Source organism: Streptococcus suis, assembly GCF_902702775.1.
In the GTDB taxonomy this organism is placed as follows: Bacteria; Bacillota; Bacilli; order Lactobacillales; family Streptococcaceae; genus Streptococcus; species Streptococcus hashimotonensis.
Genome location: NZ_LR738724.1, coordinates 1,845,485 through 1,960,827, shown reverse-complemented (window position 1 = coordinate 1,960,827; position 115,343 = coordinate 1,845,485). Strand labels below are relative to the sequence as shown.

The window sequence follows — 115,343 nt, the reverse complement described above, 5'->3', positions numbered from 1 at the left end:
AACTCTGTGGTTTGAATTGATGCGAAGTGATTCGCGCTCAATTCCAAAAGTAGCCTGAAGAATGGGGCTGTTTGGTGATAATTTTTGTAACATACTAAGTCCTTTATATTTCTGTCAAAGTCTTATTCCAATTTTATCTAGATTGGAGGGCAAATACAAATTTCTGCTACGTTTCTCGTGAAAAATGTACTGAAAATCATTGAAAGCAAACAAAGACTTCGGATTTCTCTGTCAAAAGCATATTTACACAGGTCTATCTCGTGTGTTTAATCGGATTTTTTTGAAATATGCTTTTAAAAAAATAAAAACATTCGCTATATATGAAATTATTGGAATTTCTTGAAAAAATGTTCGTTTTTTGATAGAATAGTGTGTAAAACGAAACTTGCAGGTGAGATTCCTGCCAGAAGTAGAAGAAAGGCTGGGCTGGTTAGCCAGTTCAGAGAAAGAGTGAATATGACATCAGTAGTTGTTGTAGGAACCCAGTGGGGCGACGAAGGTAAGGGTAAAATTACAGACTTCTTGTCTGCTAATGCTGAAGTAATCGCACGTTATCAAGGTGGTGATAACGCTGGACACACTATCGTTATCGATGGCACTAAGTATAAATTGCACTTGATTCCATCAGGAATCTTCTTCCCAGAAAAGATTTCTGTAATAGGTAATGGTGTGGTTGTCAATCCAAAATCTTTGGTGAAGGAAATCAACTATCTCCATGATTCAGGTGTGACAACAGATAATTTGCGGATTTCAGACCGCGCACATGTCATCTTGCCTTACCACATCAAATTGGACCAGTTGCAAGAAGAGTCTAAAGGTGAGAACAAGATTGGTACAACCAACAAGGGTATCGGTCCTGCTTACATGGACAAGGCAGCTCGTGTCGGTATCCGTATTGCAGACCTCTTGGACAAGGAGATTTTTGCGGAGCGTTTGAGAACAAACTTGGCTGAGAAAAACCGTTTGTTTGAGAAAATGTATGAGTCAACTCCGATTGAGTTTGATGAAATCTTTGAAGAATACTATGCTTATGGTCAAGAAATCAAAAAGTATGTAACAGATACCTCTGTTATCTTGAACGATGCTCTCGATCAAGGTAAACGTGTCTTGTTTGAAGGTGCGCAAGGGGTTATGTTGGATATTGACCAAGGTACCTATCCATTCGTTACTTCTTCAAACCCAGTTGCTGGTGGTGTGACCATCGGTAGCGGTGTCGGCCCAAGCAAGATTGACAAGGTTGTTGGTGTATGTAAGGCCTACACTAGCCGTGTTGGTGACGGACCATTCCCAACTGAACTGCATGATGAAATCGGAGACCGTATCCGAGAAATCGGTAAAGAATACGGTACGACAACTGGCCGTCCACGTCGCGTTGGTTGGTTTGACTCAGTGGTCATGCGCCATAGCCGCCGTGTGTCAGGTATTACCAACTTGTCCCTCAACTCAATCGACGTCTTGTCAGGTCTTGAGACCTTGAAAATCTGCGTGGCTTATGACTTGGATGGTGAGCGTATTGACCACTACCCTGCAAGTTTGGAGCAACTCAAACGTTGCAAACCAATCTATGAAGAAATGCCAGGTTGGTCTGAAGACATCACAGGTGTACGTAGCCTGGATGAATTGCCAGAAGCGGCTCGCAACTATGTTCGTCGTATCAGCGAATTGGTCGGCGTTCGTATCTCAACCTTCTCAGTAGGTCCTGGCCGTGAACAGACCAACATCCTTGAGAGTGTATGGAGCGCAAAATAGTGTGCGAAGACTGAACGAAAGTTCGGTCTTTTTCTGTTTGGTCGAACTTTGCTTTCTTGTCCAGAATTTGATATAATCATGCTTATCAAACAATAAAAGAGGTAAACAAATGGAAGGTTTATTTTTGCCGCTTGTCATGGTTGCCATGATTGGTTTTATGTTCTATTCGCAACGTAAACAACAAAAACAACGTCAAGAAGCACTAAATCAAATCAAAAAAGGTGATGAAATTGTGACCATTGGTGGGCTATTTGGTATTGTCGATGAAATCGATGATAAAAAGGTTGTTCTCGATGTTGATGGTGTTTATTTGACATTTGAACGCGGTGCTATTCGTAATCGTGTAGCAAGTTCAGGTACTACATCTGCAGTTGTTGAAGAAGTGGCAGTTGAAACGACAGAAGCGACTCCAGAATCTGCAATTGAAGAATAAGGATGAAAAACCGAGGGAAACCTTGGTTTTCTCTTGTTTTAGCCCTGCCTGATTTTTGCTATCCTAGGTAAAAATATGGTATAATGAAACGATTATACAATAAGGAAAATACCATGTTTAAATTTAATTTTAAAAAGAAAGAAAGCATTGAAACAGCAATTGAAGTCCCTAAGCATATCGCTGTGATTATGGATGGCAATGGCCGTTGGGCGAAAAAGCGGATGCAACCACGTATTATGGGGCATAAGGCTGGTATGGATGCACTTCAAAAGGTTACCAAGACGGCTTCTGATTTGGGAGTAAAGGTGTTGACTGTCTATGCCTTTTCTACAGAAAACTGGTCTCGACCGGAAAAAGAAGTGAAGTTTATCATGAATCTACCTGTGGAGTTTTATGATAAGTATGTTCCTGAACTCCATGCCAATAATGTCAAAATTCAGATGATTGGTGACCATTCCAAACTTCCTGTTCCGACTCTCAATGCGCTTTATAAAGCTGAACAAAAGACAAAGAGTAACACTGGTTTGATTCTCAATTTCGCTCTGAACTATGGCGGTCGTGATGAGGTGACTCGCGCAGTCAAGGCTATTGCGCAAGATGTTTTGGATGCCAAGTTCAATCCTGGTGATATTGATGAGAAATTAATAGCGGATTACCTCTATACAGGAACCTTATCACCAACATTACGTGATCCCGATCTAGTTATCCGTACAAGTGGTGAACTTCGTCTTAGCAACTTCCTGCCGTGGCAAACAGCCTACAGCGAGCTGTACTTTACAGATATTGCTTGGCCTGATTTTGATGGAGAAGCACTTAAATTAGCGATTAAAGAATACAACCGTCGCCACAGACGTTTTGGCGGTGTATAAGGAGAAGGTATGACAAACGATTTACAGAAACGAGTGATATTTGGCGGCATTGCTCTAGCTATTTTCATTCCCTTTTTGTTGGCTGGTGGGATGGCATTTCAATTTTTTGTAGGCCTGTTAGCTATCATTGCTACGGCTGAATTGATTAAAATGCATCGCCTAGCACCAAATTCTATCGAGGGTGTCTTAGCTATGTTGGCCAGTTTAGTCTTGGCTCTTCCGCTCCAGAATTATCTGACATTTTTACCGACGGATGGAAATTACACAGCCTACGCCATTGTAGTATTTTTACTGCTTGGTTCGACGGTTTTTAATATCGGCCATTACAACTATTCCGATGTGGTCTTTCCAATTGCCTCAAGTTTCTATGTTGGTATCGGCTTTCATAGTTTGATACTGGCTCGTATGGATGGGCTCAATAAAGTCTTCTTTGCCCTCTGTTTAGTCTGGGCAACAGACATTGGTGCCTACTTAATCGGTCGTCAGATTGGTCGGAGAAAATTATTGCCCAAGGTTTCACCAAATAAAACGGTTGAAGGCTTTGTAGGCGGTATTCTTTCTGCGGTGGTAGTTGCTATCATTTTCTTGATTGTCGATAAGTCCTTGTTGGCGGGCTATTCATTTGGCATGATGTTGTTGTTAGTTGTGATTTTCTCGATATTCTCACAATTCGGAGACTTAGTAGAAAGTGCTATTAAACGCCATTTTGGTGTGAAGGATTCTGGAAAAATTATTCCAGGACACGGCGGTATCCTGGATCGTTTTGACGGTATGATTTTTGTCTTTCCAATCATGCACTTCTTTGGATTATTTTAAGGAGGTACTATGAAGGGAATTTTAGCATTTATATTTATATTTGGTGTGATTGTGGTTGTCCATGAATTTGGTCATTTCTACTTCGCCAAGAAAGCGGGTATCCTTGTGAGGGAATTTGCGATTGGGATGGGTCCCAAAATTTTCGCTCATACGGGTAAGGATGGGACGCTTTACACCATCCGTATTCTTCCTCTAGGTGGCTATGTTCGAATGGCTGGATGGGGTGAAGATAAGACAGAGATTAAGACAGGTAGTCCTGCCAGCCTCAGCTTGAATGAAGCTGGTGTTGTGACGCGGATTAATTTGTCTGGTAAGCAACTGGATAGTCTCAGTTTGCCAATGAATGTAACCAGTTTTGACTTTGAAGAAAAATTGGAAATCACAGGCTTGGTCTTGGAAGAAAGCAAGACCTATAAGGTTGATCACGATGCCACGATTGTAGAGGAAGATGGAACAGAAGTTCGGATTGCTCCACTTGATGTTCAGTATCAAAATGCGACAGTCTGGGGACGGTTGATGACCAACTTTGCGGGTCCCATGAATAATTTTATTCTAGGGATTCTAGTATTTATTATTTTGTTCTTCATGCAAGGCGGGGTTGCCAACCCATCAAGCAATGCGGTAAGTATTACTGAGGGTGGTGCTTTGCAGGCTGCGGGTGTTGTCACAGGGGACAAGATTCTTTCGGTCAATGGGAACACGACAGATAGCTACACAGAAGTTGCAACGATTATTAGCAAAGCAGCGACAGATGCAACAACAGCCCCAAGCTTTGATTTGGTTGTTGAGCATGATGGGAAAAAACGTCATGTCTCCGTTACTGCTGAACAAGTAGATGGGGCCTATCGAATTGGTATCTCACCGATTTTGAAAACTGGTTTCGTTGATAAAATTGTCGGTGGTTTCCAAGAAGCGGGAGCGACAGCTCTTAGGGTTGTAACAGCTTTGAAGAATCTAATTGCAAACTTTGATGTTAAGCAGTTGGGGGGACCGGTTGCTATTTATAAAGTAAGTTCTCAAGCGGCTGAATTTGGTTTGGTTTCTGTATTGGGGCTAATGGCTGCGCTCTCCATTAACCTTGGAATCTTCAATTTGATTCCAATTCCAGCCTTGGATGGTGGTAAGATTGTTATGAATATTCTGGAAGCCATTCGCAGAAAACCACTCAAACCAGAGACGGAATCTTATATCACTCTAGCAGGTGTAGCCGTTATGGTGGTTCTTATGATAGTAGTCACTTGGAATGATATTATAAGAGTCTTCTTCTAAGATAATTTGAAATTTATGAAAGGAATTGAATGCGTGCTAAACGCAGGATATTCTGAAAACTACGAAAAAGAAAGGAACAGAGAGTTTTCATATTTGAACTCGAGCGTCAGCGAGGGGTTTGATAAGTGACTTCTGTGATTCCTAATCAAGTAAACTACGAAAGGAACTGAATGCGTGCTAAATGCAGGATGTTCTGAAAACTACGAAAGGAATTGAACACGGGCTGAGACCTGTGCAAAAAAGATAAATCATTTTGTGTGTTAGCACACTGCAATGATTTCCTATTTTTGCTTTGGTTTCCACGCCCTTTGTATCTTAAATTATGAAACAGTCTAAAATGATTATCCCTACTTTGCGGGAGATGCCTTCGGATGCGTCGGTGATTAGCCACGCTTTGATGTTACGTGCGGGTTATGTCCGTCAGATTTCTGCTGGTATTTACAGCTACTTGCCATTGGCTAACCGTGTGATTGAAAAAGCAAAAAATATCATGCGTGAGGAGTTTGATAAGATTGATGCTATTGAATTTTTGGCTCCAGCTCTCTTGTCAGCGGACATTTGGCGTGAGTCAGGTCGTTACGAAACATATGGCGACGATCTTTACAAGCTCAAAAACCGCGAAGGTTCTGACTTTATCTTGGGACCAACTCACGAAGAAACGGTGACTCTTTTGGCGCGTGATGCGGTCCAGTCTTACAAACAGTTGCCGCTCAACATCTACCAAATCCAATCTAAGTATCGTGATGAAAAACGCCCTCGTAACGGTCTTCTCCGTGGTCGTGAGTTCATCATGAAAGACGGTTACAGCTTCCATGCTAGTTATGAGAGCTTGGACCAGACCTATGATGACTACAAGGCGGCTTACGAGGCAATCTTCACTCGTGCAGGCTTGGAGTTCAAAGCTATCATCGGTGACGGTGGTGCCATGGGTGGTAAGGATAGCCAGGAGTTTATGGCTATTACACCAGACCGTACTGACCTGGACCGTTGGGTTGTCTTGGACAAGTCGGTTGCTTCTTTTGAAGAAATCCCAGAGGACGTTCTTGAAGCAATCAAGGAAGAACTCTTGGCATGGTCTGTGTCTGGTGAAGATACCATCGCCTACTCTAGCGAATCAGGCTACGCTGCAAACCTAGAAATGGCGACTAGCGAATACAAACCAAGTACAGCAGTTGTCGTCGAAGAAGACTTGGTTAAAGTAGCGACGCCAGATGCCAAAACCATCGACGAAGTTGCTACCTTCTTGAATGTTGCGGAAGAGCAAACCATCAAAACCATGCTCTTTATGGCAGACGGTGAGCCAGTTGTTGCCCTCCTTGTTGGCAATGACCAAGTGAACGATGTCAAATTGAAAAACCACCTCGGAGCAGATTTCTTTGATGTAGCAGGCCAAACGGATGCTGAAAAAATCTTCGGTGCAGGTTTTGGTTCCCTTGGACCAGTCGGCTTGCCAGAAAACATCAAGATTATTGCAGACCGCAAGGTGCAAGATGTGAAAAATGCTGTTGTCGGTGCCAACGAAGACGGTTTCCACTACACAGGTGCCAATGCGGGACGTGATTTCCAAGTGACTGAGTATGTGGACATTCGTGAAGTCAAGGAAGGCGAACCTTCTCCAGATGGACACGGGGTTCTCAACTTTGCCCGTGGTATCGAGATTGGTCACATCTTCAAACTCGGTACACGCTATTCAGACAGCATGAATGCCAACATCTTGGATGAGAATGGTCGTTCTATGCCGATTATCATGGGATGCTACGGAATCGGTGTTAGCCGCCTCTTGTCAGCCGTTCTTGAGCAACACGCTCGCCTCTTTGTTAACAAGACACCAAAAGGCGAATACCGTTACGCTTGGGGCATCAACTTCCCTAAAGAATTGGCACCGTTTGATGTGCATTTGATTCCAGTTAATGTCAAAGATGAAGAAGCAATGGCCTTGACTCAGTCTATCGAAGCAAGTTTGGTTGGTGCAGGCTATGAAGTCTTGACAGACGACCGTAATGAGCGTGTCGGCGTTAAGTTCTCTGACAGTGACTTGATTGGCTTGCCAATCCGTGTGACTGTTGGTAAGAAAGCAGCTGATGGCATCGTCGAAGTGAAAATCAAGGGCACAGGTGATACTGTGGAAGTCCATGTGGACCAACTCCTTGAAACCTTGCAAATCCTTACAAAAGAAAATGAATAACAGAAAAAGACTTGGTTGATGATAGCCAAGTCTTTGTTGATAAAATAGGCTTGGTTCTAGTTACCCAAGCCTATTTTTTTATAACATATTTAGTAGGAGGTTATAGAGGATAGCTCCTGTGACTCCTCCAAGAATTGGGCCAGCAACTGGGATCCAGCTATAAGACCAGTCAGAATCTCCCTTGTTAGGAATTGGAAGGATGGCATGCATGATACGAGGACCAAGGTCACGAGCAGGATTGACTGCGTAGCCTGTTGTAGATCCTAGTGAGAAGCCGATTGCAAATACGATAAGTCCCACGATGATTGGGCCGAGACCAGCGCTGACATTGTTAGGACCAATTGCAAGGATTCCCATGACTAAGACAGCTGTGCCAAGAGCCTCGCCGAGCAAGTTTGAAGCTGTGTGACGAAGAGCTGGTCCAGTAGAGAAGGTAGCAAGGATTGTTCCGCTATCTTTTGTTTCCTGCCAATGTGGGTAGAAATGGAGATAGAGGACGATGGATGCCAACATTGCTCCAGCAAATTGGGCAAGTAGGAAGCCTGGGACTTGAGCCCATGGTAGGGAGCCGATAGATGCCATTGCGATAGTGACAGCTGGATTCAGGTGGGCAGGTCCAAAAATTCCTGATACGTAGACGGCAATTGTTACAGCGATGCCCCATCCTAGTACGATGGTCAGCCAGCCGCTATTTTCAGCCTTGGTTTTAGAGAGGATGCAGGATGCAACCACACCGTTTCCAAGTAATACTAGTATGAAAGTTCCAAGTAATTCTCCAATCAGATTCATAATGACCTCCTATTTATTGATTGTCAGTTCTTTTAATTGTTCAAGAATAGTCTCCAAGTCAGCTCCAGCCTGTAAGAGAGCTGCGGCAGTATAGCAACCTTCGACGACTGGTACGGTTTGGATAAGAATTTGTTTGTCTGTAAAATCGGCAGCAAGTTCCATGTTCATTCGGGCGCTACCTAGGTCGAAAAAGGCAAGGAGGGTATCAGCAGGGTTTGCTTCAACTCGCTCTTGTACGATTTCAAAGCTAGTACCGATGCTACCATCTTCTAGTCCGCCACAGTAGGTGATGGGAATATCTTTGGCGACTTCAGATACTAGGTCAATGATTCCCTGTGCCAAATTTTTTGAATGGGATACGAGTAAGATACCAACCTTTGTCATAGTCCTGCCTCCAACATGGCTTCAAAGAGAAGTCCAGATGAGAAAGAGCCTGGGTCAATGTGTCCAATAGACCTTTCTCCAACATAGGACGCGCGTCCCTTGGTTGCAGCAATATTCTTTGTTCCTTGAACGGCTTTATGGATAATTTCCGTTGTCAGCTGGCTTTCTCTTAGGGCAGAAATAACAGGAATCCAGACGTCTACCATGGTTTTCTCGCCTAATTCAGCCTTGCCGCGTTTTTGGATCATGTCCAAACCTGCTTGTAGCATGTCTGCCAAATCAGTGCCGGCTTGACTGGCTTTGGTAATACCCATAAAGGCAGAGCCGTAGAGAGGACCGGAAGCACCGCCAACCTTGCTGAGAAGTTGCATGGCAACCACCTTAAAGACTTGGTCGGCAGTCTCATAGTCTTTTTCAGATAGCTCCTGCATGACGGCAGCCATTCCTCGCGCCATGTTGCCCCCGTGATCTCCATCTCCGATTGGAGAGTCAAGCTCACTCAAATAATCTTTGTTTTCTTGAATTTTCTTGTTGAATGTCTCCATCCAGAGTAATGCTTGTTTTGCATCCATAGTCTTTCTCCTACCAAGCCACTACTTCAACAGGGGCCTGCAAAGCGTCAATCCAGCTTGGGTCTTCTAGTTTGATTAAGGTCAATGACAGTCCAGCCATATCAATTGATGTCATGTAGTTACCGATTTTCTTGTAGTCAACGACAACCCCTTTTTTAGCCAGCAATTGAGCAACGTCGTTGGCAAAGACATATTGTTCCATGAGAGGGGTAGCGCCGAGACCGTTGATAAGGACACCATAGTGCTCGCCATCTTGAATATCAAAGCCTTCTGCCAATTTGTCAACCAATTCTTCAGCCAATTTAGCAGATGGTTGGAGTTTTTCTTTCTTATAGCCAGGTTCGCCGTGGATACCGACACCATATTCAAATTCATCTTCTTCAAGGACGAAGCCTGGTTTGCCCACTTCTGGTACAGTAGCGCCTGATAGGGCTAAGCCGATAGTCTTGATTTGTGGGACGAGACGGTCAGCCAGTTCCTTGATTTCTGCTAGGGATTTGCCAGTTGTTGCAGCGTGACCGAGAATCTTGTGGACAAGGATGGTACCTGCTACCCCACGACGGCCTTGGGTATAGAGGCTATTTTCCACAGCGATGTCATCGTCCACAACGACACTGGCTACTTCGATGCCCTCCATTTCCGCCAATTCTTGCGCCATCTCAAAGTTCATGATGTCGCCGGAGTAGTTTTTGATGACCATAAAGACGCCAGCTCCCTCGTCAGCAGCCTTGATGGCTTCCAAGATTTGGTCTGGGGTTGGTGAGGTAAATACTGCGCCACATACAGCGGCGGACAACATACCCTTTCCGACAAAGCCTGCATGAGAAGGTTCGTGACCAGAGCCACCTCCTGAGATGATGCCGACCTTACCAGTTTTTTTAGCCTTGCGGATAATCACATCAAATCCATCGATTCGATCGACAAGATCTTGGTGCATAAAGACAAGTCCTTTTAACATTTCATCAACGACATGTTCGGGTTGATTGATAATTTTTTTCATGAGAAAACTCCTTTATTTTTGTTTGCGCTTTCATTTTACATTGTCCGAAAGAAAAAAGGAAGGGACAGATTGTCCAAAGTGTCCCTTTTGTTCCAAAGAAAAGCATGATAGGGTATAATAAAGAGGAAGCGAAAGGAAGTGACATATGCCAACCTCGTTGATTACAAAGAAAAGGATTGCAAAGGCTTTTAAAAAGCAGCTATCCCAAAAATCCTTTGATAAAATCTCAGTTGTCGACATCATGCAGGAAGCAGGGATTCGTCGTCAAACCTTTTACAACCATTTTTTAGACAAGTATGAGTTACTGGACTGGATATTTGAAACAGAATTGCAGGAGCAGGTAACTGACAATCTGACCTATATTAGTGGAATCAAGCTTCTGGATGAGCTCTTGTACTACATCGAGAGTAACCAATCTTTCTATAGGCAACTCTTTGAGATTAAGGGGCAAAATGATTTTGTCAGCTATTTAGAAGGCTACTTTATGGTTTTGATGGAGAAAATTATCAACGAATACCAGCTTCAGGAGGGTAAAATGATTTCCCAACAGGATAAGCATTTTTTGATTCTCTATCACGTTAATGCTTGGATTGGACTGATAAAGGAAGGACTGACGCAGTCGCCTTGTCAAATTCACAGTTATTGGAAGCAAATGGTGGCTCTTGTTCGCGAGTCGTTTTTGATTTTGTAGGAGTTAATATATGGTGTTTATTAGAAATAGACAGGCAACAATTATTGAAGATTATTTGGATGGTTTCTGTCGAACCAATCCTAAAGTGAAGAAAGTGAAGGGGCTTCCGATTGTTCTGCAAAGAAGACAAAATGGGGAACAGATTCCGATTGTTTCTGGCGGTGGTTCTGGTCATGAACCAGCCCATGTTGGCTTCGTCGGTAAAGGAATGCTGACTGCAGCAGTTTATGGAGAGATTTTTACTCCACCAACTGCTGAAGAAGTCTTGGCAGCCATTCGTGCAGTAGATAAGGGCAAGGGAGTTTTTCTGATTGTAAAAAACTTTGAGGCAGACCTTGTCTCTTTTAGAAAAGCCATCGAATTGGCTCGGCAGGAGGGAATTGCAGTCAAGTACATCGTATCCCATGACGATATTTCGGTCGATACCAAGGATAATTTCCGTATGCGGCATAGGGGGCTTGCAGGGACTATTCTACTTCATAAGATATTAGGAGCTGCTGCCCTTGCTGGCTATAGCCTGGATGAATTGGAACAGCTGGGACTGTCTCTGGCAACAGAAATTGCGACCATCGGTTTTGCAACCAAGTCGGCCTATTTGCCCAATGCTGCCCTGCCTTTGTTTGATTTGGAGGAGGGGCAAATATCTTACGGCATCGGCATCCATGGAGAAGAAGGCTATCGGACCGTTCGTTTTGAATCCTCTGAGCAGTTAGCCAACGAAATTGTGAACAAATTAAAATTAAAATTCCGCTGGAAGGAGGGGGAAGACTACATCCTCCTGGTCAATAATCTTGGATCTATGTCCGAGGTTGAGCAAGGAATCTTTTTGAACGACATTTGCCAATTTCTAGAGCTAGAAGGTCTGAAGCTTTCCTATATAAAAACAGGTAAGTTTATGACTAGTCTAGATATGGGAGGAATTTCTGTCACCCTCTGTCGTGTCAAGGATAAAAAATGGCTGGATTTTTTAGAAGCACCGACAGAAGCTGCGGCTTGGTAGGTTCCTCTTTTCATAGAACATCCACCTCTAGGGTTTTTCCCATAGAGGTTTTTCGTGCACTCTTTCTATTTTTTAGACAAAATACCTTGACAAAAATGTTCAGGGAGGAGAATGGCACTGATAAACAAAAAGTTTGTCATAAAACGATTCAGAAGGATGATAAGATGACAAAGAAAAAACAATTGACCGGACTCGTCCAGCAGAGGCGGAAGCTGTCAGTTCGACGACCAGTAGCCAACCGGTCACTGCTCAGGATGTGCAGATGCGCAGGCAGTGGTTGATGAAGCCAGTCAAGTAGCGCAAGCCATTGATACGGGAGTGGCGACAACGGAGCAGGATTGGGTATGCTCGGATTGGCAGTAGGAGTGAGATGGAAAGGAGAGTAGGGATGAATAATCACGTAGTAACTAATCCAACTATAGATATTATAGCCTATAAATTGGGAGACAGATTGAACGGTATGTCTGCTAAAGATGTTTTAGATGCACACTATAATCACGCAATAAATAACGGCGGCAGAGTTTTGTTTACAGTGCCGACTGAAAATGTGACAAAGGTAGGTAAAAATAAACAACCAGACCAACTCATCATGACACTAGGAGACTTCTCGGACGACTTTATTGCGGAAGTTGATGACTTTGGAGAGTTCCATAGTAAGACACCAAGTAATGCATATCAAAATCCGTCACAGTTTGATACGATCCAAGAAAGTCAGTCAAATTATACTTGGTTTGAACTAAAAAATCTTAAAAAGCTTGCTACATTAGCTTTAGAACAATTTACAAATGTAAATACAGGTAAGCCACTTATAGAAAGTTTATCAGGTCAATCTTGTCGTATTTATGTTCAGTAAGTACGCTGGAATAACTAGGTATTGAAAAATTCACAATATAAATAAACAAAATCCTCGGAAAGCACTCTGAGGATTTTGTTCTGTGTTCATATTTTTATCAAGTTTATGGTATAATTATTTAGTAGAAAAGTGAAGACGGTGGCTTTCGATTTTCTGAAAGTGAGGTGATGCCTATGGGCAATTCATCAAAATCTAACAGAAGGGGGGAGCATTCTTTTGACAGCTTTTGAAGTTGTACAAACGATTCTAGCTTTAGGTAGCTTTACCATTGCTTTAGTCAGCTTGTGTTATAAAATCTTCAAAGAAAATGACCAAAAGAAATAGCCGTCCATACTTTGGCAAGTAACGGCTATTTCTTTAGCTAAAATTAATGAGCCACCGTCTTTTTAACGGTTCTACGTTGGGTAGTTGTTAGCGCAACTGCCTTTTTCTATTTCTATTATAACACGAAAGCTTGAAAAAGCAAGTTTAAAAGGCAGTGGCATACTGGGGATTTCATACCTATAAAATAAAACGTCGGGGCTAGTTTCAGCTTTTGAAGTTGTACAAACGATTCTAGCTTTAGGTAGCTTTACCATTGCTTTAGTCAGCTTGTGCTATAAAATCTTCAAAGAAAATGACCAAAAGAAATAGCCGTCCATACTTTGGCAAGTAACGGCTATTTCTTTTAGCAAATAAAATACGAGCCACCGTCTTTTTAACGGTTCTACGTTGGGTAGTTGTTGACGCAACTACCTTCTTCTATCTCTATTATAACACGAAAGGGCTGGGCAAAAAGTCCTGCCACGCTTCTCAAAGTTAGTGTCAACATCTCAGCGCAGTGGTTGATTGGCAGATTTGTTCGTGTTTCACACTCCAAATCTGACCATCACGACTGTTGCGAACAAAGTTCGCTTCATCTCCAACCTCCAAAGGTTCCCCGAACCTTTGGAGCTATGCGGGGGTGGGAGTGAAACAGTCTGGGGATAGACTGTTTCAGCTCAACAACTAGAAATAAAGACTTGTTGACGAACTTTTTAGATTGGTCGAGTTCTGTCCCACTCCCAGTTTAAATGGTGGTGTCCTGCCAGAAAAGTCCCTGGCTTAGTCCAAGAAAAATTCTTTCATTTATGGTAAAATGTTTCTAACGAACTACAAAGGAAATAAGTATGTCAGATAAGTTTCAACTCTTGCTACAACAAATCGGAATGCCTCTTGATGCACGACAATCAGGGGCTTTTTCGACTGCAACGATTGAGAAAGTAGTCTTGCACAAGGTCAGCAAACTCTGGGAATTTACCTTCCGTTTTGAAACCCCCTTGCCGCTCATGGACTATCAACTCTTCAAGGCTCGTTTGGCGACGGAGTTTGAAAAGGTGGGCAATAAGATTCAATTTTCTATTGTCAGCGATGCGGAGGCCTTTGAAGCTGGTTTGGTAGAAGCTTATTATCCAGAAGCTTTTACGGAAGATTTGTGCCAGAGTGCAGGCTTCAAGGCTCTTTTTCAGCCATTAGAGGTGACTTATAGAGATGGTGTTTTGTGGATAAAAGGTCCTGAAACCATTGACACAGATCATTTTCGGAAGAATCATCTGCCAAATCTTGTGGAACAATACAAGCGATTTGGTTTTGGCAATCTTGCGGTGGACATCCAAGTCTGTCAGGAAATGACGCAGCAACAAGCGGAGATTTTCCATGCGCAAAATGAAGAAATTTACCAGCAAGCTAATGAAGAAAACTTGGCGGCCCTTGAACAACTGGCTCAAATGGCGCCACCACCAGAGGCAGCTCAGCCATTTGTCCCAGAATATAAGAAAAATCGTCCTGCCAAGGTCAATATCGAAAAGGCTGAGATTACTCCTATGATTGAGGTGGATAGTGAGGAGAACCGGATTGTCTTTGAGGGGCTGGTCTTTGAGGTTGAGCAGAAGACGACCAAGACGGGACGGGTCATTATCAACTTTAAGATGACCGACTATACTTCGTCCTTCACCTTGCAGAAGTGGGCTAAGAATGAGGAAGAGGCCCAGAAGTTTGATATGGTCAAAAAGGGCAACTGGCTACGGGTACGTGGAAATGTGGAAACCAATAATTTCACTCGTGATTTGACTATGAACGTACAGGAAGTCCAAGAGGTTAAGAAGGAAATCCGCAAAGATCTCATGCCTGAGGGTGAGAAGCGGGTCGAGTTTCATGCTCATACCAACATGTCTACCATGGATGCCCTGCCTGCTGTTGAGGACTTGGTGGCACGTGCTGCGGCTTGGGGACACAAGGCGGTGGCCATTACTGACCATGGCAATGTCCAGTCCTTCCCCCATGGCTATCATGCTGCCCGTAAAGCTGGAATCAAACCCCTCTTCGGGATGGAGGCCAATATTGTCGAGGACTCTGTGCCCATTGCTTACAACGAAGCAGATGTAGTCCTGTCCGAAGCGACCTATGTAGTCTTTGACGTGGAAACAACCGGTCTCTCTGCAGTCAACAATGCCCTAATTCAGATTGCGGCATCCAAGATGCACAAGGGCAATATCATTGCAGAATTTGATGAGTTTATCGATCCAGGTCATCCGCTCAGTCAATTTACAACAGATCTGACAGGAATCACTGATGAGCATGTGCGCGGTTCTAAACCTCTGGAACAAGTCCTGCGTGAGTTTCAAGATTTCTGTCAAGATTCCGTCATGGTTGCCCACAACGCGACCTTTGACGTTGGCTTTATGAATGTCAACTATGAACGAGCAGGCCTACCTATTATTAGCCAGCCTGTCATTGATACCTTGGAATTTGCTCGTAACCTCTACCCCGACTTTAAGCGTCATGGTTTAGGTCCCCTCACCAAGCGGTTTGGTGTTGCTCTTGAACACCACCACATGGCCAACTACGATGCGGAGGCGACAGGGCGCCTGCTCTTCATCTTCCTAAAAGATGCTCTGGAGAAGCACAATTTGACCAATCTCAACCAGCTAAATACGGAGCTGATTGCGGAGGATTCCTATAAGAAGGCTCGTGTCAAGCATGCCACGTTATATGTGATCAATCAAGTTGGTTTGAAAAATATGTTCAAACTGGTCTCTCTTTCCAATACCAAGTATTTTGAGGGAGTTCCACGTATTCCACGGACCGTTCTCAATGCCCATCGTGAAGGCTTAATATTGGGAACAGCCTGTCAAGAGGGCGAGGTTTTCGATGACTTGCTCTCCAAAGGGATAGATGAAGCGGTTAAAACGGCAGCCTATTATGATTTTATCGAAGTCATGCCACCTGCCCTCTATGCTCCCATGATTGCCAAGGAGCAGTTTAAGGACATGGCAGAGATTGAAGAGACTATCAAGCAGTTGATTGAGGTAGGACGTAGGGCAGGTCTGCCAGTTTTGGCGACAGGAAATGTTCACTATATTGACCCCGAAGAGGAAATCTATCGGGAAATCATTGTTCGTGCTCTAGGTCAAGGGGCACCGATTAACTGGACCATCGGAAATGGTGAGAATGCTCAGCCAGCACCGCTGCCAAAAGCTCACTTTAGAACGACCAGCGAGATGTTGGACGAATTTGCCTTCTTGGGAGAAAGTCTGGCGCGTGAGATTGTCATTACCAATCCCAATGCCATGCTCGATCGGTTTGAAGATGTTCAGGTAGTCAAGACCGACCTCTACACGCCTTATATTGAGAAGGCTGAGGAAACGGTTGCGGAATTGACCTATCAAAAAGCCTTTGAAATTTATGGCAATCCTCTGCCTGATATTATTGATCTGCGGATTGAGAAGGAATTGACGTCCATTCTGGGTAATGGCTTCGCCGTGATTTACCTGGCATCGCAGATGTTGGTGCACCGTTCCAACGAGCGGGGCTACCTGGTGGGTTCACGGGGATCTGTTGGCTCCAGTTTCGTTGCGACCATGATTGGGATTACCGAGGTAAACCCTATGCCTCCTCACTATGTCTGTCCAAATTGTCAACACAGTGAATTTATCACAGATGGTTCCTATGGTTCAGGTTTTGACCTGCCAGACAAGGATTGTGAAAAGTGTGGGACCAAGTATAAAAAAGATGGGCAGGACATTCCTTTCGAGACCTTCCTAGGTTTCGATGGAGACAAGGTTCCCGATATTGACTTGAACTTCTCAGGGGATGACCAACCCTCTGCCCATTTGGATGTTCGAGATATTTTTGGTGAAGAAAATGCCTTCCGTGCAGGAACGGTTGGTACGGTTGCGGCTAAGACTGCCTATGGTTTTGTCCGAGGCTATGAGCGGGATTATGGCAAATTCTATCGAGATGTGGAAGTAGAACGCTTGGCTGCTGGAGCGGCCGGTGTCAAACGGACGACCGGTCAGCACCCAGGGGGGATTATCGTATTTCCTGACTACATGGATGTCTATGACTTTACACCTGTTCAGTATCCTGCCGATGATGTGACGGCCAACTGGCAGACTACCCACTTTAACTTCCACGATATTGATGAAAACGTCTTGAAACTCGATGTCCTGGGTCACGATGATCCGACCATGGTTCGCAAGTTGCAGGATTTGTCAGGCATTGATCCGCAGACCATTCCTGCTGATGACAAGGGAGTGATGGCCCTCTTCTCAGGTACGGAAATTCTAGGAGTTACCCCAGAGCAGATTGGGACGCCGACAGGTATGTTGGGTATTCCTGAATTCGGAACCAACTTTGTACGGGGGATGGTGGAGGAGACCAAACCGACCACCTTTGCAGAACTCTTGCAGCTGTCTGGTCTATCCCACGGTACAGACGTATGGTTGGGCAATGCTCAGGACTTGATTAAGGCAGGAATTGCCGACCTATCCACGGTTATCGGTTGTCGGGATGACATCATGGTTTATCTCATGCACGCAGGTTTACCGCCTAAGATGGCCTTTAATATCATGGAGCGGGTGCGGAAGGGCTTGTGGCTCAAGATTTCCGAGGAAGAGCGAAATGGCTATATCCAAGCCATGAAGGATAACAAGGTGCCCGACTGGTACATCGAATCCTGTGGGAAAATCAAGTACATGTTCCCTAAAGCCCACGCGGCTGCCTACGTTATGATGGCCTTGCGGGTTGCCTATTTCAAGGTTCATCACCCACTCTACTACTATTGTGCTTATTTCTCTATTCGTGCCAAGGCCTTTGATTTGGCGACCATGTCAGGCGGTCTAGATAAAGTCAAGGCCAAGATGGAAGAAATCGCCCTCAAGAAGAAAAACAATGAAGCCTCAAACGTTGAGCAGGACCTTTACACCACCTTAGAGTTGGTCAATGAGATGCTGGAACGTGGCTTCAAGTTCGGTAAATTGGACCTTTACAAGTCCCATGCGACTGACTTCTTGATTGAAGAAGACACCCTCATACCACCATTTGTCGCTATGGATGGTCTGGGAGAGAACGTAGCCAAGCAGGTTGTGGCGGCGCGTGCCGAGGGGGAATTCCTCTCAAAAACCGAACTCCGTAAACGGGGAGGTCTATCTAGCACTCTTGTTGAAAAAATGGATGAAATGGGCATCCTCGGTAAAATGCCAGAGGATAACCAGCTCAGTCTCTTTGATGATTTGTTTTAAACTTGTTCACTGTTTCTTTGGAAGCAGTGAGTTTTTTTTATAAAAAGAAGTCAAAACTCTTGACTAATGTTTTTGATAGGTATATAATCTCTACATAGTGATAAAAACTACTATGTAGTAACAATAAGAAAAGAGGAAATCCTATGTCAAACTTTGCAAAACTTCAAGAAACTCGTCGTTCTATCTATGCACTTGGTAAAGACCTACCTGTATCAAATGAAGAAGTAGTAGCACTTGTTGAGAAAGCCATGAAAGAATCTCCATCAGCTTTCAACTCACAATCAAGCCGTGCAGTTGTACTTTTCGGAGCTGAATCAGACGCTTTTTGGAATGAAATTGCCTACAGCGAATTAGAAAAAGTAACGCCAGCAGAAGCTTTTGAAGGCACAAAAGGTCGTTTGGCTGGTTTTGCGGCTGGTGCTGGTACTATCTTGTTCTTCGAAGACCAAGACGTGGTTAAAGGCCTGCAAGAAAGCTTCCCACTTTACGCTGAAAACTTCCCAATCTGGTCTGAACAAGCTCACGGTATCAACTTGTACGCAGTATGGTTGGCTTTCGCTGAGAAAAATATCGGCATGAACGTACAACACTACAACCCATTGGTTGACGCACAAGTTGCTGAAAAATACGGTATCCCAGCTAACTGGAAACTCCGTGCACAAGCACCATTCGGAAGCATCGCAGCTCCAGCAGCAGACAAAGACTATATGGCGGATGGGGACCGTGTAAAGGTTTTTGGTAACTAATACTCTGCGAAAATTGAAGTCAGACGTTGTTGACTTGATGTGATGAACTTAAGTTCTATCTACATCTGCGTCGCCTAGTCTGACTTCAATTTTCATTGAGTATACATATTTACAGTTTGTTTTATTACGTCGGCAGATGAGGGCTGGGCAAAAAGCCCGGCGCCACTTCTCGGAGTTCGTGCCAACATTTCAGCGCAGTGGTTGATTGGCAGATTTGTTCGTGTCTTACACTTCAAATCTGACCATTACGACTGTTGCGAACAAAGTTCGCTTCATCTCCAACCTCCAAAGGTTCCTCGAACCTTTGGAGCTATGCGGGGGTGGGAGTGAAACAGTCTGGGAATAGACTGTTTCAGCTCAACAACTAGAAATAAAGACTTGTTGACGAACTCTTTTTAGACCAGTCGAGTTCTTTCTCACTCCCTATTTCCAACTTTAAATAATCCACTGGATTGTTTGAACTCGCTTCGGCGTACTTCAGTACAGCCTTCAGCTGTTGACACGAACTTCGTTCGCTTTATCTCCAACCTCTAACTGTCTCCCAGACAGTTAGAGCTAGTACTAAAAGCAAACTGAAAACTTTACCCTGCGATGGAATCAGACGTTGTTGACTTGATATGATGAGTGTAAAGCTCCACTGGAGCTTTACACTCTGCTCCCTTAAAACAAGAGAGGAGCGGGGTTATACCTTCGGCTTTTTGACACGAACTCCGTTCGCTTTATCTTCCAGCTCTAACTATCTCCCAGAGCTAACCTTTCCAACTTCCTGTATCAGCAGGAAGTTTTTTTATCTGTCTAGCTTAAAATATGATACAATAATAGGGTATTTCAAAGTACAAAGGAGAAAAAGATGGTATTACCAAATTTTAAAGAAAATCTCGCTAAATATGCTAAACTTTTGGTTTCAACAGGTATCAATGTGCAACCAGGTCACACGATTCAATTGACAATTGGAGTAGATCAGGCTGAGTTGGCTCGTTTGATTGTCAAAGAAGCATATGCTCACGGTGCTAAGGAAGTCTTGGTCAACTGGTTGGACGATGTGATTGCGCGTGAACGTTTGGTCAATGTTGATGTGGAACTCTTGGAACAAGTTCATCCACAACGTGTTACTGAAATGAACTACCTCCTAGAGCGCAAGGCAAGCCGTTTGGTGGTCTTGTCTGAAGATCCAGGAGCTTACGACGGTGTGGATCCAGAGAAATTGTCTCGCAACGCTCGTGCACTCAGCCAAGCATTGCAGCCAATGCGTCAAGCAACGCAAGCTAACAAGGTTAGTTGGACACTTGGTGCAGCCTCTGGTTTGGAATGGGCTAAAAAAGTCTTTCCAAATGCAGCGTCTGACGAAGAGGCAGTGGACCTCCTTTGGGATCAAATCTTCAAGACTTGCCGTATCTACGAAGAAGATCCAATCAAGGCTTGGGAAGAGCATGAGGCACGCTTGGTGGCTAAGGCTAAGGTCCTTAACGACGAGCAGTTTGTCAAATTGCACTACACAGCACCAGGAACTGACCTCGTTCTTGGTATGCCGAAGAATCACTTGTGGGAAGCGGCTGGTTCGGTCAATGCCCAAGGTGAACACTTTATTGCCAACATGCCAACAGAAGAGGTCTTCACAGCACCTGACTACCGTGTAGCAGACGGCTATGTAACGTCTACAAAACCACTCAGCTACAATGGTAACATCATCGAAGGTATTAAAGTAACCTTCAAAGATGGTGAAATCGTGGATGTAACAGCTGAAAAAGGCGATGAAGTCATGAAGAAATTGGTCTTTGACAATGCTGGTGCACGTGGTCTCGGTGAAGTTGCCCTTGTGCCAGACAAGAGCCCAATCTCTCAATCAGGCGTGACTTTCTTCAATACTCTCTTTGACGAAAATGCCTCAAACCACTTGGCGATTGGTCAAGCCTATGCCTTCTCTATCGAAGGTGGTACAGAAATGAGCCAGGAAGAGCTCAAAGAAGCTGGTCTCAACCGCTCAGATGTTCACGTGGACTTCATGATTGGTTCAAACAACATGAACATTGACGGTATCCGTGAAGACGGTACCCGTGTACCAATCTTCCGTGACGGTGAGTGGGCTATCTAATGATATTATATAAGACTGGGCAACCAGTCTTATTTTGTAAGAATAGGAGGAAAACAAGATGTTAACAAGTATTATCGCAGGTGCCATTATTGGCTTAATTGCAGGTGCTCTTACTTCATCAGACGACCGCCGTGGTTGTCTGGGGAATATTATCCTTGGGCTTGCTGGTTCTTGGATTGGACAGTTGCTCTTTGGTGATTGGGGACCACAATTTGCTGGTATGGCCCTGGTACCGTCAGTCTTTGGAGCAGTATTACTAGTGGCAATTTTTAGCAGTTCCAGACGGAATTAAAATGAATTGTAAAACCAAACTTCGGATGAGGTTTGGTTTTATTTGTGGAGGGATTTGCGTGAATTGCCGTATTGTTCGGATTTTTCAGAAAATTTCCATTTTTCTGTTGACAAGTGAAAAAAAGTAAGGTATCATTGTAAACAACTAAAACACAGAGAGGAAAAGTCAAATGAAACCTGTCACTACAAAATTTTTTGCTTTGTTGTTGCGACGGTTGGGCTAGTGCACTAGGTAGCATTAGTCCTGTTTGGCTTACCAAGCGGGCGCTGTTGACAACATCTCGCAGGTAGTTATCCTCGAGGTGTTTTCTTTTTACCACAGTCCATCCCCTTTTCTTTTATTACTGCGTTAACTTGCTTTGCCGTACTCCACGGATGTGACTTGCTTCGCAAGTCTAATCTCCCACCTTGCACAGTCCACTGGACTATGCAAGCTGTCTTCAGCTTTTGATGCGAACCAAGTTCGCTCTATTTCCCACCTCCAACAGTCACTACTCTGACTGTAGCTTTTGATGCGAACTAAGTTCGCTTTATTTCCCACCTCCAACAGTCACTACTCTGACTGTTGGAGCTAGTACTAAAAGTAAGTTGAATGGACTGTCAAAATTATAGAGTAAGGAACTAGTTGTTCGTATATCTTTAATTTGAAGAGTTTAGAAAGGTATTCTTATGCGTGTGATTGAATTTTTAGATACGACTTTACGGGATGGTGAACAGACGCCTGGTGTGAATTTTTCTATCAAGGAAAAAGTGACCATTGCCAAGCAGTTGGAGAAATGGGGGATTTCTGCCATTGAAGCGGGTTTTCCAGCGGCCAGTCCTGATTCTTTTGAAGCGGTTCGTCAGATTGCGGCTGCTATGACCAAGACGGCTGTGACAGGCTTGGCTCGGTCAGTCAAGTCAGACATTGATGCTTGTTATGAGGCTCTGAAAGATGCTAAGTACCCGCAGATCCATGTTTTCATTGCGACTAGTCCCATTCACCGTGAATTTAAACTTCAAAAGACCAAAGAAGAAATTTTGGCGCAAATTACTGAACATGTCAGCTATGCCCGTGAGCGTTTTGAGGTGGTGGAGTTCTCGCCAGAGGATGCGACGCGGACTGAGTTGGATTATTTGCTTCAAGTGGTGCAGACAGCGGTAGATGCAGGTGCGACCTATATCAACATTCCAGATACAGTCGGCTTTACGACTCCTCAGCATTACGGAGAAATTTTCCGTTACTTGACAAGCAACGTCAAATCGGACCGTGAGATTATTTTCAGTCCCCATTGCCACAATGACCTAGGTATGGCTGTTGCCAATACTCTTTCAGCTATTAAAAACGGTGCCGGTCGTGTCGAGGGGACTATCAACGGTATCGGTGAGCGAGCAGGAAATGCGGCCCTTGAAGAAGTAGCTGTTGCCCTTGAAATTCGGAAAGATTTTTACGATGTAACCAGTCCGATTGTCCTTAAGGAAACGCTCAATACTTCGGAATTAGTCTCTCGCTTTTCTGGGATTGCCATTCCACGCAATAAGGCGGTGGTCGGTGGCAATGCCTTCTCTCACGAGTCAGGTATCCACCAAGACGGTGTCTTGAAAAATCCATTGACTTATGAAATCATTACACCTGAGTTGGTAGGGGTCAAGAAAAATTCTCTGCCACTGGGGAAACTATCGGGTCGCCATGCCTTTGTGGAAAAACTAAAAGAATTAGACTTGTATTTTGAAGAAAGTGATGTTGCTAGTTTGTTTGCTCGCTTTAAAAATCTGGCAGACAAGAAAGAAAAAATCACGGACGCAGATATTCGTGCCTTGGTAGCTGGGACAGAAATCAGCAATCGTGATGGCTTCCAATTTAAAGATTTGCGTTTGGATAGTCAGTCTGACGGAAGCATCCAGGCTCAGGTCATCTTTATCAATCAAGATGAGGAAGAAGTGGTTGTTGTGGAGTCAGGCAAGGGTTCGGTTGAGGCTGTCTTTAATGCCATTGACCAATTCTTCCACCAAGAGATCAGCTTGGAACGCTACCATATCGACGCCATTACCGATGGAATCGATGCCCAGGCACGTGTGCTTGTCGCTGTAGAAAACAAGGCAACAGAAACCGTCTTTAACGCCTCTGGTATTGACTTTGACGTATTGAAAGCTTCTGCAATTGCCTATATTCATGCCAATGTCATGGTACAGAAAGAAAATAGCGGACAGATTGATAAGAAACTATCTGAGAAAGAGTTGCCAACTAGCTAGGAGGAAATATGACGAAAAAAATTGTAGCCTTGGCTGGTGATGGAATCGGTCCTGAAATCATGGAGGCTGGACTAGCAGTCCTCGAGGCTGTTGCTGGGCAAGTAGGATTTGATTATGAGATTGAGGAGAGAGCTTTTGGTGGCGCTGGGATTGATGCGGCTGGCCATCCTCTACCAGATGCTACCTTACAAGCCTGCTGTCAGGCGGATGCGATTTTGTTAGCAGCTATCGGTAGTCCTCAATATGATAATGCAGCTGTTCGACCAGAACAAGGTCTGCTTCAACTTCGGAAGGAATTGGGTCTCTTTGCCAATATCCGTCCGGTCAAAATTTTTGATAGCCTGAAAGACTATTCTCCTCTGAAAGTCGACCGGCTGGATGGTGTGGATTTGGTCATGGTACGAGAGTTGACAGGTGGGATTTATTTTGGAGAGCATATTCTGGAGACAGACCAAGCCAGCGATAGCAATACCTATCAGGCTGAGGAAATCGAACGAGTTGTCCGCTCTGCCTTTGACCTAGCCCAAAAAAGACGAAAAAAAGTCACCAGCATTGATAAGCAAAATGTACTGGCGACGTCAAAATTGTGGCGGAAGGTAGCGGATGAGGTGGCTAAGGACTACCCAGATGTGACCTTGGAGCATCAGTTGGTGGATAGCGCAGCCATACTTTTGATTACCAATCCTAGTCGATTTGACGTCTTGGTGACGGAAAATCTTTTCGGAGATATTTTGTCGGATGAGGCCAGCGTATTAACAGGAACGCTAGGGGTTCTGCCTTCTGCTAGTCATGCGGTGGCAGGTCCCAGTCTCTACGAACCTATCCATGGTTCGGCACCAGATATTGCAGGTCAGGGCATTGCCAATCCTGTCAGCATGATTCTATCTGTTGCCATGATGCTGGAAGAAAGTTTTGATTTGGTCCAAGCAGGTCAGACCATTCGCCAGGCAGTTGAAGAAGTCTTTGCGCAGGGGATTTTCACTAAAGACCTAGGTGGGACCGCCTCTACCAAAGAAATGACAGCGGCCATTATTGAACAGCTTGAAAGGAGGTCACCATGAGTGGCAAATCCATTTTCGATAAGCTCTGGGATCGCCATGTGATTACAGGGCAGGAAGGTCAGCCCCAGCTCCTCTATGTCGATCAGCATTATGTCCACGAGGTGACCAGTCCCCAGGCCTTTCAAGGATTGAGGGATACAGGGCGACCTGTTCGGCGCCCAGACTTGACCTTTGCGACTTTTGACCACAACGTGCCAACCGTTGATATTCACAATATCCGTGATGTCATTTCCAAGGCTCAGATGGATGCTTTGGCGAAGAATATAGAAGATTTCGGCATTCCCCACGCAGCCCACGGTTCGGAACATCAGGGGATTGTCCACATGGTTGGACCAGAAACAGGCAGGACCCAGCCAGGTAAGTTTATTGTCTGCGGGGATAGTCATACGGCGACTCACGGAGCATTTGGAGCCATTGCCTTTGGGATTGGTACTTCTGAAGTGGAGCACGTTCTCGCTACCCAAACAATCTGGCAGGTCAAACCTAAGCGACTCCTAGTGGAGTTTGTCGGTCAGGCCCAAGCAGGTATCTATGCCAAGGACTTTATACTGGCTCTGATTGCCCGCTACGGCGTGGATTGTGGTTTGGGTCACGTGGTTGAATTTGCAGGTCCAGTCATCGACCGACTCAGCATGGAAGAGCGGATGACCATTTGCAATATGTCCATTGAGTTCGGTTCTAAGATGGGCATTATGGCTCCAGACCAGACCACTTTTGACTACCTGCGAGGTCGTGAGTGTGCACCAGCGGACTTTGAGGCGGCGGTGACAGACTGGAAGGAGCTCTACTCGGATGCGGACACGGTTTATGACAAGCACCTAGTCCTTGATGTGTCAGACTTGGCACCGATGGTCACTTGGGGAACGACGCCTGCTATGGGGGTTAGTTTCGATGAAACCTTCCCAGCCATCCGTGACCACAACGACGAGCGGGCCTATGCTTACATGAACTTAGCTCCTGGGCAAAAGGCTGCGGACATTCCCGTTGGCTATGTCTTCCTAGGCTCTTGTACCAATGCTCGCCTCAGCGATTTGCAGCTGGCAGCTAGGATTGTTAAGGGGCGGAAAATAGCAGAGCAGGTCACGGCTATTGTCGTACCAGGCAGTCGCCCTGTCAAGCGGGCTGCAGAAAAGCTTGGTCTAGACAAGATTTTCATGGAGGCTGGTTTTGAGTGGCGAGATCCAGGTTGCTCCATGTGTCTGGGTATGAATCCAGACAAGGTGCCTGCAGGTGTGCATTGTGCCTCCACAAGTAATCGAAACTTTGAAGACCGCCAGGGCTTTGGGGCCAAGACCCACTTGTGCAGTCCTGCTATGGCTGCCGCAGCTGCGCTTTATGGACGTTTTGTCGACACTAGACAGCTAGACATTCTCAAGGAGGGAGTTTAATGCACCAATTTACCACATGGACAGGAACGACCGTTCCGCTCATGAATGATAATATTGATACTGACCAGCTCCTGCCCAAGCAGTTTCTCAAGCTGATTGACAAAAAAGGCTTTGGCAAGTATCTGCTCTATGCCTGGCGGTACTTGGATGATGACTACACGGATAATCCTGATTTCATTCTCAATCAGCCTGAGTATCAAGGAGCTAGTATCCTCATATCTGGGGATAACTTCGGAGCAGGTTCTTCTAGGGAACACGCTGCTTGGGCTCTGGCAGATTATGGCTTCAAGGTCATCATTGCAGGCTCCTTCGGGGATATTCATTACAACAATGACTTGAACAATGGGATTCTGCCCATTATCCAGCTCAAGGAAGTCAGGGACCAACTGGCTCAGCTGGCTCCTGACCAAGAAATCACAGTTGACTTGGCCGACCAGTTGATACGGACGCCTTTTGGGGAATTCCCATTTGACATCGAACAGGACTGGAAACACAAGTTGCTCAATGGCTTAGATGATATTGGTATTACATTACAGTATCAGGATTTGATTGCTGAGTATGAGGGGGACCGTCCAAGCTACTGGCAAAACTAAATATATTAGAAAACAAGCAGGTCGCTCTGCTATGAAACAAAAGAAAAGAGGAAATGATTATGACGAAACAAATTCACTGGGATGGCACACTTTCACAAGAAGGTCTTGACATTATCAAGGGTGAGGGGGGCGTGATTGTCTGCCCGACTAAGGTTGGCTACATCATCATGACTGCTGACAAGGCTGGCTTGGAGCGTAAGTTTGACGCTAAAGAGCGCAAGCGTAATAAGCCGGGCGTGGTCCTTTGTGGTAGCATGGAGGAGCTGCGTGAGTTGGCTCAGTTGACTCCTGAGATTGATGCCTTCTACCAAAAACATTGGGATGAGGACATTTTGTTGGGTTGTATCCTGCCTTGGAAACCAGAGGCTTATGCCAAGTTGCAGGCTTATGGCGATGGTCGTGAAGAGTTGATGACCGACGTTCGTGGTACTTCTTGCTTTGTTATCAAGTTTGGTGTGGCTGGCGAGCAGATTGCTAAGGAAATGTGGGAAAAAGAAGGCCGTATGGTCTACGCTTCATCTGCTAACCCATCAGGTAAAGGAAATCGTGGTAAGGTAGAAGGTATCGGTGAGCGTATCGCGTCTAAGGTAGATTTGATTATCGAGGCGGATGACTACGTGGCCTCTATCCAGCCAGACAAGACCATTGAAACCCGCTATGAGCAAGGGGTTATGGTGTCTATGGTAGACAAAGATGGTAAACTGATTCCAGAACAAGGTGCAGATAGCCGTTCTATCAGCCCATGCCCAGTTGTCATCCGTAAGGGTCTGGACATCGATAAAATTATGATGCACTTGTCTGACCATTTCAACTCTTGGGACTATAGACAAGGGGAATATTACTAAGATATAGTCATTCAGTTTATCTTTTATTACGTCGACGAACGAGGAAACTCCGTTTCCCTATTTCCAACTTCAAATAATTTCATCATTATTTGAACTCACCTTGCCTGATTGAAACAGTCTGGGGGACTGTTTCAAGTCAATGCCTAGAAACAAGAAAGCATTGAGTTATGCCTGCGGCTGTTGATGCGAACTTTGTTCGCTTTATTTCCAACCTCTAACTATCTCCCAGATAGTTAGAGCTAGTACTAAAAGCAAACTGAAAGACTATAATTGAGAACGATCCGAAAGGGTCGTTTTTTAGTACCACAAAAAAACTGACTGAAGATTTCAGTCAGTTTGGTGTTGTTTGATAAGAAATTGGAGGTTGTCGAGAAGTGCTTGCTCGTCCGTCAATTCCAAGATTTGTAGTCCTTTGTCAATCAGTTCCTGCTTGTTTTGGGCTATGCCTAGGTAGACATAGGCACGGGCTAGTTGGTCATAGCGTTTTTCTTGCTTGGCTAGTTCCATGAGTTTGGTGGCAAAAAAAGTAGACTTGCTGTACTGTTTTTGTTCAAGGGTAAAAAGGGATAGTTGTTGGTAGAAAGATAGTATGGTGGGCTGGATTCGCTTGTAATCCTTGTATTTTTCTAATCGTTTTAGAAGAAGATTGGCAGTTTCTTCAAGGCTATCAAGTGAAGAAATCTTAGACAGAAGAGTGCCGACCAAGATAATATCGTTATGGTACCAGTTGTCATATCGTTCTAGCTCTGACCACAGAAGTTTTGAAAGGGTTTCAGCTTCTTCGGAAAGTTGATTGAAAGAAGTACTGTTTCGAACGGCTACTACTGTTTCTAAAAGTTGGCATTTTCGACGGATAGGACCATCATTGGGTTCTTTTTTCAAGTGGTCGTGGCAACGGTTTATCAAATCCTCCATGGTCTTCGTGGTCGGATTTCTGAGATTATCTATATCATAGAGCAATTGTTGGCGTTGGCTGGGCTGGTAGTAGTTACAGAGGTATTCAAATTCCTCGAAGGTCATATCTACTTGCTTGAGCAAGAAGCGCATGAGTTCGTAGCTAGGAATGGTTTGATTTTTCTCGAAACGAACCAAGGTCGTTCGATTGATATAATCCCCACAAATCTGCTCCTGACTCAAAAGTTTACTTTTCCGAATGCTCTTGTACACACTTCCGTAATCCCACCGCATAATCTACTCCTTACAAAAAACTGTGAAAATATGCAACAAAATAAATAAACTTTATAAAAATAGTATATCATAATAATGTAGAAATATTGTTTTTTATATATAGAAAATAGGCTGATAAAAGGAGTAACCTAATGAAACAGATTGATAAAAGTACTTTATTTTTAAGTAGTGTCATTGTTCTTTCGTGTAGTGTCCTATTGTTTCATATGGACCCGATTCAGATTGTAGATAGAGAGATTTGGCTCTGGCTAAATTCATTTATTCATGTGCTATTTTTAAAACCTGCTGCTAGTCTAGGCTTTCTTGTAGGGCTTTATTTGCTGTATAAGGCTTTCAAGAAGTAGTCTAGCCAATAGTAAGCTGATGAAAGGCTGTTGTTCCGCTCTGCCATTTCCCCAAGAAAGGAGTTTCTATGCTGAAAGTAGTCGATATCTGCAAGCGATACGGTGCCCATCAGGTCTTGTCCTATGTGTCCTTTGAGTTGCAAGCTGGGGACTTGGTTGCCCTAGTTGGTCCCAATGGTGTGGGAAAATCCACCCTCCTAAATATCATCAGCAATACAGAAACCGCTGACCGTGGGTCGGTAACCATCAATGGCCGGCCCAATAGTGACCGAGCGATTTTTCAGGATATGTCGGTCATGTTGGATGTCCAAGCCCTTTATCCACAGTTGACGGGTTATGACCATCTGACCTATGTGGCTGCTACTCACAAGCTGGGGAAAAAGGAAGTGGATGCGTTAGTGGAAGAATTGGGGATGGGCTACTATGTCAAAAAGCGAGTGGCTGGTTATTCCATGGGTATGAAGCAGAAGTTGCTCTTTGCCATGGCTATCCTTCCCAAGCCCAAGCTCTTGTTGCTGGATGAACCCCATATCGGCTTGGACCCAACCAATATCATCCAGCAGCGGGAATTTCTTCTGAACTTACGGGCAGAAGGTGTTGCGATTTTGCTGTCTTCCCACCATTTGTCGGAGATTGAGAAGCTGACCAATCAGGTTTATTTCCTCAAGGCCAGCAAGTTGATTGCCACAGAAGTGGAGTTGACGGCGGATTATGATTACCATCTTGCTGTGGAAAACTCCAAGGAGGTTCAGGAATTTTTACGGGATTATCCTCAACTCTTGTGGAAAAAGGCAGAGCAGGGTCTGGTGGAAATCTTCTTACCCGAGCGAGATTTATTGGATTGTTTGGATCGTATTCCAATCCAGCAGGTGGCTGGCCTTACAAAAGCCAGTGACTATATGGAATCTCTCTATCGTGATCTCTACGTGGAGGAAGGTGGTGAGGGGATATGAGGCTGAACTTTGAAATCAAGAAAATCCTCTGGTCGCCTCTCTACTGCTTGCTCGTGCTGGGTTTTTTAGGTCTGGCCTACCTTCCCATCTCGCAAAGGCAAGTCCACCAAGCGACCTATGTGGAAACCTATAAAGAAGAACTGAGTGAATTGGCTAGTGTCTTAGCAGATATAAAAATTGAGGAGGAGTCAGAAGAAGCACCGCGGATGGTGGGCTTGAAATCCGATATAGAAAGTGTCGGTCAGGCCTTAGATGAGGGGAAGTTTGAAGCTATCCCCAACTACCGCAAACTCATGTATCAGGATTTGGACTATTTTATCAGTCGCAATCGGCAGCTTTTCCAAACGCGGCAATCCTTGACGCTTAGTGAAGTCGAACGTTTGGCCAGATGGAATGACTGGTTGCTTGCCTACCAATTGCCTGATGGTCCTGAAAACAAGGCTTGGTCAACAGGGCGTATTGTTCAAGCCTACTTAGAAAGTTTGTTTGGTTTTCTTCCTGTATTTTTAGTGCTTGGTTTTCTACTCGCTAATCAGCTGGCAGAAAAGACACTTGCGCATCAAATTTGGCAGTTGCGGCAATGGGATAGTCTGAGTTTGCAGGGGATGAGGCGTTTGGTTGCTTCCTTGCTTTCGCTTTTGCTGGCTGTGGGGATAGGTTTACTTTTTATCCTGGTCTATGATGGGCTGACAGGTCAGTTGGCTGTATCTAGTTTTCAAGCCCCTGTTGAGATTTTGGGTCAGAGGCAGTTGATAGGCTCTTGGCTTTACGAACTTATCTTGCTTGGTTTTTGGCTTATCTTGCTTCTAGCTGTTCGCCTACTTTTTGGATTTTTGGACCACTTGTTAGCCAGTCGGCTAACTTTTGTGGTGACGGGTTTACTGTTAGCTCTGGGCCTTTCCTATCAGGCAGGTGCAGTAGCTGGTTGGTTAGGTCAAATTCTGCCCTTGCTTGCCTTTCCGAGTTTTTTAGACACAGCTGCATTTTCACAGGTCTTTATACAGGTGGATGTCTTGCTCCTGCTGACCATTGGACTTTTTGTGGCTTATTATCTGCTGACAGAGAGGAAAAGGCTGGTCCTGACCGTGGGGCATCAGAAGGAGTTAGACACAGGTCCTTTAGACAAGGTTTGGTCTTTTGATGTTCTCATCCTTAGTCGGCTCAATTCTTGGAAAGGGCTCGTCTTAGGAAACTTGCTCCTAGCTCTGCTATTTTCCCTACTGACGGGCTTACAAAAGCAAGAGGTTGCCCAGGAGGAGAGGGTTTTGATGGAGTTGGTTGCCCAGTCCTATGAGCAGGATGGGGCCTATGTGGAGAATTTACAGTCGGAAATTAACCGTCTGAGGCAGTTGGTCAAAGAGGATGCGAGCTATCAGGAGGAGTTGGAGTTGAGGGTTGGTCTCTTGCAAGAATACCGTGTCTATAAGGAACTCTATGTCAAGCAATGGCAGGTATATCAGGACACTCCCAAGGCTCTGCCCGCTAGTCATCTTGCTATGCTGGAGGCAGAGCAGGTCTATCTATGGGCTAGAGAGGAGAAGGCTTTTGCCAATGGTGATATTGGGGCCAGCCAGACGGTGGATAATCTTCGCCGTTACCAGACCCGTAATCAGGTCAGTCAGTATTACTGGCAGCAGCTGATGGAGGCTGGGGTGCCTGCAACAAAGCGGGGCAAGGATGTTATTTTGACCAGCTTGGAAAATCGTTTTGATACCAATGATACCTTGGTTCCAGTAGACGATCCCTCTTGGGACCGCTCCAGAGATCTGTCAGGTATTGGAAGTCTGCGCTCTCTCTTTGATGGTCCGGCCTATTTGTTGGTGATCTTGCTGGCGGTTTGGATTGGCAGTCGGGGTAAGGCGGTGGAGGTTGCAGGGAAAAACTGGCGTCTCTATCAGACTCAGCCTGTGAATTTGCGCCAGGTCCTGCTCACCAAGTGGCTACTGGGTCTGGGTCAGGCTCTTGGGTTTACGGTGATCTTTCTAGTCAGTCTTTTCATGGTCAATAGTCTGGTCGGAGGAATTGGTTATCTGGAAGATGGTCTTATCTTGCTTTCCCGTTCGGAGAGGGGGATTTTTCTAGAACTCCTGAGGGGACAAGAACTCTGGGCTTGGTTCCTTCCAAATGCTCCTTATCTCTTGTGGATGGTGCTTGGCTTGCTGGTATTGGAAATTGTGCTAGTTAGTCTCAATCATCTCTTGCAAGTTCGGTTTTCAAATCGCTTAGTCGTTTTCATCCTACTAACTGTTTTGCTGGCTCTGCTGGACTACCTCCTCTTTCAAGATCTGATTTTGGATGGGCAGGAAATTTTTAGGCAGTTAGCTCTGCTATGTATATAAAAAAAGAAAAACTGGCTGAAATTCAGTCAGTTTCTTATCTTTATTCAATCACTAGCATGCCTTCTTTAACGGCAAATGGGTGTTCTGGGTCAATGCGGTCGTAGAACATGACACCGTTGAGGTGGTCGATTTCGTGTTGGACCACGATGGCATTAAATCCTTTGAGTTTGATGCGGTGCTTTTCTCCATTTTTATCCATGTAATCAACAGTCACGCGCGCGTGGCGGACTACGTAGCCTTGGACTTCGCGGTCAACAGATAGGCAGCCTTCGCCTCCTTCCATAGCCGCTTCTTGGACAGAATGAGCCACGATTTTAGGATTGTACAATACTTCTTTTAGAGAGTAGGCTTGAGCAGGTGGATTTCCTTCCTCGTCCTCTGGGTTTGGTACTAAAACAGCGATGATGCGTTTAGAAACATCCAATTGGGGAGCTGCAAGACCAACTCCGCCACGGAGTTTCATTTTTTCAGCCATGACAGGATCCTGAGAATGTTTGAGGAATTGCATCATTTTTTCACCTAAAATCACTTCTTGATCAGAAAGTGGAAATTGGACTTCCTCTGCAACTTGGCGTAGGGTTGGATGCCCTTCACGGATGATGTCATCCATGTCAATCAAATGGGCAGCTTTTGTCAATCGTTCAATAACAGACATAATTCTCTCCTTTGGATATAGTTAAGATAAGTATAGCATGAAATGGGAGAGAATAAAAGTCGGACTTTTCTATCCATTCGCTTTCAAATCTGTTATACTAGTAAAAGACGAACGTTGAAAGGGAGAAAAATGAAAAGAATTTTAGAAAAAGCCAGTTTGCTGGCCCTATCCACCATGCTGGTTTCGACATTTGCAGTTTCACCAGCTATTCCGCAGATGATTGAGCATTTTGCCCAGCAGGGAATCGCAGCGGCTCAGGTGGAAAATTTGATTACGGTAACCTCTTTTGCTATTATGGTTACTCTATTGGCAAACGGTCTAGTTGTCCGTTTCTTGTCTGAACGAAACATTATCATTGCAGGGCTTTTGCTTATGGCCATCGGCGGAGCTTTGCCCATGTTTCTAACTGCTTATCCTCTGATTTTATTGGCTCGTATCTTGCTTGGTTTAGGGATTGGCTTGATCAATGCGCGTGCTATTAATATCATCGGTAATTTTTTCACCGGTCAGGAGCGGGTGCAGATGATGGGCTTACGTGGTTCAGCAGAGGTTTTGGGAAGCGCAGGGCTTACCCTCCTTGTCGGTTGGTTGACCCAGTTTGGTTGGCAACCTGCCTTCTTGGTCTACCTTTTTGCCTTGGTCATCTTGGCCCTCTTCCTTCTCTTTGTTCCCAAGGAGGAATTGTTGGCTCGTATGGAGGTAAAGGTTGAGGAGAACGCGCCCAAGGTCAAACTGGACAAGACCATGTGGATGATGGGCATTTATCTGGCATTCTTAGCCTTCTTTGTTATCAATGTCAATACCTTCCTGACCATTCGTATTCCTCAGATTGTTTTAGCCAAGGGCATTGGTACTGCTCAGCAAGCCAGTCTAATTCTCAGTCTTATGCAGGTCATGGGGATTGTGGCAGGGACGGTCTTTAGTAGCTTGGTTGGTCGTTTGAAGGGCTGGCTTTTAGCTGTTTCCTACGTGGTCTTTGGACTCGCGGTTGTCGGCATTGCCTTTGCGGATAATCTCTGGGTGCTGGGACTCGGTGGTATGGTGTCAGGATTTTTCTACAGCATCATTCTAACCATTGTCTTTAGTCAGGTAACAGACCGAGCGCCTAAGGCCTTGCTCAATGCGGTCATGACAATCGTCCTTATGGGCTGCAATATCGGCGGTGCCACATCTGCCATCTTGCCGACCTATCTGGAAAAACTCAACCCAACCCCAACAGGAGCCTTTGGTATCTACGCCATCGGCTGTGCCTTGATAAGCGCAGGCTTGATTTATAAACAACTGAAGAAATAGGAGCGGATTTCCGCTCCTTTTTGGTATAATATTCTTATGTTAGAAAACAACCGCTTAAATGAATTAATACTTCGCTTTCCCGAGGATGTCCAGTTGATTTTTAAGGACATGATTCCCTCCTATCAGTTGGGCTATGCGGATTATGTCTATCAGACAGATAATTACGCCACCCAAAACCGTCGGATTAAAAATTTGGCAAAAAATTTCCGAAGAATGGATTATTTTTACATCATGCCCCTGCCCCAGGATCTGGCATTGGAAATTGCTAACCAATGGCGCTATCAACCACCTTTGGATGCCTATACTATTAGTGCAAACCCCAAGATCTATGCTGAGATGATTTCACCGGAGGCGCGTGGGGACCGCTTTTTTGCAGTCATCCGCAATGCCGCCCTCATGGGCTATTTCTGTATTGACCAAGATGGTGAGACCGTTGACATTCGTTTGGGTATGAAACCGTCTTTGACAGGTCAGGGAAATGGCAGAGCTTTCTATCAGACTATTGAAGATTACATAGTGGAACATGTTCAGCCAGCTAGTATTACACTGACAGTTGCCACCTTTCATCAAGCAGCTCAAACCCTCTTTCATGCTCTTGGATTTACAGAAAGAGAAAAGCAAGCAGAATATATCAAAATGGAAAAGAAACTCGTATGCGATTAGATAAATTTTTAGTGGATTGTGGTGTTGGCAGTCGAACAGAAGTCAAGAAACTCCTGAAAAACAAGCAAGTCACAGTCAACGGCCAAGTAGAGACGTCCCCAAAGCAACAGATTGACGAAAAGACGGACCAGATTGCAGTAGCAGGCCAGGTCTTGAGCCATGAGACCTTTGTTTATTATGTATTGAACAAACCCAAGGGAGTTATTTCAGCAACCGAGGATGACCGCCATCGGACTGTCTTGGACCTGCTAGATGATACAGCTCGCCAGAAGGAGGTTTTTCCCGTTGGGCGCCTGGACATCGATACCCATGGCTTGCTCCTCTTGACCAACAACGGTCAGCTGGCTCATGCCATGCTTTCTCCGAAAAAACATGTTGATAAACTCTACCGTGCACAGGTTGACGGGATTATGACCCAAGAGGATGTCGAACGATTTGCGGCAGGAATTGAGCTGAAAGACTTTACCAGTCAGCCAGCCCAGTTGACCATCCTCTCTACAGATGAAGCTAAGCAGACTTCACTCGTTGACATCACCATCCGAGAAGGGAAATTTCACCAGGTCAAACGCATGGTGCAGGCCTGTGGAAAGACGGTGACAGACTTGCAACGATTGACCATGGGGCCTCTTCGCTTAGATCCAAAATTAGCGCTTGGGGAATACCGCAGGTTGACTGCTGCCGAATTAAAGCAATTAGAAGTCTTTGGTGTGGAATTATAGATAAAATAGAAGAGACTTGCTCCCGATTTGGAAGCAAGTCCTTTTAAATATCCGCAGCTGCAAAAACAACCTGTCCATCTTGGAATTTTTCAATACGGGCGAGTGAAGTAACAGGGACACCTGCATCCAGTAAGAGCTGGCGACCGTCTTGGAAGGACTTCTCGATGATGATACCAACGCCAATTACCTGAGCTCCGGCCTGTAGGATAATGTCAATCAAGCCTTTTGCTGCTTGTCCATTGGCCAAAAAGTCATCAACGATTAGAACACGGTCCTCAGGCGACAAAAACTTACTTGCAATAGAAACGGTGCTGGTGACTTGCTTGGTAAATGAATAGACTTCTGCGGTCAAAATGCCTTCGGTCATAGTAATATTTTTATGCTTTTTAGCAAAAATCATTGGCACATCTAAGCTTTCTGCAACATAGACGGCTGGTGCAATACCCGAGGCTTCGATCGTGACAACCTTGGTAATTTCTTTAGAGCGATAGGCATCTGCCAAGACCTGCCCCATTTCTTTCATCAAGCGAAAATCAACCTGATGGGTCAAGAATGAGTCAACTTTTAAGATGTTTTCTCCTAATACCTGACCATCTTTTAAAATGCGTGCTTCCAAAGCTTTCATGTTTATCTTCTCCTCCAATTGCTACTTTTGTGTATTATAGCATTTTTTTGCCAAAATCAAAACAATAAACGAATTTTTGATTTGAAATGTTGTATATATTGACAAAAATATCTAAAAAACACGAACGTTTTGTGTTTTGAGTAGTGAAATGTATTGAAAATGGTTGTGTTTTCTGATAGACTAATACCATTATTTAGGAATAAAGAAGGAGAACTCATGTCTCAGAAAATAACAAATGAACATTCTTCGGAGATGCTTTACGGAATTGATGAACAACCACCAAAAGGGATGGCAGTTTTGCTTGCTTTTCAGCATATTTTAGCAGCTTTTGCAGGAATCATCGCAGTGCCTCTTGTCGTTGCAAGTGCCTTGGGATTATCGGTAGAAGATACTTCTATTATGGTATCAGCCTCTATCTTTGTTGCTGGTATTGCTACCATTTTGCAATCTAAAGGTGTTGGACCAGTAGGTTCACGTGTCTCTGGTATGATGGGGACGGACTTTACCTTTGCCAATCCAGCAATCAGCGTTGGTAGTCAGTTGGGAATTGCTGGTATTGTAGGAGCAACCATTGCTGGTTCATTTGTAGAGATTGCTCTCAGTCGCTTTGTCAAACCCTTGATGCGCTTCTTTCCGCCATTGATTACGGGGACTGTTGTATCCCTCATCGGTATTACCCTCATGCCAGTAAGTATGGACTGGGCAGCTGGTGGAGCTGGCGCTTCAGACTATGCTTCAGTTGAAAATATCGGTATTGCCTTTATCGTCTTGGTCTTTACTCTGGCATTGAATCATTATGGTAAAGGAATGTTGAAAACAGCGTCAGTCTTCTTTGGGATGGTCTTTGGATATGTCCTCTGTATTCTGCTTGGAAAAGTAGACATGTCTGCTGTTGGAGAGGCAGCCTGGTTTGCTCTTCCTAAAATTTTCCATTACGGTGTAAAATTTGACCTATCTTCTATTCTAGCCTTCATCCCGGCCTATGTTGTATCCTTGATTGGAACGGTGGGGATTATGATGGCCATTGGAGAAGCCTCAAATCAAAAGATTTCTTCTGAGCGGGCGGCAAATGGTGTTCTGGCAGACGGAGTTGGTTCCTTAATTGCCGGTATTTTTGGGGCTGGTCCAAATACAGCCTTCTCACAAAACGTTGGCCTCATTACTTTGACAAAAGTTGCCAGTCGTCATGTCATGATTTTAGCAGGTATTATCTTGACCCTACTTGGTGTCTTTCCCAAATTATCAGCCTTGATTTCCATCATGCCGCAGCCTGTTCTTGGTGGTGTTGGAATTATCATGTTCGGTTTGGTTGCTGCCCAAGGGATTAAGACACTTGCAACGGTTAAAATTGGGGACCGTGAGCTCTTGATTATCTCTATTGCTTTTGCGCTTGGGATTGGAGTGACCGTTCGTCCAGAATTGTTAAGCCATCTTCCATCAGCACTTCAAATGGTCTTCTCATCAGGTATTTCAACAGGGACCTTGGCTGCCTTGGTATTAAATCTGGTGTTAAAAGAGGAAAAATAAGAGTTATTTTATTAGCTTACTTAGATGAAAAGAGAAGAAGGTCCATTTGTGTTCTTCTTCTTTTTTTTAGGGTAAGTAAAAAATGCTAAGGATGTACAGTTGTCGTATCTGAAATTCTAGCCCCTGCTTGACCGTATTTGGTATAACATATTACAATATATATAAGAACCTGTGTTCACAATTCATAGCTTCCATTGGAGTGTTTGAAGTTGGAGATAAGGAAAGGAAATTCCTGACCAATTAGGTGGTAGGCGAAAACAGCCACAGGAGCTTTTTACTCGTCGAAGCAATGAAGTGAGACTAAATGATGATAGAGTCAAGTATTCCTTCAAAAAATTGCCTTGATGAGCAAAAACGATTTCTTGCATAAGGACACTTTGTTTATGAATATAGGTTCTAAGATTTGTCCAAGAGAGGTTATTATATGTTGAAATATATCCGTGCCCTTCCCCTTGTTATAGTAGCGGGAGCGGTTGTTTACTTTACTATTTTTATCTGTATTGATAATGGTGATTGGACCTACGTTGTGACTAGAGCGCTTGGGCTTAAGGAAGAACATGCCAATAATGTTTCTTTGATTGTAATTGGTGCCCAATCACTTTTTCTGACTTCGGATTGGTTTTACAAGCGGATTCGTGCCTTTCTCAATCGTCGTTTGGAAAAGGCTAAAGGGCTTAATCGGCAGATTTATCTGGGCTATAAGGCAGGGATTGAGTTTTTGATGGCATTACCCAAACGAACTATTTTATTCACATTCTATCTACTTTTAGTAGTTGCTGAAAGTGTTGGTCTGATTGAAAAAGCCAAGGACTATGCTGCGGTAATCATCTTCATAATTGCTGTTGACCGCGTGACCAAAATCTGGCCGGAGGAAAAGCGGAGAATGATGGAGTTTGGTCAGAAGATTAAGAAACGGATTAAGAGTGTGGAGTAGGGAGAGTAATACCTGAATATGTACGTATATTACGAAGGCAATATTGTCTTCTTTTTTTGTAAAAAAACCAAACAAAATGCAATTTATATATTGCGAATTGGAAAATATAGTGTATAATAAGGTTATAAAAATGCACAGGAGGATGGCTATGGCATGAAAAATCTTCGGTTAAAGTTGGCGCGTGTGGAAAAAGATATGACCCAAGGGGATCTGGCAGATGCTATTGGAGTGACCCGCCAGACCATCGGTCTGATTGAAGCAGGGAAATACAATCCTAGTCTAAGTCTTTGTCTATCGATTTGCCACTGCTTAGGAAAAAGTTTAGATCAATTATTTTGGGAGGAACCAACTGATGAAAAAAATTGTGACTGATGAACGTGTTCAACAAGAAGAAAACCAAGTCTTTGCCTGGGTGGGCAGGACAATGAATATTCTTTTGCCTCTCTCATTTCTCATCAAAAGTCTGGTATTAAAATGGCCGTTTGATACCTATGTTTTTGAACTGATTGCCATGTTGGTCGTTTCAGTCTATCTCTTTTACGGTTATTGGAGGAAGGGGCTTGATATGGAAAGAGGAACTACTTGGCAGGCTTACCTTTACTTAGGAGGGGTGATTGCAGGGACAACGATTGTAATGGCTTGGACCAACTACCAGACCTATGGACAGCATTATACTGGCATCTGGGATTGGCATTTTTGGGTGGTGATTTTGATATTCTTTCTTTCTATCACAGGTCTCATTTTCTTGCTGGCGAATCTTCTCTCTTGGGCGAATAAGTACCGTCAGAAGCAGATGGAAAAAGAGCTGGTAGATGAACTTGAATAAGCAATGGAGTTCTTATCCCCGCTCTGCCATTTTCCTAAGAGAACAAAAAATAAAAAAATCTCTTGCCAAAAGTAAGGGCTTATGTTACAATACCAAAAGCGTAGGTTTTTAAACTCATCCCGTGAGGTGAGAAAGACAACAGGAAAAATTATTAAGGGCCTATGACTATGTATATTTAGAAAGTCTGGGTCTTTTTGTGTACCCAGAATGGGAGATTTATGAGTACAAAAGCCAATCTTTTGTTTGATGTCCATGAGAAACCAGCACCGCTTCAAGGGATTTTGTTGAGTTTCCAGCACGTGTTTGCTATGTTTGGTGCGACGATTTTGGTGCCGCTGATTCTCGGTATGCCCGTATCGGTTGCCCTCTTCGCATCAGGTGTCGGGACCTTGATTTACCAAGTAGCGACACAGTTTAAGGTTCCGGTTTACCTAGGTTCTTCCTTTGCCTATATATCAGCTATGGCCCTTGCTATCAAGGAAATGGGTGGTGATGTGTCGGCAGCTCAGACTGGTATTCTCTTCGTCGGCTTGATTTACGTGTTGATCGCTGCACTTGTCAAAGTTATCGGTACTAAGTGGATTGACAGCCTCTTGCCACCGATTGTCATCGGTCCAATGATTATCGTCATCGGTCTGGGTCTTGCCAACTCTGCCGTGATTTCAGCAGGCTTCGTCGCAGACGGCGACTGGAAAAACGTCGTCGTGGCGATTGCAACCTTCTTGATTGCTGCTTTTGTCAATACCAAAGGGAAAGGCTTCGCCAAGATTGTTCCTTTCTTGATTGCCATCATCGGTGGTTACGTGATTGCCCTCTGTCTTGGTTTGGTTGACTTCACACCTGTTCTGGAAGCAGCTTGGTTTGAATTACCAGGTTTCTACCTACCATTTGAAACAGGTGCCTTCAAGTCGTACAATTTCTACTTCGGTCCAGAAATGATTGCTATCTTACCAATTGCTGTTGTAACAGTAGCTGAGCATATCGGTGACCACACCGTTCTCAGCCAAATCTGCGGCCGCCAGTTCTTGAAAGACCCAGGCCTCAGCCGTACCTTGATTGGAGATGGTGTAGCGACTGCTGTATCTGCCTTTATCGGTGGACCTGCTAACACGACTTATGGTGAAAATACAGGGGTTATCGGTATGACTCGCATCGCATCAGTATCCGTTATCCGTAACGCAGCCCTGATTGCCATTGCCTTCTCATTCTTGGGTAAATTTACAGCCCTTATCTCAACTATTCCAAGTGCCGTTCTTGGTGGTATGTCTATCTTACTTTACGGTGTTATCGCCTCAAACGGTTTGAAAGTTTTGATTGAAAGCCGTGTTGATTTCGGTCAAGTCCGCAACCTGATTATTGCAAGCTCAATGCTGGTATTGGGTCTTGGTGGTGCAGTTCTCAACATCGGTGCTATTACCCTTTCAGGTACAGCCCTCTCAGCCATTGTAGGTATTATCCTCAATCTTATCTTGCCAAAAGCAGAAAAGGCTGAGTAAATGTGATATACAAGCAGAAAGTCAGCTTCGGCTGGCTTTTTTTGAAAATAGCAGAGCAGCTCAGCTATTTCTTAAATCAGTTGACAAAAGAGCTATTCCTTGATAGAATGGTTAAGGTCCAAAAGGACAAATCTAGCTTTTTCTTGGTTGCAGGTCGCCAACCTGTCACTCGGATTAGGCTCAAAACAAAGGAGAACATATCATGGCAATCTCAAAAGAGAAAAAAAATGAAATCATGGCACAATATGCTCGTCATGAAGGCGACACAGGTTCAGTTGAAGTACAAGTAGCAGTACTTACTTGGGAAATCAACCACCTTAACGACCACATCAAACAACACAAAAAAGACCACGCAACTTACCGTGGTTTGATGAAAAAAATCGGTCGCCGTCGTAACTTGTTGGCATACCTACGCCGCACAGACGTAAACCGTTACCGTGAATTGATTCACTCACTCGGACTCCGTCGTTAATCAAGATACGAGAACGCAAAAAATCCGTATGAAAATAGGAGATTGTCACAGCGACTCGTCGCAAGGCAATCTATCTTTTTCACTAGGATTTTCGTTCGAGTTCAATTCAGAAAGAGCCTGTTTTTCAGGCTTTTTTGTTTTCCCGTTTTCTTTTTTCCGAGTTTTTAGGCTGTTGGAGGTGGAGCGAATGCAATTCGTGTTAACAATTCAAAAGGATTAAGTTTTTCGGAAAAAGTGTGTTGTTTGGGGTTAAGGATTGATTTTTTGAGATATAAAGATTAAAATAAAGAAAAATATAAAGAGGTACCATCTTATGGCCTTAACAGCTAAAAAGAAATTGATTAACTTTCAATCAGAAAAATCACTTGTAGAAGAAGCAAAAGTGGTCTTGGCAAGTCAAAATATGACCATGACTCAAGCTCTCAACCTGTTTCTCAAAAATATTGTAGTAACAGGAGAAATTGGGCTTAAAAGTGAAGAAGAACTGGAAAAAGAGCGACTATTTGCCGAACTGCAAGCAGAAGTGATGAAAAATGTAGCTGAAATGAATGCGGGCAACTATCTATCATTGGACGAAATGGAGACCAAGCTCTTTGGATAAGTACCAAGTAAACCTACCTCTAGCTATATATGAGGAACTAGCTGACATTCGCAGCTACATTAGGGAAGAACTAAAAAGCCCTGATGCTGCGGACAAAAAAATCCAAGAGCTAATAGCAGGACTTAGAAGCCTTGAAATTTTCCCAGAGCGGGGTTTTAACGTAGATGAACGCTCTAAAAAGGGACAGCTAGTCCCAGGTCAGCTGACGCGAGGACTACCAATCAAAAAGGATTATATAGCTATTTATAACATTGATGAAGCACAAAAGGTCGTAAACGTTCGCTATCTTGTCGCAAGCAAGAGCGACTATATGAGATTGTTCAAATAGAATACACAAAAGAACACTCAGAAAAGCTGGGTGTTCTTCGTTTGATTGAAGAGTATTTGATTCGTTCGGTTGTTTATATAGCAGGTTAGATTTTCCCTCAAATTCCTTCCTCAATTCCCCACATTTTCCGTCAAATATGATAAAATAAAAAGTATGCGTGGTTTTGTGCAAAAGAGAGTGAAACAAGCTTGTTTGATTGTCTTTTGTAGAAAACACGCAAGAAAAATTTCAGAAAAAATAGGAGACAATTCATGTCAAAACAAGTATTTGAAACGGTTTTTGCTGGCAAGAAACTAGTCGTTGAAACTGGCCAGGTTGCCAAACAAGCCAATGGTGCGGTTGTTGTTCGCTATGGCGACTCAACAGTCCTTACAGCGGCAGTTATGTCCAAGAAAATGGCAACGGGTGATTTCTTCCCACTCCAAGTCAACTATGAAGAGAAAATGTACGCTGCTGGGAAATTCCCAGGTGGCTGGATGAAGCGTGAAGGCCGTCCGTCAACCGATGCGACCTTGACAGCTCGTTTGATTGACCGTCCGATTCGTCCAATGTTTGCGGAAGGCTTCCGTAACGAAGTTCAAGTCATCAACACAGTTCTTTCTTACGATCCAGATGCCTCTGCTCCAATGGCAGCCATGTTTGGTTCTTCATTGGCATTGGCAATCTCAGACATCCCATTCAACGGTCCAATCGCAGGTGTCCAGGTCGGTTATGTCAATGGTGAACTCATCATCAACCCTGACAAGGCTCAGATGGAAGAGTCTCTCCTTGACTTGACAGTAGCTGGTAACAAGGACGCCATCAACATGGTAGAGTCTGGTGCCAAAGAATTGTCAGAAGACATCATGTTGGAAGCACTCCTCAAAGGTCATGAGGCTATTCAAGAACTCCTTGACTTCCAAAATCAAATCGTGGCAGCAGTCGGCAAGGAAAAGGCAGATGTGGAACTTCTTCAAGTGGACCCAGAATTGCAGGCTGAGATTGTCGCAGCTTACAATGACGATTTGAAAAAAGCGGTGCAGGTAGAAGAAAAATTGGCCCGTGAAGATGCGACCAATGCGGTGCGTGAGACCGTCATCGCAGCCTACGAAGAAAAATATGCTGAACACGAAGAATTCGACCGCATCATGCGGGATGTCCATGAAATCTTGGAACTCATGGAGCACGCAGAAGTTCGTCGTTTGATTACAGAAGACAAGGTCCGCCCAGACGGTCGTCGTGTGGATGAAATTCGTCCGCTGGACGCAGAAGTGGACTTCTTGCCAAACGTTCATGGCTCAGGTCTCTTTACCCGTGGTCAAACGCAAGCTCTTTCTGTCTTGACCTTGGCCCCAATGGGTGAAACTCAAATCATCGACGGATTGGACGACGAGTACAAGAAACGCTTCTTGCACCATTACAACTTCCCACAATATTCAGTGGGCTCAACTGGTCGCTACGGTGCACCTGGCCGTCGTGAGATCGGTCACGGTGCCCTTGGTGAGCGTGCTCTCGAGCAAGTTCTACCTAGCTTGGAAGACTTCCCTTACGCTATCCGCTTGGTAGCAGAAGTCTTGGAATCAAACGGTTCTTCATCGCAGGCTTCTATCACAGCTGGTACCCTTGCCCTTATGGCAGGTGGTGTGCCAATCAAGGCACCAGTTGCAGGGATTGCCATGGGTCTGATTTCAGACGGTACCAACTACACTGTCTTGACCGATATTCAAGGTCTTGAGGATCACTTTGGTGACATGGACTTCAAGGTGGCGGGTACTCGTGACGGCATCACAGCCCTTCAAATGGACATCAAGATCGATGGTATCACACCGCAAATCTTGGAAGAAGCCTTGGCACAAGCTAAGAAGGCACGTTTTGAAATCCTTGATGTCATCGAAGCGACAATCCCAGAAGTTCGTCCTGACTTGGCACCAACTGCACCGAAGATTGACACTATCAAGATTGATATAGATAAGATCAAGATTGTTATCGGTAAGGGTGGCGAAACCATCGATAAGATTATTGCAGAAACTGGCGTGAAAATCGATATTGACGAAGACGGTCTTGTGGCGATCTTCTCACCAGATCGCGATGCGATTGAGCGGACCAAGGAAATCATCGCAGGCCTTGTTCGTGAGGCAAAAGTGGACGAAGTCTTCCAGGCAAAAGTTGTCCGTTTGGAGAAATTCGGTGCCTTTGTCAACCTCTTTGACAAGACAGATGCCCTGGTCCACGTTTCTGAAATGGCTTGGACTCGTGTCAATAAACCAGAAGACCTAGTTGAAATCGGCGATATTGTCGATGTTAAAGTCATCAAGATTGATGATAAAGGACGTATTGACGCTTCTATGAAGGCTCTTCTTCCAAAACCAGAAGGTTATGTGGAGCCAGAAAAACGCGAGCGTTCTGACAGACCACGCCGTCATAAAGACAACAAAGAGAAAAAAGATAACAACTTTGGTGAATTCAAATTCCACAAGGTTGAAAAGAAATAAGCTGAGTAGACAAGTTCGGTAGCGGGCTTGTCTTCTCGCTAGAAGGAGTGACTATGGGTTGGTGGAAGGACACCATTGAGATTGTAAAAGAAAAAGATCCGGCAGCACGGACGACCTTGGAAGTTCTTTTGACCTACCCAGGTGTCAAGGCCTTGGCTGCCCACCGTCTGTCCCATTGGATGTGGAAAAAAGGCTTTAAACTCTTGGCTCGGATGCACAGCCAATTTTGGCGCTTTTGGACCAATATTGAGATTCATCCAGGTGCCGAGATTGCTTCGGGAGTCTTCATTGACCATGGAGCTGGTTTGGTTATCGGTGAGACAGCTATTATTGAGTCTGGTGTCATGCTCTACCACGGCGTAACGCTTGGTGGAACAGGAAAGGATACGGGTAAACGCCATCCAACTGTCCGAAAGGGTGCCCTTGTTTCTGCACACGCACAGGTTATTGGACCAGTTGAAATCGGAGAAAATGCTAAAGTGGGTGCAGCTGCCGTTGTCCTAGCCGATGTTCCAGCAGATGTGACAGTGGTCGGTATGCCAGCTAAAATTGTCCGTGTACACGGTCAAAAAGATGAGAAGGTCATTCATGACATGGAAGATGGCCGTGAACACTACACGACTAAGCTTGCGGAATTACGAGAAGCCAGCCACCGTTCGTCACATTTGTAGGAAAGCGGATGGCTGACAGTATGACCTTCTTTGAAGTGGCTATGGCGATTGCAAGAAAATTAGAAAGTACATCATGTTAAAAAAATTAGTAAGACAAAACTGGCCTTATGTGTTGACCTCCATCGCTGGAACAATTCTATCTATCCTTAAGTTTTCCCAAGGAAACTGGCAGCTAGGGATGATTTGGCTGGCAGTGACAGCTTATTGGCTAGTAAAATTGTATCAAAAGTATCAAGTCCTAAAGAATACTCAGAAGTAATGGAGAAACTATGATTAAAATTTACGATACCATGACTCGCAGTTTGCGTGACTTTGTGCCCTTGGAAGAGGGTAAGGTCAAGATGTATGTTTGCGGTCCAACGGTTTACAACTATATCCATATCGGAAATGCCCGTAGTGTCGTGGCTTTTGATACCATCCGCCGCTATTTTGAATACCGTGGCTTTGATGTAGCGTACATTTCTAACTTTACGGATGTGGATGACAAGATTATCAAAGCTGCTAATGAAGCAGGCATGACAACCAAGGAACTTTCTGATAAGTTTATCGCAGCTTTCAAGGAAGATGTGGCAAAGTTAGGTGTCAAACCAGCTACCAAAAATCCTCGCGTTATTGACTACATGGATGAAATCATTGATTTTGTGCAGGTCTTGATTGACAAGGGATACGCTTATGAAGCGGCTGGCGATGTTTATTTCCGTGTGGAAAAGGCTGAGAATTATGCTCGTTTGGCCAACAAAACGCTGCCTGACTTAGAAGCTGGGGCTTCTGGTCGTGTTGAGGGAGAAGGTCAACTCAAAGAACACCCCTTCGACTTTGCCCTGTGGAAAACTGCCAAGCCAGGCGAAGTTTATTGGGAAAGTCCTTGGGGAGCAGGTCGTCCAGGTTGGCATATCGAGTGTTCGGTTATGGCGACAGAGATTTTGGGAGATACCATTGATATTCACGGTGGTGGTGCGGACTTGGAATTCCCTCACCATACCAATGAGATCGCCCAGTCTGAGTGCAAAACAGGGCAAACCTTTGCCAACTACTGGATGCACAATGCCATGCTCAATATCAATGATGAGAAGATGTCCAAGTCCTTGGGCAATTTCCTGACAGCCCATGATATGTTGGAGCAAATTGACGGTCAGGTCTTGCGATTCTTCCTATCGACCCAGCACTACCGCCGTCCACTCAACTACACTGAGAAGGCTATTTCAGATGCGGAAATCAATCTCAAATATCTAAAAAATACTTATACACAACCTGTGCAAAACTCTGTGGATAAGTCAGGTCTTGAATTGCATTTGGCAGCCTTTGAAGCGGCAATGGATGATGATTTCAATGCGGCAAATGGGATTACGGCTATCTTTGACTTTGCCAAATGGATCAACTCTGGCAACTACGATGAAACTGTAAAAGTAGCCTTTGGAAACATGCTGCAAGTGTTCGGTATTGTCTTTGAAGAAGAAGTCTTGGACAGCGAGATTGAAGCATTAATAGAAGAACGTCAAGCAGCGCGTGCCAATCGGGATTTTGCGACGGCTGACCGCATTCGTGATGAATTGGAAGCCCAGGGCATCAAGCTCTTGGATACCAAGGATGGTGTGAGGTGGACACGTGACTAAGGCAGTAGATGTCAATCTCATCAACGGTATTGCCCTGGCTTTTGAAGGGGATGCTGTCTATTCCATGTATATCAGACGGCACTTGATTTTCAAGGGGCTGACCAAGCCTAATAAATTGCACGGTGAGGCTAACAAATACGTCTCGGCTAAGGCTCAGGCAAGCCTGATTTCTGCCCTCTTAGAAGCTCAGCTATTGACCGAAAAAGAGGAAGAAATCTACAAGCGGGGGCGTAATGCCAATAGCCACACCAAGGCTAAGAATGCGGATGTGGTCACCTATCGAATGTCCACAGGTTTTGAGGCGGTTTTGGGCTATTTGCACATGACCGAGCAGATGGAACGCCTGGATGAACTGGTGGGCTGGTGTATTGAGTTTGTAGAAAATAATTAACTAAGACAATGAGGAGGGAAACTTCCTCTTTTTTGTTTTCTCTAAACTAAAGTTCTTTTTATCTGATTTAAAGAAGGGGACCATGAGGGCTTGAAGGTCATATTTTTCCTCTGTACAATGGAATTAATAAAACCTGATAAACTTCGTGTGATAGCTGTTCTATCAAAGGTAGCATGTGCCAACTATGATCTGGAAAGGAGTAAATTGAGAATAGCTGTAGCACTAGAATTGTGTAGGAGGAAAATATGACAAAATGTGATTTCGACAAACGTGAGCGATTCGGTATTCGAAAATTTACAATAGGTGCCTGTTCTGTTTTGATTGGTGCGACCTTATTTGGGACACAGGTTTCTGCGGACCAGCTAGAAAATGTGGACAGCTTGTCAGAGCCAGCTGTTGAGCTCTCTTCGGTAGGGAACGAACATGTGGAAAAGACCGAAGCTGAGGAAGGAATATCACCAATTTCAGCAGATGAGAAAGCGGTGACCGAAGAGTTGAATGGAGAAGTATCTGTATCAGATAGTAGAGAAGAAAAACTACCTTCAACTCCGTCTGATAATCCAGAAAATAAACTAGAGGATACAGAGGAAGCGGAAGATAAAGAGATAGATTCTTCGGATTTTGGTCTGTTGCTTTCTGATTTTCCTCAGGTAGAGGATCAAGGAATTCGTCCGAAAGAGATTAAGTTTGACAACTGGGATCAGGTGCTTGCCTGGGAGCCGGGTGCTCGTCCAGATGATGATTTGAACCGTGCTTCTGTAGAGTTGGTTGAGCGCTTTAGAGGGCATGTCGTCAATGAGAGAGCCAATGAGAATGCAAAGGTAGAAGCTCTTTCAAATACCAACTCTAAGGCGAAAGACCATGCCTCTGTTGGGGGAGAAGAGTTTAAAGCCTATGCCTTTGATTACTGGCAGTATATTGATTCAATGGTATTTTGGGAAGGCTTGATTCCTAGCCCAGACGTCATTGATGCTGGACACCGCAATGGTGTGCCTGTTTTGGGAACGATTTTCTACAATTGGTCCAGTAGTATTGAAGACCAAGAGAAGTTTGTGGCTTCTATGAGACAGGATCCTGATGGAAGTTTTCCTGTGGCTCGTAAGTTGGTAGATATGGCAAAATACTATGGTTTCGATGGTTATTTCATTAATCAAGAGACTACAGGAAGCATGGTTCAACCATTAGGGGAAACAATGAGAAACTTCATGCTCTATACCAAGGAATATGCAGAATCGATTGGTTATCCGATTACGTATTCTTGGTATGATGCCATGACCTACGAATATGGTCGCTATCACGAAGATGGTTTGGGTGAGTACAACTATCCGTTTATGGAAAAGGAAGGAGACAAGGTCCCTGCGGATCGTTTCTTTGCGAATTTTAACTGGACACGGGCGAAAAATAACTATTCAATCGAAGTGGCGAAACGAATCGGTCGAGATCCATTTGATATTTTTGCTGGATTTGAATTGCAACGGGGAGGCTCTTACAAAACGCAAATTAACTGGGATGCTCTGTTTGATGAAAATGGGAAATTGAAATTATCACTCGGTCTGTTTGCGCCAGATACCATTACAAGTTTGGGTGCGACGGGTGAGGATTATCATGAGAATGAGAATATCTTCTTTACAGGCTATCAAGGTGATCCAACCAAGCAGAAACCTTCGGATAAAAATTGGTATGGCTTGGCAAATCTCATTGCGGATAAGACGGCTATTACAAGCAGTAATTTCAATAGTTCCTTTAATACAGGGCACGGGAAAAAATGGTTTGTAGATGGCAAGGTTGCCAAGGATGGGGAATGGAATTATCGCTCTGTGTCTGGTATTTTACCAACCTGGCGGTGGTGGATTGAAGCAAGTGGTGAAAAGCTTGCTGCGGCTTATGATTTTGATGATGCCTATAATGGGGGCAACTCTCTTCGTTTTACAGGCAATTTGGAAAAGAATGGTAAGCAGGAAGTTAAGTTGTATTCCACCAAGATTCCTCTATCAGAAACAAGTCGTTTAAGGGTTGCGCACAAAGGAGGGCAAGGTGCAAATATCTCCCTAGCTCTAGCGCTTGAACCAGATTATCAATTTGCGAATAAAGAAGCGTGGCGCTTGCTTAAACTATCAGGAGATTGGCAAGATCAGACTTTTGATTTATCTAGTCTGGCAGGAAAGACAGTGTACGGTATCCAAGTGGTTGTTGAAAATGAAGCAGCGCTGTCGGATTTTGATTTTCGTTTAGGGCAGTTGGCTGTTTATGACCAAGAAAATTCACCTACTGCACCGAAAGATGGCCAAGTCCTTGCTAAGCGATTGAAGAATGCCCAAGATGCTGAAGCTGTGATTAGCTTTACAGGGACAGATGATGCAGACTATTATGAAGTCTATGCGCAGGTTGACGGACAGTGGAAATTGCTGACAGGTTCTTCTAATACAAGGATTTACCTCCCTCAGCTAGTTCGTTCTGCTCAGGCAGAAGGTCGAACCCAGGCTTTGAAAGTTCATGCCGTTGGGAAAAACGGTTTGCGTTCGGAAGCTGGGGAGTTTATCTTTGATTGGGAAATGACGGTGAAAGATACTAGCCTTCCTAAACCATTGGCAGAAAACATTGTTCTCGGAGCAGAAGTCATCGGTTCAAGTTTTGCAAAAAAAGAAGGTGGAGAAGGCATTGAGGGCATGTTGAATGGGACCATCACCAGTCTGTCAGATAAATGGTCTTCCCATCAATTGAGTGGCCATGTAGATATTCGTTTGACCCAACCTCGGACAGTCGTGCGATGGGCTATGGATCATGCTGGTGCAGGTGGTGAATCGGTCAATGATGGCTTAATGAACACCAAGGATTTCGATCTCTATTATAAAAATGAGAATGGTGACTGGGTGTTAGCCAAAGAAGTTCGTGGCAATCGTGATCATGTAACAGACATCGTATTGGACAAGCCAATTCGAGCGCAGGAATGGCGTTTGGATGTCTTGACTTCTGATAATGGCACTCCTTGGAAGGCCATTCGTATTTATAATTGGCGTATGTATGAAGAATTGGACATGGAGACACAAAACATTCCGATGACCCATGCTGTTGCTCGCCATCTCGGTAATCATCAGATTCAAGTAGGTTTCAAGGATGTCCCTGCCAATCGGAAAATAGCACTTTATTCTAGTTCAGATGCCGTAAAACCACTGGCAGAATTGGAATCGACAGAGTCAGGAAATCTTATATTCGACCCGATTCGCTTTGAGTCCCTGCCTGAGTTCATTTACTACCGTACTCTGGAGGAAGGAAAGGATTGGAGCAATCTATTGGCCATTCGCGTTCCGCAAGGTGAAAAAGTCGTGAAAGCGATGGAATGGATAGCTCCCCTAGAGAAAAAAGTTTACCGACAAGGTAGTCCTTTATCGCTTGCAGGAGCACAATTCCGTGTAGCTTTTGAAGGAGATTGGCCTGCTGAACGAGTGAATACCACCAATCCGGCAGTTACAGTAAGGGGATATGATCCGCAAAAATTAGGTGAACAAACATTGACCGTTTCTTATCTAGGCGAAACACTTGCTCAGCCACTGACGGTATATGTTGTTGAAGATATAGCCCAAGGTGAGAAAAAAGCAGTCGGTCTAGAAATCCAACAGTTACCAAAAGTGCAGTATGTTGTAGGAGATGATTTGGATATCACAAATGGTCGATTTGTTATTATCTATGACGATGAGTCAACTCAGTCCTTCTCTTTGACAGAAGCTGGAGTAGAAATTGTTGGTTTCGATTCCCGTAAAGAGGGGCGTCAGAGCCTAGGTTTACGGTATGCTGGTTTGGAGACTTCATTTGATGTCCTTGTTTCACCGAAGCCAATCGTCAATGATGAGTATCTAAAGCAGAAAATAGCAGAAATTGAGGCTCTACAAACCCAAACAGCCTATCTCTATTCTAGTGAGCAGACACAACTTGCCTTGCAAACTGCCTTGGAAGAAGCTCAGTCTGTGGTAGCAGATACCAATCGGACAGTCGAGCAGGTTGAAGCCGCTCAAACTCTTTTAGAGAAACAGTTAGGAGAGCTGGATGGGGAGAAACTTTACCAAGCAGATCTTGGACGTCTCAATCAGCTAATCCAAGAGGTGAAAGGAATAGATACGCCTATAAATTCTTCTGAGCTGAGTTCTTTACTTGAAAAAACTGAGAAAATTTTGGGTTCAGATAGTATTCGTCCAGATGAGATGAAGGAGCTGCTCAATGAATGGACTGATTTGTTTGAACAGTCTAGTCTGGTAACGCATGTCGGTACAAGAGATTCGATGGAGTCTAAGAATTTACTGACTCCTGAAAAACCGAGGATGGATTTGACCTATGAGCTGGTGCCGAGACAAGTCATCAAACGGACCAGCACTGATTTGCCACTGGGCAAAGAGCGAATTGTTCAGGAGGGGGCGGATGGTCAAATGATGGTAGCTCACCTAGTCTATAGTGATGGCCGTCGCGAGCTGTATTCACGAACAGTTGCTAATGAGAGTCAGCCGAAAATAGTGGAGGTCGGCAGCGGTTTGCCTATCCAGCAGGAGAAGACTTTAATGGTAGAAAATAGCCCGCAGGTTGAAAAGCAGATCAGAGATGCTTCTCTGCAGAAGAGCGGTCTTCCACAAACTGGTGATACCTATCAGGAGAAGTATGTCCTTCTTGGGTTAGTTGGTATGGCTCTGGCTGGCCTATCTCAGTTAGCTAAGCTCAGAAAGCAAGGTGAATAAAATAAATAGTCAGGGTTTGTTCCCTGACTATTTATTGTTCTAAGAGTATGGCTCCTTACTTGGAAGTATAGATAGGTCAAATTCTAGGCAGTTTGATTTTATCAGTTGGTCATGCTTGATGGTTTGGATGACTTGTGTGTCTAATGAAACTTGCTTGACAAATTGGAAATTTGCATCGCTCTTTGGAGTAGAAATGGTCAGCTTGTGTTGATCTGCAAGTAGCAAGTCTACTTCCTTAAAATGCGGTAGTCCGATTTGGTAGTCAGCTTTTCCTGGACAGACAGGATAGAAGCCTAGACAGGAGAAAATGTACCAGGCTGAAAGGCTACCATTATCCTCGTCACCTGGATAGGCTTGAAAACCTGTCTTGAAAGCTGTTTGTCTGATTTTGTGAATGAGCAGACTAGTGTATTCTGGTTTGGTGGACCATTGGAAAAGATAAGGGATATGGAAGCTCGGTTGATTTGAAATAGCAAGCTGACCGAGATTGGCTTGTGCCATTTCAGACATTTCGTGGATTTCGTAGCCGTACTGTTCAGGTGAGAAAAAAGCTTCCTGATTGCACAGTTGGATGAGGTAGGTGGTAAAGGCTTCTTTTCCGCCCATCAATTCGATCAGTCCATCGATGTCATGAAAGACAGACAGGGTTGCTTGTAGGGCAGAACATTCGGCATAGTCTCTTCCCCAGCTTAGAGGGGAAAAATCTGCTCGGAATTGTTTCTGTCTATCCTTGGCACGCATGAGACCTGTTTGGCTATCGAATAACTGTCGGTAGCCCAGGCTCATTTGAGCGTACTGCTTAGCCAGTTGGTCCTGCTCCAGTTTTTCTGCTACTTGGCTGATAGCCCAATCACTGTAGGCATAATCAAGAGAATGGCTCACAGATTCGTTGAAATCAAGAGGGAGATAGTTTAACTGGCGGTAAATCTGACTACCATGGCGACCGTAGCGCTGATCCGCATCGGTCTTTTGACTGGTTTCTATCATGGCCTGGAGAAAATCTTCCATCAAATCAGGAACAAGTCCCTTGCAGGCCGCATCAGCAATGACTCCATCTACAAGAGTTCCTGGCATGATACCGCGTTCGTCTGGTGATAGCCATTTGGGTAAAAATCCAGTATCTCGATAGTGTTGGAGAATGCCGTGGAGAAACTCTTCCAAATAGTCTGGGTAGATAAGTGAAAGCAGGGGATAGGAGGAACGGAAGGTGTCCCAGTAGCCGTTGTTGGTGAAAAATTTGCCTAGTTTGGCCTGGTTGCTGATAGGGTCAAAATGAATGGCTTGTCCATCAGGACTAGGTTCGTAGAAAGTCTGTGGGTAAAGTAGGCAACGATAGAGGCAGTGGTAGAAGAAATTGATGTCTTCTGTTTTTTTGTCACGAATCTGAACACGGCCCAGTAGTTGGTTCCAGTTGCTTTCCGCCTGTTTTTGGGCTTGGGGGAAGTCAGGAACATCTTTCAATAGAAAGGCGGCCTGCTCAGGGCTGATAAAAGAGGTAGCCAAACGCCCCTTGATAGAAGTGCTTGAGAAGTTGATGCGAAGGTGCAAATCTTCTCCCACCACTTCCGTTTTAGCTATCTTGCGATCCTTGACCAGATGGTAACATTCTGTTATTTCCTCTTCAAATTCTAGGAGAGCATACATGCAGAAATCAGGGGATTGGCAGGCGCTGACCTGAAAAATCTGAATGAGCAATTGATGAGGATTGAGCAGTCGATAAATGGATTTTCCAGATGAATAGAAGACTATTCCGACAGGCTGGTTAGCAAAAGACGCTATCTCAAAACTGGATCCGTATCGGCTGGGAGCTAAACGGCTTATCAAGCGATAGCGGTTGGATTGTAATTGAAGAAGGTCAGGTCGGAAAACAGCCTGATCCAGTTGGTAGCTAGATTGACGGTGAAAGAGGCTATCTCGGCTTAATTCGCCTGTGACAGGCGTCAATAGGAGGGAGGAAAAATCTCCCAACCAAGGACTGGGTTGATGGGTCAAGCGAATGCCTTGATAGACAGGTTCATAGGGATTGAACCACCAGTTTCCAGTCTGGTCGCTGGTCTGGGGAGCAAAATAATTCATGCCGAAAGGGGCACCTGTCAATGGCAGGGTATTTCCGTTTGAAAAGGCATGTGAGTTATAAGTACCATAGCGGGTGTCAATGGTTGAAACGATGGAGGTATGCATAGGTTATCCTTTTCTTTTTTATTTTATCGTCATTTAGTTGACTTTTATTACTTAGACATAAGAGGAAACTCCGTTTCCTTATTTCCAACTTCAAACACTCCACTGGAGTGTTTGAACTCGCCTTGCCTGATTGAAACAGTCTGGGGGATACGAATAGTCCGGTGGACTATTCGTACCTGAGCCTGAAAACAAAAAAGCGAAGTACATCAGCTGGTCACCTAGAAACAAGAAAAGCATTGAGTTATGTCTGCGGCTTTTGAAGCGAACTTGGTTCGCACTATCTCCAGCCTTCAAAGGTTTCCCAAACCTTTGAAGCGAGTATTAAAAGTAAACTAAAAGACGATATTGATAACAAGTAGTGTCATTCTAATTATATAGAGAAAGGGAGCAAAAAGAAAGCGGTTTCTAAAACTGGCAATATTTGTGTAAAAATGCGTTTAATTTGTGTATAGGATTTGCATTTGGAATTGTATAGACTGATACTAGGAACCTTGTGTCCAATGAAAATGATATGGACTTGCCAGATAGAGGTTGGAAGAAGTCTGAGCAAAGGATGAAAAGGAGAAATCATGTTTTATACAAAAGAAATCATAGAGAAGTGGCTAACGGACATTCAGAAGAAAACAGCAGATCACCCAAGTTGGGGGAGTGTATTTGAAAGGTGTTACACGGATACGCTTGATAGGACCATTAGTCAGCTGGAGGATGGGACTACTTTTGTCTTAACAGGGGACATTCCAGCCATGTGGTTGAGGGACTCGACAGCCCAGGTCAAACCCTATCTAGCCCTAGCAGGCAAGGATGAGACATTGCGCCAGATGATTGTAGGTCTGGTAGAGCGGCAAATGGCCTTTATTTTGATGGATCCTTATGCCAATGCCTTTAATCAGGCAGCCAATGGACATGGGCACCAGACTGACCACACTCAGATGGGACCCTGGATTTGGGAGCGAAAATATGAAGTGGATTCCCTCTGCTATCCCCTTCAATTAGCCTATCTACTTTGGAAAGCGACAGGGGAAACCAGCCATTTTAACCAGACCTTCTTTGGGGCAGCTGAAAAAATTGTTCAACTCTGGAAATTGGAGCAGCACCATGAAAACTCCCCTTATAGCTTTGAACGGGACACTGACCGGCTAGAGGATACCCTCACGCACCAAGGGAAAGGGGCTCCCTGCGCCTATACAGGGATGACTTGGTCTGGTTTTCGTCCAAGCGATGATGCCTGTATCTACCCTTACCTCATCCCCTCAAATATGTTTGCGGTCGTCGTCTTGGGCTATTTAGGGGAAATAGCAGAGCAGTTTGCCAGTGAGGAGTTCTCAGATTTAGCTGAAGGTGCCAGACAGTTGGCGCAGGAAATTGACCAGGGGATTCGGACCTTCGGGCTGACCAAGAATCAGGCGGGAGAAACTATTTTTGCCTATGAAGTGGACGGATTGGGCAATCAGTCGATCATGGATGATCCCAATGTCCCTAGCTTGTTGGCGGCTCCCTATCTAGGATATTGTTCCAAAGATGATCCTATCTATTTGGCAACCCGTCGGACTATTTTAAGTCAAGAAAATCCCTATTACTATGAGGGAGACTATGCTGCGGGTCTTGGTTCCAGTCATACCTTCTATCGCTATATTTGGCCGATTGCCTTGGCTATTCAAGGATTGACGACGGATGACAAGGAAGAAAAAGCGCGCTTATTGGATACCATGGTGGCCTGTGATGGCGGTACAGGACTGATGCATGAGAGTTTCCATGTGGATGATCCGACGCTTTACTCTAGGGAGTGGTTCTCCTGGGCAAATATGATGTTTTGCGAATTGGTTTTAGATTATTATGATATACGACCGGAGGAATAAAATGGGAAAAGAAACGGTTCATATTATTTCACATAGCCACTGGGATAGGGAGTGGTATCTTCCTTTGGAAGAACATCGGATGCGCTTAGTAGAGCTATTTGATGACTTATTTGACTTATTTGAAACAGATCCTGAGTTTCGGAGTTTTCATCTAGATGGTCAGACCATTGTTCTAGATGACTATCTGGAAATTCGTCCGCAGAATCGAGAATTATTGAAGAAATACATTCAAGACAGTCGGCTGATTATTGGACCCTTTTACATCTTGCAGGATGATTACCTCATCACCAGCGAGGCCAATATGCGCAATACCCTTCTGGGCCACTTGGAAAGCAAGAAGTGGGGACAGGCTCCGAAGATTGGCTACTATCCAGATACTTTTGGCAATATGGGGCAGGCTCCTCAGCTACTGCGTCAGGCTGGTATAGATGTGGCCTTGTTTGGTCGTGGGGTTAAACCAGTTGGCTTTGATAATCAGGTTCTGGGAGATGACCAATTCCAGTCCACTTTCTCGGAGATGATTTGGGAGGGGGCAGATGGCAGTCAGGTTCTGGGAATTTTATTTGCTAACTGGTACAGCAATGGCAATGAAATCCCAGTTGATGAGGAGGACGCGCGTGTTTTCTGGGAGAAAAAATTTGCAGATGTCCGCAAATACGCTTCAACCTCCCACTATCTGCTGATGAATGGCTGTGATCACCAGCCTGTCCAGAAAAATCTCAGCCAAGCTTTGCGACTGGCTCGAACATTGTATCCAGATATAGACTTTGTTCATTCAAGCTTTGAAGAATACATAGCTGCTGTCAAGGAAGAGTTACCCGAGGACCTTAGCCGCGTCAAGGGAGAATTGACTAGCCAGGAAACAGATGGCTGGTACACCTTGGCAAATACGGCCTCTTCGAGAATCTATCTCAAGCAGGCCAATGACCAAGCCAGTCAGCTTTTGGAACAAGTTGTAGAACCCTTGGTGGTGATGACAGGAGATAAGGTGCCGAGAGATGAGTTGCGCTATGCCTGGAAACTCTTGTTGCAGAATGCCCCCCATGATAGCATCTGTGGTTGTAGCGTAGACCAGGTGCATAGTGAGATGGAAACTCGCTTTAAGAAGGTCAAGCAAGTCGCTCATTTCCTGAGCCAGCGCTCCCTAGACAGGTGGGAAAAGCAGGTGGATTCTAGCCAATTAGACGGCTTACTATTTACGGTTTTCAATACTACAGCCTGCCGACAAACCCAGCTAGTGGAGGTTGATTTGCTTGTTGAACAGGAAGATTTCCGAGATGGGCAGTTAGAACAACATTTCCAATCCATGGCAGCTATTTCTCTGCCAGCCTTGGGTCTCTTTACCAGTCAAGGCCAAGAGCTGGAAGCAACCATTGAAGATCTAGGTGTCAACTTCCGCTACGATTTACCAAAAGATGCTTTTCGCTCTGCCAATTTTGCCCGCCAGATTCGTGTCCGCTTTGTAGTGGAAAATCAGGCACCATTTTCATGGCAGACCTATCAAGTCAAGCCGATTGGTGACACTAGGGTGAATAGCCGTTTAAGTGAACAGTTTGAGAATGATTACTACCGTATTGACGTGGTGGATGGTCAGCTCTTACTAGAAGACAAGAGAAGGGGTCAAGCCTATAAAGACTGGCTACGGTTTGAAGATTGTGGAGATTTGGGTAATGAATACATCTTTATGGCGCCTAAGAATGATCAACCAATCGATGGTCAGATAGAGGACTTCGGTCTTGTCTACCAAACAGAAGCAGTCAGCATTGCCAAGGTCATTCATCGTTTGCAACTGCCTATAGCTATGGAAACAAGTCTGGAAGATGAACAGAAGCGCCTGATAGAATTTAAACATCGAACCTCTCAAAGGAGTCAGGAAAAGAAAGACCTGCTCCTTACCACCTATCTGACCCTCTACCGCCATCAACCACACATTCGCATCCAGACCAATTTCCACAACCAAATCAAGGACCATCGCTTACGAGCTGTCTTTGATATTGGTATAGAAGCTGAGAACCACTTGGCGGATTCTATCTTTGAAGTCGTTGAACGTCCAAATCAGCCTCATCCAGCTTGGGAAAATCCGTCCAATCCTCAACGTCATCGTAGTTTTATTTGTCTATCAGATGGTCGACAAGCCATGACCGTTTCGAGTAAGGGCCTACATGAGTATGAAATCCTAGACAGGGGCAAGATAGCTTTGACACTACTTCGTGCGACTGGAGAGTTGGGAGATTGGGGCTACTTCCCAACACCAGAAGCCCAGTGTTTGAGGGAATGTCAGTTGGATTATGCTCTTGAAATTTGCTCGGTAGAGGAAGGTTTTGCCAGCTTCCAAAGAGCTCAAGCCTTCCAAGGACACCTGCTAACCAAACAAGTAACCAGCCATAGTGGACACTTGCCTTGCAATCATCAGTTTTTGAATCATCCAGCACTGGAAGAGGATTGCTTATGTGTGACTTCTTTGAAGGTGGCAGAAACTTCGGACCGCATCCTGCTCCGTTATTACAATATGAGCCAGGAGCAGTTAGCAGGCTGGAGCGAGTGGACTGAAGGGGTTGATTTGCTAGAAGAACCACTAGAGGTTTTGCCGGTTAGGATTGAACCTCAGGCAATCCGAACAGAGGTCGTTGGCTATCTTGAAAAGGAGAAAGAATATGGTAGTAGCTTGTTTTGATATTGGAGGTACGGGCATAAAGGCGGCCCTGATTGGTTCAGATAAGCAGATCAACCATCGACAGGAATGGCCAACACCGGCCAGTTTAGCAGAATTATTGGCGCTTATGGACAGTGTTATTCAGCCGGTAGGCGGCTTGGAGGCCATTTCCCTCAGTATACCTGGAGCGGTAGACCTTGAAACAGGTATTATCCAGGGGCTGAGTGCGGTTCCTTATATCCATGGTGTATCTTGGTATGACTTATTAAGTCAGTATGGCTGTCCTGTTTATTTGGAAAATGATGCCAATTGTGTCGGTCTGAGTGAATTGGCTGTTGATGACCAGTTATCGACCTTTGCCTGTGTCGTCTGTGGGACAGGTATCGGTGGTGCCTTGATTGTGGATAGAAAACTCATTCGAGGGAGACAAGGTTTCGGTGGCGAATTTGGCTATATGCTGATTGCTACTGGAAAGGGACCTCTAAAAAACTGGTCCCAACTGGCTTCTACTGGAAGTTTGGTCAGACAGGTTGCTAGTCAGTATGAGGAAGCTGTGGAAGATTGGAACGGGAAGCGGATTTTTGAACTAGCAGAACAGGGAGATGAGGTATGTCAATTAGCCATTGAAGAAATGACACGCAATCTGGCCTATGGCATTTTAAATATCTCCTATTTCCTGGAACCAGAAGTGCTGGCTATCGGCGGCTCTATCAGCCAGAATCCAGTCTTTATCCAAGTCATTCAGGAGCAACTAGAGGCTATACAAAAGGAATATCCAGAAGAATTTCCTTATCTACCTGCTATTCGTGCCTGTCACTATCAGCAGGATGCCAATCTCATGGGTGCTTATATGAAGACCCTACAATAAGGAGAAATGATGATGTTACAAATAAACCATTCGTTACAACAGTCGGAGGGGGGCTTGGAAGAGATTTGTTCTGGGCTGGGTTTGGATTGCCAGTTAGAACTTGAAGTCGATGGCAAGGAGAGTTTGCGGATTGAAGGTTCAGCAGGTTCTTACCGTATCCGTGCGCCCAAAGAACACATGATTTATAGAGGCTTGCTTGTTTTGGCCAGTCAGTTGGCTCAGGGCGAGACTGATATACAGATCCAGGAAAGACCTGCCTACCGTCAACTCGGTTTTATGGAAGATTGTTCTCGAAATGCTGTCCTGACGGTTGAAGCCAGTAAGATCTTGATTAGACAACTGGCCTTGATGGGCTACAGCCATTTCCAACTTTATATGGAAGATACCTACCAACTGCGTGAGGAACCCTATTTTGGCTATTTCCGAGGGGCCTATACAAGAGAAGAATTGCAGGCTATTGAGGAGGAGTGCCACCGTTACGGTATGGAATTTATTCCCTGTATCCAGACCTTGGCCCATCTGATTGCCTACCTCAAGTGGAATATATCATCTATTCAGGCCATTCGAGATGTGGACAATATTCTCTTGATTGGGGATGAGAGGACCTATGCCTTGATTGATAAGATGTTTGAGGCCTTGTCCTATCTGAAAACACGAACCATTAACATCGGTATGGATGAGGCTCACTTGGTTGGGCTGGGGCAATACCTCAATCAGCATGGCTATCAGAAACGAAGTCTGATTATGTGTCAACACTTGGAACGGGTCTTGGATATTGCTGACAAGTATGGTTTCCATTGTAGTATGTGGAGTGATATGTTCTTCCAGTTGTTGACAGCGAGTAAGGATTATACTGGTCAGTTGGAAATTGACTCGGAAATTCAGGCTTACTTGGATCGTCTCAAGGACAGAGTGACCTTGATTTATTGGGATTACTATCAGACCAGTCGTGAGAGTTATGCTCAAAAACTAGTAAGTCATCAGCAGTTGGGAGAACAGATTGCTTTTGCTGGTGGGGCTTGGAAGTGGATTGGTTTTACTCCTGATAATGATTTCAGTATGCGGATTGCACCAGAAGCCCATGCTGCCTGCCAAGAATATGGTGTCCAAGAAGTGACGGTGACCGCTTGGGGAGATAATGGTGGGGAATGTGCCACCTTCTCGATCTTGCCGAGTCTTCATGCTTGGGCAGAACTCCAGTACCGAGGAAATTTGGACTGTCTGGCTGAGCATTTCTATCAACTACACCAAGTTTCCCTAGATGACTTCCTGCAACTGGATTTACCAAATAAGACACCTAGCCACCCAGGTCCAGGTCATCACGGTTTCAACCCTAGTCGCTACATCTTGTATCAGGATATTCTCTGCCCCTTGTTGCAAGAGCATATTGATGCCGAAAAAGATAGTGCCTTTTATCAAGAATTAGCGCCTAGATTGGCAGAGATTGGAAGCCGATCCAAGGGCTATGCCTATCTCTTTGATACTCAGGCTAAGTTGTGTCAGGTTTTGGCGACCAAGGCGGCAATTTCGGCAGGTATTCGTCAGGCCTACCAGGAAGGAAATCGTCAGGTCTTGGCAGAGCAAGTTGACGGTTTGCAGCAGCTTAGGATAGACCTAGAAAGCTTCTATCAGGCGCTCAGCTACCAATGGATGGTAGAGAAGAAGGTGTTTGGTCTGGATACGGTGGACATTCGCCTAGGGGGCTTGGATGCCCGCATTCGCCGAGCAATCCAGCGGTTGCAAGCCTATCTGAACAATGAAGTGCCTAAACTAGATGAACTAGAAGTGGCTATTCTCCCTTACGATGACTTCCATCAGGACAAGGGTTTTCGTGCGACAACTGCCAACCAATGGCAGATTATTGCGACGGCTTCAACCATCTACACAACCTAGTGATATTCGAGCTCGAAAGGGCTCGATTTTTTATGCAAATGTTGATTAGCAACCCAGATTTTCTTTGTTTTTTACAGAAGATATATCGGTTGTTATATACACCTATAATTTGTAGAATTTTGCCTATAATGTGGCAATTCACAGTTGGCCCAATCAGGAGTAAACTAATAATGTAAAGGTTCATAATAGAAAGGAGCTATGATGAAAGACCTCATAAAAAATCTAAAACAAAATGCCATTTTTTTCCTAATGGTATTGCCAGGAGTCATCTGGCTCATTCTATTTTTCTATATTCCAGTATTTGGCAATGTGATTGCTTTTAAGGACTATCGCCATACAGGTAACGGTTTTTGGGATAGCCTCATACAAAGTAAGTGGATAGGATTGGATAATTTTAAATTTCTATTTCAGTCATCCGATGCCTATATCATCACAAGAAATACCATCTTATATAATCTTGGTTTTATCGTGTTAGGGCTAATATTTGCAGTAGGTATTGCCATTATCTTTAGTGAGATGCGGTCGAAGAAGCTGGTAAAGATCTACCAGACCACAACCTTGTTCCCTTATTTCCTTTCTTGGGTCATTATCAGTTTCTTCGTTTACGCATTTTTGAGTCCAGATAAAGGATTGATAAACAATATTCTCAAAGGAATGGGGATGGATCCTATCAACTGGTACAGCACACCGACCTATTGGCCCTTCATCTTGCTTTTCTTAGGAATTTGGAAAGGTTTGGGCTACAACAGTATTATTTATTATGCAACCATTATGGGCATTGATCCAACCTATTATGAAGCTGCGATTGTGGATGGAGCGACCAAGTGGCAACGCATCCGCTATGTCACCCTTCCTCAGTTAATGCCTCTGATGACTATTTTAACGATTCTGGCTGTCGGAAATATTTTCCGAGCAGACTTTGGCCTTTTCTATCAAATTCCGAAAAATTCAGGTCCTCTCTTCAATGTGACTCAAGTCCTTGATACCTATGTTTATCGTGGAATTGCAGGAACAGGGGACATCGGTATGGCTATCGCGGCAGGCCTCTATCAATCTGTTGTCGGCTGTATCTTGGTGGTAGTGACCAACCTGATTGTTCGTCGCTTTGATAAGGAATCAGCCTTATTCTAGGAGGGGAGTATGAAAAAAAAGAAACAAATCACTTCTGTTTCTATTCATTCATTTAGTAAGAAAACAGATCTATTTTTCTCAAGTTTACTAGGGATATTTGCCCTATCCTGTACCCTTCCCTTCATATTTGTTATCATCATTTCTATGACAGATGAGACAAGCTTGGCTATCAACGGCTATTCTTTCTGGCCAGAGCAATGGAGTTTGGCAGGTTATGAATATCTCTTTCAATTGAAAGATCAGATTCTCCAAGCCCTCTTTATCACCTTCTTTGTGACCATTGTAGGGACGAGTTTGAATGTCTTCTTCACCGTTCTTTACGCCTATGCCATTTCGAGAAACAGTTTCAGATACAGACGATTTTTTACCCTGATGGCTCTCTTTACCATGCTGTTTAGCGCAGGGACCATTCCAACCTATATCGTCATGACCTCGTTTTTAAATCTCAAAGATACAGTGGCAGCCTTGATTCTACCCATGCTGCTGTCTCCTTTCAATATCATGGTGATGAGGTCCTTCTTTAGAAAGACTATTTCTGAGTCTATTATCGAATCCGCCAGGATTGACGGGGCCAGTGAATTTCGGATTTTCTTCCAAATCTGCTTGCCACTAACCCTACCAGGTATCGCAACCATCGCTCTCTTTACAGCCCTTGCTTTTTGGAATGACTGGTACAACGCTCTCCTCTATATCCAGAGCGATAACCTTTTCCCCCTCCAATACCTGCTGATGAAAATTCAAGCAAACATTCAATATCTCTCTGAAAATGCTGCCGCGGCAGCGGCTATGTCATCAGAAGTTGCAGGGGCCCTTCCAAAAGAAGCAACACGTATGGCTATTGTGGTCGTATCGACTCTACCAATTGCCTGTCTCTATCCTTTCTTCCAACGTTACTTTGTCAAAGGTTTGACAATTGGCGGAGTCAAGGAGTAGAGACATCACTCTAGCTTAACAATCGTATTCCATACTTCATTATCTAAAAAATAGAAAGGAACAGCCAAATGAAAACATGGAAAAAATTTGCCTACTCCTGCGTGACACTTGCGTCCGCAGCTGCCCTTGCCGCTTGTGGTAGTCTGACTGGAAATAAGACCGCATCAAGTAGCGCTACAACAGAAGATGGATTGACAAACATCCTCATGTATCAAATCGGAGACGCACCGAAAAACATTGATGTTCTTTTGGAAAATGCCAATAAGATTATCGAAAAAGAAGCAGGTGCCCATCTAGACATCAAGTATATCTCATGGGGTGACTATAAGGATAAAATGGCCATTATTACCTCATCTGGTGAGGAATATGATATTGCCTTTGCAGACAACTATATTATCAATGCGCAAAAAGGAGCTTATGCTGATTTAACAGAACTTTACAAGAAAGAAGGCAAGGCTCTCTATGACATTATTGACCCTGCCTACATCAAAGGAAATACCATCGACGGAAAAATCTACGCAGTCCCTGTCATCGGTAACGTAGCTAGTCAACAGATGCTTTCCTTCAACCAAGACATGGTTGATAAGTATGGTTTTGACATTTCCAAAGTAGATAGCTACGATGATGTGGAAAGCATGTTGGCAACCATCAAAGAAAAAGAAGCAGATGTGACACCATTTGCCTGGGTAAAATCTAGCAAACCATCAACAGACGGTTTGGAATATCCAGCTGGAAATGAGTTACCATTTGCTATCGACTTGAAAGGCGACACTACAAAAGTGGTAAACCCATTTGAAGTGGACCGTCACATGAATAACCTTCGTACCATTCACAAATACTATAAGGCTGGCTACATTATGGCAGATGCAGCGACTACTGATGCAACCTTCTCACTTGATGTAGCAAACTGGTTCGTTCGTGAAGAAACACAAGGACCAGCTGACTTTGGTGATAGCCTCCTTTCAACAGTTGCAGGCTATAAGATTACTTCTAAACCAATCACATCTGCCTATAAGACAAGCGGCTCTACCCAAGTAGCAAACTTTGTCATTTCAAAAACATCTAAGAACAAAGAAAAAGCTATGGAAGTATTGACTCTTATCAATACAAATCCAGAATTGCTGAACGGCTTGGTATTTGGTCCAGAGGGAGTCAACTGGGAAAAAGACCCAAGTGCTGAAAATCGTATTAAGTTGTTGGATGGTTACAAAGGCGATACTCGTATGTCAGCTTGGAACACAGGTAACAGCCAAATTCTGTACATCACTGACAAGGTAACAGATGAAGATGTGAAAAAAGCAGAAGAATTGCTGGCAGGTGCAGAAGAGTCTCCACTTCTTGGCTTCAACTTCAATGCTGATGCAGTTAAGACTGAAATTACAAGTATCCAAAATATCATGAGCCAATATGCAGCAAGTATCAATACTGGTACTGTGGATCCTGATGTTGCTGTTCCAGAAATGCTGAAAAAATTGGAAGCAGAAGAATCCTACAAAAAAGTAAAAGAAGAAATGCAAAAACAATACGATGCGTTTTTAGCAAATAAATAATTCGATACAGGTGATGAAGTGTGAAAAGAGGTTGGGTTCAACATCCAACCTTTTTGCATTTGTTTTATGTTAATATATACAAAAAGCACCGATTTTTGATAAAATAGATAAAAAAGGAGGAATATACAATGTTAGGGTGGTTAGACAGGCTTTTTACTCTTCTTTTCTTCCTCATGAAATTGAGTGCCATCTATTTGGTTCTTCTATTGCTAGGAGGCGTATTGCTGGGCATTTCACCAGCAAATGGAACGATACTTTACCTCTACGATAACTATCATATGGATGCATCTAAGTACAATTTTCGAGAGGCGTTTGGCTATTTTAAAGAGCATTTTATTCGGCTTAACCTTGGCCTCGGTCTTGTCCTCGTATTGATTGGTCTTTTATTTAGCGGCATTTGGCTCCTGATTCAATTGCCCCAGACCTGGTGGATGCCAGCAGTTCTTATTACAAATGCTTTTGGTCTTTTCTATGTTTTTGCGCTCTATGCTCTCTTTTTAAAACTTCAAGTACATTTTGAATTTAGTCTAAAAACAGGCTTACAGTTGGCAGCTGTCTCGCTTTTTCTTGATTGGAAAGCCCTGGTCAAATTTTTGTTAGGCAGTCTCGTCTGTGGGTTCATGCTATTCAAGCTTCCCTTGATTTTATTCTTCTTCCTACCGGTCCTATGGCTCTTATTTCTCTATGATGCCTTTGATCCAGTGTACAAGCAAGTTGACAAGGATTACTTATGAAAAAAGTTTTAATTCATACTCTTTTGAAAAGTTATTCTTTATTAGTGATTGGGATTGTCATTTTCTTTGCCAGTATTCTTTCCTACATCAGTTGGTATCAGTATGACACCAATCGTATCCGCATTCAACAGGAAGTAGCAGATGGTCTAAAAGAGGAGTTGGATTATTATCAAGGACGGGTTGGGAATTATCTAGCAGACTACATTACGGACAAGGATCGTCTAGACAGTCTTTATCACTATTTTCAATTATCTCCTTCTCAGTACCAGGTCTGGTTACTGAGTCACCCTCACCTGATGGTCAAACGGATTTCCTTGCAGGATTCTGTTCGCACTCTCTATCTCTATTATCCCTTCGTAGAAGGAGTCGATATTGCTCCGATGGATGCAAATACTGTCTTTGTTTCTACCTCTGACTTAAAGTCTGGTAAAAAGGTCACGGCCGAAAATTACAAGGCTCCGCAACATAGTATCTCGATGACCTTATTTTCTCCGTCGACAACAGAAGGTATTGCGACCATCTATGTCACCATCGATGCGGATTTGCTCGAACAATATATTCAACGTAAGACGGATCTCCCCATGACCGTTAGAGTTCAAGATTCTCTGGATCGGGAATTTTATAGTCTGAGACCAGATGTTGCCTCGCCTCCGCTCTCCTATCGAATGAGTGGGGATTTGCAAATTGCAGTTGGGGTTGACCAGCAGCATGCTATTGAAAAAGTTGGCAGCCTAGTCGGAATCATTTTTCTAGGAAGTAGTTGCCTCGTTGCTCTTTTACTACTGGTCCTGAGAAGGGTGTTTAAACGATATGAAGTTCAAGTACTGGACATTGTTGATACCATGCAACAGATTCGTGGCGAAGACAGGCATCTTCGTCTACAGACGGATAATAAAGAGCAGGAAATGTATCTTATTTCATCAGAAATCAATCAGATGCTGGATGCTATGGACCAGAGTATTCAAGACATATATCGCTTGCAGTTAGCTCAGAAAGATGCCAATATGCGAGCCTTACAAGCCCAGATTAACCCCCATTTTCTCTACAATACCTTGGAATTTTTCCGTATGTATGCGGTCAGCAAGCAGATGGATGAGCTAGGGGATATGATTTATGAATTTTCAAGCTTGCTTCGCAGTAGTGTGACACAGGCAAAAATGACAACGGTGGCAGAAGAACTTTCATTTTGCGAAAAACATAGCTACATTTGTCAAATCCGATATCCTCGTTCCATTGCCTATGCCTATCAAATGGATCCTGGGTGCGAAAGGGTTGAAATTCCTCGTTTTGTAATCCAGCCTTTGGTAGAAAATTATTTTGTTCATGGAGTAGACCTCAAACGAAAAGACAATGCGCTTAGTGTCAAAGCTCTCAAGCATGGACAGGATATGGAAATTCTCATCAGAGATAATGGTAAGGGAATGGACGCAGAAACCCTAGAAGCCTACAAACAGCTCTTGGCAAGTCGAGAACTGTCGCAAGAAAATCGGTCACAATCAATCGGATTACGAAACGTTCACGAGCGGTTACTTCTCTATTTTGGAGACCGTTACCAGATAGAATTAGATTCTAAAGAAGGGGAAGGGGTGACCTATTCAATCTTATTTGAAGGTATCTTCCCCCGAGGAGATGAGCATGATGCATAAGATGTTAGTAGTTGATGACGAATATATGATTTTGGAAGGGATGAAGCATCTTCTCCCTTATCATGAATACAATGTCGAGATTGTTTATACGGCAGAGAACGCCGAAGAAGCGCTGGATTATTTTTCACAGCATACTGTGGACCTTGTCCTAACCGATGTCAGCATGCCAGATATGACAGGCCTAGAAATGGTTCGACGAATGAAAGAACAATCGCCTGATACCCACATTATCATCATGTCAGGCTTTCAAGAATTCGAATATGCCCGTAAAGCTATCTCCCTCGGGGCAATGGATTACCTCCTTAAGCCCATCAATAAACAAGAACTGGCTAAGCTGCTCCAACAGCTACCAACGTTGAAGAAAGAGACAGATAGGGAATATACCAGGGGATTCTTGGCAGGAACCCTGACAGCGAGTGAGTTATTAAGTCACTCCCAGAAAACATGGTTTGCCGCTAGAGAGACTCCAAACCCAATGGGCTACTGTCGTGAAAAAAATATTTTGCATCAAGTCTACTATTTTCAGTTGACAGAAAGTCGACTAGAGGGTAGTCTATATACAGAAGAAGTTACCCCGACGATGACCATACGGCAGTTGATTGATAAGGTAGAGAGGCGCTTATTTTATAGGCAACTATCAGAAGATTTAACGGCTACTACCACAGAACTCTATAAAGATATGGAACCGCTTCTACGTGCAGGAAAATTGGCAAAAATCGTTGATGTTTTACCACATTTGGCTGATAAATTGCGAGAAACCACTCCGGCAGTCTACCTAACAAAACAATTTTTTAATCAGATGATGTCGGATGTGTTTTACTATTTTAATGAAGAAGACCATCAGCGCTTGGAAGATTTCTATGTAAAGGTAGAAGCAAGTCGAGATCTACATCAACTAATGGAGTATTTTTGTCATTATCTGAAAAAATTTTCCGAGAGTTCCACTTACAGTCCTCATGTACAGGAAGTTGTTACGATTGTTCGTGAACGCTTTGCAGAGGAACTGTCTTTGAAAGATATGAGTGCCCATCTCTACCTAAATACGGTTTACCTAGGTCAACTTATCAAAAAAGAGACTGGGCATACTTTTGCAGAATTGCTCAATCATCAGCGAATCAAGGTAGCACAGCAGCTTCTTTTGAACAGTCAGTTGGGAATCGAAGAAATTTGTTTTCAAGTTGGTTACACGAATGTGGGCTACTTCTATAAGATTTTTAAACGCATTTGTGGGGAATCTCCCAAAAATTACCGACAGAAAATCGGTCAATTACAGACAGAATGAGATGGAGGCGAGATGAGCAAAAGGGAAGAATTGCAGCACCTATTTCCAAAAGGAAGGCTTGTATTTGAAGAGGCAGAAAACGGAGCAAGTATCCAGTTGCCTCTGGCTGATCATACTTGGTTTTCCATCGAACGCAAGGATTTGACAGATCGAGAAATCGAACTGATTGACTTGCTGATGAATGACTTGAGCGCAGAACAAGGTCATCCTTGGGGACGCTATTTCCAAGGGGGAGGTCCTCTTCCGCAAAACTTGGAAAAGCTACAGGTTATTCATGCTCATGTAGGCCATGTATCCGATGAAGATGGAAAGGTAGCCTGGCTTGATATGATGGCCAAACTCCTCCCCAATCTCCAAGGCTACTATACAGGCAATGGACAGGATTACCTGTTCATTCTACATCAGGCACCTCTTTTTGATGTCAAAGAAATACTGCGTGATACCCTTGCTACCATGGAGTTCGATTTTGGTCTGAGAATTACATTGTTTTTAGGTCAAATCTGGCCAGCCAAATTGGTACACTCTTGGCCACAATTAATCGAAGCTGAACAATCCCTTTTTCACCATTGGCGAAGCAGCCACCATCAATCACGGTTGCTTACCTTCGGTCAGCTCTATCTTTGGGCAGGTCAACTTCACCCCGTTTTGAGAGAAGGACTTGCTAGTTTGATTGCCCACCAGCAGCTAGAAAAGGAAATTGTAGCTCTTTGGCAAGAAGGTGCGGTCATAACCAAGGCAGCCCAGTCTCTCTATATCCATCGAAATACGTTGCAGTATCGCTTGGACAAATGGTTTGATTGGACGGGATTACAGCTCAAGGAATTGACGGATTTGGCAGTTTGCTACATGGTTATCATGGATTTAAGTATCTAATAGGAGCTAATGATGAGAAAAGCATTGTAGCCTTTGAGAATGCCGCCCATCGCTTCGTCCCTTTTTTACTGAAAATCCCAAAGGGCCCATCGAATTTTTGAAAAGTCAACTATTTCAGTAACACAGTCTTTTGTGCAACTTGTACAAAAGATTGTGTTCTTTTTGTTCACCTTGACCTAGAAAAATAAAACGCTTTCATTTACAATAAAACTATCAAAGAAAGTGAGGCTTGAACATGGTTCAACTTAATTTAAAAAATATTTATAAAAAATATCCAAATAGCGAGCATTATTCCGTTGAAAACTTTAATCTAGATATTAAAGATAAAGAGTTTATTGTTTTCGTAGGTCCTTCAGGATGCGGTAAATCAACTACTCTTCGTATGATTGCTGGATTGGAAGATATTACAGAAGGTGAAGCTTACATCGACGGTGTGTTGATGAATGATGTGGCACCAAAAGACCGTGATATTGCCATGGTATTCCAGAACTATGCCCTTTACCCACACATGACTGTATTTGACAACATGGCTTTCGGTTTGAAATTGCGTAAATACAGCAAGGATGAAATCAAAAAACGTGTGGAAGAAGCAGCACAAATTCTTGGCTTGACAGAATTCTTGCAACGTAAACCTGCTGACCTTTCTGGTGGTCAACGCCAACGTGTTGCCATGGGTCGTGCCATTGTCCGTGATGCAAAAGTATTCTTGATGGATGAGCCTTTGTCAAACTTGGATGCCAAATTGCGTGTATCCATGCGTACAGAGATTGCTAAAATCCACCGTCGTATTGGTGCAACAACGATCTACGTAACGCATGACCAAACAGAAGCCATGACCTTGGCTGACCGTATTGTTATTATGTCTGCGACTAAGAATGAAGCAGGTACAGGTACAATCGGTCGTATCGAACAAATTGGTAGCCCAGAAGAGCTTTACAATAAACCTGTAAACAAATTTGTTGCCAGCTTCATCGGTAGTCCTGCAATGAACTTCTTTACAGTGACTCTTCAAGAGGGTGTGCTTGTTGGAGATGGTTTCAAAGTAGATCTTCCAGAAGGTCGTCGCAAGCACTTGGAAGAAAAAGGTTACAACGGTAAATCATTTACATTGGGTATCCGTCCAGAAGACATTAAAGCTTCACAATTGGAGTTGGACACTTATCCATCTTCTATCGTGGAAGCAGAAGTTGTCGTTTCAGAGCTTCTTGGTGCGGAAACCATGCTATACTCTAAAGTAGGAAATACAGAATTTGTATCTCGTGTAGATGCGCGTGATTACCACAATCCAGGAGACAAGGTGCGCTTGACCTTCAACCTCAACAAAGCTCATTTCTTTGATGATGAAACAGATCAAGCCATTGTTTAATCTTTTATAATTTGTTCATAAAACACCTGACCGTCAGATGAAAATCTGGCGGTTTTTGGCTAGGGAAGGTGTCCTCCAAGGAGGAATTTATCATTGCAGTCGCAGGGAATACGGTCATGATGGGTATATCTTTCGTGCATTTGCATAACCAAGTATTGGATGAATTTCATGGGAAAATAGAAGAACCGTCGGTTTAAACTGACGGTTCTTTTTCTTATGTTAGTAATTGCAGTAGGTAGGTCATTGTTCCGAATTCGAATAAAATGTAGATTCCTAATATGATAAAAATGGTTGGAAGAATCATTTTTTCATATTTTTCTATGAATTCAGAAATGCTATGGAGACTCCCAAATTTTTCTGCTAGGTAGCAAATGGCGACTGTCTCTAGCAAGATCAGGCCAGCAGTTAAGAACGTTTCTAAGGTACTTAAAGTTGTAAAATAGGGTGTGAATATTCCTAAATTATCTACTCCCGATGCTAATGAAATAAAAATTATAGATAGTAGTCCGATTTTGCTATCAGGAATCTCTGTCTCTGCTTCGTTTTCAAAAAGGATTCTAACCCCTAGTAGAATAGGGACGAAGCCGAGCAGACCAAGGATCCAGTCAGCTAGAAAAACATTGGCAACTTGGCTAAGGGTCGAACTTAAGAGAATGAGTATAAAACTAGCAAGTAGTTGTCCAAGATAGATTGTGCGTCTTTCACCTGGTTTTTTTGCCTGTGAAAATAAAAGGAATAAAATTAGGAAATAATCGATACTTGTTGAAATACCGAGAATCAGTGCATAAGTAATAATAGTCATGGTCCCTCCGTATAATATAGTAGTCATAGATATTTATTTACAGAGGCACATCAATTTTGAAAGATAGAAGTAAAAATTGCGATTCATTTTAATTTCCTTTTTCACTACCCTCATCTTCATCTTTATAAACCTCATAAAATTCAACCTTGAGGCGAATAAAGGCTTCCATATCGTGTAGGAGTTGGAAGAGGGTGGCACGGGTTTCAAATTCTTCTCGGGTTTGTGGCAGTGGTCGCTCGCGGAAGGTGGCATGGAAGAGTTCGATGTCTAGGAGCAGTTCCTTGGCGGAGTTTTCTCGGCTCAGTTGCTGGGCTGCTCGCTCGAAGAGGCTGGACAGGATGACATTTTCTCTGCCTTCCAGTAAACACTTGTTGATATTTCCTGCCATGGTCCGCAGGATTTTGTTTTGTGCAGCTCGCATTTCAAAGTAATGGACCTGGTAGTTGGTCTGTTGGAAGAGCTGGTTGTGGCGGTCTAGATAGACGACTTTGAGGGCCTCGTCCAAGGTCTTATCCAGCTGCGTAATCAATGCTGCCTCGTTTCGTCCGTCGCCGTTGAGCAGAAAGGCTTCAAAGCGGAGGAGAATCTGCTTGAGCAGGTCTTCGACTTGGTCGTGGTAGGCCTCGATTTTCTTTTCTTGCGAGGGCATATAGAGGTTAAACAAGAGTGCCAGTCCTGCCCCAATCAGAAAAAGCGCCAGCTCATTTCCCAAAAAAATCAGCGAAATATCCTGCTCTAGCAAGAGGTGGGTGACGAGGACGGTCGAGGGGGCGATGCCAGCCTCCCAGTTGAATCTGTAGGCTAGAGGGACGTAGAGTGCCAGGTAAATGCCTAGGGTCCAGATGCCAAAGCCAAAGAGGGCGAAGGTCAGGACGGCTATGGTCAGGGCCAGGAGGGTGGAAAAGAGGCGGTTGCGGGCCATTTTGAAGCTGGACTTGCGGGTGTCGAGGACGCTGAGAATGGCGATGATGCCAGCTGCCGTCGCATAGGACAAACCCAGGGCGGTCGCTAGGTAAATGGCCAGAACGGTGGCAAATATCAGTTTAATCGTTCGGAGGGAGAGGGACATGGGGGCTCCTTTAGTCTTAGTCTTCCTTTTATTGTACCATAAAACCCTCCTAAGGTTAGGAGGGTTGACTTTATGCAAACAAGGCAATGATTCCGACTACCAAATAGCAGACCAGTTTGTAGTTTTCGTTGATGAGGATGAGTTTAAGAGGGCGTTGCTCAAAGACATAGTTCTTCAATGAAGCAAGGACTGCAATCACACCCATGCCGCCAGCTGCGTGGAGTGGTGAAACATCAAGGGTCTTGATGAAGAAAATCGCCACAACAGCAGTCAGTACTTCAATCGCCAAGGCAATCATCATTTCCTTCTGGCCATTTTTCCCAGCCTGACTGTCAGCTTCTACCTTGGCCATGTCAATGCCAGAGGCTTCAATCCAAGCATCACGGAAAATCAAACCATACCATAAACCACCAATAGCAAAGGGAATCAGCCCTGCCACAATTCCCAAAATAAGTGTCATACATTCTCCTTTTTGTGTCCGTTTGTACGGACAAATGATAGATAACAGAATACCATGGTTTGGTAAGGAGGTCAAGTTTTTCAGCTGTGATATAGTGAGTGCCTATTTTCAGTCAACCTATGCTATAATACTCTTATGGAACAAAATGATATCGTATATGGCGTACATGCTGTAGTGGAGAGTTTGGAGGCCAACACCGGCAACAAACTCTACATTCAGGATGATTTGCGCGGAAAAAATGTAGAAAAAATCAAGGCATTGGCGGCAGAGAAGAAGGTGTCGATTTCTTGGACGCCGAAAAAGACCCTGTCTGACATGACAGAAGGCGCCGTCCACCAAGGCTTTGTCCTGCGGGTCTCCGAGTTTGCCTATGCAGACCTTTCGGTAATTCTAGAAAAAGCAGAGCAGGAAGAAAATCCTCTCATTCTCATCTTGGACGGGCTGACAGACCCCCACAACTTGGGCTCGATTTTACGGACCGCAGATGCGACTCAGGTAGCAGGCATCATCATTCCCAAGCACCGAGCAGTTGGCGTGACGCCTGTTGTGGCTAAGACCTCCACAGGTGCGGTGGCCCATGTCCCAATCGCCCGAGTAACCAATCTTAGCCAAACCCTCGACAAGCTCAAGGAGGCTGGTTTCTGGGTATTTGGTACCGATATGAACGGAACCCCAAGCCACAAGTGGAATACGGCTGGCAAACTAGCTCTTATTATTGGTAACGAAGGCAAGGGCATCTCCAGTAATATCAAAAAGCAGGTGGATGAGATGATTACCATTCCTATGAAGGGCCATGTCCAATCTCTCAACGCCAGCGTAGCAGCAGCTGTGCTGATGTATGAGGTATTTCGGAAGAAAATCTAAATGAAAGAAAAAGTTCTCATTGTAGATGGCTACAACATGATTGCCTTTTGGCAGGCCACCAAGCAAGATTTTAAAAAGGGAGACTTGGATGCGGCCAGAACGACCTTACTTCGCACCTTGTCTCACTACGCAGCCTTTGAACAGATTGAGGTGATTTGTGTCTTTGATGCCCATCATGTGCCAGGTCTTCGCCAGCAGTATGACGAATACAAGGTATCGGTCATTTTTACAGAGGAGGAAGAGACGGCAGATAGCTACATCGAACGACTCAGTGCCCAGCTCAATAGTGACCGACGCAAGCAGGTTTTCGTCGCAACCAGCGATCTCAACGAACAATGGGTGGTCTTTTCACAAGGGGCCTTACGGGTTTCGGCGCGTGAGTTGGAGGAAAGAACCAGGGTCATCAAAAAGGACTTGGACAAGTTTGTGGATCAGGTAGAGCTCTACACCCCACGGCTCAATCCCTGGTCAGATGGGAATTTTCAAGCCTTAAGAGAAATGATGGAGGAAATGAAAGAGTGACATTTACAATCGTAACCGATTCGACATCGGATTTGCCAATCAGCTGGTTCCAAGAAAACGATGTGACCGTGCTTGGTTTGACCATTAACCTAGACGGAGTGACTTATAAAACAGTCGGTGAAAACCGCTTGACCTCAGCAGATTTGCTGGAGAAAATGGCTTCTGGCAGTCAACCTACGACCAGTCAGGTCAATGTTGGTCAGTTTGAAGAAGTTTTTGAGGCAGCAGCCAAGGAAGGTCAAGAGGTGCTTTATCTTGCTTTCTCAGCAGCTCTTTCAGGGACCTACCAGAGTGCAGTCATTGCACGAGATATGGTTATGGATCAATATCCAGAAGCAGTTATCACCATCGTTGATACAAAGGCAGCGACCATTGGAGAAGGCTACTTGGTCATGAAGGCCGTTGAGGCGCGTGCTGAGGGTAAGACTTTGGCGGAAACTAAGGCAATCGTAGAAGATTTGGTGCCGCGCTTACGGACCTACCTCTTGGTCGATGACCTTAACCACCTGGTGCGTGGTGGTCGCTTATCGAAAACAGCAGGCCTTATTGGTGGCTTAGTGAATATCAAACCTCTGCTTTCGCTAGATGTAGAAGGGAAACTTGTGCCTATTGCTAAAATCCGTGGTCGCAAAAAAGGAATCAGAGAAATGCTGAACCTGACCTTGGACAACTTGGATCATTCTACAGTCATGGTTGCTTATACGGGTGATATTGAGGTGGCAGAGGGCGTCAAATCTAGTTTATTGGAAGACGACCGTGTTTCTGATGTTCTATTGACAGAATTAGGACCAGTTATTGCCACTCATACAGGGACAGGAGTCCTAGCTATTTTATCAATTGGAAATGAGAGCCTAGATTCTAAGGGATATTTCTTGCAAAGATGTATTCCTTTTTGTGTGATGACGACTTATGTAGAATAGGATAATCAAAAGGAGATAAGATGTCACTAATCATCAGAAAAGAAGAAGAAAAGGATCATCGGGCGGTTGAAGAGCCAACACGGGAGGCTTTTTGGAATGTCTTTCGTCCGTCAGTTTATCTTTTATTACATCGTTAACTCGTTTTGCCGTACTCCAGTACTGTCTGCAACTCGTTGCCTTGTACTAAAAGTAAACTGAAGGACTATTATCTGAGTGCGACGGAGCATCTGATTGTGCATCAGTTACGGGAGCAAAAACACGTCATAAAAGACCTCAATCTTGTGGCGGAAGCCGACGGTCAGCTGGTGGGGCATATCCTCTATGTCGCGTCGGAGATCACGGCAGACGGCGCTCGCCTGCCCAGTCTGACCTTTGGTCCCTTTAGCATCTCGCCAGACCAGCAAGGTCGTGGTTACGGTCAGGCACTTTTGTAGTATTCGCTGGCTTTGGCGGAAAATAGCGGAGCAGTCTTGGTGGCCATTACAGGCTCTCCTGATTACTACAGTCGATTTGGTTTTGTCAAGGGGAAGGAGGTCGGCGTTCGTTATCAGGCGGACCCAGAAGCTGATTATTTCTTGGTCAAGTTGTTCCGACCAGAAGTTCTGGAAGGCCGGGACTGGTGGTTTACAGATCCGCCGGGTTACACGGTGGATGAATTGGTCTTGGAAGAATTTGATAAGACCTTCCCTTATAAAGAGAAGCTGGTCTTACCTGGACAGCTAGGTCAGTAGGAAAAGTAAACCTGATAAGGCTTTCATTCTCAGCAGCTCTGCTATCTTTCAAAAAATAAAAAAAGTAAGGTAAAATAGCTTGACGGAGACTAGTAGATTTGATAAAATGGTAGACGGTATTGTTTACCCCATTTGAAAGGCCCCGGAACCTTCCAAATACCCGCGGACCGGAACATCCGCCCAGTAAACAAAAACGATTCGTATAGGAGAAATCATGAACAAAACAACATTTATGGCTAAACCAGGCCAAGTTGAACGTAAATGGTATGTAGTAGACGCTACTGATGTACCTCTTGGACGCCTTTCAGCAGTAGTTGCTAGCGTTCTTCGCGGTAAAAACAAACCAACTTTCACACCTCACACTGATACTGGTGACTTCGTTATCGTTATCAACGCTGAGAAAGTGAAATTGACTGGTAAAAAAGCAACTGATAAAATCTACTACACTCACTCAAACCACCCAGGCGGATTGAAATCAATCTCAGCTGGTGAATTGCGTTCTAAAAACGCTGTTCGTTTGATTGAAAAATCAGTTAAAGGTATGCTTCCACACAACACACTTGGTCGTGCACAAGGCATGAAATTGAAAGTGTTTGTAGGTGCTGAGCACACTCACGCTGCACAACAACCAGAAGTACTTGATATTTCAGGTCTTATCTAAGGGAAAGGACGTAATCTAAATGGCACAAGCACAATACACAGGTACTGGTCGTCGTAAAAACGCGGTTGCACGCGTACGTTTGGTCCCAGGTACTGGTAAAATCACAGTAAACAAAAAAGATGTAGAAGAGTACATCCCACACGCTGACCTTCGTTTGGTTATCAACCAACCATTCGCAGTAACTTCAACACAAGGTTCATACGACGTTTTCGTTAACGTGAACGGTGGTGGTTACGGTGGTCAATCAGGTGCGATCCGTCACGGTATCGCGCGTGCATTGCTTCAAGTAGACCCAGACTTCCGCGATTCATTGAAACGCGCAGGCCTTCTTACACGTGACGCTCGTATGGTTGAACGTAAGAAACCAGGTCTTAAGAAAGCACGTAAAGCTTCACAATTCTCAAAACGTTAAGAACCAGCTACAATGCTGCATTTACAACACTTCATGGTTCACACCATGGGGTGTTTTTTCGTGATTTTTGAAAAGCATTTGTTAAAAATCGTGTACCAATTTTATTTGACGTTTTTTGGATAAAGCGCTGATGAAATCTAGTAGTGTTCATTGGAAAATGGTATAATGATAGTCAAGATAAACGTTTTCAAGGAGTTGGCTTTGGAAGAGAATTTAATCAAATCAAAACAACGTGTTCAAAAACATGGTGAAGTCTTTACACCTGCCTGGATGGTTCAGAAAATGCTGGATACTCCGGGTGTGAAAGAAGCTTGTGAAAGTGTATATAAGACCTTTTTAGAGCCATCTGCAGGTGATGGCAATTTTTTGCAAGCTATTTTGGAGAGAAAACTAAAGGCAGTGGTCAGACAGTATGACAAAAGAAATTGGAAAACAAAGTCTTTAGTTGCTCTCTCGTCTATTTATGGCATAGAGTTTTTAGAAGATAACCTAGAAGTGGCACGATCGCGCATGTTTCTTTATTACCTAGATTGGTATGAAAGAACTTTTAGTGTGAAACTGAGTAGTAAGAGTGATATCTACAAATCAGCTCACTATCTTATTCATAAAAATATTGTGAGAGGAAATACCTTGACTCAGCAGCACCCAGTCACAGGGGAGCCTATCAGGTTTAATGAATGGCAAATGGTTAAAGGACATCCTAGTTTGGTGAGAAAAATTCCTTTTGCATTATCAGAACTTTTAGGTAAAGAGGTTGAAGATGATAGGGCAGTCGTAGAAGGACAACTGAGCTTTTTTGATATCGATGATGAATTTAAAATAGAAGATGAAGTTGTTGAAAAAACAGATGCAATAGAAGAGATAAGTATTCAGAAAGTGTATTTGCTAGGAGATTAGGCTATGATTTCAAATTTCGAATTTTTGGCAATTGATATAGATACAGCCGAGCTTTTTAGAACTATAAATATGGCTGAAGAAAATTATACGCACGGGGATTATGAAGGCACGCTAACAAAAGTGAGGAAAGTTGCTGAAAATACAGCAAGGTTGGTTGCTGATAGAGAATACCTAGATATTCGTGAACGTGCGACTTTTAACGATGTGCTAAGTGAGATAAAAGGCCTTATTGATAATAAGACTATTATTGATCATTTCTATGACATCAAGGGCAAGGGGAATAATTCTGCTCATGTCCTCAATCCAGAAGATGCGACGAAAGAAAATGCTTTAAAATCGTTGAAACAAGTCTTTGAAATCCTAGCTTGGGTCATGCTGACATATATTGAACCAGATATTAAAGCAGGTGCAATCGGTCAGTTTTTAGAACCACGAGCACAAGAAATGTACACCACGGCTGAGCGGAAGTTTATCTATATTCAAACGGTTAATAATGACAGTGGGCTATTTAACGCTTTTGAAGGCACGCAAAAAATCGGTGAGGGGACGGTTTCTTCGGATGACATTGAGACGGATTGGTCACCCAATAGTGACTTTTTGAGAACAGTTGCCCCAAAACGTATCAACCAGTATATGAAAACATCTGGTTTGCCTTACACGCTTGGCTGGGTAGAGCTTGCTTATAAAAAGGCAACCAAGTCATGGTTTCATGATTATGATGTGCATAATGTCTTGAAGCGTTCAGGGATTAAGCGGGCTGATCAACTGGAAGGAACAGAGTGGTTCAAGACAGATTTAGAGACAGCTAAGGCTGCCATTAAAGCGGTTAAAGAAGGTAGAAATTATTTAAATATTACTGCCAAAGAATCATTTATTGAGGAACCAGTCATCACCCTTCGTCCAGAACAAGAAGCCGCAGTCGAGCAGACGCAAAAAGTCTTTAAGAAAAAAGATAAGATGCTTTGGAATGCCAAAATGCGTTTTGGTAAGACCTTGACGTCCTTACAATTAGTCAAGAATGAAGCCTTTCAAAAAGTTCTTATCATGACACATCGCCCTGTTGTGGCAGATTCTTGGTTTGATGATTTCAAGAAAATGAAGATGAGTGAGGCAGGCTACGACTTTGGCTCTGTCAATAAAGGAGAAACGCTTGAAAACCTGAAGCGAGGTGAGAAACCATTTATCTATTTTGCCTCCATCCAACTCCTTCGATACAATGGTGGACAAACCAACCTGAAAGATTTTGCGGATGTGGATTGGGATTTGATCATCATTGATGAGGCGCACGAGGGAACGCAAACCGAGCTCAGTGACACCGTTATGAAGGAATTGGTCAAAGAGCATACAAGAATACTAGAACTATCTGGGACGCCATTTAATCTTTTGGATCAATTTGATGAGGAGCAAGTCTATACTTGGGACTATGTCATGGAACAACAGGCTAAGAAGAAGTGGGAATTAGAACGTCCAAATGAGCCAAACCCTTATGAAACGTTACCAAAAGTATCGATGTACACTTTTGAAATGAAACACAAGGAACGTTTTTCCGATGAGAGCAAATCGTTCAACTTCAGAGAGTTCTTCCGTGTGTCTGAGGATGGCAAACTTGTTTATCGGCAAGAGGTTTGTCAGTTCTTAGACAATATTACGCATCCAGATAGCAGTACTAATTACCCTTTCTCAACGAAGAATTATCGTGAGGAGTTGCGGCATACACTTTGGCTCATGCCAGGTGTTAAGGAAGCTAATGCCTTTGAGGACTTGCTGAAAGAACATCCGATTTTCGGGAAAGAATACAAAATTGTTAACGTGGTTCGAGGCTCAAGTAGCGATGACGGAATTGCTAACGATGCGGATATAGAGAAAGTTCGCTCTGCTATTGGTCAAGACCCATCTCAGACAAAAACCATTACCCTGACTGTTCGTAAGTTGACAACAGGCGTCAATATCCCAGAGTGGACAGCGGTCATGTTCTTGTCAAATACCAATAGTGCCATGAACTACCTGCAAGCTGCCTTTCGTGCCCAGACGCCTTTCTCACATGAGAAATTGGGAATGAAGACCAATTGCTATGTCTTTGATTTTGCTCCTGATAGAGCCTTGACTGTCATGGCGGAGAGTGCTCAGATTAACTCAGGTGTAGGGAAGAAAAATACGAAAGCACAAAAGCAAGCTATGGCTCGTCTGTTAAACTTTATGCCAATTTTAGGGGCTTCTGAGCATGGTATGAAGACTTACGATGTCGATAGAATGTTGACACAGCTCAAGAAAGTTTATGCTGAAAAGGCAGTGCGGTCAGGTTTTGAAGACGACAGTCTCTATAATGATAATCTTCTAACTTTAACTGCTGATGATGCAAGTATGTTTACCAAACTCAATGCTATCGTTGGTAAGACGCAGAGTCAAAAAACACCTAAGAAAGTTGTGATTAACGAAAATGGTTTGACAGATGAAGAACACGAGCAAGCTGAACGGGCTAAGAAGAAACCCAAAGTTAAACGGACTCCAGAAGAGCTGGAAGTTATCGAAAAACAAAAAGAAGCTAAGAAACAGCGGAAAAATATGATCTCTATTTTACGTGGGGTATCTATCCGTATTCCGATGATGATTTACGGTATGGCGGTCGATTTATCAAAAGACATCACCATTCAGGACTTTATCAAGCAGGTGGATGATGAATCGTGGAAAGAGTTCATGCCAAAAGGTTTCACCAAGGGAATGTTTAGTGAGATTACCAAGTATTATGATGCTGAGGTCTTTATCGAAGCGGGTCGTATTATCCGTCAGCGTGCCAAATCATTTGAGGACCTGGACTTCATCGAGCGGGCAGAGCAGATTGCAGAGCTGTTTAGCACCTTTAAAAATCCTGACAAGGAAACGGTACTGACACCGTGGCGCGTGGTAAATCTACAAGTATCTAAGTCGGTAGGCGGTTTGAATTTCTATGATGATAACTTTGAGTCGGTGACAGATGGTGCGACGTCAAATCTTCACTGGGTAGACAATGAGATTGCCTCATCTATTTATCAGAAAGAAACTAAAATTTTAGACATCAACTCGAAGACAGGTCTCTATCCCCTTCATAGTGCCATTAGTCTGTATTATCAACGAGTGGCAGAAAATGATGATAATCGTTTTGAAGCTGACCAAGTCTATCAGGAGATTTTAGCGAATAACATCTATGCTATTGCCAAAACACCAATGGCAAAAACCATCACTGAACGTACACTGACAGGCTATCGGAAGTATAAGACTAATGTAACTTACATTGAGAAACTGACAGAAACGCTTAAAACAGATATTGAACAAGGTAAAAAACTAGTCGAGGAGGTATTTAACAAGGTGAAATTTGATGTAGTGATAGGAAATCCTCCGTATCAGGAAAGTGATAATTCTTCGGGGAATGGCAGCGCCAAGCCTTTATATGATAAATTTATCGATTTAGCTATTTCGTTATCCCCTCGCTATATAACATTGATAACGCCAAGTGTATGGTTTTTAGGAGGGAAAGGCTTAGATGAATTTAGAAATCGCTTATTAGAAGATAGGCATTTTAAAGTATTTAATAACTACTTGACTCCGAACGATGTTTTCAGTAATGTCAACTTAAGAGGTGGGGTGAATTTTTTTCTTTGGGATAGCTCTTTTGATAACAAAAAATCTGATATTTTAGTAAATACATTCAAGAATGGCAAGCTTTTTGATACTGGGTTTAGACCGTATAGATTGAGAGAATTAGATATTTTTATTTCGGAGTCTAGTTCTTTTAAACTCCTTGATAAACTGCTAAAAAAGCAAATGATTGTAGGAGAGTATGAGAATAGTAATAGAATGCTTTATAAGTATATATCTGAGCGTAACCCTTTTGGGATACCAACGACATATAAACTATCAGTTGAGTCATCAAGTGCAAATGATTTAAGAGTATATGCCAGTAAAGGTAATGTAGGGTATATTGATTCTTCGCTAATTTCAAAAAATACTAGTATTATTGAGAACTACAAAGTTTTAACTGCATTTGCAAATAACATTGGAACTGATTTATCAGATGACAATTTGAACACTATCATTGCGAGTCCTAAGGAAATTTGTACGGAAACTTATCTTGTTATTGGAGCTAGTTTAAATTTGTCATTAGATTCGTCTAAGAATTTAGGAAAATACTTAACCACTAGATTTGTGAGATTCTTAATTAGCGTTGCGAAAGCGAATCAAAATGGAACTAGAAAAACTTATCGCTTTGTCCCCCTCCAGGACTTTACATCTAACTCGGATATTGATTGGTCACAATCAATATCCGAGATAAACGCACAACTCTATCGAAAATATGGTCTTTCGGATGATGAAATTGAATTTATTGAAAGTAAAGTGAAGGAGATGGGGTAGATGCATAAACCACCACAAAAAGCGGTTGACTTTTTTGGTGGTTTTTCTTGTTTTTGTCTCCTTTCTCTGTTATAATGTGGTTAAGATAACATATGAATTGAGGTGAATAAATGAAACATAGTTATAATATTGAAAGGGAAGTAATCATCAAGTGTTTGGAAGCGATGAGTTTTACAACTAGGCATCTGGAGCAGGATTTTAAAGTTGCTATCTCAGAGACTAGTCAAAATGGAATTTATCAGGCTACATGGGCACGAAGAGCGGATATGCTTCAAGGATTATTTGAAAATACTAGTATTTGGAAAGTTTTGCATATTAAGAGGGGGATTTGGCAATTTGACCCTATATTGAATATTGAGACAGGTGAACTAATAGCCTTCTTCTCCAAAAATAATTTTAGGACAATTCGTAATCGATATTTCAAAAATGGAACCTCTACTCATTATACCTTAAGTTTACTTTTGAAAAATGAGGGGCTTTATCCTGAACAAGAAGTGGAACAGCTTTCTCTTTTTGATGCTGATAGCTCTGAAGTGAAAAGAAAAGAAGCTGATCTGATTAGGATGCTTGGTGAGTATTGTGAACATGTGACTAAGATTAGATTCTTGATTGTTGATTATGTAGGTCAAGAAGCTGTGAGTGCTTCGTTAGAAGACTACACTCCACAATTTTTATCAGTTGGTTCAGTAGATATTTCTCACTTGCTTCCAAGTTCAGCTGGTATAATTAGAACTGAGGCTATACGTGATGAACAGGTGAATGATTTAGTAGATGAGCCTCAACTCGTTACATTAAAACCAATAGTAAAAGGAACGTTATAATGGCTCAAGAATTTAATGGAGATAGACTTAGGGAATCGAGATATTTTAGACATTATTCCATTAGCCAATTGGCGGAGAACGTTGGAGTTTCTAAACAGATGATTTCTAAATACGAAAAGAATTTATCAAAGCCGAGTTCTGAGGTATTGCAAAAAATAATTTTTGAACTGAAATTTCCGCTGTCCTTCTATCAAACAAAAGATAAATTTATAACTACTGATTTAGGAACTTTTTATAGGAGTAAGTTAACATCCTCACAAACTGAGAAGAAGTCTAGTGAGATGCTAAAAAAAGCACTGGCTCTCTTGGCGAATTTTTTTGAAGATTATGTTGATTTCCCGAAATTAGCAGAATTTGAAAGTCATGAAAATGCTTCACCAGAGGAAGTTGCAGATCAGATAAGAAAGAGTTGGGGATTGGGTGATAACCCAATTTCCAGTGTTCTCAGGTTACTAGAAACAAATGGCTTCCATATTGCAATAATTAATTCAAAGTCTGAGAAAGTGGATGCTTTTGGAAGTTTTGTTGAATTGAAAATGGGAACAGATTCTGAGAGATATTATTGTATTTTAATCGACCAAGATAATAATAATTTTTTCAGGCAACAATTTAGCTTGGCTCATGAGTTAGGGCATTGGGTTTTGCATGCTAGAACAGTATATCCACAGGAGCTTTCCAATGTTGAATATAGACAAATGGAGCAAGAAGCTAATAGATTTGCTTCGAGTTTTTTATTACCAGCCTCTGCTTTTTCCGAAGATCTAAAAGGACATGAAGAAGACCTCGTATATTATTTGAAATTGAAGTCTAAGTGGAATGTATCTATAGCCAGTATGATTTATCGTGCAAAGGATTTGGGTTTGTTAAATTCGGAACAATATACTCGTCTACAAAAAAGAATGAGTGCCAGAGGATGGCGAAGAGAGGAGCCAGAGGATACAAGTATTCCAGTATCACGACCAATCCTTGCTAAACAGGCATATAAATTACTGACGGATGCGGGCTTATTTGAAAATCAATCTATAGTCCAGCGATTTAATCTTAAGTACGGCTATCCTCTTCCAGTAGAGATACTTTCAGAGCTTATGGACATTCCAAAGGAGACGTTGTTACAAGAGAGAAATAATATTGTACATTTAAAATCTAGGACTTTGTAAATCATGAATTTTTAATTATTTTTTATATGTTTAAGGAGAACTATATGAATCAAAACTTATCTCACTATCAATTTTCTCCAGAAAACCAATACCTAGATAGAAAATCAGCTAGAAAGAAACCTTCTGAACTTCTCAAACACCTGATTGCTTTTGCAAATGCGGACGGAGGTCAGTTAGTTATTGGTATTGAAGATGAGAAACAGGGTAATATTATTACAGGTTTCAAAGATGGGAAAGCTTATCCGATTGAAGATTTCAAAAAGATTGATCGTGAGATGCGTGAGACTCCTTTGGATCTATCTTTTGAAGAAATCCCTGCGGTTAATCATAAGGGGGAAGAAGATCTTATTTTAGTTATCTCTGTGGAATTGTCGTCAAATCGTGTGATTGCAGCACCAAGTGATGAGGTTTATCTTCGTCAGGGTGATGAAACGGTCAAGTTGAGCTACGAGCAACGCACTCAGCTCAGCTATGATAAGGGACAACGTTTCTTTGAGGATGAAATTGTATCTGATGCGACCTTGGAAGATATTGATGACCATCTGGTTCAGGATTTTAAAAATCGTTTTGATATTTCAGATCGTTCTACAGAAGAAATTCTCAAAGCTCGTCGTTTTCTAATCAATGGGAAATTAACTAAGGCAGCCATTTTGCTTTTTGGTAAATATCCGTCAGCTTTCTTTCCTCAAGCGCGTGTTCGTTTTCAACGGTTTGATGGTACTGACATGGGGACTGGAAGTAGTTTTAATGTTATCAAGGAAGTGACCTTTGATGATGCTCTCCCAACTTTGATTATCAAGGTTAGAGATTTTATCCGTACTCAGCTTCGTGAATTTCAGTATTTAGATGACAACGGGCAATTCCAAATTTTACCTGAGTATCCTGAATTTGCTTGGGTTGAAGGTGTTGTCAATGCCGTAACTCACCGTGATTATTCTGTCTATGGAGATCACATTCGTGTCCTTATGTTTGATGATCGACTAGAGATTCATAGCCCAGGGAAATTACCTAATATTGTAACAGTTGAAAATATCAAGCATGAACGTTTTTCGAGAAACCCTCGCATTGCTAGAACCTTGACAGAGTTCGGTTGGGTACGTGAGATGAATGAAGGTGTTAAGCGTATCTATTCTGAGATGGAATCTGCTTTTCTCCATGAACCTAAATACTCAGAACCTGGGAATAAGGTTGTCCTGACGCTTGAGAATAATATTGTCAGCCGACATCTGCGCACACGAGACAGTTTGGAAAAACAGTTCTCTGATTTTGGTGAATTAACAGCAGATGAGCAACTGATTATCCACTATATGTATAATTCAGGCGAGAGAATGACAACGGCAAAAGCTGTTGAATTGACTGGTAGAAGTCGCTCATTTGTTGTTAAAATGTTACATAAACTTCGTGATTTAGAAATCATTACTTGGTTTGGTTCAAGTAAAAATGACCGCAATCAGTATTATCTTTTAGTTGATAAATGACTGCAGTCAGGATACTATTAGTAATAAGAATACAGTAGAATACAGTAGAATACAGTAGAATACAGTAGAATACAGTAGAATACAGTAGAATACAGTAGAATACAGTAGAATACAGTAGAATACAGTAGAATACAGTAGAATACAGTAGAATACAGTAGAATACAGTAGAATACAGTAGAATACAGTAGAATACAGTAGAATACAGTAGAATACAGTAGAATACAGTAGAATACAGTAGAATACATGTAGAATACAGTAGGGAGGCGCCTATGGTAAAAATTAAGAAGAATACCGATGAACTTGAGGAGTATTGGAATGATCAAATTAGTTACCTAAAACGTGCAATTGATTATTTTGATGAAGGAAATGAAACTGAAGCGAGGCGAATTGCTAGCAGTCTGAGGATTTTGTTACACCACACAAAATCCTCACAAGCTTTAATCAAGCAGTTAAATCGGAATGTAATCTATCTTTCATCTAGTTTTTTATATACTCCTTCAAATTTACTTTCAACATGGACTCTTCTTGTCTTAGAGATAAAAGATAATCAGTTAACCTATAAACCAAATCTTGACTTTTATGGAAAAGGAGAGCGTTTATTTTATTTAACGTTTGAAGATTGGTGGAATGAAATAATATTTGATGATAAACAAAATGTTTTTACAAGAAAAGATATTATACTTTTTGTCGCTAATAATGATGGTGGAGCACATGTTGACCCGGAACTAAAGGAGTCATTTGCTCTTCTTACGAAATGCAATTCTCTTGGAGTCACAAACAATTACGGAGATTCCCCGTTATCAAACCCGATTTATCAAGCGGTTCGAGTAATTGCTGAAGAATTTTTGCTAAGTGTTGCTATAAGTTTCTCAGGATTAAAAAATCGTAGGCAGTATAAAGAAAGAAAATTTGAAATGCGCTTTGTAGATAATATGCGTAGATATAAGTGGTCTACCACGGATATTAGTTGTTCTAGTGAAACGATGGAGATAGTGAATAGGCATAAATCAGAAGCAAGAAGATTGTATAGACAAGAGTTTGGTAATGGTATGGCTGTGGAGTATATTGGGAAATGATTATGATGTGTAAAGTTCGATAAGTTTTCGAATATAATAAATATGGCAAAACATACTTGTTTGGTACCTGAAGTTATCTCGAAACAAGCCATTTCCGTAATGATTTATTTGTACACTTCTCAATTACATAAGCTCAAAAACTGATTTTTGGTAATCTAATGGTAATCCATTATTTGTAGGGTTGGGTTATAAATGTTTGTATTTAATGAAAATGGGATTTGAAAACTTGGTTTAATAAGTTTTTGCAGATATTTGATTTTTGTAGTCCCAACCAGGTCTTAAGAAAGCTCGTAAAGCTAGTCAATTTAGAAAACGTTAATTATCAGCGATATATCAACGTTTCAAGGCGCTCAAGAGATTATCTCATGGGTGCTTTTTTTGTGGTTTCTACGGGAATGGATTCTATTTATTTTTAGCGGATGCGGTATTTATCATTAATGGCTGTCTAGATATATTCTATAATTGGACTGTTAGTAATTAAAATGATATATCTGATATAGGAATATGGTTTTAGATTTATTCATCTTAACTTTCTGCATAGAATTTGCTATAATCTAGGTAGAATTTATGTCAAGGAGACTGCTGATGAAGACGAAAGAAATCATGGGAATTTTGGAAGAGATGAAATTGGGGATTTTTGCGACAGTAGATGAAGCAGGAAATCCCCACGCTCGACCTATTCATATTACTGCTGCGAATGAAGATGGTATCTTCTTTATGACTGGTTCTGAGACTCATTTTTATAGACAGTTAATAGAAGATGGTCGCGTGGCATTGTCGGCCTTGTCTGAAGAAGAGTATCTCATTCAGGTTATTCGGATTGAGGGAAAGGCAAGACTGGCAAGTCAAGAACTGCTGGACAAGGTGTTTTCGGATAATGACTATATTCAACATGTCTATAAAGACGAAGAAAGTCAAAAGACTATGAGGATTTTTCAAATTTATGAAGGAGATGGGTTTTATCATAGTCTAACTCAAGGACATCGCTACTTATTTTCTATTGGAGGCAACAACGAAGGACAAGCAAGAAGTTTATAGAGAACCGTATCTTTAATAGTCTGTAGTAAATTACTCGGTTATTTTATTCTTTTCATGGTATAATGGAATTGTAACATCGGATTTTTATCCCACAAATTAAGAAAGTTGATTGAAGTATCAGGAGAGAAGAATGAATAAGGAAACAAAGGCAATTGTATTGGCAGGAGATTATGGCTATATTCGCTACATCGAGGCAACTATTAAATCAATTTGTTATCATAATGCCAATGTAAAAATTTATCTATTTAACCAGGACATCCCTCAAGAATGGTTTATTTATATCAGAAGACGAATGCGAGAAACTGGAAGTCAGCTAATTGATGTAAAACTTATCGGTACCGGAGTGGAGCTTGGTTGGACATTGCCTAAGAATGGACCTCATATAAATTATATGACGTATGCTCGTTTCTTTATTCCGAAATTTGTTGAAGAAGACAAGGTTCTGTATCTGGATAGTGACTTAGTAGTGACGAGATCATTGGATGGATTATTTGCTAAAGATATTGAAGATTATTATCTTGCTGCTGCAAAGATTGGCTATGGTCTAGAAGAGAGGTTCAATGCAGGAGTTCTGTTGATTAATAACAGACGTTGGAAAGATGAACAAATTATGGAACGCCTGTTGGAGGTAGTAAGTCAAGAACATCAAAACTTGACAGAAGCGGATCAATCTGTCTTGAATATGGTCATTAAAGATCGTTATCTTCTGCTTGAAGATACCTACAATTTCCAAATTGGGACAGATAAATTATTAGAGCAATTTGGCTATAAATTTATTTTTGATATTCCACTTGATCCACTCCCAGCGATTATTCACTATGTTTCACCGGTAAAACCATGGTTGACATATTCAACGAGTCGTTTGAGAGAAGTTTGGTGGCGTTACTCGCAACTAGAATGGGCCGATATTTTACATCATCATTCCCAGTTGACGATTTCTGCTGAAAAGAATTTGTTGACTATTTTTGAATTTCCAAAATTGGAGCAGATCGAAAGTTTGGTGCAGTTATTGCCACATTGTAACTTTCACATTATGGCGTTTACAGACATCGTTCCAGAATTGAAGCGATTAGCAAGCTATGAAAATGTTAAGCTCTATCCACATGTTATGCACTATACAGCGGATCGTTGGATTGATAACTGCGATATGTATTTGGATATTAATCATGGTTCAAAATTTAGGGATATTTTGCAAATGCTTGTAGATCGAAATAAACCTCTATTGACATTCACTGCGACAAAAACAGATGGTTTTGAAGAAGCTGTTTTTGATACGGCAGAAGAAATGGCAGAATTCATAATGAAAAATTAAGAGAACGGGTTGCAAAACCTACTCTCTTTTTTTATGGTCAAATAAATTGGTTTTAGATATTTCTTGTGCTATAATATTGAAAAATTTTTGAAAAGAGAGGGTTTATGACAAAATTTGCTTTATTATGTTATAGTACTGGAAATATTGGTGATGAAATACAGTCGGTTGCAGCCGAGCGTTTTCTACCACAGGTAGACTACTATCTGAATCGTGATTATCTTCATGATTTTATTGCCGACTCTACTGACGAAGAGATAAAGCTAATTATGAATGGTTGGTACAGTCATCATCCACAAAATTTTCCTTTGAAACATCCTCAGATTCATCCTCTGTTGATTTCTATGTATATTGATGGTCCGGTTCAGCCTATTTTTTCTTCGAAAGAAAATGTGGAGTTCTTCCGAAAATTTGGTCCGGTAGGAGCGAGAAGTTATGGGACTAAGGAGTTTTTTGAAAAAATAGGAGTCGAAACTTACTGGTCGGGTTGTTTAACATTGACTCTTCAACGTGAGAAGGATGTTCCGAAACAAGACTTTATATTGGCTGTAGATGTATCGAACGAAGTTTACGAAAAAATGAAGTCGGAGTCAAAATTGCCAGTAGTACGATTGATGGTAGACGTAGCGCATATCTATATGTCCACAGAACGTCGTATGAAATTGGCGAAGTATTATTTATATTTATATCAGTCGGCAAGATTGGTTGTTACAACTCGTTTGCATGGAACGCTTCCTAGTTTAGCATTGGGAACACCTGTATTAAATATTTCTTTACCTGGCTATGAAGAAGGTCGCTTTAGCGGTCTCAGAGAATTAGTGCATTCTATGACAGAGGAAGAATTTTTAGCTGGAGCTTATGATGTCAATCGTCCGAAAGAAAATCCTGATACTTTTCTGCCAATCAGAGAATCGTTGATAAGGATATGTCGAGAGTATACAGGCTTTTGTTCGGGACAGGGGTATTTAAACGGACAACCAGTAGTTGATTTTTTAAGTGACCCGGATTTGATACAATCATTTGCGACAGGTTTGTGGTCTGCTCATCTAGAACACGGAATTTATCGCTAAGGGGATATCCTCCTTTTTCTATGAACGTTGCAAATATTTGTTGGGCATGCTATGATAGTTAGTAATAGAATAAAAATTTAGGGGAGCGTTCATGGAAAAAGTCAGTGTAATCGTACCTGTTTACAATGGAGAGAAACATCTGAGACAGTGTGTAGAGTCAATTATGGCTCAAGATTATAAAAATTTAGAGATATTATTGATAAATGATGGTTCCAAAGATGGTTCTGCGCTTATTTGTGAACAGTTAAAGCATCAGGATAGTCGAGTGAGGGTTATTCATAAGCGACAAAATGAAGGTCTCGGTGCTGCTAGAAATACATCGATTGATGTTGCCACAGGAGAGTACATCGTGTTTGTGGATGCAGATGACTGGATAGATCCAAATCATGTTAGCGACCTATATGACTTGATGCAACGGACAGGTAGCGATGTGGCTATTTCAAATTTCACCCAATACTATGAGGATACTGGACGTTATAACCTTCATATTGGACCAGAAGATTACTATGAGGCAGTATATAGCCCAGAGGAATGGTTTAACTATCAATACGGAGTTGGTCACAATATCAGTCTTTGCTTCACTGTTCCGTGGTCAAAAATGTATAGAAAATCCTTGTTTGAATATATATTGTATCCGACAGATGGTTTTGGTGAAGATGATCGTACAACCTGGAAAACCTATCTCGCTGCCAATAAAATTGCATACATGCATCGCTCAAGTCTAATTTATCGTGTCAATGAAGGTTCTATGACACAAACTGCGGATCAAGCCACAATTTTTTCAACTATACCTGTTGCAGAACGCTTGGAAGTTTTGGGGCTTCTTGGTTTTGATTTGTCCAAAGAAATTGCGGCTTTTAAGTGGAGGTCTCAGTTAAATCGCGATAGCAAATTGCGAAGAGGTGATGTAGTAGCCTATAAAAACTTAGAGTATCGAATCCGACTATTAGAAAAATATGGTAAAAAATAATGCGTGTATATATTACAAATTTGAATGGACATGCGGCTTCTAGTACCGCACAAATCTGTCAGAATATGGTAACGGATATTGCGACATCGCTAGGCTATCGTGAAATGGCTATCCATGCTTATCGCATGGATGCAGACACACCAGAGGAACTGAGTAAGCGTTTGGATGGGATTGTTGCAGGTCTTAGACACGGGGATGTGGTCATTTTTCAAACGCCGACTTGGAATACAACGGCTTTTGACGAAAAGGTAATGGCCAAATTGCGTGCATATCAGATTAAAATAGTCATCTTCATTCATGATGTTGTTCCGTTGATGTTTGCTGGAAATTACTATTTGATGGACCGTACAATTGCATATTATAATCAAGCGGATGTTGTAGTAGCTCCGAGCCAACAAATGATTGATAATTTAAGACGTCATGGTCTAACTGTAGAAAAAACAATTGTACAGGGAATGTGGGATCATCCAACCAATGTTCCGCAGTTACCAGCAATTTTCAAAAAAGAAATCCATTTTCCAGGTTCCCCAGAACGATTTAGTTTTGTGAAATCTTGGGATTATGACGTTCAATTGAACTTGTATGCACGTCAGGAAGTAGAGTTGCCTGCAAATGTGAAGCATTTTACCTATCGACCAGATGAGCAATTGTTGATTGAAATGTCAGAAGGTGGATTTGGGCTGGTTTGGATGGATGATCACGATAAAGAGTATCAAAAATTATACTGTCCTTATAAATTAGGTGCGTTTGTTGCTGCAGGGATTCCTGTTATTGTTCAGCGTGGTTTAGCCAATCAAGAAATTGTAGAAAAAAATGGCTTGGGTATGGTTGTAGATAGTCTAGAGGAAGCTGTTGCTCGAATCGAGACTATGTCTGTCGAAGAATATCAAGGAATGGTAGCGAGGGTCCGCTCATTTAGCTCTTTGGTTCGACAAGGCTTCTTTACAAGAAAATTGTTGACAGAAGCGGTGTTTGAAGCGGTATGTAAGTAGGGTATTATGAAAAAATTAGAAGATATTCGGGTGTTGCCCATTTTAGAAAGCCTTGAGTTTATTCAAGAAAATAATGCTTCAGTTGTCCGATTCGGTGATGGTGAAATCGATCTAATTCTAGGGCATAGTATTCCTTATCAGGCTTATGATAAAGAACTGGCTGGAGCATTGAAAGCAATTTTACAGATGCCTAGTAATGAACAGCTGTTGGTGTGCCTACCAGATGTTTTTCAGAATCTTGAGCGCTACAATAGCAATGCTCGTTATTTCTGGAGTAAGCATTTTGAACAGTACCGTGCTTTTTACGAAGAAGAATGCCAATCAGAGTGGTATGGTTCGACGTTCCTGTCTCGGCCTTATATTGATCTAGTTGATAAGAGTCACTCTGATAGGTATTTTGCGGCAATCAAAAAATTATGGTCAGGTCGTGATATTCTAATTGTTGAAGGAGAAACATCACGTTCTGGTATGGGAAATGATTTGTTTGAGCAAGCCAATTCTGTTTCACGGATTATTTGCCCGTCAAAAAATGCCTTCTCATCGTATGATCGAATTATTTCCTCTATATTACGTCATGCTGAGGGACGGTTGGTCATCTTGATGTTGGGACCGACTGCTAAACTGCTTTCTTATGATTTGACAAAGCGTGGTTATCAAGCGATAGATTTAGGTCATATTGATTCAGAATATGAATGGTTCCAGATGAAGGCGGAGTCTAAAGTCAAATTGGAACACAAACATACAGCTGAGTTTAATTATGATGAAAATATTGCGGAAGTAGTCGATGAGGAGTATATCAATCAAGTTTTGGAATGGGTTGATGTCCCAGCTAAGTCGTTGATTCATAAAGAGGAGGAAGTAATGGATCAAAGTTTAATCAGCGTGATTGTACCGGTATATAATGTAAAACCATATTTGGCACGTTGTCTCGATTCGCTTCTGAAGCAAACACATACCAATTTTGAACTTCTGTTGGTGAATGATGGCTCGAAGGATGGTTCGGCTTTTATTTTAGAGGAATATGCTAAGAAAGATAGCCGTATTCGTGTGATACATCAAGAGAATATGGGGGTATCTGCTGCTAGGAATCGTGCGATTGATGAAGCAAAAGGCTCTTATATCACCTTTATTGATTCGGATGATTTTGTAGAGGATTTTTACTTAGAGCATCTCTATCAGGCGGCGGTTGCATCGGGTTCTGATATTGCAGCGACAAACTTTTCTTCATTTAATGAAGAAAGACAGAGTTTTCTTTTTTATCATACAAAAGAATCCTACTTCCAGAAAGTGTACTCGGTGCAAGAATGGATGGACTTGGAAGGTGATATGAAAAATAATATGCACCTGGCATTCACTTTTTCACCTTTGAAGTTGTTTAAGCGAGAGTTATTCGGGGATATTCGCTATCCTGTAGGTCGCCTGCGCGAAGACGATGCAACAATTTACAAGTTATACTTGAAAGCTAACCAAATTCATTTTACTAATGAAGGAACTTATTACTATTCTCAGCGTGCGGAGGGATTGTCTAGAACAGCCATGCATGATGATATCGCAACAATGGTTTCCAATGCAGAGGAGCGGATTTCTTTGATGGTTGCACTTGGTTACAATCCGGCCGCACAGATTACATCCTATGTTGAGCGTTTGAAAAAATGTCGTGGTGATGCCCTCTATGCAGGTCAAATTAATCTCTATCGTACAATCTGTTCAAAAATTGATTTGTATGAAGGTTATCAAAAGAGGGAGGGCTAGATGGAAAAAGTTTCTGTCATTGTTCCTGTGTATAATGCGGGGCCCTATTTGCGACAGTGTATAGATAGCATTCTTTCGCAAACCTATTCAAATTTTGAATTGATTTTAGTGAACGATGGTTCAACAGATGCGAGTGCAGAAGTTTGTGAAGCTTATCGACAGGCAGATGGTCGTGTGCGACTTATCCACAAAAAACTTGGTGGTGGAGGAGTAGGAGCAGCACGTAATTCGGCCCTTCCATTAATCACGGGTGATTTTGTTCTTTTTGTTGATAATGACGATTGGTTAGAACCGAACCATATAGAAGTGTTGTACCAAGCGTTGAAGGAGACGGAATCGGATATTGCTGTAGTTAATTTTACGCAATTTATGGAAGAGAGAGGGAGTTTTGCTTTTCATGTAACAGAAAAGGACTATTTTCGAGAGGTTTATACTCCTCAAGAATGGTTTGCTAGAGAATATGATGGGCGATTTTCCTTTAGTCAGTGTTTTACAGTTCCATGGTGTAAATTATATAAGGCGTCCTTGTTTGAGAATATTAGCTATCCTGAAGGTGAAAAAGTTGAGGATGACTATACGACCTGGAAGCTATATTTGATGGCTGATCGGATTGTATTTACCAATACTGCGTTGTATTATCATCGTAAGCGCGAGACTAGTGTGACTAAAACAGTAGAGACGACTTATGTTTTTCCGTTAAAAAGTATCGAAGAGAGAATAACTATTTTGAGTCTGATTGGTTTTGATATAGCCGCAGAGTTGAGAGCTTATCGGTGGAGATTGGATCTTCACAGGGATAGTTTTTTGGCGTCGGGTCATATGCAAGAATATCAAAAATGCCTACAAAAAATAGCCATTCTAAATAAGTATTATAACAAAAACAATATATAGATATAAAGCTGTGTTCAAGGAAAACACAGCTTTATATGTTTATAAAAATAAACTAGAATTGAACAAAGTAGATGAAAACGCTGTAAAACAGGGATTTTTTTGTTTTCATATCTCCTAGTCAGTCAGCGAATCCCTTTCCGAATCAATCTCTGAATCTATCTCCGAGTCAGAATCAACTCCGTCTCGTCACTCTCAAACTCCGCGTAAACAAGATGTGCTGCCAAATACTGGTGAATAATCATCAGCTTGGACAGGAATCCTTGGGGCAGGTCTTCTTCTTGGTAGCTTCTATAAACGTCGGAAGAAAGAAAATGGAGAAACTGAATAAATGTATCTAACTAGAGTTCGTATACTAGTAGTAAAAATAATAATAAAGGGAACGGTGTTGTTCCCTTTTATTATTGCGATCAATCTTATAAATAAGAGACATACAATTCATGGTAGTTGAATAGTGAGAGGGAAGTGATGGATTAAAAGTAGGGGCTTTCTTTTGATTGACTGCTGGAGTGTTAGTCATACGAAAAGAGTTGTGTTTTTACTGGTGTTAAGAGAAAACTATATTTTTTCTCGGTCTTATTTATAAAAATGTACAAACAAATATATATTTATTACCTAATTATCTGTAAAATGAATTCGATTATATTGAATAATTTGATAAAGTTTTGCGAGGATGTTACGTGTGTATCGCACTTAAAAAAACAATAAAAAAATTGCTAAATTAACAAAGGTATATTTATAAGTTAATATATAAACATATGTATGTTTGTTTAAGAAAATACGATGATTTGTCTAAATGAAAAGACTGATTGAGGTTCTCTATATGCCTGAAAACGCTGTAAAATGGCAATTATTTTATTATTTATACAAATGTATTAAAAAACGAATGTTCTGAGCATAAAGAGTTGACAACCTTTGTTGTTTTAGGTAGAATATCGTATAAACCTCCAAAAAAATATATTTATAAATATGTTTTTGCGAGAAAATTATATATCAATATACAAGTTATGAGGTATTTATGGAAAGAAAAAACGGAAAGCGGTATACTGAGGTCTCGCGTAAAAGCCGAGTGAAAATGCACAAGTCTGGGAAGCATTGGGTACGTACAGTTATGTCACAGATTGGGCTTATTCAATTGGGGAAACGTAGCGCTTCTGAAAGTCCAAAAATAAAATTAACTTCTGCAAGTCAGCAAGAGTCTGCTGCGAAGATGTTGCGTGGATTGGTAGCTGCAAGTGCTGTGGTCGGTGGAGGACTTACTGCAGAGCAAGTTCTTGCCGAAGATACGGTAATTGCTACTGAAGTAACCACATCAGTGTTGGCTAACGAAGACACTATTAGCATGAGTGATGCTGGTACGGAATCAGATACATCTTCACAATCAGTAAGTGAATCCGAGTCGACAAGTCATTCAGAGTCAATCAGTGACTCTGAATCTATTAGTAGTTCGGAATCTGATAGCATATCAGCTTCGACAAGTGAGTCAATATCAGAAAGTGAATCGATTTCATTTAGTGAATCTACTTCTTCAAGTGAGTCGACAATTGCTTCAGAAAATAGTCAGTCTTCATCTACGACATCAGAGCTATCAGAGAGTTCAACTGCAGAGTCGACAACTTCAGAAGAAACTCCTCAACAAGTCTTGGACCAAGTGGTGTCGGAAGCAGAAATTCTTATTCGGATTGCCGAGTCGAAACTAGAGGCTGCTCCAGATAGTGATTTAGCAGTTGCTGTAGCTGTTTCCCGAACAAATTTAGAAACAGCGAAACAATTGTTGGGGAATTCGAATGCGACGACAACAGATATTCAGACGATTACTTCTGCCCTTCAAAATAGTTCTCAATTGTTAGGGTTAGAGTTGCTGAAAAACGAAGAAGATGGTATCATTACATATGCATTAGATACATCAACTACAGTTACTCTCAAAGTAGGCACAGGTCAGGGAGTTCTTTTTGCTACTACTTCAGTTGCAAATCCAGCCATGACAGATGCAAATGGTGCAAAAATTTCAGATCCGACGAATACAACGACCTTTACACCGTCTTCGGAAGCGGAGCGTTTTACTTTTAATTATTCTAAACTCAATTGGTTTGCGGATCAGTTGACTGATACTACCGTTAAGGAAAATTATTACTTCCGCTATTCACTAGACTATGATTCATCTACTTCAACAACGTATGTAGAATTGGTTAATAAGTCTACGAATACAGTTGTAGAAAGTCATACGTTGGATAAGGGGCAACAGGCGACTTTTACTTATTTCCAAAACTATTCAGGAGCCAATAATCTTCCGCTAGTTGTATCGTATGGAGATAGCACGGCATCTTCTACAACAGCAGGGGAATTGCAGGTTCTCTATAATGGTGGTACGGTAACGAACACGCTGGTTCCAACCTATCAACTATATACAACTTATTATAAAACAACAGATGGGACGACTATTGCGACCTACACGATGATGGGGATTGGTGGGCAAATGGCAACTCCATCAGGTGTTCGGACGTTTACAGGATATGATTATGCAAGTAAAACCGGTGGAGAAACTGTAAGGTTATATTCTGTCGGAACGCTCTACAATGATGGTGCGATTGCTTCCTCGTATATCAAGCGTTTAGCAGAAGTTGTTAGTGATGATGGGGATGTAATTAAATCAATTTGGTTAAAGGATCCGACCTATACAGGTACGGTTGACTACAACTCGGCAGATACAACAGGTTTTATCAAAGTGATGGAGACCTCAGTAATGTCTCCGGGTACCTATAATACAAGTTTGGTTGTACCTACTAATAGCATTATCAACGCTACTGAGTCTGCGCAGATTACAGCGAATGCTCAAGCGGGTAAACGTGATAACGATATCTTTGTCACTGTCTATGAAGATAATTATCTTTCGATTCGTATAGGTTTTGATGGCTATACTAAGGCTGCTTCGGGTTACAGTTATGCATCAAGTATTCTGGTTCAAACTATTCTCAAAACAACTCATCCAGATTATAATCCGAATTTTACTACAGTTAATCCGAACACTAAAGGAGTAACTGCAAACCTATATAATGGACTAACTTCTAATACGGTAAATGAAACGACATACTACTATACGATTGATACTTCTGAATCAATTTCGATTTCTAATTCGGTTTCGGCGTCAGAATCGGTATCTAGTTCTGAGTCAACGTCCAAGTCGGAGTCAGTATCACAGTCGATTTCTAACTCAGTGTCAGAATCAGTACATGAATCTGTATCTGAATCGATTTCGGAGTCAGTTAGTGAATCCATTTCTGAATCGGTATCGGAGTCAGTTAGCGAGTCTGTATCTGAATCCGTCTCAGAATCTATCTCAGAGTCAGTCAGCGAATCAATTTCAGAATCTGTATCTGAGTCCATCTCAGGGTCGGTCAGCGAGTCGATTTCCGAATCTGTCTCAGAATCCATCTCAGAGTCAGTCAGCGAATCAATTTCAGAATCTGTATCTGAGTCCATCTCAGAGTCGGTCAGCGAGTCAATCTCTGAATCTACATCTGAGTCTATCTCCGAGTCAGTCAGCGAGTCGATTTCTGAATCTACATCAGAGTCCATCTCCGAGTCGGTAAGTGAGTCTATTTCAGAATCCGTCTCTGAGTCCATCTCCGAGTCAGTATCAGAATCAATTTCCGAATCTGTATCTGAGTCAATTTCCGAATCAGTCTCAGAATCTATCTTAGAGTCGGTCAGCGAGTCAATCTCTGAATCTACATCTGAGTCTATCTCCGAGTCAGTAAGTAATCCCTTTCAGAATCCGTATCTGAATCGATTTCCGAATCGGTCAGCGAGTCAATTTCCGAATCGGTATCTGAATCTATCTCCGAGTCAGTCAGCGAGTCGATTTCAGAATCTACATCTGAGTCTATCTCCGAGTCAGTCAGCGAATCGATTTCAGAATCTGTATCTGAGTCCATCTCAGAGTCGGTCAGCGAGTCGATTTCAGAATCCATCTCTGAGTCAGTATCAGAATCAATTTCCGAATCTGTATCAGAATCTATCTCCGAGTCAATCTCAGAATCTACATCTGAGTCTATCTCCGAGTCAGTCAGCGAGTCGATTTCAGAATCTGTATCTGAGTCCATCTCCGAGTCAGTCAGCGAGTCGATTTCCGAATCGGTCTCAGAATCTATCTCTGAATCGGTAAGCGAATCGATTTCCGAATCGGTATCTGAATCAATCTCCGAGTCAGTCAGCGAGTCGATTTCCGAATCGGTCTCAGAATCTATCTCAGAGTCAGTAAGTGAGTCCCTTTCTGAATCCGTCTCAGAATCCATCTCCGAGTCAGTTAGCGAGTCCATTTCAGAATCCGTCTCTGAGTCCATCTCCGAGTCAGTCAGTGAGTCAATTTCCGAATCAGTCTCAGAATCCATCTCCGAGTCAGTATCAGAATCAATTTCCGAATCCGTCTCAGAATCTATCTCTGAATCGGTAAGTGAATCAATTTCAGAATCGGTATCTGAATCTATCTCAGAGTCAGTAAGTGAATCGATTTCAGAATCTACATCTGAGTCAATTTCAGAATCAGTCAGCGAGTCTATCTCTGAGTCAGTGAGCGAATCTATTTCGGAATCTACATCTGAATCTATCTCAGAGTCAGTCAGCGAATCTATTTCCGAATCTGTATCTGAGTCCATCTCAGAGTCGGTAAGCGAATCTATTTCCGAATCTGTATCTGAGTCCATCTCAGAGTCGGTAAGCGAGTCGATTTCCGAATCCGTCTCAGAATCCATCTCCGAGTCAGTATCAGAATCAATTTCGGAATCTACATCTGAGTCCATTTCAGAATCAGTCAGCGAATCTATTTCCGAATCCGTCTCAGAATCAATTTCTGAGTCTACATCAGAATCCATCTCCGAGTCAGTGAGTGAATCCATTTCGGAATCTACATCTGAATCTATCTCAGAATCGGTCGGCGAATCTATTTCCGAATCTGTATCTGAGTCAATTTCCGAGTCAGTCTCAGAATCAATCTCTGAGTCAGTAAGTGAATCTATCTCAGAATCGGTCAGCGAGTCCCTTTCAGAATCCGTATCTGAATCCATCTCAGAGTCGGTCAGCGAGTCAATTTCTGAATCTGTCTCTGAATCCCTTTCAGAATCAGTTTCTGAATCTATCTCAGAATCGGTCAGCGAGTCGATTTCCGAATCCGTCTCTGAGTCTATCTCAGAGTCAGTCAGCGAATCCCTTTCCGAATCCGTCTCTGAGTCAATTTCCGAGTCAGTCAGCGAGTCGATCTCTGAATCTACATCTGAGTCCATCTCAGAGTCAGTCAGCGAGTCTCTTTCCGAATCCGTCTCTGAGTCAATTTCTGAGTCAGTAAGTGAGTCCCTTTCAGAATCTGTCTCTGAATCGGTAAGCGAGTCCATCTCCGAGTCAGTCAGCGAGTCGATTTCAGAATCTGTATCTGAATCCCTCTCAGAGTCGGTAAGCGAATCTATTTCAGAATCTGTATCTGAATCCATCTCAGAGTCAGTGAGTGAATCCATTTCTGAATCTACATCTGAATCTATCTCTGAGTCAGTAAGTGAATCGATTTCAGAATCTGTATCTGAGTCAATTTCCGAGTCAGTCTCAGAATCTATCTCTGAGTCAGTAAGTGAATCTATCTCCGAGTCAGTAAGTGAATCGATTTCAGAATCTGTATCTGAGTCCATCTCCGAGTCAGTAAGTGAATCGATTTCAGAATCTGTATCTGAGTCAATTTCAGAATCAGTCAGCGAGTCTATCTCAGAGTCAGTAAGTGAGTCCCTTTCGGAATCAGTCTCAGAATCCCTTTCCGAGTCGGTCAGCGAATCTATTTCGGAATCAGTCTCCGAATCTATCTCTGAATCGGTCAGCGAGTCTATTTCGGAATCCACATCAGAATCCCTTTCCGAGTCAGTTAGCGAATCTATTTCGGAATCAGTCTCAGAATCCCTTTCCGAGTCAGTCAGCGAGTCGATTTCAGAGTCAGTCTCTGAATCTATCTCAGAATCAGTGAGCGAGTCACTTTCAGAATCCGTATCAGAGTCAATCTCCGAGTCGGTAAGCGAGTCAATTTCAGAATCCGTATCTGAGTCTATCTCAGAGTCAGTCAGCGAATCAATTTCTGAATCTACATCTGAGTCTATCTCCGAGTCAGTTAGCGAATCTATTTCCGAATCAGTCTCTGAATCCATCTCAGAGTCAGTTAGCGAATCAATTTCTGAGTCCACATCAGAATCTATCTCAGAGTCAGTTAGCGAATCTATTTCGGAATCTACATCTGAATCAATTTCAGAATCAGTAAGTGAATCTATCTCTGAATCGGTCAGCGAGTCGATTTCCGAATCCGTCTCTGAGTCTATCTCCGAGTCAGTAAGTGAGTCGATTTCTGAATCCGTATCTGAATCTCTTTCCGAGTCAGTAAGTGAATCGATTTCAGAATCAGTATCAGAATCCATCTCAGAGTCGGTCAGCGAATCTATTTCGGAATCAACTTCAGAATCTATCTCCGAGTCAGTAAGTGAGTCCCTTTCAGAATCAGTTAGCGAATCAATTTCAGAATCCACATCTGAGTCTATCTCCGAGTCAGTCAGCGAATCGATTTCAGAATCAGTAAGTGAATCTATCTCAGAATCGGTAAGCGAGTCCCTTTCAGAATCCGTATCCGAATCCATCTCCGAGTCAGTAAGTGAATCTATTTCGGAATCTACATCTGAGTCACTTTCAGAATCTGTATCTGAATCCATCTCCGAGTCAGTAAGTGAATCGATTTCAGAATCCGTGTCAGAGTCAATCTCCGAGTCGGTCAGCGAATCAATTTCTGAATCTACATCTGAGTCAATTTCCGAGTCAGTAAGTGAATCCATTTCGGAATCTACATCTGAATCTATCTCAGAATCAGTGAGCGAGTCACTTTCAGAATCCGTATCTGAATCCATCTCCGAGTCAGTAAGTGAATCTATTTCGGAATCTACATCTGAGTCACTTTCAGAATCTGTATCTGAATCCATCTCCGAGTCAGTAAGTGAATCGATTTCAGAATCCGTGTCAGAGTCAATCTCCGAGTCGGTCAGCGAATCTATTTCGGAATCTACATCTGAGTCAATTTCCGAGTCAGTAAGTGAATCCATTTCGGAATCTACATCTGAATCTATCTCAGAATCAGTGAGCGAGTCACTTTCAGAATCCGTATCAGAGTCAATCTCCGAGTCAGTCAGCGAATCTATTTCGGAATCTACATCTGAGTCCCTTTCAGAATCCGTATCTGAGTCCCTCTCCGAGTCAGTCAGCGAATCAATTTCTGAATCCGTATCAGAGTCAATCTCAGAGTCAGTTTCTGAGTCCATCTCAGAGTCAGTCAGCGAATCACTTTCAGAATCCGTGTCTGAGTCCCTCTCCGAGTCGGTCAGCGAATCAATTTCTGAATCAACTTCAGAATCCCTTTCAGAGTCAGTAAGTGAGTCAATTTCAGAATCTGTATCTGAATCTATCTCTGAGTCGGTCAGCGAGTCGATTTCCGAATCTACATCTGAGTCCATTTCAGAATCAGTCTCTGAGTCTATCTCAGAGTCAGTCAGCGAATCGATTTCCGAATCCGTCTCTGAATCTATTTCAGAGTCAGAATCAACCCCGTCTCGTCAATCTCAAACTCCGCGTAGACAAGGTGCGTTGCCAAATACTGGTGAACAATCATCAGCTTGGGCAGGAATCCTTGGGGCAGGTCTCCTTCTTGGTGGTTTGTATAAACGCCGTAAAAAAGAAGAGGAAGATGTCGAGGAAAATAGTAATTGACGACAGTGATATTTTCGAAGCTATTTATTTGAATAGCTTCGATTTATCATGTATTGTGAGAAGTGTATTCTCACAATACATGATAGAAAGAGGGTATAAAATGTTTGCATCAATGAAGAAAAAAATCCAAAGTTCATTAATTTTAAAAAGGATACTTTGGTCAGTTGGTATAATTTTTGTCTATATGTTAGGGAAATATATTCCTATTGGGACGTTGCCAGTTTATTCTGAAATAGGTGCTGGTGGGTATGATTTAACGAGTTCTCTAGATACTTTAGCGATGGTATCTGGAGGGAATTTTTCTATGCAGAATCTATTTTCATTGGGTTTAAGTCCTTGGATGACCAGTATGATTCTGTGGCGTTTTTTGAGCTTGTTTAAAGTGGTGAAAGTGGCAACGAAGCGACAAACTCAGTTATGGCAGATGTCACTGATGTTTATAATTGCTTTTATTCAAGCATACGGGTATAGTGGAGTTAGTGATTATTTCGAAATTCCAGCATTAGGACCACAGAGTAAAGTACTTTTGAGAATCAGTTCAATTGTTATCCTGATAGCAGGGAGCTATGTTCTTGCATGGCTTGCGGCTGTCAACGCTAGAAAAGGCGTTGGTGGACCATCAGTCATCATTATTTCGAATATGACCTTAACATTTTTAGTAAATATTGCTAGATTGGTATCTGAGAATCGCTTTGATATTTGGATTTGGTTGCTGATTACTCTGTTTGTCCTAGGTGGAGCATCAATTCTTATTTGGATCACGATTAGGGTCTTTAGAGCAGAATATCGAATCCCTATTCGAAGAATAACAATCGTTAGTTCCTTTGCAGAGGAGACGTACATCCCTCTCAAATTAACCCCAGCAGGTGGGATGCCGTTTATGTATGCGATGACCTTGATGACTCTACCTCCGTTATTTATTTCTATATTGCTCGGATTTTTCCCAGATAATGAAGCACTACAGTATCTTTCACAACATTTCTCGATGTCACAGCTAGTAGGAATAATTTTCTATCTTATTCTGTTATTTATTCTGGCAATTGGCTTTGCGTTCTTTAATTTGGATCCAGGAGAAATTGCTGAAGGAATGCAAAAAGGTGGGGATTATATTGAAGGAGTTCGTCCAGGAGAAGCTACTAAGAAATACATCGGATCGTATTTGTGGAAATTGGCAATTATAGGTGCAATTTATACAAGTTTAATGGGTGGTATTCCCATGCTGATTATTTGGAGCCAATCAGGGCAGATAAGTTTTGCTATTCTTATACAAAACATTTATATTATGACCACTCTAATGTTAGGGATTGTAGAGCAAATAAGTGTAATGCAAACTTGGAAACAGTACGATGACTTGATTTAAAGGAGAAAAAATGTATTATTTTATTCCGTCATGGTATAACGGAAATCGGAAGTGGTTTGTTGAAACGCCGCTATGGTTCCGTGTATTTGAGCGTATGAGCTTTGATGATACAATCAACCAAATTCAGATGTTTCAAGCTGCTCATGAAGAAGCTGCGCTTATTTTGACATGCTACCACCCGCAACTTCGCTATTATTTACACAAACAAGGCTTATTAGATGTGAATTATTGGTCATTTTTTGATGATATTCAAAACATTCAAAGAAAGGAAACAAAGACAATTCCTTTTAAAGAATTAGGATGGCCCGAAGGGACTAGATTTATCTATTCCCCATTTATGGTGTTGGCATATGTTGATAACGAAAAGATTGCTGATATCCATTTTGCCGAAAATGGGAACCTACACTTTGTCATTTTTTACGAAGAAAATAAAGAAGCTAGACGCTATTATTTTGACGATAGAGGATTTTTATCGAGCATTCAATATTCAAAAGACGGTGTTCCTAGCTATCAGGATTACTTAAATGAATTTGGGGTATGGCAGGTTCGAGAACATCTAACTCGAAAGCACAGTGTGATTGAAATCAATCCATCGGCCGATCAAATGTTCTATAAATTGACGTATGATGCCTGGGAGGAATTGTTTAAAGAACGTGTACAATTACTGAAATCTGAGTGGATGAAACCGGATGATTTTTTGGTGGTAGCTAGTGATTTACGTCATAATGATCTTATCTTTAATAATTTTGGTGAGTATCGAAAGGTATTTTCTCTCTTTGGCGATCGTTTTGATGTAAAAAATACTGAGGCGCTAAAGCTGGTTATTGAGGCTGCAAGTTTAGTAATTATTGATACTGAGGCAGCAGAACAACAGCTTTTGGCAGAAATCGAACAACACCAGTTACCACATCGTTTTATTAATCGCGTTACTCCATTTGATACTCGTCTTCGCTTAGGGCGCAGCCAGACAATTAAAGAACTAATTATCTATTTCTTAATTGATGGTATAGATCAAACCTGTTATCGTCTAGCTTTAGATGAAATTTTAGGAACAATGATGGAGAATCCACTGATAGAACTTCATTTAATAAGTTATGAGAACGGTAGAAAAAAAGAGCAGGTAACAGAAGAAGTCTTGCAGATTATTAATGAAAATTATTCACTGGAACGATTTACTGATTTGGTGGAAAATGAAAGCGAGAACTTACTGGAAGAAGATGAGGAAATAGAGTTAACTGCTATCCAATTCAAACATTTTACAAATGAAAATCAGATTATAAAAGAATTGGATACAACAAGATTAGTGATTGATTTGAGCGAAAAGCCTCACATATATACTCAAATTGCAAGCATTAGTGCTGGTTTGCCTCAAATTAATATGATAAAAACTGAGTATGTGACCCATTCAGAAAACGGTTGGATTGTTGATGAGGTTTCAGAGATTTCGGAAGCTATTCGTTATTATTTTGATGGCTTGAGCAATTGGAATAACTCGCTTATTTATACAGTTCAAAAAATGGGTGATTATACTAGTGGAAAAATCATAGCCCATTGGAAAGAATTATTGGAAAATAAAAATGAAACTATTGCAGATAGGGGATGAGAACTGGGCGAAAGACCTAGAACTTCCCGAACAAATAGAGTGGTTATACACACCAAGTGATAAACTACAAGATTACTTAGAGGGATTAAAAGCTGCTGAAATTGCCAAGATACCCGAAGAAAGACTAGCTGAAATGGAAGAACCTCCAAAAGTTCATATTCATTTTTCGGGTGTGGTAGTTACTTCGGATATTGCGGAAGAAGTACTGGAGCAACTTACCTCTAATGTCGATGCTTACTCTCTATTTAAGGATAAGGGAGTCACGATTTTCGATCAGCGAGTAGATGGAATTTGTCGACGAGCGGTAATGAGGGAACTACCTATTGAGGAATCACATTACAACACCATACTTTATCTATATCGGAATTTATTTGGTGGGCAATATGGTGCAAAATTAAAGATTCCTGAAATTGATGTAAATCCACACTTTAAAGGACAAGTATCATACGATGGAAATGTTGGTGTGAATTTTGAAGGAGACTTTGGTAAAGATTTTACAACACTATATACATTTCGGTATAATCTGCCTGTTTTCTCTATGTCATTGGAACTTTGGCCAGAATTCATAAAAGAAGGCGACTGTCAACTCCGAATGGAGATTGTTTGCCTTCGCAAGGGATCGCTTGGCGATGTGTATAAAACTTTGATTATTGACGAATGTGACTTAAAAGAGCCATATATTTTAAGGACAGATGAGGAAGTTGGCCATTATTCTATTTCATTTAGTGTAAAAGGAAGTGGAAAGTTAAAATTTGGTGTAACTCACTGGAGATACTCTCGAGAAGGGCTTGGGCGGTTTGTTTTAGGTGGAAAGCGACACGTTGATGAAAAAAGACAAGAGATTTTTACCTATTTCAATCCTGGAGATTTAAAACCACCACTGAATGTATACTTTTCTGGTTTCCGTGGAGCGGAAGGTTTCGAAGGGTTCTTTATGATGAAAGCTATGAGAACTCCATTTATGTTAATTGCTGATCCGCGTTTAGAAGGTGGGTGTTTCTATTCTGGAACAGAGCAATTAGAAAAGAATGTGATTGATGCCATTCAGGAGTCGTTAGACTATCTTGGTTTCACATCCGATCAATTGATTTTATCCGGGTTGTCGATGGGCGCATTTGGTGGTCTCTACTATGCTTCTCACTTCAAACCGCATGCTGTCATTGTTGGGAAACCATTTACAAATCTAGGAGATACAGTTGCTAACTTGAAGTTGAAGCGACCAGATGAGTTTGAAACAAGTGGTGATATGATTCGAAATGTCGTTGGAGGATCAGACGAAGCAGCGATTGAACGTTTTAACCAACATTTTTGGAATAAATTTGGTAAGGTAGACTTTGATAAGACGGAATTTGCCATTGCCTACATGCAACAGGATGACTATGATGGTCATGCTATGGAGCGTTTAGTAGAGCATCTGGCAGATAGTGATACACATATCTATGCCAAGGGATATGAGGGACGTCACAATGATAATAGTAGAGCCATTAATAGGTGGTTCATGACGCAGTATCATAAATTCTTGAAGAACGATTTTGGAAGGAAGCTCTAATGGAAGGACGATTAATACAAAAGATTTATTGGGGAGATACAGCGAATGGTGGAAATTATTTGTATGGCTCTGTAATTGATCATTTTGATAAAAAGGTTCAGTTTGAAAATCTTCGTTTTGCTTCTGGTAAACCAATAAAACGATGGCATTCTAGGACCAATTATCAAGGGGATCGTCAGTCGCCGAATCTGCCACTTTTGCGTCCGGGTTATCGCTATCGTATAGAACACAACTATTCTGTTGAACCAGAAGGTCGTGCTTACATTGAATTGCAATATTTTAATCGCCAAGGCGAGGTTGTTGGATTAGATATCTTGAAAAATGGAGAACAAGAGTTTGTTTACCCTGCTGATGCCTTCACTTACAATATGGCTTTAGTTAGTGCAGGCTGTCAGCGTGTTTATTTTTCTGATATTGCACTATATGTCTTGGATGAGATTGACACCCACTACCAATCTAGAAAAGCGAGGGGGTATTACAGCCAAAATCGTTATCCGCAGGATTTAGAATTTGTAACAGGCCTTATCCGAAATACTAGAGAAGAGGAAGGGGTATGAAGTTAAGAAATAATACTTCAATTTTAAACAAATATCGGTTGTTTAAAATTAGGCGTATCACTAAAAAAATTATTAAACTAGAATCTGAGTATCGCCAAATGACCGATGAAGAGCTTTCTGGTCAGACAATAAAATTCAAAGAACGCCTTGCACAAGGGGAGACTTTGGATGATTTGTTGGTAGAGGCTTTTGCAACTGTGAGGGAAGCCTGCTACCGCATACTAGGGCAGTTTCCCTACGAAGTTCAAGTCATGGGAGGCATCGCCCTCCACCAAGGCTGTATTGCAGAAATGCGTACCGGAGAAGGAAAGACCCTAACTGCAACAATGCCTCTTTACCTAAATGCACTAATGGGTAAGGGAGCGATACTAGTAACCACCAATGCCTACCTCGCTGTTCGTGATGGGGAGGAAATGGGAAAAGTCTATCAGTTTCTAGGCTTGACTGTTGGGATTGGTGCGAAGGAAGAAGAGGATACTGATACGAATCAAGATTCAGAAGAAGATAGGGAAAGTGTCTATATGGCAGATATTACCTATACAACTAGTGCAACACTTGGTTTCGATTATCTCTCTAATAATCTTGTGTCATCTGCAGAAGGCAAATTCCTACGAGACTTTAACTATGTAATCGTTGATGAGGCGGATGCCGTCTTACTAGACAGTGCCCAGACACCGTTGATTATTTCGGGTTTTCCACGAGTGCAGTCAAACCTATTTGATATTTGTAATCAGTTCATTCTAACCTTAAAAGAAGGGGAGGAATTCTTTTTTGACCCAGATAAAAAAGAAGTTTATCTGACAGATAAAGGGAATGACTATGCAGAATCCTACTTTGATATAGATGAACTCTACTCATCCGAAAGTTGGGAGTTGAATCGCCATATTAACTTGGCTCTCCGCGCTCATTATCTTTATCGGAAAAATTTTGATTATGTCGTGCAGGATGATGAAATCAAACTGTTGGATAATCGGACAGGTCGGGTGATAGAAGGAACACGTTTGCAATCCGGTATTCACCAAGCTATCGAGACAAAAGAAAAGGTCAAGAAGACTAAGGAAAGTCGAGCGATGGGCTCAGTCACCTACCAGAGTCTATTTAACATGTTTCCGAAAATCGCAGGAATGACTGGAACTGGACATCAGGCTGAAGATGAATTGATTGAAACTTATCATGTTCCTGTAGTTTCTATTCCGACAAATAAACCGACCCAGCGCATTGACTACCCGGATAAGATATATGCCACCCTACCAGAGAAGTTATATGCCACCATTGAGATGGTAAAAAAACTTCATGCGAAGGGGCAGCCTGTATTATTAATTTCAGGAACTGTAGAAATCACGCAAATTTATTCCAAGATGTTGTTGCAAGAAGGAATTCCGCACAGTACCCTTACAGCTAATAAAGTTGCCAAAGAGGCGCTTATTATTCAAGAAGCGGGACAATATGGAACTGTAACTTGTGCAACTATTATGGCTGGTCGTGGAACGGACATCAAACTTGGTCAAGGAGTGGCTGAACTTGGCGGGTTAGCAGTCATCGGAACAGAGCGGATGCCCAACAGTCGTATGGACTGGCAGTTGCGAGGTCGTTCAGGACGTCAGGGTGAACCGGGGATGTCACAATTTTTTGTCTCATTGGAAGATGAGTTGCTAGTCAATAATGGACCTGAGTGGGTTAAAAAGTACTTTAAGAAAAAGAACAACACCGAACGAAGGAATTATGGACAGCCCTTAAAATCGAAACGCTTCAAACGTGCACTTACGCATGCTCAAACAAAAAGTGAGGATGGGGCGATTAGTTCCCGTCGTTTTACGATTGAATATGATGAGAGCATGCGCATTCAGCGGAATAAGGTATATGCTCTTAGGGATAGGCTCATGTTGGAAGACCTGGATCTATCAGCCAAGGTAGAGAAAATTGTATTTGAAGTCATTGGAGATTTCTTACAGACCCATCCCAAACGTAGCCCTCATCAATTGAGACGCTATATTTTGGACAACTTTACCTACGAATTTAAAAAAATACCTGAAGATTTGCTTCTTGCTAGTGATACCCAAATTGAGGACCTACTTTTTCTAATCTTTAAAAAGGAAATGAAGAAGAAAGCTCGTATTGTTCAAACACATGAGGGGATGTCTGAATTTTATCGATTGGCAGTTTTAAAGGCTATTGATGAAGCTTGGATTGAAGAGGTAGATACGCTGCAACAGTTGAAAGGTGTGATAACGACGCGTTCAACAGCACAAAAAGGAAGTGTCTCCGAGTACTACAAAGAATCTTTGCGCTCCTACAAGGAAATGACTCGACAAATTCAGCAGAAAATTGTACGTAATATCATGCTAAGTACTATCGAAGTAGATAAAGAGGGAAGATTCTCTATTTACTTTGTATAAGGTGAAGTGAGGAAAGTGAATGACAATTTACAATATCAACCGAGGTATCGGTTGGGCCAGTAGTGGCGTTGAGTATGCTCAAGCCTATCGCGCGAGCATACTAAGAAATATTCAGCAAGACAGTAAATTTATTTTTACGGATATGTTCCAAGGTGAAAACCTTGCACATTATACAGCTAATATTGGTTTTCAAGATGAGGAAGTAGTATGGCTGTATGGATTTTTTACTGATGTGAAAACCAGATCGACAACCTACACCATTGGTCAGTTTGAATCGAGTTTATCATCTGGTATGGTTAAAATCTCACAAAACAATGACTCTATCCGCTATGAAGATAAGGAAAAGGGCATTGTAGCCGTTGGTTTTTTGAGAAAAGATCACCCAGACTATGTGCAACGTGTCGAATACCTATCCAAAGGGAAGCTTATTCGTAAAGACTATTTTAGTTATACAAAAATGTTCTCTGAATACTATGCACCAGTAGACAATCAGCCTAAGTTGTATCAACGGACATTCTTCAATGAAGATGGCAGTGTAGCCTATGAAGAAAACTGTGATGGTGAAAAGTCTCTATTCCGTTTCAAGGATACGATTTTATTTTCAAAAGAAGAATTGATTGGCTATATGTTGGATTGTTTGCAGTTGACCAGTCAAGATATTATTCTTGTGGATCGAGCGACGGGAACAGGTCAAGCTATTCTTCGTCATAAGGGAGCTGCAAAGGTTGCTGTTGTGATTCATGCAGAACACTACAATATTAATTCAATGACAGAGGATACCATTCTCTGGAATAATTATTATGAATATCAGTTTACCAATGCTGATAAAATTGACGCCTTCATCACATCCACCCAGGCTCAGAAAGATACGCTGTCTGCTCAATTTAAAAAATATACAAATTTAGATCCAGCTATTTTTGTCTTGCCAGTCGGTAGTTTAGATAAATTGCGTCATTCAGCCGAAGGAAGACGGCCATTCTCGCTTCTTACCTGTTCACGTTTAGCTGCAGAAAAACATATTGATTGGTTAGTTGAGGGTGTCGTCTTAGCGCAGAAGCAACTACCTGACCTAACATTTGATATTTATGGTGCTGGTGGTCAGCAATCGAAGTTGGCAAGCATGATTGAGCAACATCAAGCGCAAAGTTATATTCATCTCAAGGGGCACCATGATTTGACTGATATTTATCAGCAGTATCAAGTATATCTGACAGCCTCAACTAGTGAAGGCTTCGGTTTGACTCTGATGGAAGCTATCGGCTCAGGTTTGCCGATTATTGGTCTGGATGTTCCGTACGGGAACCAAACCTTTGTTGAAAATGAAAAAAATGGTTCTCTTATTCCGAGACAGGACCCAGATGATGCTATTATCTATGCACAAGAATTTGCGAAGCGCTTGATTCAACTGTATCAATCTAACCAATTGGATGCCTGGCATCAGGCTTCTTACAAGCGGGCAGAAGAATTTCTAACCAGTCGTCTAGAAGAAGCTTGGCAAACATTTATCGAGGAGGTGTAAGCGATGATTTTATTATTTGATTATTTTCATACAGCTAGTCAAGATTTGTACTACTCCTTGAAGCAAGCAGGGCTTACAGGCTCTACTGTTGCCATCAACGATGATGGTTTTTTGCCAGAAGGTGTGACATCCGTTTATTCATACTATTGCCAGATGGAAGCCGGTCACGGAAAACCTCTTTATTTTAATCAGATAAAGGTGCCACCATTCTGGGAAATTACAGGGACTAACGGTGAGGGAGAAATCTGGGAATATAGCGAAAAACGTGCGAAAATTTTCTATGCAGAGCCCAAGCATTTACGACATGTGAAGAATGTTGATTGGATGGATAAGAATGAAAAAGTTCGTTTTACAGACCATTACAATCAATATGGCTGGCTCTATGCTCGGACCTATTTTACTGCAGAACAAAAGGCAACAACGCGTAGTTATTTTACTCGCGAAGGCTTGGAAGTCATTGTAGAAAACTTTATGACTGGCGATGTTATCCTAAATTGGCAAGGAAAGACTCATTTTTTTGAAAATCGTGTAGCATTTTTAAAACACTACTTTAAAGAGATGGGCTGGGATACTTCGCAAATTTGGTATAATTCCCTGTCGACTCCTTTTTTCCTATCTTACAATATGCCACAACCAGGACAGGATATTCTTTTCTGGCAGGAAACGATAGGAGATGACATTCCTGGTAATATGAAAATTTTACTGGCTAGTGCTACTCAACGCACCCAGACCGTCGTGGTTCAGGATAAGGCTACTTTTGACAAGATGCGGACGCTTCTGCCTGCAGAACAGGCTGAAAAGTTAGTGTATCTTGGCTATATCTACCCTCAAAGACGTGAGAATCAGAACCGGCAAGACATTTTTATTTTTACAAACTCGGATCAGATTGAGCAACTGGACTATTTGACGACTGCTCTGCCGAATTTCAAATTCCATATTGCTGCCTTGACTGAAATGTCACAGCGTTTGATGGCTTTTGATACCAGGGACAATGTTCAACTTTACCCAAATATTTCACAAAGGGCGCTTGAACGATTATATGATACCTGTGACATCTATTTGGACATCAATCATGGAAGTCAAGTAATGGAAGTGGTTCGGAAAGCCTTTGAGCAAAACATGTTGATTTTTGCTTTTGAAAATACTGTTCATAATGCTTCGTTAATCATTAAAGATCATATTGTACCACAGGCAGAACCACACAAATTAGTAGAACTACTGAATGCGAATGCTGGGCGACTGACTGACAAGGTCGTTGAACAGCGCACCCATACAAGTAATGAATTTGTAGAAAACTATGTAGCTATCTTAGGCTAGGGGAGGCTTTTGATGACAAAAAAAAATCAACTATTAGAAGATGAAATCACTCAACAAATTCAAGAAGCTCGTTACGTTGAACCAAAACCGGATAAGAAAAGACGAGGTCTTTTCTATAAAACCATCATTTTCTTAGTTACACTAGCCATTCTCTATTCTCTATTACGTCGATTCTAGAGAAGGCTGAACATTAAAAAGAGGTTTCGTTCAAACCTCTTTTTTGAATATTCAGAATTTGCAAATTTTTCTTGAAAATTGATAAAAAATATGAGAAAATGATACAAATTAGAAAGATGAGAAAGCTAATGAGAGAAGATATTCAGATTAATGAACGAGCCTTAACTGTATCAGAACAGTTGATAGAGGTTTTAGAATCTATTTACGATCCTGAAATTGAACTAGACATCTACAATTTGGGTTTGATTTATGAGATTCATTTAGATGAAGCTGGTTTTTGTAAGGTTGTCATGACCTTTACAGATTCAGGTTGTTCTTGTGCGGATACTATGCCTGGTGAATTGGTTGCAGCCTTGAAAACGATTGATGGTATAAACGATGCACAGGTAGAGATTGTCTGGTCTCCTGCTTGGAAGATGACCCGTATCAGCCGTCTCGGACGTATTACGCTTGGTATCAGTCCGAAATAAAAAGAAAATGGGAGCTGGAAAGAACTCGACGATCAAAAGAGTTCCCCTCGCTTCCAAATATGTTGGTTCGGGCTAAAATAGTCCACTGGACTATTTCACTCCCACCCCCGCATAGCTCCAAAGGTTCGGGGGCTGGAGATAGGGCGAATAGAGTTCGCTACAAAACTGTCTCCCAGACAGTTTGAGGTTGGAGATAAGATTTGCTTTGCAAATCTTATCTCCAACCTTTAACAGTCCAATGGACTGTTAAAGCCAATCAACCACTGCGCTGAGATGTTGACACGAACTCTGAAAAGTGAGGCTGGACTTTCTGTCCAGCCTCACTTTTTAAATGTTTCATCGTATTGTCTGTCTAATTCTTCCATGGTTTCATAAACAGGTTTGGGAATCATGACAACTTGCGGATCCAAATCGACCATGCCATAGCTCGGGTCGATACATTCTTCCCAGTACTCTAAATGTTTTTTGTCGATATAGGATTCTGAATCTTCGACTTCAATCCCTCCTTCGGCTTGGACAGAGTACCAGTAGAGGTATTCGCGTCCGTCCAATACCTCACGGAAGATGGTTTCGACATACATTTTCTCTCCTTCAAGAGTGAGGAGAGTATCTTCCATGTGCTCGTTGAGAAAGGCCATCCATTCATCTACTTTGGCAGTTTTCCCTTCTTTGACTCGAAAGCGGGAGAGTTCGACGTTTAGTTTCATTTTTTCTCCTTTTGGAAAACCCTGCCACGAGGACAGGGTCGTTGAGTTCCTTATTTTTTCCCCGTACGTTCTGGTCTCCAGAAGTCGGTAACGGCTCCTTTTGAGGCAGAGGATACGGTGTGGGCGTATTTACCGAGAACACCACGAGAGTAGAGTGGTGGAATGACAGTGGTTTTCTTGCGTTCTTCGATTTCTTGGTCAGAAACGTGCATGGTGATTTCTTTGGTATCTTGGTCAACCGTCACCAAATCACCTGTACGGAGGTAGGCAATTGGTCCACCATCCTGAGCTTCAGGTGCGATGTGTCCAACAACCAGTCCATAGGTACCACCAGAGAAACGACCGTCTGTTAGAAGGGCTACCTTGTCACCTTGGCCTTTTCCGACAATCATGGAAGAAAGGGATAGCATTTCAGGCATACCAGGACCGCCTTTTGGTCCAAC

94 protein-coding genes and 3 pseudogenes (2 of these 97 running past the window's edge) are annotated in these 115,343 nt (G+C 42.5%); 83 read left to right on the top strand and 14 right to left on the bottom strand.

Annotation, left to right across the window (positions count from 1 at the left end; translation table 11 throughout):
* Window positions 1-93 carry the 5' end (the start) of a bifunctional glutamate--cysteine ligase GshA/glutathione synthetase GshB gene (gshAB, locus tag GPW69_RS09490; RefSeq protein ID WP_074391612.1) on the bottom strand. The gene continues 2,139 nt to the left of window position 1, outside the view, so only the first 93 of its 2,232 coding nucleotides appear in the window; the start codon lies at window positions 91-93; the stop codon falls past the left edge of the window.
* A 363-nt stretch (window positions 94-456) separates the two neighbouring features.
* Between gshAB and GPW69_RS09485 the strand changes: the two genes are divergently transcribed.
* From GPW69_RS09485 to GPW69_RS09460, 6 genes are all read left to right on the top strand, one after another.
* A complete protein-coding gene (locus tag GPW69_RS09485; RefSeq protein WP_002937782.1) occupies window positions 457-1,749 on the top strand; it encodes an adenylosuccinate synthase in 1,293 nt (430 codons plus the stop codon).
* A gap of 109 nt (window positions 1,750-1,858) precedes the next feature.
* Entirely contained in the window at window positions 1,859-2,182 is a 324-nt protein-coding gene (gene yajC, locus GPW69_RS09480; protein ID WP_014638693.1) for a preprotein translocase subunit YajC, read from the top strand.
* A gap of 113 nt (window positions 2,183-2,295) precedes the next feature.
* Window positions 2,296-3,051 carry an isoprenyl transferase gene (locus GPW69_RS09475; protein WP_013730586.1) on the top strand — a complete coding sequence of 252 codons (756 nt, stop codon included), beginning with the start codon at window positions 2,296-2,298 and terminating at the stop codon, window positions 3,049-3,051.
* Window positions 3,052-3,060: 9 nt separating this feature from the next.
* Complete coding sequence (locus tag GPW69_RS09470; protein ID WP_014638692.1) at window positions 3,061-3,867, top strand: phosphatidate cytidylyltransferase; 807 nt, start codon at window positions 3,061-3,063, stop codon at window positions 3,865-3,867.
* A gap of 9 nt (window positions 3,868-3,876) precedes the next feature.
* Window positions 3,877-5,136 (top strand): RIP metalloprotease RseP, encoded by a 1,260-nt coding sequence (rseP, locus tag GPW69_RS09465; RefSeq protein ID WP_044752059.1) that lies wholly within the window; start codon window positions 3,877-3,879, stop codon window positions 5,134-5,136.
* Window positions 5,137-5,458: 322 nt separating this feature from the next.
* A complete protein-coding gene (locus tag GPW69_RS09460) occupies window positions 5,459-7,321 on the top strand; it encodes a proline--tRNA ligase (RefSeq protein WP_044752058.1) in 1,863 nt (620 codons plus the stop codon).
* A gap of 78 nt (window positions 7,322-7,399) precedes the next feature.
* Here the strand turns inward: GPW69_RS09460 and GPW69_RS09455 are convergent, their stop codons facing one another.
* The 4 genes from GPW69_RS09455 to dhaK are packed head-to-tail and all read right to left on the bottom strand — an operon-like array spanning window position 7,400 to window position 10,066.
* A complete protein-coding gene (locus GPW69_RS09455; RefSeq protein ID WP_074391613.1) occupies window positions 7,400-8,110 on the bottom strand; it encodes an MIP/aquaporin family protein in 711 nt (236 codons plus the stop codon).
* Between the two features lie 9 nt (window positions 8,111-8,119).
* A complete protein-coding gene (gene dhaM / locus GPW69_RS09450; protein ID WP_002938758.1) occupies window positions 8,120-8,494 on the bottom strand; it encodes a dihydroxyacetone kinase phosphoryl donor subunit DhaM in 375 nt (124 codons plus the stop codon).
* Complete coding sequence (gene dhaL, locus GPW69_RS09445; protein WP_074391614.1) at window positions 8,491-9,066, bottom strand: dihydroxyacetone kinase subunit DhaL; 576 nt, start codon at window positions 9,064-9,066, stop codon at window positions 8,491-8,493. Before dhaL ends, dhaM begins: the two co-directional genes overlap by 4 nt.
* Before the next feature lie 10 nt (window positions 9,067-9,076).
* Complete coding sequence (dhaK, locus tag GPW69_RS09440) at window positions 9,077-10,066, bottom strand: dihydroxyacetone kinase subunit DhaK (protein WP_074391615.1); 990 nt, start codon at window positions 10,064-10,066, stop codon at window positions 9,077-9,079.
* 145 nt (window positions 10,067-10,211) lie between these two features.
* Here dhaK and dhaS point away from each other — a divergent pair, with 145 nt between their 5' ends.
* From dhaS to GPW69_RS09370, 14 genes are all read left to right on the top strand, one after another.
* Window positions 10,212-10,757, top strand: coding sequence for a dihydroxyacetone kinase transcriptional activator DhaS (gene dhaS, locus GPW69_RS09435; RefSeq protein ID WP_014638686.1), 546 nt, complete (start codon window positions 10,212-10,214; stop codon window positions 10,755-10,757).
* Window positions 10,758-10,767: 10 nt separating this feature from the next.
* Window positions 10,768-11,757 (top strand): DhaKLM operon coactivator DhaQ, encoded by a 990-nt coding sequence (gene dhaQ, locus GPW69_RS09430; RefSeq protein WP_074391616.1) that lies wholly within the window; start codon window positions 10,768-10,770, stop codon window positions 11,755-11,757.
* Window positions 11,758-12,145: 388 nt separating this feature from the next.
* Entirely contained in the window at window positions 12,146-12,610 is a 465-nt protein-coding gene (locus GPW69_RS09425; protein ID WP_074391617.1) for a hypothetical protein, read from the top strand.
* A 180-nt stretch (window positions 12,611-12,790) separates the two neighbouring features.
* Entirely contained in the window at window positions 12,791-12,934 is a 144-nt protein-coding gene (locus GPW69_RS09420; RefSeq protein ID WP_290438324.1) for a putative holin-like toxin, read from the top strand.
* A gap of 228 nt (window positions 12,935-13,162) precedes the next feature.
* A complete protein-coding gene (locus tag GPW69_RS09415) occupies window positions 13,163-13,243 on the top strand; it encodes a putative holin-like toxin (protein ID WP_074391932.1) in 81 nt (26 codons plus the stop codon).
* A 515-nt stretch (window positions 13,244-13,758) separates the two neighbouring features.
* The gene (locus GPW69_RS09410; RefSeq protein WP_074391619.1) at window positions 13,759-18,150 is read left to right on the top strand and encodes a PolC-type DNA polymerase III; all 4,392 of its coding nucleotides are present in this window, start codon (window positions 13,759-13,761) and stop codon (window positions 18,148-18,150) included.
* Window positions 18,151-18,293: 143 nt separating this feature from the next.
* Complete coding sequence (locus GPW69_RS09405; RefSeq protein ID WP_074391620.1) at window positions 18,294-18,896, top strand: nitroreductase family protein; 603 nt, start codon at window positions 18,294-18,296, stop codon at window positions 18,894-18,896.
* An 850-nt stretch (window positions 18,897-19,746) separates the two neighbouring features.
* Window positions 19,747-20,988, top strand: coding sequence for an aminopeptidase (locus GPW69_RS09400; protein WP_074391621.1), 1,242 nt, complete (start codon window positions 19,747-19,749; stop codon window positions 20,986-20,988).
* A gap of 58 nt (window positions 20,989-21,046) precedes the next feature.
* Window positions 21,047-21,280, top strand: coding sequence for a GlsB/YeaQ/YmgE family stress response membrane protein (locus GPW69_RS09395; protein ID WP_002938398.1), 234 nt, complete (start codon window positions 21,047-21,049; stop codon window positions 21,278-21,280).
* 668 nt (window positions 21,281-21,948) lie between these two features.
* The gene (locus GPW69_RS09390) at window positions 21,949-23,511 is read left to right on the top strand and encodes a 2-isopropylmalate synthase (RefSeq protein WP_074391622.1); all 1,563 of its coding nucleotides are present in this window, start codon (window positions 21,949-21,951) and stop codon (window positions 23,509-23,511) included.
* Between the two features lie 8 nt (window positions 23,512-23,519).
* Entirely contained in the window at window positions 23,520-24,572 is a 1,053-nt protein-coding gene (gene leuB, locus GPW69_RS09385) for a 3-isopropylmalate dehydrogenase (protein WP_074391623.1), read from the top strand.
* Window positions 24,569-25,960, top strand: coding sequence for a 3-isopropylmalate dehydratase large subunit (leuC, locus tag GPW69_RS09380; RefSeq protein WP_074391624.1), 1,392 nt, complete (start codon window positions 24,569-24,571; stop codon window positions 25,958-25,960). Before leuB ends, leuC begins: the two co-directional genes overlap by 4 nt.
* Entirely contained in the window at window positions 25,960-26,553 is a 594-nt protein-coding gene (leuD, locus tag GPW69_RS09375) for a 3-isopropylmalate dehydratase small subunit (RefSeq protein ID WP_074391625.1), read from the top strand. Before leuC ends, leuD begins: the two co-directional genes overlap by 1 nt.
* A 59-nt stretch (window positions 26,554-26,612) precedes the next feature.
* The gene (locus tag GPW69_RS09370; protein WP_024384157.1) at window positions 26,613-27,398 is read left to right on the top strand and encodes an L-threonylcarbamoyladenylate synthase; all 786 of its coding nucleotides are present in this window, start codon (window positions 26,613-26,615) and stop codon (window positions 27,396-27,398) included.
* A 327-nt stretch (window positions 27,399-27,725) separates the two neighbouring features.
* On the opposite strand, the gene GPW69_RS09365 is transcribed toward GPW69_RS09370, so the two are convergent.
* On the bottom strand, window positions 27,726-28,586 hold the full coding sequence (locus GPW69_RS09365) for a helix-turn-helix domain-containing protein (protein ID WP_074391626.1): 861 nt from the start codon (window positions 28,584-28,586) through the stop codon (window positions 27,726-27,728).
* A gap of 131 nt (window positions 28,587-28,717) precedes the next feature.
* Between GPW69_RS09365 and GPW69_RS09360 the strand changes: the two genes are divergently transcribed.
* The 3 genes from GPW69_RS09360 to GPW69_RS09350 all read left to right on the top strand — a co-directional run bounded on the left by GPW69_RS09360 (window position 28,718) and on the right by GPW69_RS09350 (window position 32,222).
* Window positions 28,718-28,930, top strand: a complete 213-nt coding sequence (locus tag GPW69_RS09360) for a hypothetical protein (RefSeq protein WP_074391627.1) — start codon at window positions 28,718-28,720, stop codon at window positions 28,928-28,930.
* Window positions 28,931-28,998: 68 nt separating this feature from the next.
* Entirely contained in the window at window positions 28,999-29,883 is an 885-nt protein-coding gene (locus GPW69_RS09355) for an ABC transporter ATP-binding protein (protein WP_074391628.1), read from the top strand.
* Entirely contained in the window at window positions 29,880-32,222 is a 2,343-nt protein-coding gene (locus GPW69_RS09350; RefSeq protein WP_074391629.1) for a hypothetical protein, read from the top strand. The genes GPW69_RS09355 and GPW69_RS09350 overlap by 4 nt, the downstream gene beginning before the upstream one ends.
* A gap of 40 nt (window positions 32,223-32,262) precedes the next feature.
* Here GPW69_RS09350 and def read toward each other — a convergent pair whose 3' ends face one another.
* Complete coding sequence (gene def, locus GPW69_RS09345) at window positions 32,263-32,877, bottom strand: peptide deformylase (protein WP_074391630.1); 615 nt, start codon at window positions 32,875-32,877, stop codon at window positions 32,263-32,265.
* Window positions 32,878-33,006: 129 nt separating this feature from the next.
* Here def and GPW69_RS09340 point away from each other — a divergent pair, with 129 nt between their 5' ends.
* Genes GPW69_RS09340 through GPW69_RS09325 form a run of 3 tightly spaced genes read left to right on the top strand, consistent with a single transcriptional unit; the run spans window position 33,007 to window position 35,552 of the window.
* Entirely contained in the window at window positions 33,007-34,170 is a 1,164-nt protein-coding gene (locus tag GPW69_RS09340) for an MFS transporter (RefSeq protein ID WP_009910852.1), read from the top strand.
* Window positions 34,171-34,206: 36 nt separating this feature from the next.
* Entirely contained in the window at window positions 34,207-34,833 is a 627-nt protein-coding gene (locus GPW69_RS09330; protein ID WP_232051799.1) for a GNAT family N-acetyltransferase, read from the top strand.
* Entirely contained in the window at window positions 34,824-35,552 is a 729-nt protein-coding gene (locus tag GPW69_RS09325) for a pseudouridine synthase (RefSeq protein ID WP_029171083.1), read from the top strand. The genes GPW69_RS09330 and GPW69_RS09325 overlap by 10 nt, the downstream gene beginning before the upstream one ends.
* 43 nt (window positions 35,553-35,595) lie before the next feature.
* Here GPW69_RS09325 and GPW69_RS09320 read toward each other — a convergent pair whose 3' ends face one another.
* Window positions 35,596-36,177, bottom strand: a complete 582-nt coding sequence (locus GPW69_RS09320) for a xanthine phosphoribosyltransferase (protein WP_044673286.1) — start codon at window positions 36,175-36,177, stop codon at window positions 35,596-35,598.
* A gap of 216 nt (window positions 36,178-36,393) precedes the next feature.
* Between GPW69_RS09320 and GPW69_RS09315 the strand changes: the two genes are divergently transcribed.
* The 13 genes from GPW69_RS09315 to GPW69_RS09250 all read left to right on the top strand — a co-directional run bounded on the left by GPW69_RS09315 (window position 36,394) and on the right by GPW69_RS09250 (window position 52,228).
* Complete coding sequence (locus GPW69_RS09315) at window positions 36,394-37,704, top strand: nucleobase:cation symporter-2 family protein (RefSeq protein ID WP_044673283.1); 1,311 nt, start codon at window positions 36,394-36,396, stop codon at window positions 37,702-37,704.
* A 424-nt stretch (window positions 37,705-38,128) separates the two neighbouring features.
* The gene (locus GPW69_RS09310) at window positions 38,129-38,638 is read left to right on the top strand and encodes a hypothetical protein (RefSeq protein ID WP_044758680.1); all 510 of its coding nucleotides are present in this window, start codon (window positions 38,129-38,131) and stop codon (window positions 38,636-38,638) included.
* A gap of 153 nt (window positions 38,639-38,791) precedes the next feature.
* Window positions 38,792-39,010 (top strand): helix-turn-helix transcriptional regulator, encoded by a 219-nt coding sequence (locus GPW69_RS09305; RefSeq protein WP_074391631.1) that lies wholly within the window; start codon window positions 38,792-38,794, stop codon window positions 39,008-39,010.
* On the top strand, window positions 38,991-39,464 hold the full coding sequence (locus tag GPW69_RS09300) for a DUF6773 family protein (RefSeq protein ID WP_074391632.1): 474 nt from the start codon (window positions 38,991-38,993) through the stop codon (window positions 39,462-39,464). Before GPW69_RS09305 ends, GPW69_RS09300 begins: the two co-directional genes overlap by 20 nt.
* 218 nt (window positions 39,465-39,682) lie before the next feature.
* The gene (locus tag GPW69_RS09295) at window positions 39,683-40,960 is read left to right on the top strand and encodes a uracil-xanthine permease family protein (protein WP_074391633.1); all 1,278 of its coding nucleotides are present in this window, start codon (window positions 39,683-39,685) and stop codon (window positions 40,958-40,960) included.
* A gap of 202 nt (window positions 40,961-41,162) precedes the next feature.
* Window positions 41,163-41,432 (top strand): 30S ribosomal protein S15, encoded by a 270-nt coding sequence (gene rpsO, locus GPW69_RS09290; protein WP_002938849.1) that lies wholly within the window; start codon window positions 41,163-41,165, stop codon window positions 41,430-41,432.
* A gap of 313 nt (window positions 41,433-41,745) precedes the next feature.
* Entirely contained in the window at window positions 41,746-42,033 is a 288-nt protein-coding gene (relB, locus tag GPW69_RS09285) for a type II toxin-antitoxin system RelB/ParD family antitoxin (RefSeq protein WP_074391634.1), read from the top strand.
* The gene (locus GPW69_RS09280; protein WP_171841470.1) at window positions 42,026-42,361 is read left to right on the top strand and encodes a type II toxin-antitoxin system RelE/ParE family toxin; all 336 of its coding nucleotides are present in this window, start codon (window positions 42,026-42,028) and stop codon (window positions 42,359-42,361) included. The genes relB and GPW69_RS09280 overlap by 8 nt, the downstream gene beginning before the upstream one ends.
* 251 nt (window positions 42,362-42,612) lie before the next feature.
* Entirely contained in the window at window positions 42,613-44,832 is a 2,220-nt protein-coding gene (pnp, locus tag GPW69_RS09275; protein ID WP_074391636.1) for a polyribonucleotide nucleotidyltransferase, read from the top strand.
* Between the two features lie 53 nt (window positions 44,833-44,885).
* Window positions 44,886-45,503: a serine O-acetyltransferase gene (cysE, locus tag GPW69_RS09270; protein WP_015647409.1), complete on the top strand. Its 618-nt coding sequence runs from the start codon at window positions 44,886-44,888 to the stop codon at window positions 45,501-45,503.
* A 269-nt stretch (window positions 45,504-45,772) separates the two neighbouring features.
* The gene (cysS, locus tag GPW69_RS09260; protein WP_074391637.1) at window positions 45,773-47,116 is read left to right on the top strand and encodes a cysteine--tRNA ligase; all 1,344 of its coding nucleotides are present in this window, start codon (window positions 45,773-45,775) and stop codon (window positions 47,114-47,116) included.
* Window positions 47,109-47,507, top strand: coding sequence for a Mini-ribonuclease 3 (locus GPW69_RS09255; RefSeq protein ID WP_024407940.1), 399 nt, complete (start codon window positions 47,109-47,111; stop codon window positions 47,505-47,507). The genes cysS and GPW69_RS09255 overlap by 8 nt, the downstream gene beginning before the upstream one ends.
* Window positions 47,508-47,752: 245 nt before the next feature.
* Complete coding sequence (locus tag GPW69_RS09250) at window positions 47,753-52,228, top strand: endo-beta-N-acetylglucosaminidase (protein ID WP_074391638.1); 4,476 nt, start codon at window positions 47,753-47,755, stop codon at window positions 52,226-52,228.
* Window positions 52,229-52,267: 39 nt separating this feature from the next.
* Here GPW69_RS09250 and GPW69_RS09245 read toward each other — a convergent pair whose 3' ends face one another.
* The gene (locus GPW69_RS09245; protein WP_074391639.1) at window positions 52,268-54,409 is read right to left on the bottom strand and encodes a GH92 family glycosyl hydrolase; all 2,142 of its coding nucleotides are present in this window, start codon (window positions 54,407-54,409) and stop codon (window positions 52,268-52,270) included.
* Window positions 54,410-54,978: 569 nt separating this feature from the next.
* On the opposite strand from GPW69_RS09245, the gene GPW69_RS09240 reads away from it, so the two are divergent.
* From GPW69_RS09240 to GPW69_RS09185, 12 genes are all read left to right on the top strand, one after another.
* Complete coding sequence (locus GPW69_RS09240) at window positions 54,979-56,265, top strand: glycoside hydrolase family 125 protein (RefSeq protein WP_044761615.1); 1,287 nt, start codon at window positions 54,979-54,981, stop codon at window positions 56,263-56,265.
* A gap of 1 nt (window position 56,266) precedes the next feature.
* Complete coding sequence (locus tag GPW69_RS09235) at window positions 56,267-58,939, top strand: alpha-mannosidase (RefSeq protein WP_074391640.1); 2,673 nt, start codon at window positions 56,267-56,269, stop codon at window positions 58,937-58,939.
* Entirely contained in the window at window positions 58,920-59,786 is an 867-nt protein-coding gene (locus GPW69_RS09230) for an ROK family protein (RefSeq protein WP_074391641.1), read from the top strand. The genes GPW69_RS09235 and GPW69_RS09230 overlap by 20 nt, the downstream gene beginning before the upstream one ends.
* 9 nt (window positions 59,787-59,795) lie before the next feature.
* The gene (locus GPW69_RS09225; RefSeq protein WP_044681289.1) at window positions 59,796-61,679 is read left to right on the top strand and encodes a beta-N-acetylhexosaminidase; all 1,884 of its coding nucleotides are present in this window, start codon (window positions 59,796-59,798) and stop codon (window positions 61,677-61,679) included.
* Between the two features lie 201 nt (window positions 61,680-61,880).
* Window positions 61,881-62,810 carry an ABC transporter permease gene (locus tag GPW69_RS09220; protein ID WP_012775341.1) on the top strand — a complete coding sequence of 310 codons (930 nt, stop codon included), beginning with the start codon at window positions 61,881-61,883 and terminating at the stop codon, window positions 62,808-62,810.
* A gap of 9 nt (window positions 62,811-62,819) precedes the next feature.
* Window positions 62,820-63,743, top strand: a complete 924-nt coding sequence (locus tag GPW69_RS09215; protein ID WP_012027800.1) for a carbohydrate ABC transporter permease — start codon at window positions 62,820-62,822, stop codon at window positions 63,741-63,743.
* Window positions 63,744-63,811: 68 nt separating this feature from the next.
* Window positions 63,812-65,293 (top strand): ABC transporter substrate-binding protein, encoded by a 1,482-nt coding sequence (locus tag GPW69_RS09210; RefSeq protein WP_024384126.1) that lies wholly within the window; start codon window positions 63,812-63,814, stop codon window positions 65,291-65,293.
* 128 nt (window positions 65,294-65,421) lie between these two features.
* Window positions 65,422-66,027 carry a DUF624 domain-containing protein gene (locus GPW69_RS09205; RefSeq protein ID WP_024384125.1) on the top strand — a complete coding sequence of 202 codons (606 nt, stop codon included), beginning with the start codon at window positions 65,422-65,424 and terminating at the stop codon, window positions 66,025-66,027.
* Window positions 66,024-67,673 carry a sensor histidine kinase gene (locus GPW69_RS09200; RefSeq protein WP_074391642.1) on the top strand — a complete coding sequence of 550 codons (1,650 nt, stop codon included), beginning with the start codon at window positions 66,024-66,026 and terminating at the stop codon, window positions 67,671-67,673. Before GPW69_RS09205 ends, GPW69_RS09200 begins: the two co-directional genes overlap by 4 nt.
* Entirely contained in the window at window positions 67,663-68,955 is a 1,293-nt protein-coding gene (locus GPW69_RS09195) for a response regulator transcription factor (RefSeq protein WP_171841471.1), read from the top strand. The genes GPW69_RS09200 and GPW69_RS09195 overlap by 11 nt, the downstream gene beginning before the upstream one ends.
* A 12-nt stretch (window positions 68,956-68,967) precedes the next feature.
* Window positions 68,968-69,828 carry a helix-turn-helix domain-containing protein gene (locus GPW69_RS09190; protein ID WP_074391643.1) on the top strand — a complete coding sequence of 287 codons (861 nt, stop codon included), beginning with the start codon at window positions 68,968-68,970 and terminating at the stop codon, window positions 69,826-69,828.
* Between the two features lie 235 nt (window positions 69,829-70,063).
* The gene (locus GPW69_RS09185) at window positions 70,064-71,194 is read left to right on the top strand and encodes an ABC transporter ATP-binding protein (RefSeq protein ID WP_002938838.1); all 1,131 of its coding nucleotides are present in this window, start codon (window positions 70,064-70,066) and stop codon (window positions 71,192-71,194) included.
* Between the two features lie 214 nt (window positions 71,195-71,408).
* Here GPW69_RS09185 and GPW69_RS09180 read toward each other — a convergent pair whose 3' ends face one another.
* From GPW69_RS09180 to GPW69_RS09170, 3 genes are all read right to left on the bottom strand, one after another.
* The gene (locus GPW69_RS09180; RefSeq protein WP_074391644.1) at window positions 71,409-71,996 is read right to left on the bottom strand and encodes a cadmium resistance transporter; all 588 of its coding nucleotides are present in this window, start codon (window positions 71,994-71,996) and stop codon (window positions 71,409-71,411) included.
* An 88-nt stretch (window positions 71,997-72,084) separates the two neighbouring features.
* Window positions 72,085-73,065, bottom strand: coding sequence for an aromatic acid exporter family protein (locus GPW69_RS09175; protein WP_074391645.1), 981 nt, complete (start codon window positions 73,063-73,065; stop codon window positions 72,085-72,087).
* Between the two features lie 70 nt (window positions 73,066-73,135).
* Window positions 73,136-73,525: a DUF1761 domain-containing protein gene (locus GPW69_RS09170; protein WP_074391646.1), complete on the bottom strand. Its 390-nt coding sequence runs from the start codon at window positions 73,523-73,525 to the stop codon at window positions 73,136-73,138.
* Window positions 73,526-73,660: 135 nt separating this feature from the next.
* On the opposite strand from GPW69_RS09170, the gene rlmB reads away from it, so the two are divergent.
* From rlmB to GPW69_RS09010, 32 genes and pseudogenes are all read left to right on the top strand, one after another.
* Window positions 73,661-74,389, top strand: a complete 729-nt coding sequence (rlmB, locus tag GPW69_RS09165; RefSeq protein WP_074391647.1) for a 23S rRNA (guanosine(2251)-2'-O)-methyltransferase RlmB — start codon at window positions 73,661-73,663, stop codon at window positions 74,387-74,389.
* Window positions 74,390-74,911 (top strand): NYN domain-containing protein, encoded by a 522-nt coding sequence (locus tag GPW69_RS09160; protein ID WP_074391648.1) that lies wholly within the window; start codon window positions 74,390-74,392, stop codon window positions 74,909-74,911.
* Window positions 74,908-75,762, top strand: a pseudogene (locus GPW69_RS09155) (DegV family protein); the annotation flags it as partial. The gene GPW69_RS09160 and the pseudogene GPW69_RS09155, both read left to right, overlap by 4 nt.
* A 302-nt stretch (window positions 75,763-76,064) precedes the next feature.
* A complete protein-coding gene (locus GPW69_RS09150) occupies window positions 76,065-76,265 on the top strand; it encodes a GNAT family N-acetyltransferase (protein WP_052502203.1) in 201 nt (66 codons plus the stop codon).
* Between the two features lie 12 nt (window positions 76,266-76,277).
* Complete coding sequence (locus tag GPW69_RS09145; protein WP_105095933.1) at window positions 76,278-76,562, top strand: hypothetical protein; 285 nt, start codon at window positions 76,278-76,280, stop codon at window positions 76,560-76,562.
* Between the two features lie 214 nt (window positions 76,563-76,776).
* Window positions 76,777-77,223 (top strand): 50S ribosomal protein L13, encoded by a 447-nt coding sequence (gene rplM, locus GPW69_RS09140; protein ID WP_002876943.1) that lies wholly within the window; start codon window positions 76,777-76,779, stop codon window positions 77,221-77,223.
* Window positions 77,224-77,242: 19 nt separating this feature from the next.
* Window positions 77,243-77,635, top strand: coding sequence for a 30S ribosomal protein S9 (gene rpsI, locus GPW69_RS09135; RefSeq protein WP_002942223.1), 393 nt, complete (start codon window positions 77,243-77,245; stop codon window positions 77,633-77,635).
* A 201-nt stretch (window positions 77,636-77,836) separates the two neighbouring features.
* Window positions 77,837-78,532, top strand: a complete 696-nt coding sequence (locus GPW69_RS09130) for a DNA methyltransferase family protein (protein WP_044683233.1) — start codon at window positions 77,837-77,839, stop codon at window positions 78,530-78,532.
* Window positions 78,533-78,535: 3 nt separating this feature from the next.
* Entirely contained in the window at window positions 78,536-82,918 is a 4,383-nt protein-coding gene (locus GPW69_RS09125) for an Eco57I restriction-modification methylase domain-containing protein (protein ID WP_074391650.1), read from the top strand.
* A gap of 110 nt (window positions 82,919-83,028) precedes the next feature.
* Window positions 83,029-83,739: a DUF5986 family protein gene (locus tag GPW69_RS09120; RefSeq protein WP_044763680.1), complete on the top strand. Its 711-nt coding sequence runs from the start codon at window positions 83,029-83,031 to the stop codon at window positions 83,737-83,739.
* Window positions 83,739-84,896 carry a helix-turn-helix domain-containing protein gene (locus GPW69_RS09115; RefSeq protein ID WP_074391651.1) on the top strand — a complete coding sequence of 386 codons (1,158 nt, stop codon included), beginning with the start codon at window positions 83,739-83,741 and terminating at the stop codon, window positions 84,894-84,896. Before GPW69_RS09120 ends, GPW69_RS09115 begins: the two co-directional genes overlap by 1 nt.
* A 44-nt stretch (window positions 84,897-84,940) precedes the next feature.
* Entirely contained in the window at window positions 84,941-86,374 is a 1,434-nt protein-coding gene (locus GPW69_RS09110) for an ATP-binding protein (protein ID WP_044683229.1), read from the top strand.
* A gap of 269 nt (window positions 86,375-86,643) precedes the next feature.
* Window positions 86,644-87,450: a hypothetical protein gene (locus tag GPW69_RS09105; RefSeq protein ID WP_074391652.1), complete on the top strand. Its 807-nt coding sequence runs from the start codon at window positions 86,644-86,646 to the stop codon at window positions 87,448-87,450.
* 585 nt (window positions 87,451-88,035) lie between these two features.
* Window positions 88,036-88,488 (top strand): pyridoxamine 5'-phosphate oxidase family protein, encoded by a 453-nt coding sequence (locus GPW69_RS09100; RefSeq protein ID WP_044681391.1) that lies wholly within the window; start codon window positions 88,036-88,038, stop codon window positions 88,486-88,488.
* Window positions 88,489-88,618: 130 nt separating this feature from the next.
* Window positions 88,619-89,800: a glycosyltransferase gene (locus tag GPW69_RS09095; RefSeq protein WP_044680229.1), complete on the top strand. Its 1,182-nt coding sequence runs from the start codon at window positions 88,619-88,621 to the stop codon at window positions 89,798-89,800.
* A gap of 104 nt (window positions 89,801-89,904) precedes the next feature.
* Complete coding sequence (locus tag GPW69_RS09090; RefSeq protein WP_024401298.1) at window positions 89,905-90,867, top strand: polysaccharide pyruvyl transferase family protein; 963 nt, start codon at window positions 89,905-89,907, stop codon at window positions 90,865-90,867.
* Window positions 90,868-90,958: 91 nt separating this feature from the next.
* The gene (locus tag GPW69_RS09085) at window positions 90,959-91,837 is read left to right on the top strand and encodes a glycosyltransferase family 2 protein (RefSeq protein WP_044683227.1); all 879 of its coding nucleotides are present in this window, start codon (window positions 90,959-90,961) and stop codon (window positions 91,835-91,837) included.
* The gene (locus GPW69_RS09080; protein WP_074391653.1) at window positions 91,837-92,829 is read left to right on the top strand and encodes a sugar transferase; all 993 of its coding nucleotides are present in this window, start codon (window positions 91,837-91,839) and stop codon (window positions 92,827-92,829) included. Before GPW69_RS09085 ends, GPW69_RS09080 begins: the two co-directional genes overlap by 1 nt.
* Before the next feature lie 6 nt (window positions 92,830-92,835).
* Window positions 92,836-94,581 (top strand): SP_1767 family glycosyltransferase, encoded by a 1,746-nt coding sequence (locus GPW69_RS09075; RefSeq protein WP_074391654.1) that lies wholly within the window; start codon window positions 92,836-92,838, stop codon window positions 94,579-94,581.
* Entirely contained in the window at window positions 94,582-95,472 is an 891-nt protein-coding gene (locus tag GPW69_RS09070; protein ID WP_044669328.1) for a glycosyltransferase family 2 protein, read from the top strand.
* Between the two features lie 1,015 nt (window positions 95,473-96,487).
* A pseudogene (locus GPW69_RS10960) lies at window positions 96,488-96,592 on the top strand (KxYKxGKxW signal peptide domain-containing protein); the annotation flags it as partial.
* Window positions 96,593-99,258: 2,666 nt separating this feature from the next.
* A pseudogene (locus GPW69_RS10870) lies at window positions 99,259-102,249 on the top strand (DUF445 family protein); the annotation flags it as partial.
* An 873-nt stretch (window positions 102,250-103,122) separates the two neighbouring features.
* Window positions 103,123-103,245 carry an LPXTG cell wall anchor domain-containing protein gene (locus GPW69_RS10865; protein ID WP_161496330.1) on the top strand — a complete coding sequence of 41 codons (123 nt, stop codon included), beginning with the start codon at window positions 103,123-103,125 and terminating at the stop codon, window positions 103,243-103,245.
* A gap of 100 nt (window positions 103,246-103,345) precedes the next feature.
* Complete coding sequence (secY2, locus tag GPW69_RS09050; protein ID WP_024385146.1) at window positions 103,346-104,605, top strand: accessory Sec system protein translocase subunit SecY2; 1,260 nt, start codon at window positions 103,346-103,348, stop codon at window positions 104,603-104,605.
* Window positions 104,606-104,615: 10 nt separating this feature from the next.
* Entirely contained in the window at window positions 104,616-106,208 is a 1,593-nt protein-coding gene (gene asp1 / locus GPW69_RS09045) for an accessory Sec system protein Asp1 (RefSeq protein ID WP_074391655.1), read from the top strand.
* Window positions 106,183-107,757 carry an accessory Sec system protein Asp2 gene (gene asp2 / locus GPW69_RS09040; RefSeq protein WP_024401289.1) on the top strand — a complete coding sequence of 525 codons (1,575 nt, stop codon included), beginning with the start codon at window positions 106,183-106,185 and terminating at the stop codon, window positions 107,755-107,757. Before asp1 ends, asp2 begins: the two co-directional genes overlap by 26 nt.
* Window positions 107,757-108,314, top strand: a complete 558-nt coding sequence (asp3, locus tag GPW69_RS09035; RefSeq protein ID WP_024385149.1) for an accessory Sec system protein Asp3 — start codon at window positions 107,757-107,759, stop codon at window positions 108,312-108,314. Before asp2 ends, asp3 begins: the two co-directional genes overlap by 1 nt.
* Complete coding sequence (gene secA2 / locus GPW69_RS09030; RefSeq protein ID WP_074391656.1) at window positions 108,311-110,710, top strand: accessory Sec system translocase SecA2; 2,400 nt, start codon at window positions 108,311-108,313, stop codon at window positions 110,708-110,710. Before asp3 ends, secA2 begins: the two co-directional genes overlap by 4 nt.
* A gap of 19 nt (window positions 110,711-110,729) precedes the next feature.
* On the top strand, window positions 110,730-112,229 hold the full coding sequence (gene gtfA / locus GPW69_RS09025; protein WP_029171037.1) for an accessory Sec system glycosyltransferase GtfA: 1,500 nt from the start codon (window positions 110,730-110,732) through the stop codon (window positions 112,227-112,229).
* Window positions 112,230-112,232: 3 nt separating this feature from the next.
* Complete coding sequence (gene gtfB / locus GPW69_RS09020) at window positions 112,233-113,546, top strand: accessory Sec system glycosylation chaperone GtfB (protein ID WP_044673897.1); 1,314 nt, start codon at window positions 112,233-112,235, stop codon at window positions 113,544-113,546.
* 12 nt (window positions 113,547-113,558) lie between these two features.
* On the top strand, window positions 113,559-113,723 hold the full coding sequence (locus GPW69_RS09015; protein ID WP_153308473.1) for a hypothetical protein: 165 nt from the start codon (window positions 113,559-113,561) through the stop codon (window positions 113,721-113,723).
* A gap of 128 nt (window positions 113,724-113,851) precedes the next feature.
* Window positions 113,852-114,193: a metal-sulfur cluster assembly factor gene (locus GPW69_RS09010; RefSeq protein WP_024406534.1), complete on the top strand. Its 342-nt coding sequence runs from the start codon at window positions 113,852-113,854 to the stop codon at window positions 114,191-114,193.
* Window positions 114,194-114,513: 320 nt separating this feature from the next.
* Here GPW69_RS09010 and GPW69_RS09005 read toward each other — a convergent pair whose 3' ends face one another.
* A complete protein-coding gene (locus tag GPW69_RS09005; protein ID WP_044673901.1) occupies window positions 114,514-114,900 on the bottom strand; it encodes a DUF6176 family protein in 387 nt (128 codons plus the stop codon).
* Window positions 114,901-114,950: 50 nt separating this feature from the next.
* A protein-coding gene (gene ilvD / locus GPW69_RS09000) for a dihydroxy-acid dehydratase (RefSeq protein ID WP_074391657.1) crosses the window boundary here: on the bottom strand, window positions 114,951-115,343 show its 3' end. It continues 1,323 nt past the right edge of the window; only the last 393 of its 1,716 coding nucleotides appear in the window; its start codon lies off the right edge, out of view — the gene reads right to left on this strand; its stop codon occupies window positions 114,951-114,953.

Coding starts and splice junctions, on each gene's coding strand:
- GPW69_RS09485 (WP_002937782.1), top strand. CDS start 457: ATGACATCAGTAGTTGTTGTAGGAACCCAGTGGGGCGACGAAGGTAAG.
- yajC (WP_014638693.1), top strand. CDS start 1,859: ATGGAAGGTTTATTTTTGCCGCTTGTCATGGTTGCCATGATTGGTTTT.
- GPW69_RS09475 (WP_013730586.1), top strand. CDS start 2,296: ATGTTTAAATTTAATTTTAAAAAGAAAGAAAGCATTGAAACAGCAATT.
- GPW69_RS09470 (WP_014638692.1), top strand. CDS start 3,061: ATGACAAACGATTTACAGAAACGAGTGATATTTGGCGGCATTGCTCTA.
- rseP (WP_044752059.1), top strand. CDS start 3,877: ATGAAGGGAATTTTAGCATTTATATTTATATTTGGTGTGATTGTGGTT.
- GPW69_RS09460 (WP_044752058.1), top strand. CDS start 5,459: ATGAAACAGTCTAAAATGATTATCCCTACTTTGCGGGAGATGCCTTCG.
- GPW69_RS09455 (WP_074391613.1), bottom strand. CDS start 8,110: ATGAATCTGATTGGAGAATTACTTGGAACTTTCATACTAGTATTACTT.
- dhaM (WP_002938758.1), bottom strand. CDS start 8,494: ATGACAAAGGTTGGTATCTTACTCGTATCCCATTCAAAAAATTTGGCA.
- dhaL (WP_074391614.1), bottom strand. CDS start 9,066: ATGGATGCAAAACAAGCATTACTCTGGATGGAGACATTCAACAAGAAA.
- dhaK (WP_074391615.1), bottom strand. CDS start 10,066: ATGAAAAAAATTATCAATCAACCCGAACATGTCGTTGATGAAATGTTA.
- dhaS (WP_014638686.1), top strand. CDS start 10,212: ATGCCAACCTCGTTGATTACAAAGAAAAGGATTGCAAAGGCTTTTAAA.
- dhaQ (WP_074391616.1), top strand. CDS start 10,768: ATGGTGTTTATTAGAAATAGACAGGCAACAATTATTGAAGATTATTTG.
- GPW69_RS09425 (WP_074391617.1), top strand. CDS start 12,146: ATGAATAATCACGTAGTAACTAATCCAACTATAGATATTATAGCCTAT.
- GPW69_RS09410 (WP_074391619.1), top strand. CDS start 13,759: ATGTCAGATAAGTTTCAACTCTTGCTACAACAAATCGGAATGCCTCTT.
- GPW69_RS09405 (WP_074391620.1), top strand. CDS start 18,294: ATGTCAAACTTTGCAAAACTTCAAGAAACTCGTCGTTCTATCTATGCA.
- GPW69_RS09400 (WP_074391621.1), top strand. CDS start 19,747: ATGGTATTACCAAATTTTAAAGAAAATCTCGCTAAATATGCTAAACTT.
- GPW69_RS09395 (WP_002938398.1), top strand. CDS start 21,047: ATGTTAACAAGTATTATCGCAGGTGCCATTATTGGCTTAATTGCAGGT.
- GPW69_RS09390 (WP_074391622.1), top strand. CDS start 21,949: ATGCGTGTGATTGAATTTTTAGATACGACTTTACGGGATGGTGAACAG.
- leuB (WP_074391623.1), top strand. CDS start 23,520: ATGACGAAAAAAATTGTAGCCTTGGCTGGTGATGGAATCGGTCCTGAA.
- leuC (WP_074391624.1), top strand. CDS start 24,569: ATGAGTGGCAAATCCATTTTCGATAAGCTCTGGGATCGCCATGTGATT.
- leuD (WP_074391625.1), top strand. CDS start 25,960: ATGCACCAATTTACCACATGGACAGGAACGACCGTTCCGCTCATGAAT.
- GPW69_RS09370 (WP_024384157.1), top strand. CDS start 26,613: ATGACGAAACAAATTCACTGGGATGGCACACTTTCACAAGAAGGTCTT.
- GPW69_RS09365 (WP_074391626.1), bottom strand. CDS start 28,586: ATGCGGTGGGATTACGGAAGTGTGTACAAGAGCATTCGGAAAAGTAAA.
- GPW69_RS09360 (WP_074391627.1), top strand. CDS start 28,718: ATGAAACAGATTGATAAAAGTACTTTATTTTTAAGTAGTGTCATTGTT.
- GPW69_RS09355 (WP_074391628.1), top strand. CDS start 28,999: ATGCTGAAAGTAGTCGATATCTGCAAGCGATACGGTGCCCATCAGGTC.
- GPW69_RS09350 (WP_074391629.1), top strand. CDS start 29,880: ATGAGGCTGAACTTTGAAATCAAGAAAATCCTCTGGTCGCCTCTCTAC.
- def (WP_074391630.1), bottom strand. CDS start 32,877: ATGTCTGTTATTGAACGATTGACAAAAGCTGCCCATTTGATTGACATG.
- GPW69_RS09340 (WP_009910852.1), top strand. CDS start 33,007: ATGAAAAGAATTTTAGAAAAAGCCAGTTTGCTGGCCCTATCCACCATG.
- GPW69_RS09330 (WP_232051799.1), top strand. CDS start 34,207: ATGTTAGAAAACAACCGCTTAAATGAATTAATACTTCGCTTTCCCGAG.
- GPW69_RS09325 (WP_029171083.1), top strand. CDS start 34,824: ATGCGATTAGATAAATTTTTAGTGGATTGTGGTGTTGGCAGTCGAACA.
- GPW69_RS09320 (WP_044673286.1), bottom strand. CDS start 36,177: ATGAAAGCTTTGGAAGCACGCATTTTAAAAGATGGTCAGGTATTAGGA.
- GPW69_RS09315 (WP_044673283.1), top strand. CDS start 36,394: ATGTCTCAGAAAATAACAAATGAACATTCTTCGGAGATGCTTTACGGA.
- GPW69_RS09310 (WP_044758680.1), top strand. CDS start 38,129: ATGTTGAAATATATCCGTGCCCTTCCCCTTGTTATAGTAGCGGGAGCG.
- GPW69_RS09305 (WP_074391631.1), top strand. CDS start 38,792: ATGAAAAATCTTCGGTTAAAGTTGGCGCGTGTGGAAAAAGATATGACC.
- GPW69_RS09300 (WP_074391632.1), top strand. CDS start 38,991: ATGAAAAAAATTGTGACTGATGAACGTGTTCAACAAGAAGAAAACCAA.
- GPW69_RS09295 (WP_074391633.1), top strand. CDS start 39,683: ATGAGTACAAAAGCCAATCTTTTGTTTGATGTCCATGAGAAACCAGCA.
- rpsO (WP_002938849.1), top strand. CDS start 41,163: ATGGCAATCTCAAAAGAGAAAAAAAATGAAATCATGGCACAATATGCT.
- relB (WP_074391634.1), top strand. CDS start 41,746: ATGGCCTTAACAGCTAAAAAGAAATTGATTAACTTTCAATCAGAAAAA.
- pnp (WP_074391636.1), top strand. CDS start 42,613: ATGTCAAAACAAGTATTTGAAACGGTTTTTGCTGGCAAGAAACTAGTC.
- cysE (WP_015647409.1), top strand. CDS start 44,886: ATGGGTTGGTGGAAGGACACCATTGAGATTGTAAAAGAAAAAGATCCG.
- cysS (WP_074391637.1), top strand. CDS start 45,773: ATGATTAAAATTTACGATACCATGACTCGCAGTTTGCGTGACTTTGTG.
- GPW69_RS09250 (WP_074391638.1), top strand. CDS start 47,753: ATGACAAAATGTGATTTCGACAAACGTGAGCGATTCGGTATTCGAAAA.
- GPW69_RS09245 (WP_074391639.1), bottom strand. CDS start 54,409: ATGCATACCTCCATCGTTTCAACCATTGACACCCGCTATGGTACTTAT.
- GPW69_RS09240 (WP_044761615.1), top strand. CDS start 54,979: ATGTTTTATACAAAAGAAATCATAGAGAAGTGGCTAACGGACATTCAG.
- GPW69_RS09235 (WP_074391640.1), top strand. CDS start 56,267: ATGGGAAAAGAAACGGTTCATATTATTTCACATAGCCACTGGGATAGG.
- GPW69_RS09230 (WP_074391641.1), top strand. CDS start 58,920: ATGGTAGTAGCTTGTTTTGATATTGGAGGTACGGGCATAAAGGCGGCC.
- GPW69_RS09225 (WP_044681289.1), top strand. CDS start 59,796: ATGATGTTACAAATAAACCATTCGTTACAACAGTCGGAGGGGGGCTTG.
- GPW69_RS09220 (WP_012775341.1), top strand. CDS start 61,881: ATGAAAGACCTCATAAAAAATCTAAAACAAAATGCCATTTTTTTCCTA.
- GPW69_RS09215 (WP_012027800.1), top strand. CDS start 62,820: ATGAAAAAAAAGAAACAAATCACTTCTGTTTCTATTCATTCATTTAGT.
- GPW69_RS09210 (WP_024384126.1), top strand. CDS start 63,812: ATGAAAACATGGAAAAAATTTGCCTACTCCTGCGTGACACTTGCGTCC.
- GPW69_RS09205 (WP_024384125.1), top strand. CDS start 65,422: ATGTTAGGGTGGTTAGACAGGCTTTTTACTCTTCTTTTCTTCCTCATG.
- GPW69_RS09200 (WP_074391642.1), top strand. CDS start 66,024: ATGAAAAAAGTTTTAATTCATACTCTTTTGAAAAGTTATTCTTTATTA.
- GPW69_RS09195 (WP_171841471.1), top strand. CDS start 67,663: ATGATGCATAAGATGTTAGTAGTTGATGACGAATATATGATTTTGGAA.
- GPW69_RS09190 (WP_074391643.1), top strand. CDS start 68,968: ATGAGCAAAAGGGAAGAATTGCAGCACCTATTTCCAAAAGGAAGGCTT.
- GPW69_RS09185 (WP_002938838.1), top strand. CDS start 70,064: ATGGTTCAACTTAATTTAAAAAATATTTATAAAAAATATCCAAATAGC.
- GPW69_RS09180 (WP_074391644.1), bottom strand. CDS start 71,996: ATGACTATTATTACTTATGCACTGATTCTCGGTATTTCAACAAGTATC.
- GPW69_RS09175 (WP_074391645.1), bottom strand. CDS start 73,065: ATGTCCCTCTCCCTCCGAACGATTAAACTGATATTTGCCACCGTTCTG.
- GPW69_RS09170 (WP_074391646.1), bottom strand. CDS start 73,525: ATGACACTTATTTTGGGAATTGTGGCAGGGCTGATTCCCTTTGCTATT.
- rlmB (WP_074391647.1), top strand. CDS start 73,661: ATGGAACAAAATGATATCGTATATGGCGTACATGCTGTAGTGGAGAGT.
- GPW69_RS09160 (WP_074391648.1), top strand. CDS start 74,390: ATGAAAGAAAAAGTTCTCATTGTAGATGGCTACAACATGATTGCCTTT.
- rplM (WP_002876943.1), top strand. CDS start 76,777: ATGAACAAAACAACATTTATGGCTAAACCAGGCCAAGTTGAACGTAAA.
- rpsI (WP_002942223.1), top strand. CDS start 77,243: ATGGCACAAGCACAATACACAGGTACTGGTCGTCGTAAAAACGCGGTT.
- GPW69_RS09125 (WP_074391650.1), top strand. CDS start 78,536: ATGATTTCAAATTTCGAATTTTTGGCAATTGATATAGATACAGCCGAG.
- GPW69_RS09120 (WP_044763680.1), top strand. CDS start 83,029: ATGAAACATAGTTATAATATTGAAAGGGAAGTAATCATCAAGTGTTTG.
- GPW69_RS09115 (WP_074391651.1), top strand. CDS start 83,739: ATGGCTCAAGAATTTAATGGAGATAGACTTAGGGAATCGAGATATTTT.
- GPW69_RS09110 (WP_044683229.1), top strand. CDS start 84,941: ATGAATCAAAACTTATCTCACTATCAATTTTCTCCAGAAAACCAATAC.
- GPW69_RS09105 (WP_074391652.1), top strand. CDS start 86,644: ATGGTAAAAATTAAGAAGAATACCGATGAACTTGAGGAGTATTGGAAT.
- GPW69_RS09100 (WP_044681391.1), top strand. CDS start 88,036: ATGAAGACGAAAGAAATCATGGGAATTTTGGAAGAGATGAAATTGGGG.
- GPW69_RS09095 (WP_044680229.1), top strand. CDS start 88,619: ATGAATAAGGAAACAAAGGCAATTGTATTGGCAGGAGATTATGGCTAT.
- GPW69_RS09090 (WP_024401298.1), top strand. CDS start 89,905: ATGACAAAATTTGCTTTATTATGTTATAGTACTGGAAATATTGGTGAT.
- GPW69_RS09085 (WP_044683227.1), top strand. CDS start 90,959: ATGGAAAAAGTCAGTGTAATCGTACCTGTTTACAATGGAGAGAAACAT.
- GPW69_RS09080 (WP_074391653.1), top strand. CDS start 91,837: ATGCGTGTATATATTACAAATTTGAATGGACATGCGGCTTCTAGTACC.
- GPW69_RS09075 (WP_074391654.1), top strand. CDS start 92,836: ATGAAAAAATTAGAAGATATTCGGGTGTTGCCCATTTTAGAAAGCCTT.
- GPW69_RS09070 (WP_044669328.1), top strand. CDS start 94,582: ATGGAAAAAGTTTCTGTCATTGTTCCTGTGTATAATGCGGGGCCCTAT.
- secY2 (WP_024385146.1), top strand. CDS start 103,346: ATGTTTGCATCAATGAAGAAAAAAATCCAAAGTTCATTAATTTTAAAA.
- asp1 (WP_074391655.1), top strand. CDS start 104,616: ATGTATTATTTTATTCCGTCATGGTATAACGGAAATCGGAAGTGGTTT.
- asp2 (WP_024401289.1), top strand. CDS start 106,183: ATGAAACTATTGCAGATAGGGGATGAGAACTGGGCGAAAGACCTAGAA.
- asp3 (WP_024385149.1), top strand. CDS start 107,757: ATGGAAGGACGATTAATACAAAAGATTTATTGGGGAGATACAGCGAAT.
- secA2 (WP_074391656.1), top strand. CDS start 108,311: ATGAAGTTAAGAAATAATACTTCAATTTTAAACAAATATCGGTTGTTT.
- gtfA (WP_029171037.1), top strand. CDS start 110,730: ATGACAATTTACAATATCAACCGAGGTATCGGTTGGGCCAGTAGTGGC.
- gtfB (WP_044673897.1), top strand. CDS start 112,233: ATGATTTTATTATTTGATTATTTTCATACAGCTAGTCAAGATTTGTAC.
- GPW69_RS09015 (WP_153308473.1), top strand. CDS start 113,559: ATGACAAAAAAAAATCAACTATTAGAAGATGAAATCACTCAACAAATT.
- GPW69_RS09010 (WP_024406534.1), top strand. CDS start 113,852: ATGAGAGAAGATATTCAGATTAATGAACGAGCCTTAACTGTATCAGAA.
- GPW69_RS09005 (WP_044673901.1), bottom strand. CDS start 114,900: ATGAAACTAAACGTCGAACTCTCCCGCTTTCGAGTCAAAGAAGGGAAA.